Genomic DNA, 115,343 nt, shown 5'->3' on the forward strand with positions numbered 1-115,343 from the left:
GGAAATGAGGCGTTAGCGAAAGGTCATGACCGACTGCAACAAGCGTTGCGCATAAGGGTGGGAGACGTTGGGCAATGCATTAACCGCGCAGCTTTCAACCATTTCCCCCTCACGGAAAAACATCACGCGATGGCACAGATACGCCGCCGCCTGAATATCATGCGTAATGAATAGACACGCGAGATTAATGCGTTTTTGCAACGCGATGAGCAAATCCAGAATCTGTACCTGAGAAGAGACATCCAGCGCGCTGATGGCCTCATCCAGCACCAATAACTGAGGCTGGGTTGCCACCGCGCGGCAAATGCACACGCGCTGGATCTGACCGCCCGACAGCTCATGGATATAGCGCTCGCGTAATGTGGGCGCTAACCCGGCTAATGCCAGCAATTCGGTGATTCGTTGATCCTGTTCGGCTCGATGGAGGGTTTCCTGTAGCCGCAACGGCTCGGATAACGCCTGATACACCGTCATCAGCGGGTTAATCGACGAGGTGTAATCCTGAAACACCGCGCTGATACGGTGCTTCCTGTTTTGGGCACAAGAAACCGGCTCGCCCGCCAGCAACACACGTCCCCGATCAGGCTGCTCCAGCCCGCAAATCAGGCGCGCCAGCGTACTTTTCCCGCCACCGCTTTCACCGACAATACCGAGACATTCGCCCGGCTCAAGCGAGAACGACAGCGGTTTTATCACTTTACGCTCTCGTTTACGGAAAAAGTGACCATGCGTTTGCCAATAACTTTTTTCAACCTGCCGGACCTCCAGCAACATACGTTATGTCCCCATAATCCGGTGAAACGCCTGACTCAATCGCCTGCGGGTATCAAGCAACGTCCGTGTATAGTCCTGCTCGGGGCAGGTAAAGACCCGTTCGGTCTCGCCCTGTTCAATCACCCGACCGTCTTTCATCACCACCACAAACTGTGCCAGTGCCCTGACTAACGCCAGGTCATGGGAAACAAACAGCATCGCGCTCTGTGTGCGTGTTTGCAGCCGGATAAACTGCTGAACGATATCGAATTGCGTAATACTGTCGAGTGACGCTGTCGGCTCATCGGCAATGATTAACGCCGGTTGCAGCACCAATGCGATGGCAATCATCACCCGTTGCAACATGCCACCGGAAAGCTGATGGGGGTAAGCGGCCAGCACGCTGTCCACCTCCCGTAACCCCACACTGTCCAGCATGCGCTCGGCGCGGGCACGACGCTGCGCACGCGGTAATGACGTATGTTGCCTGAGCGTTTCGTCCAGATGGTTGCCCACGGTATACAGCGGGTCAAACGCGCTGGGGGCGTCTTGCATGATGAGCGCAATCTGCCGCCCTCGCAGCGAAAGCCATGCTTTGGGTGAGAGGCGTTGCATGTCGCACCCGTTGAACATCGTTTCACCGCTGGCGTACAACCAGGGCGGCAACAAGCCAAGCAGGCTCTTGCACAGCAGGGTTTTCCCGCTGCCACTCTCGCCTACTATCGCCGTACAGCAACCACGATGGAGCGCCAGCGTCACATCCTGCACCAGCAGGTTGCCGGTGCGCTTGTCAGCCACCGACAGCCGATTGACATCGAGCAATACCGGTTGCGTCATGATGGTGACGTCTCCCGGTGGACGTAACCGGCAGGCTCCAGTGCGTCATGCAAGAAGTCGCCGACCACATGGCAGGCTGCTACCACCACGGCAATGGCGATACCGGCAGGCAACATCTGTGTGGGATGGGTCAACATGACATTTTTCGCTTCGCTCAGCATATTTCCCCATTCCGGTAACGGTGGCTGAGCCCCTAACCCCAGGAAAGAGAGCGCGGAAATCATCAGGATCACACTGCCGATATCTGCTGACGCCAGGATAACGCTATCAGCGGCAGCGGCGGGCAACAAATGCCGTCGCATGATGTACGTTGAGGGAGCGGCAATAACACGCACGTAGTTGATATAATTTTTGCTGCTGTGCCTGAGCGTCATGCCGCGGATCATCCGTGCATACCAGGCCCATTTCGCCAGTACCACCGCCAACAGAATATTTGGCATGCCCGGCCCAAGAATGCCGACGATGGCAAAAATCATCACTTCGCTGGGAAACGCGAGCATGGCATCGCACAGGCGCATCACACCGCTATCGAGGCGGCCTTTGAAATAACCGGCGATCACCCCGATGATTCCGCCGGTCAGTACGGTCAACACCATAGCGGCGATGCTATAAAACACCGTGGTTCTCACGCCAAACACCAGGCGTGAAAAAACACACCGCCCCAGGTTATCCGTACCGAGCGGATACAGCAGGCTGACGCCCTGATATTTGTCTTTTATCGATATCAACGTCGGGTCATGCGGCGCAATGATTGGGGCAAACACACCGGTCAGACAGACCATCAGCAACAACAGGCTACAGCACAACGCCAGCTTGTCCTGCCTGATTCTCGCAGCGATACCGGGCCGTCTCATTCCCGGGCCTCCTTCATGCGTGGGTCAAGCCTGACCTGCATCACATCGGTCAAAAAATTCCCCACCAGAAACAGCAGCGCCATCAGCAACATGTAAGCCTGAATGATCGGATAATCACGGTTAAAAATGGCGGATAGACACAGCCGACCGACACCGGGCCAGGCAAAAATATTTTCTATCACCACCGTACCGGCAATCAGTTTGGGAATACTCATGCCTATCGCCACCAGCGACGCATGCAGGGAATTCACCAGCACATGCTTAGTGATAATCAGCGGTTCAGGCAGCCCCCTTGCTCTGGCGTACAACACGTAATTTTGCCGCAGATTGCCGAGCATACTGCCCCGGATAAGGCGGATATAAGTACCGATATACCCCAACATCAAGGTACACGCGGGGAGGATCACGGAATGCGTTTCCTGCATACCGCCAACCGGGAACAGGTTCAGCCTGACCGCCAGCCCCCACATCAGCAACAGGCCAAGCCAGTAATTAGGGATAGAAACGGTTAAAAACACCAGACTACGCACGACCTTATCCCACCCGGAATGTTCGGTTATCGCACAGGTGATGCCTAAGGTCAGCGACAACGTCACGATCAGCACCAGCGTGACCGACGCCAGATGCAAGGTCGCGGGCAGCGCTTGCATAAACTCATACCAGACCGGCTTTCTGGTGATAAATGACGTGCCGAAATCCAGGTGCAGCACCCGCCAGAGCCACCACACATAACGCTGGAGGAATGGCCTATCCAGCCCCAGCTCATGGCGCACCAGCCGTATCGCTTCATCAGTCGGGACTATCTCATTAACACGCAGGGCAACCTCTGCCGGGTCGGAGGGCACCAAATTCAGCAACGAGAAAGCCAGAAACGAGATGACCGCAGCCAGCGGCACCATCATGAGTAATCGTTTGATGAAATAAGCACGCATCCGCGTCGTTTTCCTCTTCCACTCGCCGATTCCATCCCGGTTACAGCGCCATCAGCATGATCGCCCGGTATTCAGAACGACATGTTCTCGAAAGGGATCTCATACTGTGAGGCATTAAATGACACCCCTTTCAGCGTCGGTGCATAAATCGCTTTTGTCCTTGAATACGTCAACGGGATGTACACCGCTTCCTCCGTCAGCAGGGTGAATAACTGCGTGTAGCGTGCCTGGCGCTGCTTTTCATCCGGCGTCAGTAAAATATCGCCAATCAAGGTGTCGATTTCGACCTTGCGACGTAACCCCTTCTGCGCCTGATAATCCGCATGTGCGGGGATGCGGAACGAGGAGATATACGATGCCGGGTCATAAGGCGTTCCCCACGACAGCGAGTATTGCAGGTCAAAATCACCGGATTTCTGGCGGTCTAAAAACGCCTGCTTTTCTTCGCCCAGAATAGTCAGTTGCACGCCGACGTTCTTAAAATCACCCTGAATCAGCTCGGCAATCTCCCGCTCCGCCGCGTTGTTGCGGTTATACGACAGCATCAGTACCAACGCCTTGCCGTCTTTTTCCCGCACCGTTTTTCCTGCCGTCAAATGCCAGCCAGCGGCGTCCAGCAAGGCACTCGCCTGCTGCGGATTAAACCGGTAAACCGGCAAATCGATGTCACAATACGGCACACGGCGCGACAGTAAGGTATCGGCGACACTTTCGGTGTTACCCATGACACCACTGGCGATAGCCGTTTTATCAATTGCGTATTGCAGCGCCTGGCGTACCGCTTTATCGCCGGTGATAGGGCGACCGCTATTGAGCACCAGTGCACGGGAGGCAACCGGCGGGCTTATCAACGTCCGATACTTCCCCGACGCCTCAAGTGCGGCAAAGCTATCCATATCCAGCATGTCGCCGTCCGCCCCGAAAATGAGCTGGACGCTCTCTTTTTGCAATGCCATCAGCATCGACTGTTGGTCAGGCATCACCCGCCACAGCACGCTGTCGAGATGCGGTCGGCGACCCCAGTAATCGGGATTGACGACAAAGCGCGCATACTGATTAGGTTTATGCTCCGCCAGCACCCAAGGGCCGGTGCCGACATACCCGCTGATGCCCTCTTTGGTTTTACCGTTGATAAACGCTTTCGGTGACACAAAACGGAAAGGCCGGGTCAAACCCAGTTCGATTAACGTCGGGTAATAAGGGTGTTTGAGTGTTATCTCGACACGGTAGCTATCCAGCACCGTGACCTTATCAATCTGCTGTACCAACTCAAGCCAGGCATGGCGTTGATAGTTGTCTAACACCGCGTCGATATTGCGTTTAACCGCATCCGCCGTGAACGGCTCACCATCGCTAAACCGCACGCCGTGACGTAACGTGAAAATATACTGTTTGCCGTCGGGTGATATCGTCCAGCTTTCCGCCAGCCAGGGTTTAACCCCCTCAGGCGTATTGATGACCAGCGATTCAAACACCATATTCTGAGCGGCCATTTCGCCCGCATAAAGATGAGGATTGATATCGCGAATATCTTTGGTACTGGCATAAACCAACTGATTGTCGCGCATATCGGCAGCAACAGAAAATGCGCCGAACAGCAAACACAGTATCAACGCCGCCAGTGTGATGGGGTGTATCCTAACCATGACCTGTCACCCAGAGCTAATATACCCGTCATACTTCAAGTTGCAGGTGTGTTGGCTGCGTTACAAGGCTCTAACTAGCCTTGCCCTAAAGGGCCAACGCATCGCGTTGTTCAACACGCGAGCGTGTTGTCCTGCAACTCGAATTATTTGGGTACAGAAATAATCGATCGCAGTTTATTTTTCCGCAACAACCATAAACATCGGTGTAGAGGCGTAATTAATTTTCTCGTCGTCGTCCCACAGCTGTTCAGCAATATTTTCATCGATAATTACCTGCTGAAAACCACAGGCTGACAGGGCACGACGATCCCATTGCGGACGTATTTCCCGGCTTAACGGCAGTGCTCTGGCGATATTTTCCATCGCGACGGTATCGGTATTCGCATAATGATCATCAATTTTTAATCGACGGGCATTGTGCCGGTCACGCAAATAGCCTTCACGCGCCTCATCATTGAAAAGATGGGCGTACCAGTTAGCATCAAAGTTAATTAACCGTCCACCGGGTGCTAATACCCGATTCCACTCTTGATAGGCCTGTCGCGGATGTTCCAAATTCCAGGTCACGTTGCGGGTAACCAGCAGGTCGAAGTGATTATCGGGAAACGGCAAGGTATGGACATCCGTGGCAGTGAACCGGATATCAACGCCATAGTGCGCGGCATTGTTCCGGGCCTGCGCCAGCATGGCAGGCGTCACATCCACAGCGCTAACGTTATGCCCCGCCATCGCCAGTGTGACGGCAAAAAAACCCGGCCCGGTGCCCACATCCAGTATATTTAATACCGTTTTTTTCGGCGCATGACGTAAAATTATCGACTGCCATAAGTGACGTTTAGCGCATGCCAATTCAGCGACGTTAACGTCGTTATATCCTTGTGCTCTATTGTTCCAATAATGTTTTACATCATTAAGTAAATCATCACTGGCGATATCATCCATGACGATGTCATGTGTTATTAATTGCGTCACAACAGGTCACCCCTATTCGACAAATTAAATGATTACGACAAATTAACATCCATAAAAAAACTGTGCGGGGAATTCACCATCAAGGAATAATAGACCGCGAGGAGATAGTACACCGTGAAGAAAATAGATACCCGCACTGCGTATGAACTTTTATAAAAATATCACACTTCATTGAGGTAGATCATGAAAGCAATAACGCGCCAGACAGGTTAATTTCCTGTCGGCGCGATGTTCATCACAGTTACGGATTATTCGGTGAGCGCGTCTGGTGGGATATCCATATGGCGCAGCACCTCACCCATGATCTGCCCAAAGACAGGGCCGGCGACTGAGCCGCCGAAATGTTTACCTGCATCGGGGTGGTTGATCATCACCACCAGTGCCACACGTGGGTTGCTGGCGGGTGCCACCCCGGCGGTGTAGTTGACATAACCACCGTCGTATTTGCCGTCTGACCCCATTTTCTCCGCCGTACCGGTCTTAATCGCCAGACGATAGCCCGGCACCGCGGCCGTCACCCCACTTCCGCCGGGCAAGGCGTCGCTCTCCATCATGTGCACCACGGTTCTTGCCACATCTTCATCGATAATCCGGGTGCCGAGCACCGGCGGCGTCACTTTAGTGATGGAAACCGGGCGGTAAATGCCGAATGAGCCGATAGTGGCATACTCACGCGCAATCTGTAATGGCGTGACGCGTAACCCGTACCCGAACGCAAAGGTTGCACGCTCAATGTCAGACCACCGCTCACGATGCAGCGGGAAATAGCCGCTGGTTTCCCCTTCAATGCCTAAACCACTGGCAACGCCCAGCCCAAAACGATGGTAGAGATCGACCAGCACGTTTGCCGGCATCGCCAGGGCAATATGAGACACCCCAATGTCGCTGGATTTTTGCAGGATGCCGGTAATGGTCAGTCGGCTCCAGTGCCCGACGTCTTTAATCAAATGACCATTCACCGGGTAAGGCGTGGTGTCGATAACCGAATCAGGCCGGATCAAATGGCGCTGCAGCCCCGCCATCACCACCAGCGGTTTAACGGTGGAGCCGGGTTCGAAGCTGTCCGAAATCGCCACATTGCGCATGTTCTTTTGCGGCTCGCCTTCGTAATTGTTGGGGTTATAGGACGGATAGCTGGCCATACCGAGAATTTCGCCGGTGTTAATGTCAATCAACACCGCCGCGCCGGAATCCGCTTTGTTCAGTTGCACGCCGTCACGCAGATGCGAATAGAGAACGAATTGCAGATAACTGTCGATGCTCAGGGTCAACGTCGGTGCCTGCTGCGCTGGATCGTCAGCCATCAGGCTCACCACATTGCCGTAGCGATCTTTACGGTAAACCCGTAACCCCGGCTTACCCTGCAACAACTTGTTGAAACTCCGCTCAATACCGTCCAGCCCTTGCCCGTCCACCCCCACAATGCCAATCAAGTTGGATACCGCGTCACTCATTGGGTAATAGCGGCTGGCGTCCGCCGGGGTGGAAATACCGCTGATATGCAACTGGTGGATATAATCAGCGATACTGGATTCAACCTGACGTCCGATATAAAGAAAATGGCGGTGCGCATTCTCCTGAATTTTATCTTTGATGGTGCCAAGCGGCAGCGATAAAGCGGTGGATAGTGCACTCCACTGCGCGCTGGCAAGCGACGGGTCACTCTCCAGCACATGAATAGGGTCAGCCACCACGTCATTCGACGACACGCTGACCGCCAGCGGATGACCGTTACGGTCGGTAATGGTGCCACGCAACGGTTGCATCACCAGTTCACGTAACGAACGCTGATTCGCTTCTTTTTCCAGTTGCAGGCTGGTCACCACCTGCAAATACCCCACACGTGCTACCAGCAACACCAGACAAACACAGATGCCAACACACAGTAAAACAAAGCGCCCTTGAAAATAGGTCGCAGCCACTACACTGACAGAACGTCTTTTGAGCATACACCACGCCAACTGAACGGAGGTTACGTCTCGCGATGCGGGACACCGCGGCGAAACGCACCCGATAACAATACTGATTTATCCTGTGGCGGCACTATAAATGACATCAATAAGCGGAACAGAAGCAGGAAACATCCTCACGTAATTCATTAATCATTGAAATGAAAGACACAGATGAAAACACCCTGTGACGAAAAAACAGCCAATACCGTCCACCTCCCGCTCTCATTTAACAACTATTTTACTTATTAATTTTCACAGTTAAATAGCCACCATCTATCACAATATTCATGTAATTCGATTTCATCTCTGAGCAAGCGGCGACTAAGATGAATAGTGAATTTTAGCCAACGAATGCTCAGCACACATTGGCGAATGACAACTAACTCATGAAATTCAACGTATTGCGTTAAAACTAACGCAGTACCACTGCAAGAGCATGAGCCATTCATTGTGCACCACTCACTGCCCGGCAATCTGTGCAGGCCGGGTCAATGGGGACACATAGCATAAGGTAGAGAACGCATGACAACCGAAAGCAAATGCCCGTTCCATCATCAAGGTACACCGGTTACCGCCAGCGGTAGCGGCACCGATAACCGCGCCTGGTGGCCCAATCAACTGAATCTGAACATTCTGCACCAACACTCTTCCCTGTCTGACCCGCTGGATAAAAACTTCAACTATGCCGAAGCCTTTAACAGCCTTGATCTGGACGCCGTCAAAAAAGACCTGCATGCCCTGATGACTGACTCACAGGAGTGGTGGCCTGCCGACTTCGGTCACTACGGCCCCCTGTTTGTCCGTATGGCCTGGCACAGTGCCGGGACTTACCGCACTGGCGATGGTCGTGGCGGAGCCGGTGCCGGTCAGCAACGTTTTGCACCGCTCAACAGTTGGCCGGATAACGTCAACCTTGATAAAGCGCGTCGCCTGCTGTGGCCGATTAAACAGAAGTATGGTCAGAAAATTTCATGGGCTGACCTGATGATCCTCACCGGCAACGTCGCACTGGAATCGATGGGCTTCAAAACCTTCGGTTTTGCCGGTGGCCGCGCTGATGTGTGGGAGCCGGAAGAAGATGTGTACTGGGGCCCGGAAACCACCTGGCTGGGTGGCGACAAACGTTACTCCGGCGAACGAGATTTGGAAAATCCGCTGGCCGCAGTACAAATGGGGCTGATTTACGTCAACCCGGAAGGTCCCAATGGCAATCCAGACCCGCTGGCCGCAGCGAAAGACATCCGCGAAACCTTCAGCCGCATGGCGATGAATGATGAAGAAACCGTCGCGCTGATCGCAGGGGGTCACACCTTCGGGAAAACCCACGGCGCAGGCGATGCCGCGCAAGTTGGCCCGGAACCGGAAGCGGCTGGTATCGAAGAGCAAGGCCTGGGCTGGAAGAGCTCGTTTGGCAGCGGCAAAGGCGGCGATACCATCTCCAGTGGGCTGGAAGTGACCTGGACACAAACCCCCACCCAATGGAGCAACTATTTCTTCCAGAACCTGTTCGGTTACGAGTGGGAACTGACCAAAAGCCCGGCAGGTGCCCACCAGTGGCGGCCGAAAGGCGGTGCGGGTGCCGGTGAAGTGCCGGACGCACATGACCCATCCAAACGTCATGTTCCGAGCATGCTGACGACCGACCTGTCGCTGCGCGTCGACCCGGCGTATGAAAAGATCTCCCGCCGCTTTTATGAAAACCCGGATCAGTTCGCTGATGCCTTCGCCCGTGCCTGGTTCAAACTGACGCACCGTGATATGGGGCCACGCGCTCGCTACCTCGGCCCGGAAGTCCCGGCTGAAGAGCTGGTGTGGCAAGATCCGATCCCGGTCGTTAACCACACGCTGGTCAGCGAACAGGATATCGCCAACCTGAAGGCAAAAGTCCTGGCTTCCGGCCTGACGGTTTCCCAGTTGGTCTCCACCGCCTGGGCGTCGGCTTCCACCTTCCGTGGGTCTGACAAGCGTGGTGGTGCCAACGGCGCGCGCATTCGTCTTGCCCCGCAGAAAGACTGGGCAGTCAATCAGCCGGAACAACTGGCGAAAGTGCTGGGTACGCTGGAAAGCATCCAGAGCGAGTTCAACCACGCGCAGTCCGACAACAAGCGGATTTCACTGGCCGACCTGATCGTGCTGGCGGGTGCCGCTGGGGTAGAACAGGCAGCGAAAGCCGCTGGTCATGCGGTAACCATACCGTTCACCCCCGGCCGGATGGATGCCTCTCAAGAGCAAACCGACGTTGAGTCATTCGCCGTACTGGAACCGATTGCCGATGGTTTCCGTAACTACCTGAAAGGCCATTACAGCGTGGCGGCTGAAGCGCTGCTGGTGGATAAAGCGCAGTTACTGACCCTGAGCGCACCGGAGATGACGGTGCTGGTCGGCGGGCTGCGTGTACTGGGCGCGAATGTCGCTCAGGCATCACATGGCGTGTTCACGGCCAAACCCGGCGTACTGACCAATGACTTCTTCGTTAACCTGCTGGATATGGGCACCGTCTGGAAAGCCACCGCAGCAGAAGAAGGTGTGTTTGAAGGGCGTGACCGTGTCAGCGGTGACCTGAAGTGGACCGGCACCCGTGTCGACCTGGTCTTCGGTTCACACTCGCAGTTACGTGCGCTGGCCGAAGTTTACGGCAGTGCGGACGCACAGGCGAAGTTTGTCCACGACTTCATCGCCGCCTGGACCAAAGTGATGAACCTCGACCGTTTCGATCTGGCGTAATCATCACCCTACCCCGGCGTGTTTCACGCCGGGGTATCTCCCGCTAACGTATACCCTTCATACTTCACGTTGCAGTTTTCTCTTCGGGTGCCAGAATGCTGTTATCCTGTTTTCTTCGATTTATATCCCGCCAAATATTCATAAAAGATTCACAGTAAGTAAAAAATAAATATGCTGCTGGATCTATTTATCCATCGGGTGATAAAAAATATCCGCAGCGATTATTAAACACAAATATAGAACATAAAATAAACAAAATTAATCGTTTGATTTTTAATATAAAAAATTAAATTTCCACATAGAAAACACCCTCCTTTTTCGCGAGTATACTTTGGTATACATGACCTATACTTTTTAATCGTGGACGCTCTGTCTCGATTATTTTATTTTCCTGCCACGCATTAAAGAATAACGCCGCACCATCGTCGTATTGCTCAGAGCACACTGACAATGCCGGTATCATTTGGCTAATAGATTTGGCAAATAGCTCCGGAACCTCGTTCCGGCTACTGCCTGACTTACCGGGAGGAAAATCATGCGCCATCCACTCCAGGACATCATGACGGACAACCGTGCGCTGCTCACCAGACAGCGCACGGCACCGTCCTATCGGGCCGATATCCTATTTTTTACTCTGCTGGCGCTGGTTGTTGCGCTGGTGGTATACGGCATGGAGCAAATGAGCCTGCCACTGTCTATCCTCGATGCCAGCCCGGTCAGGCTGGATATCGCCCTGCTGCCGGAATATGCGCTACGCACCACGTTGCGCATGTTCGTGGCACTGGCAGTGTCGTTACTGTTCACACTGGTTATCGCCACGCTGGCGGCCAAAAGCCGTAAAGCCGAAATGGTGATCATCCCAGCGCTGGATATTCTGCAATCGGTGCCGGTACTGGGTTTTTTAACCTTCACTGTCACCTTTTTTATGGGGCTGTTCCCCGGCCGCCAGATGGGGGTGGAATGTGCCGCGATTTTCGCGATTTTCACCAGCCAGGCGTGGAACATGGCGTTTAGTTTTTTCCAGTCGTTACGCACCCTGCCGGGTGACCTGAGTGAAGTCAGCCAGCAATTCGGCTTTTCACCCTGGCGGCGGTTTATCCGGCTGGAGCTGCCATTCGCCATCCCCGGACTGGTCTGGAACATGATGATGTCAATGTCCGGCGGCTGGTTCTTCGTGGTGGCCTCTGAAGCCATTACCGTCGGCAACACCACCGTCAGCCTGCCGGGGATCGGCTCCTGGCTGGCGCTGGCTATCGCTCAGGAAAACCTGACGGCTATCGCCTGGGCGGTGGTCGCCATGACAGTGGTGATCGTGCTTTACGATCAACTGCTGTTCCGGCCGGTGGTGGCCTGGGCGGATAAATTCCGTTTCGAACAAACCGCGTCGCAGAAAAGACCGCGTTCCTGGGTATACGACCTTGTTCGCCGTACCCACATCTCGACGGCGATCATCAACGTGCTGAGCTGGCCGTTTTACACACTGGCAGCCTTGCGCTGGCCGTCGGTGCCGCGGTTTTTACGCCATACGCCCAGCCCTCGCTACAACAAAATCACCGACCGCTTGTGGCTGGCTCTGGTCATTATCGGCGTAGTGGCAGGCGTGGTACAGCTGGTGCAATACATTGGTGCCTCGCTCGGTATGGCCGATGTGATTGCCGTGTTTGGCATGGGGCTGGCAACACTCGCTCGTGTGGTGGTGTTGATTGCGCTGGCCAGTGTTATTTGGGTACCAATCGGTGTGTGGATTGGCCTGCAACCCAGTGTGGCGGAACGTCTGCAACCACTGGCGCAGTTTCTGGCGGCGTTTCCGGCCAACGTGTTGTTCCCGTTCGCCGTCATCCTGATTGCGGGTTTTAACCTTAATCCGGATATCTGGCTGTCACCGCTGATGGTGCTGGGTACCCAGTGGTACATCCTGTTTAACGTCATCGCAGGCACGGCGGCCTTGCCGACCGACCTGCTGGAAGCTGCGCGTATTTACGGTATCCGACGCTGGCAGTGGTGGCGTCAGGTCGCGCTGCCGGGCATTTTTCCCTACTACGTGACAGGCGCGCTCACTGCCTCCGGCGGCTCCTGGAACGCCAGTATCGTGTCCGAATCCATTTCCTGGGGGAAACAACATCTGGAAGCTACCGGCCTTGGCGCTTATATCGCCAACGCGACCACCGCCGCCGATTTTCATCAGGTCGCGCTGGGCATCGCGGTGATGTCGGTATTCGTGATCGCGTTTAACCGCCTGCTGTGGCGTCCCTTGTACCAATTCGCCGAACGCCGCCTGCGCCTCGGTTAAGGAGAACATGATGACTATTCTTCAGCCAATCAATCTGGCTCATCAGCAAAACTGTCTGGTGAATGTACAACACGTCCGACATCTGTATGGCAAATCCGGCAGCGCCGAACGACTGGTGCTGGATGACGTAAACCTGACGTTGTACGACAACGAAATCGTCGGATTACTCGGCCGCTCCGGCTCCGGCAAATCGACCCTGCTGCGTTCGATAGCGGGCCTGCTGACGCCCAGCGCCGGTCAGGTGGATTTCCCACCGGGGCCGGACGGCAGGCCGACAACCGTCAGCATGGTTTTCCAGAGCTTCGCCCTGTTTCCCTGGCTGACGGTGCAACAGAACGTCGAAGTCGGGCTGGAAGCGCAAAACGTACCGGTGGAGCAACGTCGCAAACGAGCACTGGCCGCCATTGACCTGATCGGTCTTGATGGCTTTGAAAACGCCTACCCCAAAGAACTTTCCGGCGGCATGCGTCAACGCGTCGGACTGGCACGGGCGCTGGTGGTGGACCCAGACATCCTGTTGATGGACGAGCCGTTTTCCGCGCTGGATGTGCTGACCGCTGAAACCCTGCGCACCGACCTGCTGGATCTGTGGGGCGAAGGCAGAATGCCGATAAAATCCATCCTGATGGTGACGCATAACATCGAAGAAGCGGTGTTAATGTGCGATCGTATCGTGCTGTTTTCCATCAACCCCGGTCGGGTCGCGTGTGAAATCCGTGTCGACCTGCCGCAACCGCGTAACCGTCAGGATCCGGCGTTTCGCGCGCTGGTTGAAGACATTTACGTTAAAATGACAACGGATAACAGCGCGGGTACCGCACGTCAGGGGATTTTCCCCGGTTCAGGGTTGGGTATGGTGTTACCGTTAGTTTCCACCAACTCGCTGGCTGGCCTGATTGAAGCCGTACACGCCGCGCCTTATGCGGGCAAGGCAGACCTGCCTGAACTGGCTAACGCTTTGCAGTACACGGCTGACGAGCTGTTCCCGGTAGGAGAAATTTTGCAGCTGCTGCGCTTTGCCGAACTGCAAGGGGGCGATATTCGGCTGTTGCCTGCCGCCGCCCGGTACGCCAATGCCAGTGTGGACGAACGTAAACAGCTGTTCGCCCAGCATTTGCTCAATTATGTGCCGCTGGTCGCGCACATCCGGCGGGTACTGGACGAACGTTCGTCGCGCACCGCCCCGGCGCGTCGCTTCCGTGACGAGCTGGAGGATTTCATGTCGGAAATCGACGCAGCACAAACGCTGAATGCCGTCACACAGTGGGGACGTTATGCGGAACTGTTCGCTTACGACGACATCCACGACCAGTTCAGCCTGGAAAATCCGTCGTAATCACAGACTCATCGCGGTGTGATCGACACAGAAAAAGGCCCTTGTTCATGAGAGAAACAACATGAGTGAGAAAACACGTGTCGGTCACGCGGCCACGACACTGCGGGCTATCCCGCTGGTGCTGATGGCCGTAGGCATCGCCGTGGTGGATACCCTCACCGATCTGGAGATCGCGGTGGGGGTATTTCAGATTGCCATTGTGCTGCTGGCGGTGCGTTTTTTACCGCCACGCGGCGTCACCGCCATCGCCACGCTGTGTATTATCCTGACCCTGCTCAGTTACAAGCTCAGCAAGCCTGACGGTAGCGAATCCAGCCTGATTAACTGCGGCATCAGCCTGCTGGCGATCACGTTATCGACCTATCTGGCGTTAAAAATGTCGGCCGCGATTAATGCTTTTCACGAAGCGCGCGCCCAACTGGTACAAATCTCCCGTGTTAACCTGATGGGAGAACTCACCGCCTCAATCGCCCATGAAGTTAACCAGCCATTGGCTTCCATCGTCACCAGCGGCGAAGCCTGCCTGCGCTGGCTCAACGCCTCCCCGCCCAACCAGGCCCGCGCCGAGCTGGCAGTGCAGCGCATCATCAACGACGCGACGCGCGCCAGCGAAATTATCGCTCGTATCCGTGGCTTCGCCAGCCGCACCCCACCGCATAAAGCGTGGCTGAACATCACCGATACCATTGACGAAATGCTACTGTTGATCCGCACCGAACTGATGCAACAACATATTCTGTTTAGTCTCAATGTGGCGGAGGGGTTACCGCCCATTCTGGCGGATAAAATCCAGATTCAGCAGGTGTTAATGAACCTGATGCTGAACGCACTGGATGCCATCGCGGCCACCGGTGCCGAACAACGCACACTGTCGGTCAACGTGGAGCGGGATATCAGCGGTGATATCCGCTTTGCGGTTTGCGATCACGGTGTGGGTTTTACACCGGAACAACGCGAGCGGCTGTTTGAAACCTTTTTCACCACCAAATCGACCGGGATGGGGATGGGCCTGACCATCAGCCGCTCGATTATCGAAGCCCACGGCGGCCAGATTTGGGCCAGCGCCAATAGCGACGGCGGCGCGACGTTCTACTTCACCCTGCCGGGGACGGAAAAAAAGCACCATGAATGACGCCTTACTGAATAACACCTTAGCGAATGACCCTGCACCGCTGGTCTATATCGTGGATGACGACGCCTCGGTGCGTGCGGCACTGGAAGATTTGCTGGCATCGGTCGGGCTGGAAAGCCGCACCTTCGAGTCACCGCAACACTTCATCAGCGCATCACGGCCTGACCGCCCTGGCTGCCTGATTCTGGATGTGCGTATGCCGGGCATGAGCGGACTGGACTTTCAGGATGAGATGCACCGTCATGGCATCACGCTACCGGTGATTTTTATTACCGCCCACGGTGACATTCCCATGTCGGTACGCGCCATGAAGGCCGGTGCGCTGGAGTTCCTGACCAAGCCGTTTCGCGAGCAGGACTTGCTCGATGCAATCCAGAAAGGGCTGGAGCGCGATGGCGAACAACGCCGCCATGCCGATATGCAGGCTAAGCTACAAGCGTGTTACGACAGCCTGACCGCCGGTGAACAACAGGTGCTGGAACACGTGGTGACCGGCCAATTGAACAAACAGGTAGCCGCTCAACTCGGTGTCAGCGAAATCACGGTAAAAGTACGACGCGCAGCGGTGATGCGCAAGATGAACGCCGACTCGCTGGCCGAGCTGGTGCGCTTGTACGATGCGCTGAAAAAGAGCGTGCAGGGGTAACCACCACGCTTGTCGTTTAACTTCGTCACATAATCGATAAACATCGTCCTGATTTGATAATAAGCGCCACGGCTAAGCGAGCGATAATCAACACCGTTATCCCCCCACTGCTTCAGTGGCAACTTTTATCCGTGGTAAATGCGTTCATGAATACCTTTATGACCCACTTCTGGCACCAGGCCAGGGCGTTCTTACTGATTTACGCCTGTTTGTTCCTCGGTATCGGCATTGCCGCCGTGCTGCCTATCACCTTGCCGGGCAGCATCATCGGTATGCTGATCCTGTTTTTGCTGCTGTCGTTGCAGATTATTCCGGCGCAGTGGGTCAAACCGGGCTGTCACGTGTTGATCCGCTATATGGCCCTGCTGTTTGTGCCGATTGGCGTCGGCGTGATGCAGTATTTTGATTTGCTACGCGCCCAGTTCGCACCGGTGATCCTCTCGTGCGCCGCCAGTACGCTGGTGGTGTTGATCACCGTCAGCAGCTGCTCGCATCTGGTTCACGGGCGTAAATCAGCCCGTCATCAGGCTGACGAGAAAAAAGGAGCCAACCATGTGGCATGATATCGTCTGGTCGCTGCCGTTAACGCTGCTGGTGTTCTTTCTGGCGCGTCGGCTGGCACAGCGGCTGAATTCACCGTTGTTAAACCCACTGCTGGTGTCGATGGTGGTACTGATCGCGTTTTTACTGCTGTGTCATATCCCGTACGAGCACTATTTCCGGGGCAGCTCGGTGCTCAACAGCCTGTTGCAACCGGCCGTGGTCGCGCTGGCGTTTCCGTTGTACGAGCAATTGCATCAAATCCGCATGCGCTGGAAGTCGATCATCAGCATCTGTTTTATCGGTAGTCTGGTGGCGATGGTGACCGGCACCTGGATTGCTCTGCGTCTGGGGGCCACCCCAGCGATTGCCGCTTCCATTATGCCGAAATCGGTCACCACGCCGATTGCCATGGCGGTGGGTGGCAGCATCGGCGGTATTCCGGCCATCAGTGCCGTGTGCGTTATCTTTGTCGGTATTCTTGGCGCGGTATTCGGTCACATGTTGCTGAATGTGATGCACATTCACACCAAAGCGGCGCGTGGCCTGGCAATGGGCACCGCATCGCACGCACTCGGTACGGCCCGCTGCGCCGAGCTGGACTATGAAGAAGGCGCGTTCAGTTCGCTGGCGCTGGTTATCTGCGGCATCATGACGTCGCTGATGGCACCGCTGCTGTTCCCGATGATGATGGCGTTGGCGCACTAGATTCGGCTGTAGACAAACAGCCAATTGTCTTACGAACGATGAATTTTGTCCGATAAGTGAATGGTTTCGTGCGTGATAAATGACGGTGTATCTCTGCCATTCTACCGCACGCACGACAAGGAGAGGTTCAAAACGCCACCTCTCCTTGACCACTGGCTTGAGGGCTAAACTGTGCCGCTTCGCGGTCCCTTCGGCGTTCGCCTTCGCTGTTCGGGCCGCCCGTGACGCGCTCCCGACGCGACACGAGCTTTCGCGGCATCCATGCCGCTCACCCGGCGAAGTCGCCCACCTCAGCACAGTTTTAACGCCGGAACCCCCTTTGTCTTGTACTTATCGGGGTCGCCAGCAGTCTGACCGCTGACAAAAAATGGTATTAATAACGCGTCGGTGGCACGCCAAACATTTGTCGGAAGGCGAAGGTAAACGAGGCAGTGCTGGCATACCCCAGATCCAGCGCCACCTGCGTGACACTGCGGTTGTTTTTCAGCATCACCACGGATTCCAGTAACCGCATGCGCTTCTTCCACTCACTGAACGCCACGCCGGTTTCTTTCTTAAAACGACGCGAAAACGTGCGCACCGACATGCCGGTGCGTGCCGACCACTCCTCAATGCCGTGAGGCGCATCCGGCGTTTGCTGGATATCGCGGCATACCCGCATCAAGGTGGCGGAAGACGGCCACGACAGCGAAAACCCCGCATCCGGCAACTGCCGCAGCAAGGTCGTCAGTACCTTCACCAACTGGGCATCATCCCCGTCATAGTCATACTGTTCCGGCACGTGTTTGGTGGCATAGTGGATAAACTCACGAATAAAATCGCTGACCAGTACCACCTTGCAACTGCTGTGGTCAATAGCCACATAATCCGGCTCGATATACAGGCTTTCCAGCATCACGTCGCTGGTTGACAGAATACAGTGCGGCACATGCGCCGGGATCCACACCCCATACAGCACCGGCACAATCAGCGTCTTCCCCTCAATCTCTACCCGCATGCCCCCTTCACGCGCATAAAGAAACTCGACAAACGGGTGCTGATGCTGTGCCACTTCGGTCCCTTTCACCAGTGGGTAAGAGCGAAAGTAGACCGGACGCGGTAAAGACAGCAATACCGGCGCAGGCTGCCCTGCTATCGGCAAGCGGGGAGATGACACAAGCGAATGAGACATAACGGCCTGACCTCTACTCGATGAAGTTTGTCTTGATAGGGTAACGCAGGCCAGCCTGATTTACCCGATAATCAACACCTATTCAGCAGGTGCCAGCCCATGACCTGATGACCGAATTCTCTGTGAGCATACGATTTTTCAAACCAGAAAATGGATTGGGGAACACTTCATGGAAGCGACATTACGTTTATATCACGGCTACCCGCCGTTTTTAGTCATACCTTGTCCATGTTTTGAGGGAATACGTCATTTTTGCGGCAACCACAGATGTCACGAAACAAGATGTCCCGAAATAACAGTACCCCAGTAGTGATTAGCACCTGTAATAACTCATTGAACTAACTGTTATTTAAGGAGACATCATGAGTAATGTTTGCATCGTTGATGACATCAGCGAAAAAAATGAATGGCGGCGTATTGCGCAGGAACTGTTACATCAGGCTGGGATAACCATTAACGGTACCGAACCCTGGGATATTCAGGTTAACGACTCACGCTTTTTCAAACGGGTACTACAGCAAGGCTCCGTGGGATTGGGTGAAAGCTACATGGAAGGCTGGTGGAACTGTGCACGGCTCGATATGTTTTTTCACCGGATACTCGCCGCCCAGTTGGATGAGCAGCGCCCGGCACGCTGGCGTGACCTGATGCGCATCGCGCTGGCCCGGCTGGTCAACCTTCAATCACGCAAACGCGCCTGGCAGGTCGGCAAAGTCCACTATGACCTCGGCAATGACCTGTTCTGCCATATGCTTGACCCCTACATGCAGTATTCATGCGGTTACTGGAAAGAGGCCGACACCCTTGATGACGCCCAGCAGCACAAACTGGCGTTGATCTGCGAAAAACTCCAGTTGAAACCCGGCATGACGCTGCTGGATATCGGCTGCGGCTGGGGAGGGCTGGCGGTATACGCGGCTCAACATTACGGCGTTACCGTGCATGGCGTCACCATTTCCGCCGAGCAAAAAGCCTTTGTGGAAGCGCGCAACGGCGGGCTGGATATCCATATTCTGTTGCAGGATTACCGCGACCTTCACCAACAGTATGACCGTATTGTCTCCGTCGGCATGTTTGAACACGTAGGGCCGAAAAATTACGCCACCTATTTTGACGTGGTCAATCGGTGCCTGAAGCCGGACGGCCTGTTCCTGTTACATACCATCGGGTCGAATAAAACGGCGCATAACGTTGACCCATGGATCAATAAATACATTTTCCCCAACGGATGCCTGCCATCCATTAAACAAATTGCCGACACCAGTGAATCCTATTTTGTGATGGAAGATTGGCACAACTTCGGTGCCGATTACGATAAAACCCTGATGGCCTGGCTGGCACGTTTTAACACCGCCTGGCCGCATCTGGCTGACGATTACTCCCCCGCTTTCCGGCGCATGTTCAGTTACTACCTGACCGCCTGCGCCGGTGCGTTTCGGGCCAGAAATATCCAGCTATGGCAGGTTCTTTTTAGCCGGGGCGTCGAACAGGGATTGAACGTCCCCCGTTGAGTGTGACCCATGTTCAGGCTACAAGGCGCAGGCCGATGAACATACGACAATAATGCGCCTACTGACGTTTAACCCGAGTGACTCACCCGAGTTGTTAACCCCTACAAACAGGAAGCTAAAACAACATGAATGTGAATTTCTTTGTCACCTGCATCGGCGATGCGCTCAAATCGCGTATGGCCCGTGACAGCGTGCTGTTGCTGGAGCAGCTCGGCTGCCATATTCACTTTCCCGAGCGACAAGGCTGTTGCGGTCAACCCGCCATCAACAGCGGATATATCCGCGAGGCTCGGCCGGGTATGAAAAACCTGATAGCCGCGCTGGAAGAGAACGACGACCCTATCGTGTCGCCTGCTGGCTCCTGCACCAACGCCATCAAACACTATGCCGACTGGCTGGCAGACGAACCGGAGTGGGCCAGACGCGCCACCCAGGTCGCCAGCCGGATGGTGGACCTCACCTCGTTTATTGTTAACCGCCTTGGGGTGACCGATGTCGGTGCCCGTCTGCCGGGCAAAGCGGTTTACCACCCGTCCTGTAGCCTGTTTCGTAAAATGGGGGTGCGGGAAGAGCCACTGGCGTTATTGCATCAGGTACGTGATCTGGAATTGCTGCCGTTTCATGGACAGGAAACCTGCTGCGGCTTCGGCGGTACCTTTTCCGTCAAAATGGCGGAGATCTCCGGTGAAATGGTGAAAGAAAAAGTCGCGCACATCATGGAGGCCAAACCGGACTACCTGATCGGCGCTGACGTCAGTTGCCTGCTCAACATCGGCGGGCGACTACAACGCGAAGGGCATGCCGTTCGGGTGATGCATATCGCAGAAGTACTGATGAGCCGCTAAGGAGACGCCATGTACCTCAAGACCAGCAATACCCCGTTTCATGAGCGTATCCGCCAACAAATAGACGACCCCATCATGCGCCAGGCGGTTGCCAACGCGCAGGAGCGTATCGGTGCCAACCGTCAGAAGATGGTCGATGAACTGGGCGAGTGGGATGTCTGGCGTACCCGTGCAGCGCAGATTCGCGCCCATGTGCTCGATAACCTCGACGCCTATCTGTATCAGTTATCCGAACAGGTCACCGCTCGCGGCGGCAAGGTATTCTTTGCCGAAACACGCGAAGATGCTACCCGTTACATCTTGCAAGTCACACAGGCTAAACAAGCCCGCAAGGTGGTGAAATCCAAATCGATGGTGACCGAAGAGATCGGGATGAATGCCGTGCTGGAGAATGCCGGTATTGAGGTCATCGAAACCGATCTCGGCGAATACATCCTGCAACTGGATAAGGACGCGCCTTCCCATGTGGTGGTACCTGCCATCCACAAAGATCGCCACCAAATCCAGCGCGTACTGCAACAACAGTTGGGTTATGACGGCCCGGAAACACCGGAAGCCATGACCCGCTTTATTCGCCAGAAAATCCGTGCCGACTTCCTCAGCGCCGACGTGGGGATCACCGGCTGCAACTTTGCTGTCGCGGAAACCGGCACCGTCAGTCTGGTGAGTAATGAAGGCAACGCCCGCTTGTGCACCACCTTGCCCCGCACGCACATCGCCGTGATGGGCATGGAACGTATCGTTCCGACCTTTGAGGAACTCGATGTGGTGCTCACCATGCTGGCGCGCAGCGCAGTCGGTGCCCGTCTTACCGGTTACAACACCTGGCTGACCGGACCACGCGACCAGGGCGGCGTTGACGGCCCGGAAGAGTTTCATCTGGTGATCGTTGATAATGGCCGCTCAAAAATACTGGGGTCGCCGTTCCAGGATATTCTGCGTTGTATTCGTTGCGGTGCCTGCATCAACACCTGCCCGGCCTACCGCCATATCGGTGGTCACGGTTACGGTTCTATCTATCCCGGCCCTATCGGCGCGGTGTTATCACCGTTACTGGGCGGCTATGAAGACTTCAAGAACCTGCCTTACGCCTGCTCGCTGTGTACCGCCTGCGATGACGTGTGTCCGGTGCGCATTCCGCTGTCCTCACTGATTGTGCAACACCGACGCACGCTGGCAGAAAATGGGATGACGCCTGCGGCCGAGCGACGCATCGTCGGGTTGTTCAACTACGCCAATAGCCACCCTGGCCTGTGGAAAGTCGGCATGGTGGCTGGCGCGCGTGCTGCCCGCTTACTCATTCGTAACGGCAAGATACCGTTTAACATCGGTGCGATCAGCGAGTGGACCGAAGCCCGAGACCTGCCGGATGCCGATGGTCAGAGCTTCCGCAGTTGGTTCAAACAGCATCAGCGTCAGACTAAGGAGAAACGCTAATGGAAAACCGCGACGCCTTTCTGTCCACCCTGGCCCGTCGACTGGGGCGCGAGCCACGTCAAACACCGCTGCCGTTGCCGCCGCTGGACAATAACCCGGCCCCGACCCGTCTGACCGAGCTGACGGCGCAACAGCGCTGTGACGCCTTTATTGATTACGCCAGTAACGTGATGCTGGCGCATTGCGAGGTCACGCCGCTTAATCAGGTCGCAGAGGCCGCCGGAAAGCTGTGCCAGCATTATGGCGGCGCGCCGGTACTGGTCAGTGGCGATGAACGACTGGTAGAGCTGGGGGTCACCGACTACCTGCAACAGCACTATCAGGCACAGTGCTGGGACCCAGCCGCCGGGGAAGACAACCTAAAACTCGCCACGCAGGCGCGTATCGGCGTGGTGTACGCCGATTATGGCCTGACTGAATCTGGTGGTGTGGTGCTGTTCTCTACCCCGCAACAAGGACGCGGCCTGAGCCTGTTGCCAGAATCAACACTGTTTGTTGTCCGCAAAAGCTGCCTGTTGCCACGCGTCGCGCAGTTGGCCCAGCATTTGCGCCAGCGGGCGCAACGGGGCGAACCCTTACCGTCGTGCATCAACCTGATAGCAGGCCCCAGTTCTACCGCCGATATCGAGCTGATTAAGGTGGTGGGGGTACACGGGCCGTTAAATGCCGCGTACCTGATTATTGAGGATTGCTGATAGTCTGCCTGCGGCATGAGGTGTATGACGGTAGAGTGATGACACCCATTAAGCGCCTATAGCAGAGTGGCCCCCGCTGGGGGCCACTCTGCGGTTAGGCCAATCCCAGCAAGGCGTTGAGACGGGCAATTTCTTGCCGCCACTGCGTCTGTAGCGCGGGTTTCTGGTGCTTCGCCTTACGCGCCAGGTCTTCGGCCAGCCGGTTTTCCAGTTCAACCAGTTGCGCCAGCAGCCTGTCAGCTTCATCGATATGCGCTGATGTCACCTGTGACGCCGCCGTTGGTGGCGGTGGCAAAGAGGGTGCGGTGTCAGCAGGCACGGCCCCCAGACGCTGATAGATCAGGTCCAGATCGTGCCACTCGCTCAACACACCGTGCTCAATCAGCCAAAAGCGGTTGCAACTGCGGCTGATTAGCGCCCGGTCATGCGTCACCAGCAATACACCACCGTCAAAGTCTTGCAGCGTATCGGCCAGCGCCTCTTTGCCTTCCATATCCAGGTGGTTGGTCGGCTCGTCCAGCATCAGTAGTCCGTAACGCGCCAGCGACAGCCCGACAAACAACAGCCGGGCACGCTCGCCGCCACTCAGGGTGGCAACGGTTTGCTGATGGCGCGACCATGGGAAACCGGCGCTGATCAAGGCCATCTTGCGGTCCTGCGCCACCGGTGCGAACGGTGCCAGCGCATCGAACAGGGTGTCGTCATCACGCAGTTGATGCAGCGTCTGGTCGTAATACCCCAGTCGAACACGGGGATGCAGACGAATCGCCCCATCCGGCATCGCACTCGAGTACTGTTGCCACAAAAGGCGCAACAACGAAGACTTACCACAGCCATTGCGACCGATAATCGCCACCCGATCGCCGCTTTTCACCCGTTGTAACGGCAACGAGAATAACGGCGGGTGCTGCGGTGCCGGGCTGACGTCCAGCGTTGTCATCTCTAACAGACGATCAGCACTCAGCGCTTCGCCTTTCAGCGCCAACCGCCACTGACTACCGGCGGTCAGTTCGGTTTGATCCTCTTTTAGCCGCTCGATGCGTTTTTCCATCTGCTTGGCCTTGCGCGCCAGGTCTTCGTTATCATAGACCTTGCCCCAGATAGCCAGCCGCTTAGCACTGGCGGTCACGCGGTCGATTTCCTTCTGCTCCGCTTTGTGGCGCAAGGCATCGCTGCGATCGCGCTCCACCAGCGCCGCACGGGCAGCACTACAAGGCAGAGCAAAGTAATGCAGTTGTCGGTCGCGCAGGATATAGCTGCCATTGGTGACGTTATCGAGCAACTGGCTGTCGTGGGAAACCAGCACAAAGCTGCCACTCCAGTGTTGCAGGAACTGCTCCAGCCACAATAGCGTCGGCAAATCCAGGTGGTTACTCGGCTCGTCCAGCAACAACAGGTCTGGCGAGGTGATCAAGGCTCTCGCCAGCAGCAGTCGGGTATGCTGCCCGCCACTGAGAGTACCGGCACACAGTCGCCAGTCGTGTTCGCCAAAGCCCATCTCCGCCAGCAAAGTTTCCGCCCGCCAGCGTTCGCTGAGGCGTTCCGTCTCGGGAAGGCGGGCCAGCACCGCATCCAGCATCGTCAACGGGTGCAGATCCATCGGCAGATGCTGCTCAACACGAGCCAGCAGGCAATGATTAGCGCGCGTCACACTGCCGCGACCTGGCGATAGCGTACCGTCCAGTAGCTTTAACAGCGTACTTTTGCCACAACCGTTATGGCCGATAAGACCAAGGCGATCACCCTGGTTCAGGGTAAAAGAAATGTCGTTCAGCAGAGGGCCGAAAGGGGTATCCACGCTCAGGGCGTGTACTGTCAGTAAAGTGCTCATTGCTTACTCAAGAGTTACAGGCACAAGTGTGCCTCGTCAACACAACGCTGACGATAACCCGGTAAGCCCGAGAGAAGGGAAAATGCGGTTTGCTTCGCTCAAGCCACCGTTATCGCAGCACGATATCGATAACGCTTGAGCAGCGGCGATCGCCAAAAGGATGTGAAGTGTTAAACATTTCACAGCGCAGCATAATAGTCCTCCTTATTGTTATCCAAAGGTTAATCGATGAACGGATTGTAGCGGCAACGGGCGGTTGACACCACCCGCCAGCGACATTTCCGCGTGTTATCTTCCCGCCAGCATCACTACCGCAACGCCAACCAGCACCAGACAGAACGTCAGTCGCAATGCCACCACCGGTAACTTATGCGCCAGCGCCACGCCCCATGACACGCTGAGAATGCCGCCAATCGCCAGCGGAATGCCGGTCGCCCAGTCGACATTACCTGCCTGCGTGTACGACACCAGCGCCGCCAACGCGCCGGGTACCACCAGCGCCAACGCGATACCTTGCGCCTGTGTCTGGGTGAAACCAAACAGCGTTACCAGCGCCGGGACCACAACCAGCCCACCGCCGACGGTAAAGATACCGGACATAAAACCACTCGCCACCCCCAGCACCGGAAGATAACGAGCTGATAATACTGACGTCGGTGTACGGCTACGTTGGCTGTTCACCCACTGCCAGATGTAGTAAGTCGCCAGTACCAACAGGAAAATGGCAAACGCCTGTTGCAGGTTATCAACCTGAATAGCTGCCGCCATGTGCGCGGCGATATAGGCCGATACGGTGGCAAAGGCGCACAACATCAATGTCATACGGGTATCGATTTTGTTGCGCTGCCGATAGCGCAGAAACCCTATCAGCACATTCGGCGTAATCATAATCAGCGCCGTTCCCTGGGCGAGATGCTGGTTCATACCAAACAGCATTCCCAGCACCGGGATAGCTATCAACCCGCCGCCAATGCCCAACATACCGCCACACACCCCAAGCCCCATTCCCAGTATCAGGCACATGGCCACCTGGGTTATCACTACACTCGTCATAAACTGCTACTGCATCCTGTTACATCGTTGGTAAAAACCGTTGATGAAAAATCGTTGATAAGAAATAGAGCATGGAATACCCATTCATACCCTGAATAAAAAACAGGCGTCGCTTAGCGCGCGCTGTCTGATAATGAGTTATCTGATAACGAGTTGTCTGATAACGGTTCGGCTATCTCAATCAGGTTCAGATCCGGGTCACGCAGGTAAATCGAGCGGATTTTCCCGGTTGCACCGGTACGCTCAACCGGCCCGTCGATAATCGGCCAGCCGCAGCGCTGCACATGCGCAATCACCTGTGTTAGCGGTTCGCTGGCAATAAAACACAGATCAAGCGCCCCGGGAGCAGGCAGATGAGCATGCGGCGTGAACTCACTTCCGCTGACATGAAGATTGATTTTCTGCTGCCCGAAGCAAAACGCAATGCGGCCATTACCGAAGGTTTCCTGCCGCAGTTGCAACACCTGCGTGTAGAACTGCTGCGTCGCCGCCGGGTCAATACAGGTCAACACAATATGGTCAATGTGACTAATCAACGAGAAGTTTCCTGTCGTTAAAGCAATAAGATCAAAGGGAATAAGATCATAAGGCAATAGAATGACATCCTAAGCGTTGGCGACGCGTTTGATAATGCCTTAATCGTCAATCACCCTTTCCTGTCAGGAAAGGGTCACGGCTGTGGTAGGCTTGCTCTGCTTACGCTTTCAAGGACCCTCACCCGCTCATGATCAATCCCACGCACTTTGACTTGCAGTCACTGCGCCTGTTTTTGCAGGTTGCCAGAATCGGTAGCCTGACCAAAACGGCTGCCCATTTTCACATGACGCTGTCCGCCCTGAGCAAGCGCATGGCGGAGCTGGAGCGCACCGTCGATTGTGTGTTGTTTATCCGCCTGCCGCGCGGCCTGGCGTTGACTGCGGCGGGAAAAGAGCTGGTACACCACGCGCGTCAGGTGGTAAACAGCGTCGATCGTATGGCGGGCGAAATGCAGGATTACGCGGTGGGCGTACGCGGTCATGTCCATATTTGGGCCAATACCTCAGCCATCATCGAATTTCTGCCGCAGGAACTGGCCGATTTTCTGCAACGTCACCCGCTGGTGCGTATCAACCTGGAAGAAAAACTGAGCGAAACGGTGGTCACCGCGCTGCTCACCGGGCAAGCCGATATCGGTATTTTCGCTGATAACGTCCCCTCGCCCGGCGTCGAAAAAATGCCTTATCGGGAGGATCAACTGGTGGTATTGGTCTCCCCTCAGCATCCACTCGCCGGTTGCCGGGACATCCCCTTCGCCGACACCTTGCCGTACGATTTCGTCGGCCTCAACGATGGCAGTTCCTTGCTAAAACTGTTGCAGGACACCGCTGAAGAATACGGAAACCTGCTGCGCCTGCGCATTCAGGTCAGCAGCTTCGATGCCGTGTGCCGTATGATCGAAGCCGGGCTTGGTATCAGCATCCTGCCTGAAGGCGCAGTCCGCCCGGAAATTCTCGGCGTCGGGCTGCACGCCATTCGACTGACCGATGACTGGGCTACCCGCAAACTGTGGCTGGGTATTAAATCCGGTGCGATATTGCAGCCTGAAGCCGCCAATTTGCTGGCACACCTGCGCCAGCCAGTACCCACACGCGCTGCTGATGCCGACCCCACCTCGTCACCCGAGGGTGATTGAGCGATGAAGGTGTTATCGCGCCATGGTCGGGCCTTCACAGTCGCGGCCCGCAATCGGCCAGCGGAGTTCAAACACCGCGCCGCCGGATGGTGCCGGGTAACAACGTGCCTGTCCACCGTGCGCCTGAGCAATCGCCTGCACCACCGCCAGCCCCAGCCCGCTGCCTTTGGTGTTATCCGGGTGCGAGGGTTCCCCCCGGGTAAACGCCTCAAAAATGCGTCCGGCAAAATCAGGGGCGATACCCGGTCCGCTGTCTTCCACACGCAGAAATGCCTGTTCGTGTTCCACCCTGGCTTGAATACCTAACGGGCCGGGGGTGGCGTGTTTTTGCGCATTTTCCAGCAGTGCCAGCACAGCCTGGCGGATGCGTACCGGGTCGCAGGGCACCGGGTAGTCATCCAACGCCAGCGACAGCGTAAATCCCGCCTGTTGCAGTACCGGGCCGAATGCATTGACCACCGCCGTCACCTCATCAGATAAGCGGGTCGGCATCCAGCGCAGTTCCAGATGACCGCTCTCTGCCAACCCCACGACCCGCAAATCTTCAATCAGCCGTCCCAGCCCTTCCACTTGCGTCAACAGATTGCGAAATAACCCGATATCCGGTTCGAACACCCCTTCAGTCAACCCCTGCAAACGGCCGCGTAAAATCGTGACCGGCGTGCGCAACTCATGGGCGATGGCGGCATTCCAGAACGCCCGCTCTTGTTCCATGCGCTCCAGCCGTTCCGCCATCGTGTTGAAGTCGCGCACCAGTAAGGCCGCCTCCCCCAGCGAGTAATCGTCGGTTTCAGCACGTGCCTTCAGCTCACCTTCAGCGATTTGGCGCAGGCTGTGCGCCACCGAATTCAACGGCACCAGAATGCGGCGGGCCAGTCGAATGGCTAACACCACGGCTATCAGCAACGCCAGTAAGGAAGTTCCCCCCATCCAGAACCACTCAGCCGTCGTCGGCATCCACTGATTGTCTGGCGACAGGCTCTCCGGCGAAACACTCAGCATGAGCGCATAGAAGAGATAGGAGCCGACCACCATCATCAGCGTGACGGACAATGCCAGCAGGATCATGGAGCGTATAATCTGTCGGCTCAGGCTACCGTTGTGCTTCATGACGATTCGCCCAACCGGTAACCGACACCGCGCACGCTGGACGGGACACCGTTTAACCCCAGGCGCTCGAGTTTCTTACGCAATTTGCTGATGTGGCTATCCACCGTGCGTTCAAGGGAATCCCCTTCTGGCAGGCAGGCTACCAACAGTTCCTCACGGCTGAAGACGCGGCGCGGGGCGCGCGCCATATGGGCAAGCAGACGAAATTCGGTCAACGTCAGGTCGAGCGACTGGCTGACCCCGTTGATCTCTACCATCGCCTCATGGTTTTCCAGGTCTATCTGAAACAGGTCGGTGCGCAAAAAACGCGGCGCTTGTGGGGCCTGACGCTCGGCGCGCAGCCCGGCACGGCGTAACACCGCCTGCACACGCGCCACCACCTCAGCCGGGTTAAACGGCTTGACCACGTAATCATCCGCCCCAATACGCAACCCCATCAGCTTGTCGATATCCTGGTCCAAGGCAGTCAGCATGATAACCGGGGTATCTCCGCGCAGGCGAATCCCCGACAGCACCTGCCAGCCATCAACCAGTGGCATCTGTACATCCAGCAGCACCAGATCCGGTTTCATCGCGAGGTGTAATTCCAGCGCCTGACGGCCATTGGCGGCGTGAAGCGTGCGTAAACCACTGCGGGTCAGGTAAGCGCGAAGAATATCCGCAATTTCCGGCTCATCTTCGGCAATAAGCACCACCCCATGAATCTCGTCGGTCATCGGCATGGATTGCGCATGAACAGTCATTCGTCGACTCATCATAAAAAATGCAGGTTCTCCATCATATCTCCATATTTCTCCAACGGAAACCGCACACAGCTGTCGCACACTCCCGCAGTCTGGCCACCTTATGGCCGGTAAACAGGGATTACGACGTTATATGAATACCAAGAAATCGCATCAATATTCGATCGCCTGCATGTTATCGGCCTTGCTGTTGGCCGTACCGGGTCAAACCGAAGCGAACACGCCAACAACACGCCTGCCATTGTCACTCAAGCAGTTGTGTCGACATGGCGTATTGCTGGCACTGGTGGGCATGCTACTCACCGGTTGCGACCAGCCCGAGATCCCGGTCGAAGCGCCACCGGCAAAGGTCACGATCATGACCGTAAAACCGACCCCCATTACCCTGACCGACGATCTACCCGGCCGGGTAACGGCGGTAAGAACGGCGGAAATCCGCCCGCAGGTGGGCGGCATCATCCAGCGCCGCTTGTTTGAACAGGGTGCCGAGATCCGTGCCGGACAACCGCTATTCCAGATTAACCCTGCGCCGTTCAAAGCCGAGGTCGATACCGCCCACGCCACGCTGCAACGCGCCCAGTCGGTATTAAACCGGGCACAGATTCAGGTCGCTCGCCTTAAGCCCTTACTCAGTACCGGCGCTATCAGCCAGCAGAGCTACGACGATGCGACGGCACAACGCGAACAGGCCGCCGCCGATGTCGCACAGGCACGCGCCACACTGGCGCGTCGCCAGCTCGATCTGAACTTCGCGACAGTCGAGTCCCCCATTACCGGGCGTATCGATCAGGCGCTGGTTACTGAAGGCGCACTGGTCAACACCAGCGACACCACGCCACTGGCCCGGGTTCAACAGATTGACCAGGTGTACGTCGATGTGCGCCAGCCCGCCTCCTCGCTCGAACAGCTACGCGACATGCTGAACCAGCGGGCTAAAGACAGTGACGGTATCCCGGTGGAAATCCTGCGTAGCGACGGCCAGCCCTACCCGATGTCAGCGCGGATTCTGTTTTCCGGCATCAATGTGGATGCGAGCACCGGCGACGTGCTGCTGCGGATTCTGGTCGACAACCCGCAACGACAACTGCTACCGGGGATGTTTGTTCGCGCCCGCGTGCCGCTCAGCCATTACACCGATGCCCTGCTGGTGCCGCAACAGGCCGTCACACGCAACGGCGGCGAGGCCAAAGTCTGGGTGGTTGATGGGCGCAGCAAGGCGCACATCGTCACGGTTGAGCCTGGCGAGCTGGTCAACCGGCAATACCGCATCCGCGCCGGGTTGACCGCCGGTCAAGTGGTGGTGATCGAAGGTGGCGACAGGTTGAACGACGGTGCCTGGGTGGCAACCCAGCACTGGAAAAAAGTGCCGTCCGCCACTGACATGGCCTCACGCTAAGCGCAAAGGAGTCAGGTACCATGCCGCAATTTTTTATCCAGCGCCCGGTGTTCGCCTGGGTGATAGCCCTGTTCATCGTGCTGCTGGGAACGCTCGCCGTTCCCCAGTTGCCGATTGCCCGTTATCCGTCGGTGGCACCGCCAACCATTTCCATTACTGCGTCTTATCCCGGTGCCACACCTAAAACGCTCAACGATGCGGTGGTCGGGCTGCTGGAGCGCGAGTTATCCGGTGTGAAAAACCTGCTGTACTTCGAGTCATCGGTAGATACAGCCGGACTGGCGCAGATCAACGTCACGTTCAAACCGGGCACCGACCCAGAGCTGGCACAGGTGGATGTGCAAAACCGCCTCAAGTCGATAGAACCGCGGTTACCGCAAACCGTCAGACAAAACGGCATGCAGGTGGAATCTGCCGACTCTGGTTTTCTGCTGATGGTCAGCCTGACCTCGGATAACGGGCGCTACGATGAGGTTGAATTGGGTGACTATCTGGCTCGCCACATTGTCGAGGAATTGCGCCGGATTGACGGGGTGGGCCGCATCCAGCTATTTGGCGCGGAACAGGCGATGCGTATCTGGGTCGATCCCAACAAGCTGTTGTCTTACGGGTTGACCATGAACGATTTGTCGACCGCCATTACCCAGCAAAACATGCAAATCGCTCCAGGACGGCTCGGCGATGCCCCCACCTTGCCGGGACAGCAGGTAACGATCCCGTTGATGGTACAAGGGCAACTGGAAACCCCGGAGCAATTCGCCGCTATCGTGCTGCGCGCCAGAGAAGACGGTTCCCGGGTGGTGTTAGCCGATGTGGCACGCGTTGAACTGGGTGCCCAGTCTTACGGCTTTTCTGTGCGTGAAAACGGCAAAGACGCCAGCGCTGCCGCGGTGCAACTGGCACCGGGTGCCAATGCTGTGCGTACCGCCAATGCCATCGCCCAACGGATGGCCGAACTGAAAATATCCATGCCAGCGGGCATGGACTATTCGTTGCCGTTCAACACCGCGCCTTTCGTCAAACTCTCCATCGAGCAGGTGCTCAGGACGCTGATTGAGGCGATGGTGCTGGTGTTTCTGGTGATGTACCTGTTTTTACAAAACGTACGCTATACCCTGATCCCAGCGATTGTGGCCCCTATCGCCCTGCTCGGCACCTTCACTGTGATGCTGGCGGCGGGATTTTCCATCAACGTGCTGACCATGTTCGGCATGGTGCTGGCGATCGGCATCATTGTGGATGACGCCATCGTGGTGGTGGAGAACGTTGAGCGATTAATGGCGCAGGAAAGATTATCCCCCAAGGCGGCCACCACCCGTGCCATGAAGGAGATCACCGGCGCGATTATCGCTATCACACTGGTCCTGTCGGCGGTGTTCATTCCCATGGCATTCGCCAGCGGTTCGGTAGGCGTGATTTACCGGCAATTTACCTTGTCGATGGCGGTGTCGATCCTGTTTTCGGCGTTTCTGGCGCTGACGCTAACGCCTGCGTTGTGCGCTACACTGCTCACCCCCGTCGCCGATGACCATCACACCAAACGCGGTTTCTTCGGTGGTTTTAACCGCCGTTTCGAGCAACTGACGCATCATTATGCCACCGGTACCCGTGCGCTACTGCGCCGTTGCGGCAGTATGCTGTTGCTGTTTGCCGTACTGACCGGTTCACTGGCGTGGATCCTCCGTGAGCTGCCTTCCGATTTTCTGCCAGAAGAAGATCAGGGATACTTTATGACGTCATTCCAGTTACCGTCGGACGCCACAGCAGCGCGAACGCTGGATGTGGTCAACACCTACGAACAGCACATTGCCTCGCGCCCGGATATCGAATCCAACATGTCGATTCTCGGTTTTGGCTTTTCCGGTTCCGGCCCTAACGCCGCCATGGCCTTTACCACCTTAAAAGGCTGGTCTGAGCGTGGCGACACCACCACGCGCGCTGAAATCGCGCTGGCGCAACAGGCAATGTCGAGCATCCGTGAAGGCACCAGCATGATACTGATGCCACCGGCTATCGATGAGCTTGGCACCTCGTCAGGTTTTACCCTGCGTTTGCAGGATCGCACCGGCCGGGGTTATCAGGCGCTCAAAGCAGCGGAAGCACAACTGCTGACGCTGGCAGCCCACAGCCAGATTGTCACCAGTGTCTACCCAGATAGCCTGCCGCCCGGTAGCGCGGTTCAGCTAAAAATCGACCGCCAAAAGGCGGAAGCACTCGGCGTCTCGTTCAGCACCATCAGCGACACCTTGTCTGCCGCTATCGGCTCACTGTACGTGAACGACTTCCCCAATGCCGGGCGTATGCAACAGGTGATCATTCAGGCCGATGCGCCAGCGCGTATGCAACTGGATGACGTGCTCAAACTCTACGTGCGTAACAGCTCAGGCGGTATGGTTTCGCTCAAAGAAGTGGTCACGCCGGTGTGGAGCGATACCCCGTTACAGTTGACGCGCTATCAGGGCGTGCTGGCAGCCCGCCTCTCCGGCATGGCCGCAACCGGCGTATCCAGCGGGGCGGCCATGGCCGAGATGGAACGACTGGCGGCGCAGCTTCCCCCCGGCTTCACCATTGAATGGACCGGTCAATCATTGCAGGAACGGCAATCTGTCGCCCAGGCACCGATGTTGCTGCTGCTGTCGATGGTGGTGGTGTTTCTGGTGCTGGCGGCGCTGTATGAGAGCTGGTCTATTCCCGTCTCGGTGATGCTGGTGGTGCCGTTGGGGCTGCTCGGTGCGGTGTTGGCCGTCGTCCTGCGTGGTATGCCTAACGACGTGTTCTTCAAAGTGGGGCTGATCACCGTTATCGGCTTATCCGCCAAGAATGCCATCCTGATCGTCGAGTTCGCCAGACAGTTGCGAGAACGAGGATATGAATTGGTGGATGCCGCCGTCACGGCAGCGCGTTTGCGTTTGCGCCCCATCCTGATGACTTCGCTGGCGTTTGTGCTGGGGGTGGTGCCGCTGATGGTGGCATCCGGTGCCAGCGCCGAAACCCAGCACGCCATCGGTACTGGCGTGTTCGGCGGCATGATCAGCGCTACCGTGCTGGCGGTGTTTTTCGTCCCGGTGTTTTTTGTGACGGTGATGCGGATACAAGAGCGCTACAACCACTGGCGTGAAAAACGCCAGACAGCACACGTAAACACCCCACACTAACCCCATCAGAGCGGCGACAGGCTGAAAAGCAACGGCACGTCGCCGCTCTGATTGTGCGGCTCCCATCACGCCATGACCGCAGGTACGGTTTTTGTGTGTTTAGAGCAGAACCTGCTGACCTGTCTGCTATGCCAGAAACAGAAATTGCAGACTTTACAGTAGCTATAACAGTCTGCTCAGCTTTTGAGTTTTATATCGTCCGGGCGTAGTGCCAAATACTCGGCGAAATAAAGCAATAAAAGCACTTACATTGTCATACCCGAGACCCAGAGCAACTGCTGTCACTGGCTTGCCCGCAGCAAGAAGCTCAAGCGCCCTAAGTAGTCGCACACGTTGTCGCCATTCACTGAAACTAAAACCAGTTTCAGCATGAAATCGCCGCGTGAGCGTTCGCGATGAAATCCCGGCCCAGTCTGCCCATTCCTCCATGTTGCGGTCGTCGTCTGGTTGCTCTGACAGCGCCCTTGCAATTTTAAGGAGCCGGGCATCCTGTGGCATTGGCAGGCCAAGATCAACTTGGGGGAGTGAACAGATCTCATCGAGGATAACGCTAACCAATCGTTCCTGCGATTCGTTGAGAGCAGTTTCTTCCCATGCTGCCGCTCGCGTTATGGCTTCACGCAGCAATCCTGTAACTGAAAGAATAGAAGGCTTATCGGGTAGCTCGGTGCAGGCACTGGCGGTGACATAAACACTCCATCCTGAATATGGACCATGCGAGCATAAACCATGCAGCATGGCTGGTGGTATCCAGACTGCATGCGTTGCCGGAACTATCCAGCGATGATTTCCGGCATCAACTGTAAGCAGCCCATGTTCGGCTCCAATCAACTGTCCACGGGCATGATGATGAAGTGCGGTTTCCCGTATCACACCCGAATGGCGTACCACGACAAATAAAGCTGGCCCTTCTGCAGAGGAAGCCAGAGTTAGTGGAATCAGTGGATCAGTCATTTTGGCTTATTTGAGGTATTTGATGTCATCTATACCGTACTGAAGCCACTCAGTCTATCGTAAAGTGCTTACAAAATTCACTGAGGACTGTTCCATGAAATTTATTACAATCGATATCGTTCTGGATGAAATCATCAATCACCAGGAAGTACCACTGGAAGAAATACTCGATCGCTACTTTAGCCCCGATTACCGGCAACGCACCGATAACGAGTGGGAGGATCGGGATGGGTTCGCTCATCATGCACATAAGCTCAGAGAAATAATTGCTTCCGGCAGAGTTACAGTGCTCGATGAACTTCGCTCTGGCAATCTTTACGCCACCCGGCATCGTGTTTTATGTACTAAGCATGACGGAGAAGTGGTTGATGTAGAAGTATATATGTTTGCTGAAATAGATGTCTCAGGGCGCTTCCTGCGCATTGAAGAGGCCACTCTGATGCTCAAAGGCATGGAGAGCGACCGGGCTTTAGGTAGCGCCAAATAAAATATTTTAATCGAGGAGATGTCTGCTATTCACTCACAGCAGACATCCATCGTTTACAACATCTGCATAACGCTTCACCCACCTTATTGACATCAAACACAACGGCTCCCCTTTGCGTTTCCAGCCAAGTGCGTGGTCATCCCCCCATGTCAGCCACCAGAAAACCCCACTCAACACCAGCATAAAACACCAATAAAAAGCCATTAAATCGACATTTAAAACCAAATAAAATATCAAAAAATGTCGATTATTTTTATAAATTAAAAAATTGTGATATTATTAACGATATTGCGTATTGACGATGCCTGCCAGAGCGGTATCACCGCAGGACGTGATACGCGATCACGCCAGGTCAACATCACCCTGATGACCCGACCCGGCGGATGCTCAAGGGGGAGGATGAGAGGGTGTCGCACCATCGCCGATGGGGAGCGCATGCCACCGGCAAGCGCGCAAAACTCTCTCACCACACTACCCGATAGCACCTGACGTCATACCCGGCCAGACGGTGTTTTCCCCACGCTTCACCTCCCTTTTCATGTCACGATAATAAAAAGGTTAGTTACTTTATGAAATTGAAGAGAAAACGTGTAAAACCCATTGCGCTGGACGATGTCACCATTATTGATGACAGTCGTCTGCGTAAAGCCATCACCGCCGCCGCACTCGGCAACGCCATGGAATGGTTCGATTTTGGCGTCTACGGCTTCGTTGCCTATGCGCTGGGCCAGGTGTTTTTCCCCGGTGCCGACCCCGGTGTACAGATGATCGCCGCACTCGCGACCTTCTCGGTACCGTTCCTGATTCGTCCACTGGGTGGCGTGTTTTTCGGCGCTTTAGGGGACAAGTACGGCCGCCAAAAAATCCTCGCTATCACAATCATCATCATGTCGATCAGTACCTTTTGTATCGGGCTGATTCCCTCGTATGAACGCATCGGTATCTGGGCCCCTATCCTGCTGCTGCTGGCTAAAATGGCGCAGGGGTTCTCCGTTGGCGGCGAATATACCGGCGCGTCAATTTTCGTGGCGGAGTATTCACCCGATCGCAAGCGCGGTTTTATGGGAAGCTGGCTGGATTTCGGCTCCATCGCCGGGTTCGTGCTGGGTGCTGGCGTCGTGGTGCTGATTTCTACGTTTATCGGCGAACAGGCGTTTCTGGAATGGGGTTGGCGTTTGCCCTTCTTCCTGGCGCTGCCGCTCGGCATCATCGGCCTGTATCTGCGTCATGCACTGGAAGAAACACCAGCGTTTCAGCAACATGTCAACAAGCTGGAGCAAGACAGTCGCGATGGGCTAACCAGCGGGCCGGGAACCTCGTTTCGCGACATTGCGACCCATCACTGGAAAAGCCTGCTGGTGTGTATCGGGCTGGTGATAGCCACCAATGTGACCTACTACATGCTGCTTACCTACATGCCGAGCTATCTGTCGCACAGCCTGCATTATTCAGAAAACCACGGCGTGCTGATCATCGTCGCGATTATGATTGGCATGTTGTTCGTACAACCGATGATGGGGCTGCTTAGCGACCGCTTCGGCCGCAAGCCGTTTGTGATTATCGGTAGCATCGCCCTGTTTGTGCTGGCGATACCGAGCTTTATGTTGATCAACAGCAACATGATCGGCCTGATTTTCGCCGGTCTGCTCCTACTGGCGGTGATCCTGAACGCGTTTACCGGGGTGATGGCATCAACTCTACCGGCCTTGTTTCCTACCCCGATTCGTTACAGCGCATTGGCCAGCGCCTTTAACATTTCGGTCTTGATAGCCGGTCTGACGCCAACCCTCACCGCCTGGCTGGTCGAGATCAGCCATAACCTGTATATGCCTGCGTACTACCTGATGGTTATCGCCGTCATCGGCCTGTTGACCGGCCTGTTTATGAAAGAAACGGCCAACAAACCGCTGAAAGGTGCCACCCCAGCCGCATCCGACCTGTCAGAAGCCAAAGCGATTCTACGAGAGCATCACGACAGTATTGAACAGAAAATTGACGAACTCGCCCGGCAGATCGCCGAGCTGGAAGAGAAACGCAACCTGCTGATAGCACAGCATCCGCGGATTAATGGCTAGCAGACATGCCTATATAAAACAGCATGCCCGTATCAAACATCTGCCAGTATAAAACCTGCCCGTCGGCCAGAGAGACGACGGGCAGGTTCTACGTGTTAACTGACATGTTACAGGCTAGCTCACCATCAACGGCAAGCCTGAGACCTGCCACCATGCCATACACCCACTAGCGAGCAAGTACCCGTCGGGTCGATGCCGGGTTATTCACCAGCTTTTCTGCTGGTCGGATCGGGCGGCGAACCAGTTCACCGCCACAATTGGGGCAATGTCCGTTGAGTTTATCCTGCGCACAATCGGCGCAAAACGTGCATTCAAACGAACAAATCCGCGCCAGCAAGGAGTCCGGCGGCAGATCGACATCACAGCATTCGCAGTTGGGCCGTAACTCCAGCATGGTGTGTTCTCTCCGGTTTTTCAGGGATGATTTATGATCACTGACTTTACGCGCTCAGTAAGCCGCTCGCCAGCCAGTCATCTGTGCTTTTTATCCCCGGCAACACGAAGAAATAGCCACCGCCGATCGGTTTGATGTACTCCTCCAGCGGCTCACCATTAAGCCGTTTTTGCACCGTCAGGAAACCTTTTTCCAAATCGGCCTGATAGCACACGAACAACAGCCCCATATCCAGCTGGCCGGAATTGGATACCCCCAGCGAGTAGCTGTAGCCACGGCGCAACATCAGGTTGGCGCGGGTCTCCGGCGTGCGCGGGTTCGCCAGACGGATGTGCGCATCCAGCGGGATCACTTTCCCCTCCGGGTCACGGCTGTAATCCGGCTCATCATGTTCATTCACCATACCCAGCGGCGCACCGCTGTGCTTGTCCCGCCCGAAAATGGTTTGCTGCTCCTGCAACGGTGTGCGGTCCCAGAATTCAACATGAAAACGGATGATACGCGCTGCCTGATAGCTGCCGCCTGTCGCCCATGCCGGCTCGCCAGATGCCGCACCGACCCACACTATCTGGTTCATCAAGGCGTCATCCCCGGTATTGGGGTTGGCGGTACCGTCTTTGAAACCCAGCAGGTTAACCGGCGTTTCGTTGCCTTTGCTGCGCGCGGCATGTGCGGAGATAAATCCTTCGCGCTTCCAACGCACGCTGAGCAGGTCCGGCGTTTGTTTGATGATGTCACGCAGCGCGTGCAGCACCGTTTCGTTGGTGTTGGCGCAGATTTGCAACAACAGATCACCATGACACAGGCTGGCGTCCAGCGAATCGTTGGGAAAACGGGTCATGCGTTGCAGCTTCAGCGGCTTGAGTGCCTGCAAACCAAAACGCTCGTCAAACAGTGATCCACCGACCGACACGGTGATAGTGAGGTTATCCGGGTAGATATCGGGCCCCATGATGCCGGAATCCAGCGGTGGCAAGCGCGGGTCTACATCAGGCACTTTGCCCCCTTGCGTCAAAAACGCAATACGCTGGGTCAGCAACCGAAACAACCGAACCAGATCGGCTTTGTTGGTTGCCAGTACATCAAACGCCACCAGCATCATCGCCGCCTGTTGTGGCGTGACGACACCCGCCTGATGTTCGCCCAGAAACGGCTGCTTTTCCCAGCGATCATCCTGAGCTGCCTGCGGTTTCTCTTCCGCCTGCGCCAGCGTGTCCGCACCGAGCGCCAGCGCACCGCCCATCATCCCCAGCCCTTGCAATAAGCGGCGGCGTGACGGTGAAGCCAGGTCAGGATGAGCCGGGCACGCAGAGGGATGAGAAGACTTCGGCCCGCCTTGCGGGCCCGTGGTATGACTCATGATTGCTCGCCTCAATCCAGCCCAAGCACGCCGCGCAACTGTGCCAAATCTTCCGCCAGCGTCGTGATCGGCCCTTTCAACGCGGTGCGATCGGCATCACTCAGCTTCTCGTAAGACTCAAACCCGTCTTTGGTTTTGTACTTCGCCAGTACGCTATCAACGGTTTTGAAATTGGCGTCAACTTTGCCAAGCAACGTCGGATTGGCCTTCTCCAGCAACGGACGCAGCAGGTTAACAATCTTTTGCGCGCCATCAACGTTGGCCTGGAAGTCCCACAAGTCAGTACGGCTATAGCGATCTTCCTCACCGCTGATCTTGGTTGCTGCAACTTCCTCAATCAGATCTGCGGCACCGCCCACCACTTTATTCGGCGGGAAGGTCAGGCTGGCGATACGTTTTTGCAGTTCCTGGGTATCGGCATTGAGTTGATCGGCGTAATGCTCCATCCCTTTGGTGGAGTGATCGGCGAATAGCGCTTTCTCCAGGCGGTGGAAACCGGTGAATTTCGGGTCGTCAGCTTTCTTCTCGTAGTCATCTTCGCGGGCGTCAATACTCCCATCCAGATCGGAGAACAGCTCGGCAATTGGCTCAATACGCTCGTAGTGCTGACGGGTCGGTGCATACAGTTTGCGCGCCTCATCCAGCTTACCGGCCTTGATAGCGGCCGTGAACAGTTTGGTCTGCTGAACCAACGCGTCCACTTCTTTGGTCACATACACCTTGTATTCGGCGATAGGCCCGACCAGGTCCAGAACGTTGGTTTTGGCTGTAGTCGCCTCAGCGCTGGCGGTAACCACCAGCTTACCTTTCGGGTTGCTGAGCAGCCCGCAGGTCATGTCATACTCACCCGGCTCCAGATTCGCGGTCATCTTTTGGGTAAAGCCCGGCGCGATGTTCTCACGCTCTTCCACCACCATCACCCCTTTGAGGATTTCCCACTCCAGGTTTTTTTGGCTGGCGTTGGTGACGACAAACTGTGTTTTACCTGCCGCGACCGTCACCTGCATCGGCTCGCACTGCTTGTCATTGACGGTTATCTTAACCTGCGCAATATCCGCAGCCAGCACACCAAACGCAGGCATAACCAGCAGAGCGGCGCACAGCGCCGTACGACGAAAAACAGGTGTAGACATAGACGTATCCCTTTTTGCATTAATTGTTAATGGTGATAGTTTCTTGAAATTACAATCGTCATTGATGATGTTTACGTGCCGTTGCCATCGCATTCGGCTCCATGCGCTGGGGCAGGAAAAAGCACACCAGCGCCGGGATCAGGTACAGGAAATAGACCACCACTTCACTGACCGTCGGTGTTTCCTGATAACCGAACAAGCCTTCTAACAGGGTGCCAAACAGGGTGTGGGTCGACAGCGTGGCGCTGAAATCAAAGGCAATCTGCTGGAATTGATTCCACAACCCGGCTTCGTGAAAGGCGCGGATCGCCCCGGCAGCCAGACCGGCGGCAACAAACAAAATGAACAGGCTGCTCCATTTGAAGAAGCGGGCCAGATGCAGTTTCACCCCGCCCCAGTAGATCATCACGCCGACGGCAATGGCGCACACAAGCCCAAGCACCGCGCCGATCGGCGCGTAAATACCGACATCCTGCTGGAAAGCGGCCAGCAAGAAGAACACCGACTCCAGGCCTTCGCGCGCGACGGCGAAGAACACCATCGCCACCAGCGCCCACCCTTGACGCTTGCTGGCATTGAGTGCCTGATCGATAGCACCTTCCAGATGAACGCGCACCGAGCGAGAGACTTTGCGCATCCAAAACACCATGTAAGTGAGGATGACCACCGCGACCACCGCCACGATCCCTTCAAACAGCTCCTGCTGTTTTTGCGGAAACTCACCGGTGGTGGCGTTGATAAAGACCCCGAGTGCCAGACATAACGCCAGCGCCAGTACCACCCCCGCCCAGACGGCTCCCAGCCACTGTTCGCGCTGGGTACGCTTCAGGTAGCTGGCAATCAGGCTGACGATCAGTGCGGCCTCCAGACCTTCACGGAACATGATCAGTAACGGCACAAACATGGATGGATACTCCTTAAGGCAGCCTGCACATACCGGCAGTCACACACAAACGATGCAAATCGGACAAAGAATGATAATAGTTCTTATTAATATAAAAAGGGAAGGAGGGGATAACTCAATTTTTTCTAATCAAATATTTCAATACGGTCAGTGATACGGGTCAGAGACAATTCCGTGTCGCGACCAGCCAATAGCAGATAAATTACCCATCAATCATATTTTTATATAAAAATAACGATACCCACATCTGGAGATAACTCACCGGCACTATAGTCGTACACACTGGCTGCGGCCTTTTTTCTTCGCCAGATATAACGCCTGATCAGCCCCCTCTTTCAGGCGCTGAATATCGCAGGGGTTATCGTTGGAATGTGAATAGACGCCTACGCTCACCGTCACCACCTGTTCAGGCAGTAGCGACGCCTCATGCGGCAGTGCGCAGCAGCGTATATTCTCCACCACTTTCTCACCGTATACCGCAGCCTGTTCACCATTCATCCCAGGCAAAATAATCGCGAACTCCTCACCGCCATAGCGGGCCGCCAGGGCGTTGTCCGGTAGCGGCAGGCTGTTCAATACGCTGCCCAGTTGGTTCAGGCAACGATCGCCTAGAACATGACCATAGGTATCGTTGTAACGCTTGAAGAAATCCACATCCAGCATAATCAATGACAACGACCCGCCTTCATCACGAGCACGGTTCAACGATTGCTCCAGGTAGAGATCGAAACGCCGACGGTTAGCCAGTTTGGTGAGTGGGTCGATCAGGGCCAGTTTTTGCAATATTTTATTCTTGTCGCTTTCCTCCTGATGCAGACGACTAATCGCATCCTTGTTTTTTACCGTCTGCCGAACCTGCCTGAGCACAATGCTCCCGAGGAAAAGCATAGTGAGTAACACCATGAGATTAATCACTATCGCCGGTACATTCTCCTTCAGCCAGCGCGCCTGCAATGCCTCCCGCTCAAAGCTTGCCGCCACCACCAGCGGATAACGCTCCAGCTTGACATAGCCGACAATACGCACCTTGTTATCCAACGTGGTGCGCCAGATACCCGTACCGCTGCCCTGCTCCAGCCGGGATTTTTCAAACAGGCCACCGTCAGAGAAGTTGCTGTTAATGTATTGTTCCCGGTTAGGGTAGAGGTAGATGGCATGCCCATCAGCATTCATCAATGACAGCACACCGTTATAATCCAAAATGAAATAACTGTAGAAATTACCAAAGTAATTATGATCGATAGAGGCAATTAAAACGCCCTTGAATTCACCGTTCGGCCCATTGATTCGTTTCGCCACCGGAATAATACGTTTGCCAGTCAGCGCACTGGTGGTCACCTTATCAATGTACAACGACGCAGTGTCATTATTCTTTAGCCAGGAAAAATACGCCCGTCGGCTGGCATTATAGATATACAACGGCCCTTTTCCGGAAGATGAAATCAGTGTCCCAGTTTGGTCAAAGAGGTAGAACCCGACTAATTGTGGCAATACCGAACGGTGAGCATCGAGCACGCTTTTAACGCGCGAGGAATCCAGCATGCCGGTTTGTGATAATTCGCGCAGCATGTCATCCATAGCCACTTCAATGGGGACAAAGGTATCCTGCGCCTGACGTGACATCGCCACGGATAAATTGGCGACCGTTTTCTCTGCATGCATCAACAGACGGTGATACGAGTTCCAGAAATTCCAGGCGCTGCTGGTAATAAAAATCAGGCTACAGGCTACCAGAAACACCACGGTAGCCATGCCGGGAGAAGCGCGAAAAGGCAATGTGCGAAGGAAACGCAGAACACGGAACTGAAAATGATTATTATCTGACATAGGCGTTCTCAATGGGGCAACAACTTATCTATACCCGTCATACTTTCTATACTCGCCATACTTCAACTCGTCATGCTAGCCGATACTTCAGGTGGCGTCCCGTTAGTATCACCGCTTGCACCGCCACCCTTTCAGATGCGGAAGCACAAGGCGACCATCACATCATGCTCTCATCATCCTGCATCAGGATTTATTTTCTGCCCGCGATGCAGTGCTGAACCATCTCAGTGCAGTCCACTCCCCGATATCATCGCTAGCATTCACATCTGCACGCTATCCGTGCCTTTTATTAACCCAACAATGATAGCTCTTTTAGATTATTTTAACATTTCAAGAAAAAAGACAGCTGTTTTTTTCTGATAATGTGCAGCGGCACTAAAATAATGCAATTAGCGCACTGAAATAATCAAATATAATTCTCCCGACATCTCGTTTTATAAAAATCTGTCGAACATTTCATTTTCAACACCGGGCGGATTTTTACATTACATAAAAAAGAAATAAAGTCATAAAGACCCAACAAAAAACCAATATATCAGAATATAATTCTTATTTTTAACCATCGTTGACAATATAAAACTGTTTGATAGCATCAAACAACAGTACATGGGTCCTATGCCGTCGTCTTATTCTTTTAAAGAAAAGACGCGAGTGCTCATTATTTTTATGGTTTTAATTATCCACACCCAAAATAATTTGAGTTGATGAATACAGCGCATTGCGTTGGTTCTTTTTGTTTTTATTCTCATGATGGAGTTGGCGATGACGATCAAAAAACCGTATTTATTGTTTCTGGGTGATGCCCATGACCAGCTGGCCGCTAAAGTGGCGATAGGTATTAAGCAATGGCATCCAGAATACTGCGTCGGTCAGTATCGCATGTCAGGATGTCAGGCGGATTGCGGCCTGCCTGATATGACACTCGACGAGGCATGGGCAGCAGGCGCGCGCACGCTGGTGATCGGCGTAGCAAACCGCGGCGGTATCATTTCTGATGCCTGGGTAGCCATACTGCGTCAGGCGCTGGAGTACGGCATGGATCTGGCGGCCGGTTTACACAATAAACTGGCGGACGTGCCAGCCATCAACACGCTGGCCACCCGGCTCGGGCGCTCACTGTTTGATGTACGTCATCCGACCCAGCATTTCCCGGTAGCCAGTGGCCGTAAACGCAGCGGCAAACGCTTGTTACCCGTCGGCACCGACTGCTCCTGTGGAAAAATGTACACCGCTCTGGCAATTGAACAGGCGCTGCTGGCTCGCGGCGCTCATGCCACCTTTCGAGCCACCGGCCAGACCGGCATTCTGATTTCCGGTGCGGGTGTGAGTATTGACGCGGTGGTATCTGACTTCATCGCCGGTGCGGTGGAAACCCTCGCCCCCGATAACGATGCTGACCACTGGGATATTATCGAAGGTCAGGGATCGCTATTTCATCCCTCTTTCGCCGGGGTAACCACCGGGATTATCCACGGCGCGCAGCCCGATGCGCTGGTGCTGTGCCACGAACCGACCCGTACCCATATGCGGGGAGTGGACTATCCGCTGCCGGACCTGCAAGCCTGTATAGACCTCAATCTGGCGATGGCGCGGTTGACCAACCCACACGCCCGCTTCGTTGGGGTTTCTATCAACAGTGCGCAGTTAAGTGAAGCGGACGCGCTGGCTTATATGGCGAAACTGGAACAGCAACTGGGATTACCGGTGGTTGACCCCTTCCGTCAGGGCGTGGACCGCATCGTCGACCAACTGTAAGGACTGCATGATGGCAGAGTTAATCGTCGCCCATGAGCGGTGGGCGTTGAAAGAAACCTTCACCGTTTCACGTGGCAGTAAAACCCACGCTGATGTCATCAAAGTCACAGTCCGTGACGGGCATGTTGAAGGACACGGCGAAAGCGTCCCTTACGCCCGGTACGGTGAAAATGTCAGTGGTGTGGCAGCACAGCTTACCGCGCTACAAGACAAGGTTCGGCAAGGGCTTGACCGACAAACGTTACAGACACTGCTGCCGCCGGGCGCGGCGCGTAATGCGCTGGACTGCGCATTGTGGGATCTCGACAGCCAACGACAGGCAACACCGGTCTGGCAACTGGCCGGGTTACCGCGCCCGGAGCCTGTTGTCAGTGCCTTCACCTTGTCGTTGGATACCCCGGAACGGATGGCGCAGGCCGCGCAACGTCACGCACACCGCCCACTGCTGAAACTGAAACTGGCGGATGAACACGATATCGAGCGCGTCGCGGCGGTACGCCAGTGGGCACCGCAGGCACAGATCATCGTCGATGCGAATGAAGGCTGGACCACCGATCTGTATCTGAAACTGGTACCCGAACTACAACGTCTTGGGGTGAGCTTGATTGAACAGCCACTGCCCGCTCACGACGATGAAGTGCTGGCCACGCTGCCACGCCCTATTGCACTGTGTGCCGACGAGTCCTGCCATGACCGCCGGACGCTACCGGGGCTGGCGACTCGCTACGATATGGTCAACATCAAGCTGGATAAAACCGGTGGATTGACCGAAGCGCTGTTGCTGCGTCAGGCGGCACAAGCACAGGGGCTGAAAATCATGGTGGGATGCATGGTCAGTACGTCGCTATCGATGGCACCCGCCTCGCTGGTGGCGCAGGGTGCGCATATTGTCGATCTTGACGGGCCGTTGCTGCTGGCAGAAGACCGGGTCGGCGGGCTGGAATGGCGCGGCAGCCAACTGTATTTATCTGAAACCGGGCTGTGGGGCCACCCTCGCCTTTGCTTAACGGGAGCGGTGTAATGTCACGTACTGTTTATGTTAACGGGCACTATCTGCCTGAGGAACACGCGACGGTTTCGGTGTTCGATCGTGGTTTTCTGTTTGCTGATGCGGTGTATGAGGTCACAGCGGTGGTCAATGGTCGGCTGGCGGAATTCGACGGCCACATGGCGCGACTGGAACGCTCCTGTCGTGAGCTGAACCTGCATCTGCCCGTCAGCCAGGCCGCGCTGCGGGAGATTCATCTGCAGCTTATCGAGCAAAACCGGCTGGAAGAAGGCGGTATCTACCTGCAACTCACGCGGGGCAGTACCGGTGACCGTGATTTCGCATTCCCGACTGACGCCGCGCCGACACTGGTGTTGTTTACCCAGTCACGCCCGGTGATTCATCACCCGTGTGCGGAAAAAGGTATTCGCGTCATCACCTGCCCGGACCTGCGCTGGCACCGGCGCGACATCAAAACCGTCAGCCTGCTGATGGCTTGCATGGCGAAAGAGTGGGCGCACGCAAAGGGTGCCGATGACGCCTGGCTGGTGGAAAACGGCATGGTGACCGAAGGCAGCTCCAGTAACTGCTATATCGTCGATACCCACAACCACCTGATCACCCGACCGCTGAGTAACGACATCCTGCACGGCATCACCCGTAAGGCGTTACTGCAACTTGCCGCCGAGCAAGGTTTGACGGTAGAAGAACGGGCGTTTAGCCCGCAGGAAGCACGGGCCGCCAAAGAAGCGTTTATCAGTTCCGCCACCACCTTTGTCTGGCCGGTGGTGGAGATAGACGGCGTGACCATCGGGGAAGGACGCCCCGGCCCACTGGCACGGCAGTTGCGGGACATCTACATCGCCATGATTCGCGAGCAGACCGCCGGGTAACATCGCCATCATCCGCTCAATCATCAATGAGCGGATGATGACGTCTCTTGCCACGCAGGCGCTATGCTACCCCTTGCGACACAGCGGACGACCATTGACCTTACCGGAGCCACACAACCAGCGGGCCTTGCCATCCGTGATGGTATAACCGTTGGCGTCCGGCTCGACCTTAACGTCACGCAGGCTCAGCCCGGCCAGTTGCACCGGCTCCACGCCCAAAAACCAGAGGTGTTCGCCGTCGGTCGCCAACTTTTCATTATTCGCCAGCATGCGGATATCCGCCGCTTTCACGCCGTCAGGCATGCCGGGATACGCCCGCCCGAATACATAAAACCCGGTTTTATCCAGTGCCGTACTGAATGTCAGACAGCGAAAACTGGCGGCATCGCCATCGGAGCGCTGTTCACCCCGGTAATACAGGTTGCCGTCGATAGTCGCCCAGCCAAAGCAGTGGCCCGCGCTCGGTGCCGATTTCTGATAGGGAATGACGCTGGTTTCGTTCTCCACAAAATAATAATTCTGCTTGTCGAATGCCTGATTTCTGGCCAGTGTTTTAAAACTGGCGACATCCACACCGCTCAGTTCCTCACCATCAGGCAACCAGATGTGGTTACGATCGCGGAAAAACGGAAAATCCAGCGCCTGAAAACTGTCGGCGTCAATGTCCTGTTTCATGCGCTCGCACCCAACATAGGACCCGACATTAGTAATCAGAAACGTGTCATAGCGCAATCTGGCGCTTTCAGGCTTGAAGCCATTCGGCAGCGGTTGCTGATTGCAGTAGTAACGTGAGCCGGATACCGCCAGCGCAACGCGCTTTTCCCGCAGTAACACCCGAAAATCGTCCGGTTTTGCACCGGCCAGCACCTGCGGATCGGCATTCACCGACACCCGGTAGACCACGTTACCCTGTTCAACCTGATAAGGCGTCTTCACCTCCGCCTGCGACGACAACGCCGTCATACCCAGCAGCAAAGCAAGATATCCGTTCCGTTTCATACAGTTTCCTTGGGTTTTATTGGTTTTATTTTTAGCAACGTTATTACTGACAACGTTGATTTTATAATTACTCGCTATCCACCTGCGATGACATGGCGCATCGTATCACTGCGTATCGGTCTCTTTCCCGCTTGACCAGTGCATCGCCAGCTTTTGGGCAGCCTTAATCTCATCTGGCTGCATGGTCACTTCCAGGTCATTACGGGCAGCGAGCGCCTCGGCCATGCCTTCGGTCGCCGCCAGCGAATACCACGCGTAGGCGTGGATACGATTACGTGACGCACCCAGCCCATCCTGGCGCATCATGCCCATACGATACTGTGCCATACGGTTGCCGTCATGCGCCGCGAAGCGATATTGCTTCATCGCTTCCACATAATCCGCTTTACCGCCCTGACCCAGTCGCAATATCTCACCATAAGCCAGCCGGGACTCGGTATCACCGGTCGCCGCCGCGTTGGCAAATACCTCACGAGCCCGCTCCAGTTCACCGCGTTTAAGCAACCAGTTGCCCAGCTCTCGTGACGCCGGGACATACCCCGCCGCCGACGCCAGCACCAGATAGTATTCCCGTTTGGTGGCGTCTGACTGCATCTGACTCAGCTTGTAATCCGCCTCGCCATTGCCCTTGCCAGAGGCGCGATCCAGCCAGTAGTGCGCCTGTTTGTCGTTCTTCACCAGCCCTTTATTGCCGTCACGGTAAGCCTGTGCCAGCCACAGCTGTGCATCGGCTTCGCCGTTAGCCGCCGCTTTTTGGTACCAGTCGAGCGCGTCTTTCCCCTCGGCATGTTTTGCCATCCACAACTGGGCCTGCGGTTGCCCCCGGTCTGCCGCCCGGAAATACCAGCGCTCGGCCAGATCGGTACGCTTCGCGACACCTTTGCCTTGTTCATAGCGCTGGGCAAGCTGGTACTGCGCGTCCCGATCGCCCAAATCCGCTGCCTTTTCTATCCACCCGGTCGCTTCTTTTTCCGCACCGGGATGCGCCGTATACCACTGTGCGACCACCAGTTGCGCTGGGGCATACTGGTTATCCGCCGCACGTTCGAAGGCATCCAGACAGGCGGCAACCAGTTTACCCTGATGCTGTGCCTGACAATCGGTACCCAGCCGGTAACCCGCCTCGCCACTCCCCAGCCGCGAGGCTTTCTGCCACCACTGACGCGCCAGCGGCGTATTTTTCGGCTCACCCAATCCGGCCTGATACCAGTCACCCACCTGTAATGCCGCTGCGGCGCGGGTGTCTTTGCTGGCAGCGGAGACATCCGTCAAGGCGGCGGCTTTTTGCATCCACTGCATCGCTTCAACGTAATGCGAGTGGGAAGCGAGTTGCTTCGCCAGCCGATACTGCGCTTCACCGTTGCCGCGCTCCGCCGACTGGCGCAAATCCGCGTCGGACAGCGACGACACCGGTGCCTGACAGGCGGCCAGCAAACTACAGGACAGCGCCGCCACTAATCGTATTTTTCTCATCATGTTACCGTCATTACCCTGGTGATATCCGGCGGGCGGCCGACGATGCCGCCCGGTGCCAGTTTTAACCTCGCGCCAGTTTTACTTCACGACTGTCTTTATCCCGAGACTGTCTTTATCTCGCGACAGTCTTTACCTGCCGCTCTCGCCTTGCTGTAAACGGTACAGCCGAATGGTGAAAGCACGCAGTTCGTCTTCCATACCGCGTAATTCCGCCGGGGTCAGCGACTGACGGGCGGCTTTGCGCGCCTCCAGCGTCCGCAGGCGAATGCCAAAAGGCACGTCGGAGGACAAATCTTTTTGAATATCATAAAGTTGTGATTTCAGGTACGAAATGGTCACCGTCCGGCGCTGTTTTTCCAAATCCAGCAACTGTTGCAGGGTATCGCCCACCTCGGCACGTGCCAGCTCGTAACCGCTGACACGCGGCGGCTTGTCACCTTGCTGACGATCAAGGGCTATCTGCCACTGCCGGTCCATCTCTTTCACCGCCAGCGAATCGGGATACAGTTGTTGCATCACACCTTTAAGCCCCTCGCCATACTGGTAGAGGTAAAACGACGAGGCGTTTTTCACCTGTTCCAGTTGCGCCTGATAGCGGTTGATCAGCTCCCCTTCCATGCTTTGCAGCTTCTGCTCGCCCAGCACGATGCGCACCCGACGGATGTCGTTGTGATCCGGCGCGGCAGGCAGCGTGTACGCCGGTTGTTGTAACAGCGCCAGCGCCTCGGCTTTCTGATTCTGCCAGTACTGCCAGCCGGTGATGGCTGCCACCGGCAGCGCACAGCTCAGCACACCACAGGCAAACCAGAACCAGCCCGGTTTCGGCTTACGGTGCGCTTCAATTTTCAATACGGTAGGTTTCATCTGCCCTTTCTCCCGTCCGACCAGAATACTGCCCGACGGCAGCGCCGGCTGGGCGGCGGCGGCCGCAGACGCCATACCGCCCGGCTCCATATCAGACTGGAAGAACACCATCGGCGGAATCTGCATATCCTGCTGTTTCTTCAGTGTCTGATCGTCAGACACAATCACAATCTCGGTTTCATCGAACAGATGGGTATACCCTTCGATAAAATGCAGCAGGTTTTCCACCCGCGGAATACGGCTCAGGCCCGAGTTATGCAGCTTTTCGCTCATCAGTTGCAAGGCGCGCTCGCAGCGATACACCAGCCGCTTATGTTCGTGGCTGATGGCGTACTGGCGGATCACCTCGCTGATGCGGGCGATAAACCAGTCCAGCACTTCGATACGCGCCCGCTCCTGATGCACCGGCGGCCAGAAATTCTCCCACTGGGTCACGATCAGGTTGGCGAGAAACTCGCACCCTTCGGTAAAACCGTTCAACCCGGCCAGACGCGAGCGCGCCAGGGTGAAATAGATAGCGGTTTGCAGGTCGACACCCTGCTTTTCAAAAATCGCGGTCGCCATATCGTGCACCCGCATCCAGTCCACTTCCGGGCGGGATGCATGGCTTAGCTTGTTGATTTCCGCGCGTAACGCCTCGTACTCAGGCAGCATCCGTGGATCACGCCCCACTTTCAGGGCCTGTTGTGCATCTTGCATATCACGTCATCCGGCTACGGGCGAGCAGGCCGATGCCCACTCGCCCTCTGGGTTAATAGAGAGAATCAGGCAGCTTGAACTGGCTAAACAGGCCACCGGCAAACGGGTTATGGCTGGCATCGGTATATACCCGATAAGTCATGCCACCTTGTTCCAGTGAGAAGCGCACGTCGAACGTATTGTCGTTGACCTGGGTTAGCTGGCCGTTGGTCAACAGGCGGAACATCGCCCACGGTCCGGTGAAGCTCAGGCTACGTGGCGAGCGCTCGCGGTCATCCGGCACCAGCGTCAGCTTGCTTTCAGCGCCGTCACGCATGCTGTTCGGCCACACCAGCGGCGTTTTGGTCCGGCGTCCGTGGCTGTATTCCAGCAACTGTCCGTCAAGGTTCAGAACACTGCGACGCTTGTTAGCGGTCAGTTCCACCGGCTCCACCACGAAGTGGATTTCCAGGCTGCCTTGCGCGTTAAACAGCGTCTGGCGGATGCGGGTCGCACGATCAAGCTGTTTCACCAAATCGGTTTGCATTGCCGACGCACCTTCCCCTTCCAGCATCCCGCCTTCCATGATGGATTTGAGGTTGGTCTGGTAGAAGTTATCCAGCGTGCCGCCAGCCGCGAAGAAGCGTTCCATCTCGGAGAGCGGAACATCTTTGTCAGACGATGGGTTGAACGGGTAGCGATCCGCCAGTTTTTCATTAAACAGCGTCACCACCTTGTCCAGCCATTCCTGATTCAGTGACGACATGGCAAGACCGGTCACCAGACTGGCGCTTTCTCCCGCCAGTTGACCGACCCACCGATCCAGCGGCGATGGCAGGCTGCGGGCATACTGCTGCAACGCGAACACCGGGTCAGCGAACTTGTTACCCTGACGTGCCTGCACCGCTTTCAGTGCCGCCTGCCCCGGATCTGTCGCATTCACGATCTGATCGAGATAGTGGTAGAGATCGGTCAGCTTCTGGTTGACCTCCTGCACCAGCGGCCCCTGTTCACCCCGCCCGCTCAGCGCGGCGTTAATTGTCATAAACGGACGACCAATACGGGTATTGATACCTTGCGCGGTGTCGTTCTCGTCATCCGCCAGCTTGCGGATACGGGTGTTATCACTCACCGTGGTCAGCACCCGCTGGAACGGCTGATCATTACCGGTAATGTCAGTCAGGATGTTCAACGCCTGCTCCGGGCTTTCCAACGGCTGCACATCGATATTCGCCAGCGCTTTTTGCCACTGGTTGATGTAGTCGGTGATGTAGCGGTCATTCACCTGCCGCAGAATTTCCTTACGGTCTGCCTCGCTCAGGTGAGCACGCTCACGCTGCCCCAATACCCAGGCATCCAGCGCGGTCAGGTCCAACAGTGTCTTATCCTGCTTGAGGTAAAAATCGCTGAAACCGGGATAGGTCAACAAGCGAGGTACGGTGCCTGCCTTGTCATTACGCAAACTAAATACCGAGTCAAACGTCGGCCCGACCTCGTCGCGGAGCGCCAAATCCGGCGGCAGCACCTGCGTGGCCTTCATCACCAGACTCTGGTAGACACGCTGGTACATCGGCAGCTTGCTCAGCTCGCGCTGAGCACTGGCGATCGGGTCGACAAACGGTGCAAACGTCGAGATGGCCACCGTATCCTTTTGCTCGCGGGACTGGTGCCAGTCGGTCCTCTCCAAGGCGTAATCCAGATGCTGCATCAGCTGTTCCTGCACCTTGCCCTGACCGGGGAATGCCTTTTGCCAGCGCAGTGCCATAAACTGCTCCACCAGCGTCTTGTTACGCCCGGAGGCGTCGTCCAGCATCCGCATTACCCGCAAGATAGTGAGCTTTTGTTCACTACCCGCCGGTGCCTGATTCAGGTCTTCCAGCAGCCCTTGCATCACCGCAGGCAAGAAACGCTGGTTAAGCATTTGCAGATATGAGCCTTCCACGTAGGGGCCAATCTTATCGCCCTGATACAGGCCAAGATCCGCCAGCATCGGCGTACGTTCATGGTAGTTACCGAACGACAAGGTAGCGTCGCGGATCAAATTCAAACGCGGCAACTGCTGGTAACCGTATCCCGCCTGCCCTTCCAGCTCGTTGGTGCCGATGAACGCCTGCGCTTTGGTCAGCACGTTACGACCGGCTTCTTCGTTGACCCGGTAGAAATGGTGCCAGCTACCGATCATCGCCAGCCCAAACAGCACCATGCAGGTCACCCCAATACTCATGCGGCGACGACGATAGAGGCTGTGCAGCCGGTTTTCCCCTGCCAGACTGGCCTCCGGGAAAATCACCTCCGGGAACAGTTTCTGTACGAAGAAGGTATTGGATTCGCCGCGCATCGCCGCATTAATCGGCTCCGGTAATTGGTAACGGCGGGAAGCGGACTGAGCGAAGGCGTCAAACGGCACCCCTTGCTGATACACCGAACTGGCGTAAACGCCGCGTACCAAAAACGCACGATCGTCGCCGGTCGCCAGTGTTTCGTTCAACACGTCCGTCACGTAATCCTTCAGCCCGGCCAACTGACGCACGAAGGTAAACAGCGTATTGCGCACGCCGCGGTCCGACTGCGTCAGCAGCATTTCCGGCAGGTTATTGTTAAGGCTGTTGATCCACTCATCCCAAAAGCGTTCCAGCTCCTCCAGCCAGCCTTTGCTATGACTGGCCTGTGGGGTAAACGTCACCCCCAACACCGCCTGACGCGCTTCCCGGTTCAGCGACCGGTACACCACGTCAAAACCACGCAGCATGTCCAGACGGGTCAGCGCCACATACAGCGGCAGGCGGGTATTGATGTTGACCGCTATCTCCTGCAGGCGAGCGCGCATCACCTGCGCATAGGCCTTGCGCTCCGACACGCTGGCCTGCGACAGCCAGGAGAGATCGATAGTCAGCACCAGCCCGTTCAGCGGCTGGCGACGGCGGTTAAGGCTCAGCCATTGCAGCAAATGCTGCCACAGACGCGCGTGACGCCCGGCCGACGGCTCTGCGCCAACTTCCGGTTGCGCCAGCAAGTGACCGCTCGGATCCCAAATAACCGCTGATTCACCGACCCAACTGTTCACCTGCTGGCCGCCAGCGACTTCACGCAACTCCGCATCCAGCTTCGGGTTGAGCTTATTGGCCGGGTTAGCACGATGGATCAGGCTGCTTTTACCGCTGCCGGACAAACCAATCGCCAGATACCAGGGCATGGCGTACAGCGCCTTTTTGCCGAGCTGGGTTTGAAACGCCTGTAGCCAACGGTCCAGAAAGGTTTGCTGGCTATCAACGTATACCTGCAAGGGGTCTTGCTCGATAGTCTGCTGTTCGCGACGTTCCGCACGCAGTTGCTGTACCCGACGCCAGACACGCCAGGCGCTGTAGGCAAACCCCAGCCACAGCCAAACCAGCGTAAACACCACGCGACCCCACACGCTTTGCAGTGGGCGTATCTCGCCGAGGAGCAGACGCGGCCCCAGCCACCAGGCCAGCACTAACGCGACTACCCATACCACCACCCCCAACAGCAGCCAGGACGGTTTCAGTTTCGGCAGTTGTTGCCGCAGAAAGGTAATGATTATTTTCAACATAAGTGACCATTCAACTCCGAATGTCTTATTTCCTGCGGGACGCGCTCAGCCGCTCCAGTCGGCTGACCATTCCCGGTTCCCACTGCATCAGGCCCAATCGCTCGCTTTCCTGCCACAGGTGCTGATAATGCTGTGCCGCCAGTGCTTTCATGCCTTCTTCCGCCAGTAAATCCGCCAATACCAGCTCGGCCAAAAAACGCTCACGCGGTTCTTTCAAACGTCGAATACGTTCATCCAGTAGCGACAATGCAGCGCTCAGCCCTTGCTCGGCGCAGCACGCCGCCGCCTCTGCCGCCAGGTCGTCCTGTCGCTGAATGCCACCGCTACCACGCCCTGACTGCGCGGATTGCAGCCACTGGACGCATTTGGCCGACAGAAACGGCGACCCATCGCTAAACGACAGTTCGCGCAATTCCGGCAGCCGGGTGAGAAACGCCGACAGTTCATCGGCGATGGCGCTGGCGACAGCGCCATGCCCCAGCCGGGTCGCTACCATCGCTGACAGCATGTGGCCGTCAAACCAGTACGGTGCCAACGTCAGGCTCTGTTCAATCTTGTTCCACAGCGCCAGATCCGCCTGTCCAAGCGCGCTGTGGTACTCATCCACCCGGTCAGGCGATACCGGCGCTAACTGGGTTTTGTTACCCCGCGTCGCCATCGGTGGGGTGGTAATACCCGCCCAGATAGCATTGCGGCGCAGGCGATACCCCACCGGCGCTTCCGGCTGGCGTTCTACCAGCAACGCCGCCACGGTCAGTTGCGTCTGCTTCCAGCTACGATCGTCCGAACTGTTGATATCGACCGTCGCCGCCACACTGGCCGTACTGCTGTGACTACTGTTCCCGGTGCCCCCCTCCAGGCTGGTTGCACCTTGCGCGCCCGACGTCGGTGCCGCAGCCGCTTGGTTGGCTTTCTCCTGCGCCTGATGGCGTTGCCGGGCACGCTGAAGCGCCGCCACCAGTTCATCGGTGAGGTCCGCGTTGCTGTCCGCAAGCCCACGCCAGCGCGAGGCCAGTTGTTCCGCCAGCTGATGCAACTGGCCTAATTCCGCTCCCGAGGCCTGCTCCGTCATACGGGGCAGCACGCCTTCAAAACGGCGGATAATTTGCACCATCAGCTTCTGTTTTTGTGCCGGACTGGCCGGAAACGCCACCGTCCAGTAAGCCTCCAGCCAGCTATCGAGCAACATGATGGCGGTGGCGAATGGCGTCGCCTTAGCCGGGTGTTGCAGGCAACGCAGCAACTGCACCAGCACCCGCATGTCTTTGGTTCGGCTCTCCAGCAACGTCAGGCATTGACCAGCCACCGCGTTAAGGTCCACCTGGCTGTGCGCCAGCGATCCCAACTTGACCAGCTCGGTTTCTACCTGCTCCCACAGCGGGTCATCCGCCGCTACCGCTGCGCGCAGCGCCTCATCAGGCAATGACGTCAGTAATCGTTTACACCAGGGGTGTGCATGCATACTCATCGCCCCTACCAGCGACACTGCTGGCGCAGCGGTGTCAAGGCGTCACCCAACCCGGTGAGGTCGATACGCAATATCTGGTTTTGTTCGCCGTTGAGCACCAGTTCCTGATGGCCGACCCAACGCTTGAGCGCGTCGATAGCGGGCAGACCACGGCCAAATTCCAGCAAGGTGCCGCGATTACGCACGAACCAGTTATCCGGTGCGCTGGCCCCATCCAACTGAGAGGTCACGTTGTCACCTGACCACGGCTGGCTCAGCGTCAGCCGCAGGTGGGTAATGCTGCTGGCGCAACTGATAACCAGCGTGTTGCCATCCGCCAGCGTGCGCGTCAGAGTGATATCGCCATTGGCCGCCTCACGGTTAAGACGAAACGCATTCTCCCCCGTACCGCCATGATTCATCGCGGACGCAGGGTCGTTTGCACGCGCGCTCTCGCGCCCCAGCGCGTCATAACAGGCCAGACGCACCTGCGGCGACGTCTCATTACGGCACTGTTCCCACAGCGATTGCCAGGCGGGGTCGGGCGAGCCGACTGCCGCCATCAGCAACGGCACCATCGTCAGCATCATCAATTCACCTCCAGTTTCTGGCACTTGTGATCCAGGGTTCGTTTAGGAATATTCAGGCTTTCCGCTACCAGCAGGCGGTTACCCTGAAACTGGCGCAGACGCGCGGCAATCACCGCCGCCTCGTACTGTTGGGTGGCGATACGCAGGTCCTGAATATGGTGGAACGCGTCGCTGTCGGCGGCAGCGCTTGCGCATACCCGCTGGTGTAATTCAGGCGGCAACGACTCCAGGCGGATCGGCTCACCTTCCGGCGTATGGGCGCACGCCACTTCCAGCAGGTTGCGTAACTCGCGCACATTACCGGGGAAGTCATACCCCAGGAGTTGCTTAAGAAAGGTGCGATGCAGCGGCCCCAACGGTTTTTGCTGTTGTTGGGCGAACTGCCCGATAAAGTGCTCGCACAACAGGCCGATGTCGTCCGGGCGATCGCGCAGCGGTGCCACCTGCACCAGACACTGGCACAGCCGGTGATAGAGATCCTGGCGAAACTGCCCTTGCGCGACCCGCTGCTCCAGTGGTTGGTGCGTGGCGGCGATCAGCCGAAAATCGGAGTGACTCTCCTGCCCTGCACCCAGCGGGCGGAAGCTGTGTGTTTCCAGCACCCGCAGCAATTTGGCCTGCATCAACGGTGGCATATCGCCCACTTCATCCAAAAACAGCGTGCCGCCGTTGGCCTGCGCCACCAGCCCGATTTTGTTGCTCTGCGCGCCGGAAAACGCCCCTTTCTCATAGCCGAACAGCTCGCTTTCAATCAGGTTTTCCGGAATAGCGGCACAGTTGATGGCGATAAACGGCCGCCCGGCGCGATCGGAACACTGGTGCAACAGCCGGGCCACCACTTCTTTGCCCACCCCGGTTTCGCCGTGAATCAACACCGCCAGACGATGAGCTGCCGCCTGACAAATCTGTTGATGTAACTGCCGCACCGCGACGGACTGCCCAATCAACGCGTCCGCCACCCGTTTTTCCCGTTCCTGTCGCAGTGCGCCTTCGTCTTTCATCTGGCGTAACGAATCACGCAATGCAGTCTGTTCACGCTGGCTGCGCCCCAGATCGCGGATCAACGCCAGCTGGCTGCAAAATATCTGCGCCAGTTGCACGTAGTCATCACATCGCCCCAGCGCCTGCAACCGCTCCGGCGTATCCAACAACGCCAGTACCGCCAGTGCACGGCCATCCTCGGCCAGCAACGGCATGGCGTGCAGGCCACAAGCGGTGCCTGCATCAGCCAGTAACTGGCGAAACCCTTCGTGTTCAACACGGGCACCGCCATACAACGATGCCCAACTGCGAACCTGGTTCTTAAGCAGCACATAGGCCAGCGGATGGCTGAAATCATCCACCCCGAGCGACAACGACAATGGCGTGCGATGCACCCAGCCGTTACAAACCAACTGACGCCCGCTAACGTCCACCATTCCCAGCAACGCCCCCTGCGGCTGCCATGCCGAGCGCAGCGTGCCGAGCAGCCAGTCACACAGACCGGCTTCATCCCGGTGGCGGGTTAGCGAGAACGCCAGAGAGAGGGCCGCTTGCATGCTCAGCCCTCCACCTCAGACCGGAACTGGCCGTCTTCCACCCGGAAATGAATACGGCTGACCGGCTGACCGGCCGACAGACGTTGCAGCAACTGCAACGACACCGGCGGCAGCAGCGCACCGTCGATCACCGACTCCAGCATGCGCGCCCCGTTCTCGCTGCGGTTTGCCAGACGCAGAATGTCTTCCGGCACGGCGTCGTCGATGACCACCTCGGCACCAAAGCGCTGTTGCAGCAACGTCACCAGACGGGACAGCTTGCCCTGTACGATCTCAACCAGCGTGTCGTGGTCCAGCGGCAGGTAAGGGATCACTTCCATGCGCGCCAGCAACGCCGGTTTGAAGAACGCCGCCAGTTCCGGGTAGAGCGCATCCAGCAGTTCGCTTTGCCGATCTGCAAAATTAACAATCGTCTGGAACCCGAGGTTAGAGGTCAGGAAGAACACCACGTTGCGACAGTCGATCAGCCGCCCTTCGCCATCGGCCAGTTCGCCTTTATCAAACGCCTGATAGAACAGATTGAGGACATCCGGGTGGGCTTTTTCCACTTCATCCAGCAGCACCACCGAATAGGGTTTCTGGCGAATCGCTTCGGTCAGCACCCCGCCTTCGCCAAAGCCGACATACCCCGGCGGCGAACCAATCAGGCGGGAAACCGTGTGCTTCTCCTGGTATTCGGACATGTTGATGGTGGTGAGATAATGACGACCGCCGAACATCAGGTCGGCAATCTGCACCACGGTTTCGGTTTTACCGACCCCGCTCGGACCCACCAGCAAAAAGGCCCCCAGCGGTCGGCCGGGACGGCGCAGGTCGGCACGGGCGGTCAGCAGGTGCTTGTGCAACTGGGCGATAGCCAGTTGCTGCCCTTTGATGCTGTCGCCAAGGTAATCCGGCAGGCGGGTGACCACGTCCAGCTCGCCCTGAGAAATGCGGTTTAGCGGTACACCGGTCCACTCGGCAATCACCGAGGCAATCTGGGTTTTATCCACGTGGGGTGACACCAGTACTGACGGCTGTTGCAGTTCGGCTAATGCTCGCTCGTTATCGGCCAGCTCCGCCGCTGCGGCGGCGGCATCAAAATCCTCCGGCGGCGCATCATTGAGCAGCGCGGTACGCAGGGCGACAATCTGCTGCACCAGCGTTTTTTGGTGTTGCCAGTCGGCCTCCAGTTGCGCCAGTGTCGCGGCGTCGGTTTCACGAGCCTCACGCAGCGTGACCAGCCGCTCCTCTGTATCCCCCAGGCCAATGCGGCCCTGACGTTCCAACTGGGCGATTTCCAGCGCCTGTTGGTGCAGGCGGGTCTGCAACTGGCTGACCGCGCGCGGTGGTGTGGTCAGATTGATGGCGACACGCGCACAGGCGGTGTCCAGCACGTCGATAGCTTTATCCGGCAACTGACGCCCGGAGATATAGCGCGCAGACAAATTGGCCGCTGCCTGCAAGGCTTCTTCGTCAATCAACACGCCATGCGACTGTTCGTAAATGCTGCGTAGCCCACGCAGGATCACCGTGGCCTGCTCGACGTTCGGCTCCCCCACCTTCACCAGTTGGAAACGGCGTGACAGCGCGGCGTCTTTTTCCACGTATTTCTTGTATTCGCTCCAGGTGGTCGCCGCGATGGTGCGCAGTTCGCCACGCGCCAGCGCCGGTTTCAGCAGGTTGGACACATCCAGCCCGCCGGCCTGATTACCCGCACCAATCAGTGTGTGCGCCTCGTCAATGAACAGGACAATCGGCTTTGGTGCCTCTTTGACTTCCTGCATCACCCCTTTAAAGCGCTTCTCGAATTCGCCTTTCACCGACGCACCGGCCTGCATGGCACCCAAATCCAGCGTCAGCAATTCCACATCCCGCAGCCGTTCCGGTACCAGACCCGCGACGATACGCAGCGCCAGCCCTTCAATCAGTGCACTTTTCCCTACCCCGGCCTCACCGACCACGATCGGGTTATTTTTACGACGGCGGGAGAGGATATCGATCATCAGGTCGATTTCGTGATCACGGCACAACACCGGGTCCAGCTTGCCCTGACGGGCCGACTCGGTGACATTCTGGGTATAACGGGAAAGCTGGGTGGTCGCGGCGGCGGCCTGCTCCGGTGCGACACCTGTGGAGGTCACCACCTCGGTTTCCGCCGAATCTTTCACCCACTCGTCAAACTGCTGGCGCAGCAGTTCGCGGTTAATTTGTGCCAGCTGGCGGGTTACCGCGGCGGACAGATAACGCGTCGGTGTCATCAGCAGCACCAGCAGCAGTACGCCACTACGCAGGCGAGCGTGTTGAAGCTCGGCCGAAGCCAGCAACCAGCTGTCTTGTAACCACTCCACCAGCAACGGTGAAAACGACGGGTAGCCAGCCTCAAAGCCTTTATCCGCCGCATTGGGTTGCAGCAATGCCGCCAGCTCGTCGGCCTCTACCCCAGCGCGTTTGAGGATCTGGCGTACATCGCACAACGGTGTTTCCAGCATTTTCAGCAACAGGTGCTCAATGCGGATCTCCGCGCCCTGATGCTGAATACACAGCGCGGCCGCTTCTTCCATCATGTGGCGGCACAGCGGGTTGAGTCGCTCAACCAGGATCGGCAGTTCGATTCGAATCACGAGAATACGCTCCTGTTATTGTAATAATTCGCCCAGTTGACGCAGCACGTCCTGGGTCTGGTTGGTTAGCTGGTAGTGATACAGGCCAAACGCCACCGCCATTACCACGCACAGGCCGAGGAACAAGGCGCGCAGCGAAATCTGTTTACGCAGGTGGTAACGGGAAGATTGCTGTCCCAGATTGAGGTGAAACACCGTCGGCGAGTTTTCCGGCTCTGGTCGCAGGGTGTCATGCAAGCGGCGCACCACCCGGTCCAGCTCTTCTCGCCCTTGCGTCATCACCCGGTAACGGCCTTCAAAGCCAAGACACAAGCACAGGTAGATAAACTCCAGAATGTCGCGGTAACGCACCGGGTCATCCAGCAGTTTTTCCAGCAGCACAAACACCTTCTCGCCACCCCAGGTTTCATTGTGAAAGCGGGTCAGCAGCGAATGGGCCGACCACACGCTCTGGCCTCCCCACTCCCGCCCCATTACCGCTTCATCGATAAAGGTGCACAGAATGTAGCGAAACGACAGGATCACGCCGTTTTCGTAACCGTGGGAATGCAGTTCCTGCTCGATGGCCTGAATCTCGGACTGCACGCGCTGGTACAACTCCGCCACACCGTCGTATTCAGACAGCTGGCGAACCCGCTCCACCATGCCCAGCAGCGGGGTCACGGCATCGATCATCGGGTTGATGCTCTGCCCGCGCAGGCGGAACCAGTAATCGGAATCCATATCCAGTTGCCGGGCGTTGTCATACAGCAGGTCGCCTAACTGGTCATTTTTAATAATGTCGGTACTCACAGGTTCCTCCTGTTAACTACTGGCCGCGGATGGCCCACAGTTGCATATCCAGTTCCGGAAACTCGCCAGCGATGTGGAACGCCAGCGTGTTGCTGGTGACCAGCGATTTCCAGGCCGGGCTTTGCCTGTCCAACTGGAAGTAGCTGTAACCGGCGTGGTACGGCAACTGACGCGGTGCCACGGGCAGTGGAAGCAACGGTACGCCAGGCAGTTGCAGACTGATGAGTTCGCGGATTTTGTCGCTGGAGGCGATCTTGGTTTGTTGCAGCAGTTGCTTGCGCAAATGTTCTTGCGGCATACGGGCGCGCACCGCCAGCACAAATTCGGCACTGGCCATCAATTCGGCGTCGCCCACCAGCGCCACCCTGACGCCGTAAGGCTGCGCCTTCATCTGAATCGACACCGCACGTGGCGACAGCACGGTACTCAACGCCTGACGTAGCGCCATCATCAGTGGCTCAAAGCTCGATTGCTGATGCTCATGACGATAAGCGGGAAACTCCGGCGGCAGGCGCGATTCATCGGTAAAGGTCATCAGCTCGCCGCACAGTTGCACCAGTGCTTCATGCAGCCGCTCCGGGTGTAACGTGCCGAGGCGCGCCAGATGCGACAGTTGCGGCTGGGCACGGTTAAGCAGTTGCAGCATCATGAACTCCGCCACATCCGCTACCCCTTGCTGACCGGGCGCGGCGATACGCTGAGCCAGACTGCGGGCGCGTTCAGCCACCAGACCGGCCGATTCCCCCAGAAAGCGTTTCAGGCTCGGAATCGCCGTGACGCTGATGCTGCACGGCATAAAGTTAGGGTCAAGAACCAGCCCACCGTCCGGCCGTTTGTCGAGGATGTTGGCGATCGCCAGCGACGCGTAGGCACTGCGGTCATCACGCTCCAGCATCAGCCGCAGGCTGACCTTGCCCACTTCCACCGATACCACGTCACCGCCTTCGCTGTGCAAGTCACGCACATCATGCCGGTGGGATTGCAGACGGGTGGCAATACCGGCCCCGGCCTGCCCGACTTCGCTCACACCGTTCACCGCCAACGGCAGCGCCAGATAGACCTTCTGGTTCGCCAGCGCCACATCGGTAATCTCCAGCGGTTGCGGCAGCGCGTCATCCCCAGGGATATTGAAGACCGTGCCATCCGGCATCACGCCGGTGGCGTTCACCAGCGCGATACGCCCGAAGTTAAGGTATTCTTCGTTAATAGCCAGCGATTGCAGGCCGTAGAAATAATCACTGAGCGCGCTAAGACGGGCATGCAGCGCGTAGTCGGTGTGTCGTTGCTGTTGCTGGAAATGCTGCGGCTTGATGAACAGCCCTTCCCGCCAAATAATCCGATTTCGGCTCGACATAGTTATTCTTCTTCTTGATCTTTCTTGATTTCGACTTCTTCACGGCGCAGATGCACCAGAAGCTGATAAGTGCGGCCGGTGTTTTTCAGTTTGATAACCTTGCGCCACTCGGCGCTGTCCGGGTCGGCGTATTTGGCGATCACCCCGATGTAATGCACTTTCTCGTCCAGCTTGACCTGCGGCAGGTATTTGAACTGCCCTGGCAGCAACGTGTAGTCCTGGTGGCTGACGTAGTTTTTAGCCAGCGCTTTTTCGATGTCGCCGGTCACCTGGTCATAGTCGGTCGCCAGCAGGCGGGAGTCTTCCGCCAGCATCACCACCTGAAACTCGATAGGTGCCGCGTCGCCACTCTCACTGGGGTTAACGTCCGGCTCGGCCAGCAGACTAAAACCGACGGTCGAAGGCTGGTTATCATTGCTGCCAATCTGAATATCCGGATTGGCCGCCACCTTCGCCATCTTGCCGAGCGTGGTACAACCGGGAAGCAGCAGCATCAGAACGCATAACCACCCGGTTCGCAGCATTAAGGCTCGCAGCATTATTTCTGCTCCTGTTGCTGACGAACGGCGCGGTCATACGCCTGCGCATACACCTGATGGAACAGTTTCTGGAACCCTTGCTGACGCGGTGAGGTCAGTTCGCGGTAATAGTGCTGATACATCTGCCACGCCCAACCGTCATCCAGCGCCTGACGCTCGCCGCTGCGGCGATAATGCTCGAAACGCCCCAGCAACGCCGCCGGTGAAAACGCCTGTAAAATGCTCTCCAGCGCCACGGCGATCGCCTGCTGGTTAGCCCGGTGATGCGCCTGCATATTACTCAGCACTTCGCTGATGGCGGCCGGGGCGGACAGGTGCACCGGGCTTTTATCGTCAGCGAACAGCAGCGACAGGGTGTCGGTATAATCCAGCCCCAGACGCAACGGGTTATCTTCGATCGGCCGCAAATGGGTATCCGCCAGCGCGGCCTGCTCGGCCTGCAACGTCAGCAAGCCTTCCACCATCGCTTTGAGGCTTTTGCCCATCTCTTCGAGCATCTCGCGCAGTTGTTGCTCATCGCCGGTATTGAGTGATACGCCCAGCCCGCGCAACAACGGTGCCAGCGTCACCGCATCCACCGGTGCGCCAAACGCGGTACCGGCATGCGGATTGTTAATGTGCGGATTGTCAATGGTCGGTAATTCCACAAATTTCTGATCCATGGTGTCCTCAACGGCAGAAAAAGAAGAAAGCGAGGTCGGCAGTTCATCACCGCGCTCAGCCTCCGTTGCCAGTAGCGAGCGGCTCTGTTCCTGCTGCAGCGCCCACAACGGGTCATTAAATCGGTCCGCCGCCGTTTCATCGGCAGGCGCACGGCGTTGTTCTTCCCCAAGCCATCCTTCCAGCACGTCACCGGGGCGTTGCCCCAGCACTTGATCGATATCCTGCTCGAAAGCGGGATCGTCGAGGTAAACCCCGAGCCGGAATGGGCCAATCACCAGTTCGTCACCCTGCGCCAGACGCACCCGGCGATCACGACCGATGGGCGACAACGCGCCATTGATGAAGGTCTGGCCACTCAGGTCGCACACGCAGAAATAGCCATCCTGTAATTCGATACGTGCATGCTCCGGCAAAACCGCACCGAGCCGATCGCGCAACTGCCATTGATCTTTTTCCGATGCGCCCAGCGTGCCGCCACGGTGGTCAAAGCGGTGTTGCACCTGCGAGTTGATATCCAGTTGTTCGCTGTTGAGCACCACCAGAGTGAGTGGGTTGTTTTCGTTCACAATTACTCCTGCACACAAATCGTCACATACGGGTCGGCGGGCGGCTGCCCGAGAAAGCTGCTCCATCCCAGACGGCTGCTCTGGTCATCGCCCAGTCTTAGCCCTCTGGCCTCCCCTTCGGCGAAACCGAGGCGTAAGTCCCAGGCCAGTTGATCACGCAAAATGAAGGAAACAAAACGCACCAGCGGTTGAAAATGTTCGCCGTTGGGCAGGAAACTGAGAAAACGGCTGAAGCTGAGGTTATCCACCTTGAGCAGGAATTTACCGGCGCAGTCGTTCACTTTGTCGCCGATGACAAAATCCCCACCCAGCAGGCTATTCGCGCGCCCAAGGCGGTTTTGCTGGTCTTCAAAAATCGGTACTTTGCGGTGTTGCCAGGCGATGACTTCGACGTCTTCCAGGTCAAAGCAGTGAATCACCAGACCAGCCACCACTTCCGGCGAACGGCTAGGACTGGCCAGCAGACCGGCGTAAGACAGCATCTTGGCGCGGTTGACCGGCAGACTGTCGCGCACCGCGTCGTTACCCAGCCCCACCAGCGCGAACATCAGCCGGGAGAAGCCGTCTTCGCCATCATTCTGGAAACGCACGTGATAGCGGTACTTACGCCAGGCACGATGCAATAGCGTCAGCAATCGATGATGAAAGAAATCGAGGAATACCCCCAGTTTCTGCTCGCCCTGGGCGTATTCCCACGCCAGCTCTTCAAGGTAGTACCCCGGCATCGGCGACTGGCTGCCATGCAGCCCGAGAAACGCCACTTCCAGCTCCTGCCTGCCGTCGGTATCTTCCCCTACCCGCAGCACATCACTGGGGTGAAAGCCAATCGAGGCGGTGGAGCGAAAGCGAATGCGCTCCAGTTCCGGCCGGAAGTCGAGCGCCTGCTCCAGATCGACGCCTTCCATCTGGTTGAGTAACTCCACCAGTTGGAAAAAGTTGAAGTGGCGCGCGTCCTGACGAAACATCGCCTGCCCTGCGGTCACATCATCGAGTGCTGACCTATCTGCACCGGCCATCGGTAGCGCTCCTTGTTATCGATGTTGACCACTTCCAGCAGGTGGAAGGCGTTAACGCTGGCATATAACGAGAAGAAATGCGCCAGCACGGTGCTGAACAGATAGAGTTCGCCTTCACTGGCGAACGCCGACTGCCGCACGGAGAGAACTGATTTGAGTCCGCGTACCGGCATCCCCTGTACCAGCCGGTCGACCGGTGTGGTCTCAATCGTTTCTATCCCCGCCAGCCGTTTGCGCGATGCCTGTTCGGCCTGTTTGTCATGCAGCGCCGGGAAGTCGTAGGTACGCAGGATCTGCACCAGCGCATCGCGTCGCAGCAGCGACACGTAGTTCAACGACAGGTTGGAGATAAGCGTCCAGTGCAGGCTGCCATCGAGTGCCGGGCGCAATGGACGGGTCGGCCGAATCAGGTTACGGAAGGTGGCAAAAGACGGTGAGCTACCGGTCGGCACACAAATCGCGCCCACGGGCAACTGCGCGGCCCGTGAACGGTTGGTGCAGGTCAGGCTCACCGAAATGGACTCGTCCAGGTCAATGACTTCTTTTTCGTCGCCCCGCACGAACGACAATAAGTGATCGAAACCATCACCGTTGACGGCTTCACGCACCCGAATGCGGTAATACAGCGCCAGTCGACCTTTGGCCCGCTCGATTTGGTGCTGAAAACTCTCGAAAGGTTGGTAAAGCCGTGGGATACCGCGCGCACGCCCACTGTTACCTTCCACCCACCCCTCCACTTTATCGATAGAGAAAATTTCGAAACTGTCGGCGTGGCGGTAGCTGGCTTTCAGCGGGTAATCCGTCTGGCGACCATCCAGGTTGATCGGTTCGCTGTCATGGCGGAACAGGTTGATAGCCGGTACGCAGTTGAGCATGAACGAATCCGGGCGGATTTTCAGTTCCGCTGGCAGCGGCCGGTCAAAGCAGAAATGCAGTTTGAAATCCGTCACGATCAGCGGCTGGTCAGGCCAACTGGCACCAGACAACTGAAAGAACAGGAAACTTTCCGGAAAACAGAAATACTCCTGCAAGATACGGTAGCCGGAGTACACATTACCGGGATACGGCAGCATCGCGTCTTCACGCTCAAAGCCGACGGTTTTAAGTACACTCGCTTCCTGACGAAAGCGTTTCCCGTCCACTTCCAGCTCAATGTGTGACAGCTGGCTGGCTATCCAGAAATAGAGTTCGTAGGCGGTATAGCGGTCGCCACCCAGGAAGAAGCGCAGTTTATCCAACTGCAAATCCCCCAGCGCCACCGGCCCGTGCAGACCAATATCCAGCGTGATGGCAGACATGTCGTTGCCGCTTTGCGCGTTGATCTGGCGGATATCCGCCGGGTAGATCCAGGCATCGTGGCAGGTTTGGAAATGGCAGACCACATCGTCTATTGGCAGGCTATCCAGCTCGCAGCCACGCGCCACAAACGCCGGTTGCGCGATAGCACCGGGCAGCACCGAAAATTGCATGATGGTCATGCTGGGTACCGGGCGCAAATAGTTCGGCCACAGCATGCCCAGCAGGCCGTGAGTCAGTTCCGGAAATTCATCCTCGATCTTCGCCCGCAGACTGCCGGTCAGAAAGGCGAACCCTTCCAGCAATCGCTCGACATCCGGATCCGTGGTCTGTTCTGACAAAAATCGGGTAAGTTCAGGGTGTGCATTGGCAAATTCACGTCCTTGCAGACGCAAATAAGCGAGTTCATCCCTGAAAAAATGTTCCAGCGACATAATCACATCATTCTGTAATGGCGGTGGCTGTCCATATGAATATTGAAGGAGGTGACCTGTTCCAGTTCTTCCAGCCGCACATGGGCGGTGACCTGAAACGACATCTCCAGCGGATTGGACAGATAGTCCGATGCACTGACGTCCACATGGACAATGCGCGGTTCAAAGCGACAGATACACTGCCGGATCGCCTCACGGATTTTGCCCCGGATATCCGCACCGCCCTGCGTAGCGTCATTAAAATCAATCACGCCAAGCTCAGGTGCGCTGCGACAACTGCCGGGACGCGTATTCAGCACTTGATCAAGCTGGCGTTTCACCGACGCGATCAAGTCTTCTAATTCCGTTTCGGGGGAGGAGCGACGCTCCTCTCCCCGGATGCGATCAAACAGGCTGGCCGCAGATCCCCGCTCCCAGGCAGAGAGCGACGGCATCAGTCGTTATTCCTTATCCAGACGACCAACCAGGGACAGTTCAAAGTTCGCCCCCATGTACTTGAAGTGTGGACGCACTGCCATGGTCACCTGGTACCAGCCCGGTTCGCCTTCTACGTCCAGCACTTTGATTTGTGCCGCACGCAGCGGACGACGGCTGCGGACATCAGCGGGCGGGTTTTCCTGATCAGCGACGTACTGCTTGATCCAGTTATTCAGCTCGCGCTCCAGATCCTGACGCTCTTTCCAGGAACCGATCTGCTCGCGCTGCAACACTTTGATGTAGTGCGCCAGACGGTTGATGATGAACATGTACGGCAGCTGCGTACCCAGTTTGTAGTTGGTTTCCGCCTCTTTACCTTCTTTGGTATTGGCGAACACCTTGGGTTTCTGCACCGAGTTGGCAGAGAAAAACGCAGCGTTATCGCTGTCTTTGCGCATGGTTAGCGTGATGAAACCTTCTTCGGCCATTTCGTATTCACGACGGTCGGTGATCAACACCTCGGTCGGGATCTTGGCCTGCAACTGGCCCATCGCTTCATACACATGCACCGGCAAGTCGGTGATAGCGCCGCCGCTCTGTGGGCCGATGATGTTCGGACACCAGCGGTACTTGGCGAAGCTGTCGGTGATGGCGGTGCCCATCAGGTACGCGGTGTTGCCCCACAAATAGTTTTCGTGACTGGCGCTGATGTCTTCCTTGTAGTTAAACCCTTTGATGGGGTTTTCTACCGGGTCATACGGCAAACGGGCCAGGAAACGCGGCGCAGTCAGCCCCAGATAACGGGCATCTTCCGACTCACGCATCGAGCGCCATTTGGTATAGGTCGGGCCTTCAAACACCGACTTCAGGTCTTTGATCGACGGCAGGTCGGTAAAGCTGTCCACACCGAAGAAAGTCGGTGCAACGGAGGAGATAAACGGGGCATGCGCCATCGCGCCTACCGCGCTGACATACTGCATCAGCTTGATGTCCGGCGAGCTTTGGGTCAGCGCATAATCGCCAATCACCCCGCCGATCGGCTGGCCGCCGAACTGGCCGTAGCCGTTGGAATACACGTGTTTATAGAAACCAGACTGGGTAATTTCCGGTGCAAACTCAAAGTCTTCCAGCAGCTCGTCTTTGGTCGCGTGCAGCAGCAGGATTTTGATGTTTTCACGGAAATCGGTGCGATCAATCAACAGCTTCAGTGAACGCCAGGAGGATTCCAGTTCCTGTAGCTCCTGAGCATGCAGAATCACGTCGATTTGTTTGCTGAGTTTTTTGTCCAGCTCAACGATCATGCTGTCGACCAGCGCTTTGTTCACCGGCTCGGCTGCGTTGCCGCTATCCAGAATGTTTGCCACCAGTGCGGCAATACCCTGTTTGGCGACGTTATAACCTTCATCCACCGGGGTAATGCGCGCTTGCGCCATGATCTCTTCAAGCAGCGATGATGAACCACCGGCCGCGCTTGCCTGGGCCTGTTCTTCAACCATTGACATGTTTGTTTCCCTTCTCGTCAGTGACAATCAATTATTCGGCGGGTTTCACCAGATCCAGCTCTTTGAGCAGCTGCTCTCTGGCTTCTTCGCTGGACAACAGGTCCTGCAGGCGATTACGGAAAGCGGGAATATTACCCAGCGGCCCTTTCAAGGCGACCAGTGCTTCTCGCAATTCCAGTAATTTGCGCAGTTCCGGCACTTGCTGTGCGATGCGATCGGGAGAGAAATCATTCAGCGAAGCAATGCTGAGTTTGACGGGAAGGTCATCCTGGCTGTCTTCTTCCAGACGGTTAGGTACGCTGAAATTCAGCTCCAGGTTGGCCTCTTTCATGACCGAAGTGAAATTATTCTTATCGATAGACACCGTCTGACGTTCTTCAATCGGCGTCTCTTCTGTGCGTCCTTTCATATTTCCCACCACCATCAGCGTAAGCGGGAGTTCAATTTCCGCCTGCTGACCACCAGTGGCCGGGACATATTTGATATTAATACGTTCCTTTGGTGCGACAGATGCACCGTCAGTTCCTTTTGCCATATGTCAATACCAACGTGAGGGCACCCTGGCCCGAGAAAATAAGGTCGAATCCTACTGAAAACCCGCCAGAATCCATGACAGACCGGGCTGTTCAGCGAACAAATACACTATTTGTTTTTCGACCGACGATATGCACGAAATAGAACCCGCCGCCTCGGCGCATTCACTCACCGCATTCTTAAACCGTATGGAATCACTAAGCCAAATAAAAACGACAGAACTGTATTCAAAATGTGTAGATATATTTCTGCTTCGTTAGCCAATCATACACATAACGCCAACGCGTGGTCAACGCCAATATATTTTTAATATTCCAAAGCTCCAAAATAAATAAAAACACTTAAAAAACAACAATATAATAAAAAATATTAGTACCAAAACACGAAATAAACCCACCAAATCACAGGCATAATTCCAGATTGCAATTTTCTAAAAAGCGGGTATTTTTGGCCTCTCTAATTCCGTTAGATTTAAAAACAATTACCGTGCTAATAAATTTTAAGAATAAGCCTATTTTTAATGTGTGATATTATCGATTCAAAAAAACCGATTATTTTCATGCTATAACACCCTGTCAGAGAACATTTCATCACTACTTATGCCATGAAAAACAAATAAAAACCTGATGTGTTTTTCAATTTAAAAACGTGACAAATAGGCTTACCACCGCACAGGACACGTCATCAGTAAAAAATCGGGTGACATTACATAAACTGACAATACTCATGGGGGGAAACGGCTGTTTTATTTTCCGTTATTGCAATTTAAGACAAGAATAAAATAAATAATCACTTTATGGAAAAATAGTTTCCATTACCTACCTTAAATTACTCGCATGACGTCATAACCTGTAGCATTGCTTAACAACGCAGTCTGTTGTCCACGATAGGCCGTTTCCACAAGCGCCCTGAGTCGGCTTATCGTCTGGCCCCACAACTCGTCTGGTCCAACACTCGTCTAGCCCAGCAATCCACAAAAAAGCACAAAAAAACGGCCCATTCCAACAAGGGCCGTTAGCAGTGATGGGTATCGTCAGGGATTTCGCTGCCATCAGGCAGAACGACAACGTAGTACGTGAGGAGTTCGAGCACTGCCCAGGGCCAAAATGGCCAGTGAAATCGCCCTAATGGGATAGGCTCTTAGCTAATCGCCAAGCGTTTTTCCACCAATGCTACCCACAAGGCAACGCCATGTGGAATGAGCGCATCATTGAAATCATAGCAGGCATTATGCAACGGGTGAGACGGCGTATCCCCATCAGCACCTAACCAGAAATAGGCACCGGGACACTGTTCGAGCATGCAGGCAAAATCTTCGGAAGCCATTGACGGCGCAATATCCCAGTGCACCTGGTTTACGCCACATGTTATTTCGGCCACCTCCCGCACGGTTTGCGCGACCTGTGCGTTATTGTGGGTAACCGGATAGCCGGGATAATAGGTTATGGCACCGGTGACACCGAATGTCTCTGGAATTTGCGCCACGAATTGGGCAATGAACGCCTTGACCTGATCACGCACCGAGGCTTGCAAGCAGCGCAACGTACCTCGCAGCACGACCTTTTCCGGGATCACATTGATAGCTTCGCCCCCGGCAATCTGCGTGATGCTGATCACCGCAGACGACTGGGGCGAAAGACGGCGGGAGGGAATGGTTTGTAACGACAGCACCAGTTGAGAAGCCGCCATAATCGGGTCTGCGCCGTTTTCCGGCATCGCCGCGTGACAGCTTTTTCCCGTCAGGATAATTTCAAACGAATCCAGAGAGGCCATCATCGCCCCACTACTCAGCCCAACATGCCCGACAGGTAGCCCCGGCCAATTATGCAATGCATAAATGTCGTCCATTGGGAAACGCGTAAACAGCCCTTCTTCTACCATACGACGCGCGCCCCCCAGGTTTTCTTCCGCTGGCTGGAATATGACGTGAACCGTACCGCGAAAACGACGAGTCTCACCGAGGTGGCAGGCGGCCGCTAGCAGCATAGCCGTATGACCGTCATGGCCGCAGGCATGCATCACACCAGGGTGTCGGGATTGATAGGGGGTGTTGCCCAGCTCGGTGACCGGCAACGCATCCATATCGGCCCGCAACCCAATGACCGGCCCCGGCCCATTCTCCAGCGTGCCTACCACCCCCGTTCCCGCCAGTCCGGTATGAACCTGAAAACCAAACTGGGTCAGTAATTCAGCCACCATCTGGGATGTCTGGTGTTCCTGATACCCCAATTCCGGGCTGGCATGCAGAGTGCGGCGCCATTCAATGGCCCGTGTAATCAGCGCTGGAGCAATGCTCATACGTCTCTCCTTATTCATTCACACCTCAGCCACCTGCTTTGGTGTTTATTTTCCCATCCAGAGTGGCGCTCAGGGAATAATCTACTCTACCCCAGCCCTCCCTACCGGCAAAGATTATCTACCGCGCAATAATGATGTTTTGGGTATAAGGCACGGGCATATTCGCTGTAAGGGAAATATCATGCTGTGTGAAGATGGCTGGAGAAGAAGAGCGAAAAATCGGATAGTAAAAATCGAATAAGTAAAAATCGGATAATGCCAGCGCCAATAGAGCAAATGCCAATTCACGCCAAATGAGAAACCAGGAGAGTATCAATGATCAATTTCTTAAAGACGCTTTTTGGCGGCAAAGAAACCGGTGCCACTCGCGACACCGTAGCGCTTGCAGACCCCCACCTGACGATTGCACGCGCAAATCACGAGATGCAATTGCGTACACAAGCGGCCGTGGAGATGTGGGGTCTTGATGTGGCTGAAGGATGAAACCGGCGTTGCATGACAGCACCGGGGGGTGAGCTGGCGAACGGGGAAGGAGACTGCGACCCCGCGCAGCCAAGCGAGCATAACGCCCTGCAGCGGAGGCCGTCAGATCGAAAACCCTTTTTCCGGGCTGTCCGGCGATGCAGCGTTCTCAGTCTGCCTCATCCGTGAGCAGGTCACGTTCATAGTCCTGACCACCGTGCCAGATGCCCAGTACCGTTACCCGCTTTTTCTCATCCTCCACCATAAAAGCAATGACTGTTCTTTTACGGTAGTTCGTTACGCGCAACCCTGCCAGAAGGTCATTACGGGTGCTTCCCCTCTCCGGGAACAGGGATAATGATTCACAGTAATCAACCACGCTTTCAGTGTAGCTGAGTGCCGTATTGGGTGTCGCAGCCTCCGCGATATAGCGATACAACGCCGCCAGTTGCTCTTCCGCTTCGGGGGCGAACACCACTTGATACTCCATTATGACTCTCCGGTCGCTTTCTTGTGCTCGGCTTTCAGTCTGTTTCTGATGTCGCTACCACTGAGGCTGTCCGTTTCTTGCAGCGCATTCCAGGCCGGAACAACCTGCTCCTGCAACCATTTTTCCACCGCATTATCACGTGCCAGCAACGCCCGAAGACCCTCACGGATAACTTCGCTTTCCGACGCATATTCGCCGCTGGCGACGCGCGCTTTGACCAGTGCCGCCATCTCATTCGGCAACGTGATACTCATCTGCTGTGTCGTTCTCATTGGTAACCCCTTTCTCCCGCCACGTAGGATTTAATCATACTCGCTCTTTTAACCCTTGTCAGGGGCTGTACGCGTCGTTCTCTTTCGGCGTGACCGCCGTTTCTGCTCTGTCGGAGCGCTTTACCCGCGTCGGCTACCGACCGGTTAAAGGCAACCACGACACCCCCGCCATCACCATGGCAGGCAACTGGCTGAAGGAAGCCGGGTTCCGCACCGGGCAGCCGCTGAAGCTGCGCGTGATGCCCGGCTGCATTGTCATCACCACGCAGGATATCCGCTCACTGTGGCAGGACCTGCACGCGCTCAGTGTTGCCGCGTTCGATGAACAGGCGGTGGCACAGTGGCTGAGGGGGTTTCCCGGCGGGCTGGATGTTGGGGGCATACAATGAGTATTCACATTGCGTGGCAGCAGGGCGACCAGCCGGAACTGACCCTGAGCGGCACCGCACTGGCACAGGCTGGGTTTACCGCCGGGGCGTTGTTTCGTATCAGCCTGTACCGCAACGGGCTGATGCTGACCCGGCTGGACGATGATACCGATATCGCCGCGCTGGTGGCCGAACTCGACGGGAGCGACACCGACGGCGCGGACTGGGTGAGTGACAACGGTGAACTGACGCTGGCAGGCGACTGGCTCACCCAAAGTGGATTATTCACCCCGCCGTTTAGCATTGAAGCCCTGCCCGGCCGGATCATGATTCGGGCTGGATCGGATGTGATGCTGGCGTAATCACGCTGATGGCCAAATAAAAAAGCCGGAAGGATCGTTGGATCACTTCCGTCCCCCTATATTTAATGATTCAAAAAACTCTTAATATCCTCAACATCCTTTCTTACATACTCTTTAGGTGGAAGTTCTAACTCAGGATATAGAAATTTTATCTGAGCATCGAAATTTACTCCCTCAGAAAAATACCTCACCAATCTTTCCTTTATTTCATCCACTTTCCCATTCATACCAAGCAATTCAAATGAACAAAGGATATCTTTATGAAAAACAGGGTCTAAATTTTTAATCAAAACCCTAATATTATTAGGATCAAATACGTCCCCATATTCTATTAAATTCAGACCAAAAACACCTGTACTTTCCCTTACTGATGAATAGCCGAGTCCAACCAGACAGCGCGCTCTCTCATTAAATATAACTTCTGATGTAATATTCCTGTGAAATAAAGCTAGTAATCGATGTGCTGCAACCACAATACAGAAAAGTACTTTTTCTTCATTTAGATCTACACCACCCCATTCATCCCTCGCTCTAAGAATATCAAAGAACTCCATTTGACAATCATCTCTTAGTTGGGCAATTGTATAACCAATCCCTTCCAAATAAACTGAAAAAACAGAATTCTCGATCAAATCTTTTTTCTTTATTTTAGACATTCCCTCCCCCTTTGACCTGCGATTATCCGCAGCCACCAAATAATCATCGCTACGAGGATTATTTAAACCTATCGGATTTTTATGTGATGTTCATACTAAATTGGTGCGATTTTCATATGATGAGCAACAACGGCGAACTGACGCTGGCAGGCGACTGGCTCACCCAAAGCGGCTTACTCCCCCGTCGTTCAGCATTGAAGCGTTGCCCGGCCGGATCATGATTCGGGCTGAACCGGGCGTGATGCTGGCGTAATCACGCTGACTTCTAAATTAAAAAGCCGGAAGGATCGTTGGAGCGCTTCCGGCTTTTTTCTAGTAGAGATCAGTTATACTTTTCACACTCATTTTGTAAATCTTCTAATAACTTATCCGCACTTACAATTGGTGTATCAGTTATTGATGGAACCATAAAAATACCAATATTTAGACCATCAGCAGACAGATTTGGCAAAAGCTCATCAATAATATAATCCAGCTCGATTTCTTTCGCCTTATAATCAGACCAAACGTCTACTGCACAAGCCTCCGCATACTCTTTGGCAGGCCAAAATACGATAAAGTCATTACCAGCATCATCACTACTTAAAGCAAAACCATCATCATCAAGCACCCATGCAGACTCATTATCGGCAACCCGTTTGATGAAATAGATATATCTATCTTCATTACCTTTTTTTGACATTACTTCTATTTCTTTAGCTGATAGCTTCATTCTTTTTTCCCCTTACATCCAGCTTTACCACTTGCTTCAGGTTTATTCTTCCTACCGTGACCATCATATTTATGCTGCTGTCGATGTAGATCTGTATGCTGAGGATCTGAATACTCATAACCATAGCCTTTAGATGCCTCATACCCACGCCAGTGAGCTAACTGATAACCGGGTGGATTTCTAATGTTAGTTCTTTGTCCCCTAGCAATAGAGTTTTGCTCTTGCTTTATCCATCCACGAACATGACTCGGCTGTTTAGGATCATTCGCCAGTTCTTTTAGCCGTGCTTGTTTTCCTGCTCGACCAACAGATAACCCAAAAGGATCGACCCACTCTAACGGGTTATGGACATAAGCATATGGACTAAAACCACCATCTAAACCTATCGGGTCCGCCGAGATATACTGCCCCAGCGTCGGGTCGTAGTACCGATGCCGGTTATAATACAGCCCCGTCTCGCTATCGTACACCTGCCCCTGATAGCGCAGCTCGCAGTACACCTCCTCGTTCGCCGCATCGCCCAGCCAGCGCCGTAACGGGATCGGGATTTTCTCTTCCCGGTGCGTGCCCCACAGCCCCTGCTCGCCCCGCCAGTGTACCTCGCCCGTCTCGCTGCACAGCTCCCGCGCTGTTCCCGTCAGGTCTGTCACGATGTAGTGCAGTTGCGTGCGCTCGTCCTTCTCCTCCACCTGCGCCAGCGGCCGGAAACTCCCCGGCTCGTACACCCACTGTACCGCCCGCGCCACGCTTCCGTCCGCACGGTACTGCGTCTGGCCCGACAGCTGGTCGCCGTCCCACCGGTACGCCACCCGCGCTACCGCCTGCGCCGACGGATCCTGGCCCTCGCGCACCTTGCTGATCCGGCGGCCGAACGCGTCGTAACGGTACCGCCACCGCGCCCCGTCCGGCAGCCTCACCCGCACCAGCCGGTCCTGCGCGTCCCACTCGAACTGCGTTTCCCGTGGCCGGAAACCGGCGCGGCTTTCCCGTTTGTTCACCAGCCGACCGCAGGCGTCGTACTGATACCGGCTGTCGCCACGCCTCACCACCCGCCCTGCCGCATCATAACCCGCAGAAGCCTTCACCACCGCATTGGCCGTCGACAGCCTGCCTGCCCCGTCCAGCACTATCGCCGATACCTCGCACAGGTTCTGCTCGCTGTCGTAACCAAACAGCCGCGCATGCTGCTGCCGACCCTGCTCGCGCCGCTCCGCCACCACCTGGCCCATGCCGTTCAGCCGCAGCGCCTGCTCGCCCCAGTGGCTGTCGCTGATGCCCGTCAGACGGTCCAGCACATCGTACTGGTAACGCCGCTCCAGCACCCCGCTCACACCGTCCAGCGCCTGACGCGACAGCAGCCCCGCCGCACTCCACTCATGCCGCAGCGAGAAGCCCGCCCCGTTGCTGCGCTGTCGCTCCTCCCCCGACGCCGTGTGGCTGAACGTCAGCGGCTGGTGCGAACCGATGCCCAGCGTCGTCAGACGGCCACCCTGCCACCCCAGGCTCAGCGACGCCAGCAGCCCCGACACCGCACTGCGCTGCCCCGCCGCGTCATACCCCGACGCCAACGCCTCGCCGTTGACCGTCTCGCTCACCACCTGCCCGGCGCGGTTGTACGTATACTCCACCACCGCGTCCGGGCTCGCCGCCTTCAGCAGCCGCCCCGACAGGTCATAGGCAAAGGTCGTCGTGCCCTCGCTGGCCCCGTCGGCCTGCACCGCCGCAATCGCGCTCAGCCGACCGCCCGCGTCATACCCGTACACCAGTCGGCTACCGTCCGGGGCCTGTCGGCTCGCCAGCTGCCCCGCCACGTCGTAGTCATAGCGGTACACCCGGCCATCGTAATGCCGCTCCTCGCTGAGCCGACCCGCCGTGTCAAACCGGTACTGCCACGTCTGCCCCTGGCTGTTGGTCACCCCGGCGAATTCTGACTCCGCATTATAATGATAGCGGACACTCGCCCCCAGCGGGTCGGTCGCCTCCAGCAGGTTGTCGAACGCGCCGTAGCGGAACTGGTAACGCTGGCCCAGCGCATCCGTCACCGACGTCAGGTTCCCTTCACCGTCGTAACCAAACCGGGTTTCGCTGCCGTCTTCGTAAATCACCTTCTCCGGTGTCTCACGACCGCCTTCGTACACCCACCGCCGCACCTGCACACCCTGATCATGTGCAATGTGCCGCTCCGTCAGCCGGTCATGACCGTCGTAGAAAAAGGTCACCGGCGAGGTGCCTTCCGCTTCCAGACGCTCCAGCAGCCCGCGACGGTTGTAGTGATAACGCTGCACCCGGCCGTCCGGCCCGGTCACGCCCGATAACAACCCCTGCGGCGAATAGCGGTGCTGCCACGTCCGCCCTTCCGGGTCGCTCGCCGTTTCCACCCGCCCTGCCGCATCGCGGGTATAACGCCAGGTGCTACCCATCGGGTCGGTATAGGCTAGCAACTGGCCGTCATCATCGTAGTCATAGCGATGCGTGGCCCCATCCGGCAGGGTCACCGCCGTCACCTGCCCCCAGTCGTTGCGCTGATATTCGGTGCGTCCACCCAGCGGGTCAATCTCCGCCACCAGTTGGTTATCCACCCACTCGAAGCGGTATTCCCCGCCGTCCGGCTCCCGGCGCAGCAGAATGTTGTTGCGCGCATCGCGGACATAGGTGGTGACGCCACCAAACCCGCTGTGGTAATGGCTGGTGAAGGCGTCATCATCGTAACGAAACTCGCCCGGCCAGAACCCGCCAGCCGTGCGGTCACGCCGCGAGCGCCCCTCGGCGTCGTACTCGTGCTCAACCCAGGTGTGCGCTAAATCTGACCAGCGCAGCAGCCAACCCTGCGGGGAGTAGTGATAGTCGAAATTGCGCCCTTCCCCCGCCCGCACGTTCAGCAAATAGCCTTGCGCATCATACTGATAACTGACCAGCGTTTTCAGCGGCTGGCGGTGCTCATCGCACAGCGTCAGCCTGGTTATCCGCCGCCGTTGTGTTTCCACGTGGACCAGCCGCCCGTCCGGCAGGCTAACCCAGCACAGCTCGGAACGGTCCCACAACAAGGTGATGCGATTGCCCGACCGGTCTTCGATCGCGGTCAGGCACAGGTGCAGCCCCAACGCGTGCTCAAAGCGGTAGCGCAGCCCGTCTACGTGCTGTAACACCAGTTGCCCTTGCTGGCGGCTCAGCCGCCATGACGGGTTGGACGCCGCCCGGCTCTGTTCCCCCTCTTCGGGCAGCACAAATACCGCCTGGTTGAACTCGCCGTCGGTCAGGGTGGCGACACCGCTTTCCAGCGTCAGGCTCATGTCCCAGTTGCTGCGCCACAACGCCCCCAGCAGCCCCGGCTTGCGCTCACCGCCAGAGCGGTAATAGCGCTTCATCACCAGCGGCAGCAGGCCACCGAGTGTGAAATCGGTACGCCAGTCCACCACGTAGCCGGTCGCCATATCCACCGGCTCGCCTTTGCTCTGACACTTATCACTGCCTGCTTTGCACGCCTTGTCGTCCTCCCCGGCTTTTTTCTTCTGTGAGGTGTTATCCGGATGCTCGCCCTTATTACTCCCGGCGTTGATGTCTTCCATCCCTTCCGATGACTGACGTGTTTTTTTCTTACTGGCGGCTTCTTTCGGTTTCGCTGCCGGAGTCGCTTTACTCTCACCGTGAGCCGAGGGTTTAGCGGACTGGCTTTCTGCGTGCGTAGGGTTTTTGGGTGAAGCGGTGGCTTTGGGTGCAGCGGTGGCTTTAGCGATGCTGCCTTTCGGCCGGGGGGTGCCGGTCACACGGGTGACGACCTTGCCGATAAATTCATCGAATTTGGTTTCAATGTATGCCAGCGCGCTGTCATATTTGGCGATCAACTTTTCCAGCGCGGTGATCATGGCGCTGAAGCTGTCTTTCATCAGCGATACGATCCAGTTGTTCTTCAACTTTGACTCGGCCAGCACCTGTTTGAGCGCCGCATGAATTTTCAGCAACAGATCTTTGGCCTGCGCGCCGTAATGTCGCAGTTCAGAACGCAGTTTGGTCAGCCCTTTGACCAGATTACCGTCAGACAGGCTGCGGATGGTCTTGATAGCAAACTGCAGCTCTTTGGGAGTGGATTTTTTGAGCGCACGGATGATCGCCCGTCCGCTGACCTTCAACGCATCTCCCAGCCCAGGAATGACGCCGATCGCACAAAGTGCGCCTTCGGCAAGATGTAACGGGTCTTCCAGTTTTGCCGGTTCTTTATACGACTGCCAGCTCCACTCGCCAATCGAGTACACATCCATGGCCTGCCCGACCACGGGAATAAACCCCAGCGCGATTTCGCAAAACAGCATCAGCGCCGCATTATCATCCCCACCTTTGTCCGCCACTTCTGCCGCCAGGCTGTGGTGAATTTTATTGACCGCCCGTTTAAGATCGCGGCTACCGCGATTAACCCGCTTATCCAGTTCCCAGAAGCGGTCATAGGATTTGCGGTACTCTTTGGGAATGGAGGTAAACAGCCCGGCACCGTCCACATCTACATGGCGATCGCTGCTGTCGTCGGCGTCATAGCTCACCAGGCCTTGCTTGCGCAGCAACAAAAACAGCGTGAAATACTCACCCGCCAGCGTGGCATACGCCGGGTTCGACTGTAATACCGGGTTGTTTTCGACGGTTTCACGGGGGGTAAAGTCATCCGAGCCTTCATCCAGCATCAGCGTGAAGCTAGCGCAACCCATGTCGTAGATTTTGCACAGCCCGTTGGCATCGGTCTTACCGTGAATTTCGGTCTTATTGCTGTCAATCAACACAAATGGTGCGTTGGGCACCGGTTTTCCCGAGTCATAGTGGTAATGAATCAGCACTTCGCAGCCGCATTTGGCGCACCCACCCGAGATTTTGTTATCGGTGGAAAAATTCTGACTGGCGGCTTCTTCGCTCGACATCAGCGTTGCTTTTTTATTCTCGCTCATGAAAACGTCCTGTTAGATTATGCGTCGTCCAGTTGGTCAATTGCCGCCTGGTACAGGCGATCCATCCGGTTTTGCGCGCCGATATACTCCGGCTGCGACAAAATGGTTTGTGCCCACGGCTGCTGAATGAAGTCTGGCGTCAGTTCGGTGGCCAGCGCCAGATAACGCACGATATCGCGGTCGTTGTTGAACCCCTGAATACGGGCTTGTTCGGTTTGCTGGTGGGTAAAATCCAGCAAGCTGTCGTCGTCGCTGTCGTGCCAGCGCGCATGATGCGCTCGCAGGTGCGCCATGTAGCCTTCCAGCGTATTACGCAGCGAGGGAGCCAGCAGCGCCTGCCACTGCGCCTCACTGAGCGGGCGCGGCAGGGTCTCCGGCAGATGGTGTGCGACGCGTTCCGTCAGGCTCAGAGTTTGCAGGCTGCCGTCTGGCGCTAGCGCGCAAAATGTGGCGATCGGCCCGTACAGCGCGGTGGCTTCCTCCACCGTACTGGCGAACAACAACGGCTGAACCACCTGCCAGTCACTGACGCGCAGAATCGCGCTCTCGCCTTCCTGCGTAGCAACCAGGCTCCATTGGCGCAGGTGTTTTACCAGTTCCCGCAGTTGATCGAGCGGCGAGTAAGCCTGCATAAACCACGCCAGTTGCACGCCGATGCCCCATCCTTCCTGCGTTAGTACGTGTTCGCGCACCTGCGCCCAGTTGGTGGCGTGAACCGGAATGCAATAAGGCGAGACCGACGCGTGTACCCGCCCGGCCTCCCCCCAATACAACCGGGTCTGTTCCAGGCTTCCCCCCCATCGCTCCGCCAGCCAGGGCACGGCGTCGTTGAGTGCCGCCTCAGCAATCACAAAACATCCTCCGGCGTTGAGCCGCGCCAGCCAGTCGGCTTCGGTTTCCGGTTGCAGCGTCAAAAAAGAGTGAGACAGACTCACGGCATAACCTCCGTCGTATCCGGTAATTCGTCCCGCATCCAGCCGGGCCGGTGATAATGAAGGCGAACATCGTCCACCCTGGCGGAGTCGGATTTGAAAATCCGAATGCTGTCGCCCAGTGAATAACGCTCAAGCAGGTGTATAAAAATCGGGTGGTGATAAAACTCGCTGCCAATCACCCAGCGGTGAGCCGACCAGGCTTCACATTCCGCTTCCGAGGCTTGTGGGTACCACGCTTGTGCCAGCGCAATACCGCTGAGAAAGCGGCGTTTTACCACCTCAACATCCAGTTCGGCCCAGTAGAGCGCACTGACATGCAGAAACAGTTCATTTGCCAGCCGGTGTAAGCGGTTGTCGTTGGATAACAGATAGAATTGGTAGCGATTCAGGGTGATCAGGTAATCATCAGGCAGCGATGTCGGCTTCAACGGCACCTCATCCGGTTTCGTTAGCACGTGATAGCGGCAAGGTGCGTCTGGTTCATCCTCTTTCAGCGGTAGATAGAGGCGGGTCAGCAGCCCCATAAACGCCGCCTGTTCGTCGTGATTCAGCGTTTGCCACCAGAGTTGAAGCACATCCGCCGCATAGCTACGCAGCAGCGCCAGCGTTCCATCTGGATAACGGCACCGCAGGCGTTGTTGCCAGAAATCAACCACACGACTCAGGGGTTGATCGCTATGCATCAGCATCACCCCCTGATGGCGCGCTGGTTGTGTGTCCGCCAGCCAGTGCAACAGGGTTTCTCCCGGCTCGCCTTCTTCCACCAGCACCACCATGGGTGCCCAGTTCTGCCAGTCGTCACCGGCACCATCAAAACGCAAGGGATGCCATATCTGCGCCGCCCGTGGCTGAAAAGCGCGCCAGAAATCCGGCAACGCCGGATAATGCATCGGGTCGACAATGGCATAGAGTGGCTGCGCGCAATGCTGACTGAGTTCAAACAGGGTATAGCCCGTTATTGGCATGATGTTCACTGGGATAATGAATAGAGTTAACAAGCACGCCCAATAGCGTTATTCAGTTTTAAATAACGCTATTGGGTCAGGAAAAATGAGAAAGAACCGTAGAAAAAATTGGCCGTACCGCGTTACAACGCTATGAAATAGAATACGAGACAACCCGAAATGCTTTATTTACAGCGATTCACCTTTAGCGCGGCGTTCCCGTACTTCCTCTGGCGATAAAGGAGGGAATTTGATGCCACGTTGTTGTAATTGCTGTTTTACCTTTAGCAACCATGAATAATTTGGAGAGTTATTAGCAACTATCGATAGACTGTCATGAACTCGCCATGCCAGGCTTCCACCTGTTGCAGAATAAGTATCGACTTTCGCACCATGCTCAATAAGCCAATATACCGTTTCATACTCGTTAATATACGCTGCATATAGAGCACCATTCCGCTTTTGTGCATCTTCTAAATTAAGATCAGCACCTCGCTCAACAAGAAGTTTAATGTCATCCCATCGTGATTCATTGATTGCACTGAATAACACAGGTGATTTATTGAAATCCATAGAATTAGGATCACCACCAGCATCTAACATCATCTTCAACCATTCAGGCGATTTCGCACCAGCAACCATATTAACAGCACTATTTCCATTACCTGCGAGGAAATTAGGATCTGCGCCTAGTTTTAATGCTAATTGTGTAGCAGATTTATCCTTTTGCATGACTAACCAAAGTAAAGGTGTAATACCTTCCTTACCCTGAATATTCAGATTCAGCCCCTGAGCAAGCTGATGCCGGGCTTCCGCTTCATCACCTTTGCGGATAGTTTGCAGTAATGTCGCCATCGGCGGCTGGAACAACTCACTGACCTGCATACTGCGCCCCCCTGCCTGACAGGCGGTTAACAGCGGCAGGCAAGCCAGCAGCCAGTGCCACCACTTCAAAGGGACTCTCCCTTAGCGCGGCGTTCCCGTACTTCCTCTGGCGATAAAGGGGGGAATTTGATGCCACGTTGTTGTAATAACTGTTTCACTTTCAGCGCCCAGGGATAATGTGGTGACCGATGATCCATAAGCGATAAACTGTCTTCTACCGTCCATGCCAGACTCGCACCTGTCGCAGAATACGTATTAATATTAGCGCCGTGCTCTATTAGCCAATATGCGATTTCATATTGATTAATATAAGCAGCGTAATGTGCGCTCGTCGTTTTTTGACCATCAGTCAAATTCACGTCTGCACCACGCTCGACCAATAATTTGATATCAGCCCAACGTTCTTCATTAATCGCACTAAATAAGGCAGGTACCTTGTTGTGATCGAGGGAATTAGGATCACCACCGGCATCGAGCATCATTTTCAACCATTCAGGTGATTTCGCACCAGCGGCCATATTGACAGCCGTCGTGCCTGTACCCGTTCGAAAATTAGGGTCCGCCCCCAGTTTTAACGCCAGTCTGGCACCGTCCTTGTCCTGCTGCATCATCAGCCACAATAGAGGGGTAATCCCTTCAGCCCCCAATACGTTCAGGTTTACCCCCTGCGCCAGCTGTTGTCGGGCTGCGGCTTCATCACCTTTCTGGATACTGGATAACACATTCACCATCGGTGGTTTAAAAAACTCACTGGCCTGCATATTCTGCCCTCCTGCCTGACAGGCAGTTAATATTCCAATAATCAGTATCCCCAACCATTTGAGCCATTGCATTACGCCCCCTTAAGTGCCTTAGTAATACTACCAATATCATCCTTTTTCTGGCTCTCAATACCCGCAATAACCTGATCCATACCATGGCGTGCTAACGGAGAGCCGCCCGATGCAGGCAAAGGCATCATATTCCCGGCCGCTTTAGGCAAGGCCCCACTCAATAATGTCGCAGCGCCAGCAATTCCACCCACAACAGCACCGACACCACCTCCAATCAATGCCCCTGCACCCGACAACAGTCCCGGCAACGCCGCTTTACCATACGTCTGAGCCATAGTCAGGACTTCACCATCTACAGCCTGGGTCTTTATTAGTGAATTGATTTTTTCCATAGCCAATCCACCAAATCGACTAACCGTATTCTCATGAAGTCCAGCGGCATTGAAGGTATACCCTTTCAAACCACTAGCACCTACACCAGCAGACCCTAATCCCCCCCCCAAAGAATGACCAACAATAATTGTATCTTTGGGTAGAGTCTCTTTAACCTGCTTAGCAAGATACATTGCCTGTTTGTATTGTGCAGTTTCTTTCCCCATTCCTTGCGATAAATTGGTCATCCAATCTTGTTTTCCTGTCACAGCATTATTAGTTCCCCGGTATGTCAGCATGGTTTCGCCATTTATCGAGGATTTAAACAGCGCTGCGCCAAAGCCGGTATTTTTATCCATAAATACCGCATCTTTTAGCCCTGTCACGCTATCTGGATTAATCAAATCCAATCCGACGGGGGATTTAGGTAATACCGACCTCGCACCTCGGCGGAATTCATCTACAGAGTAAACATACTGCGCCGCTTCAGCACGCAAGATGCTGTCATTATTAAACGCCAGTCGGGTGGCGGCGTCTTTCAGGCCCGGCATAGCCGATGCCTGTTGCGCCAGCCTGGCACGCGCCAGATAGCGATCTTTACGCTGTAATACGGTCAGCGCTTCATCCAGTACCGGTAGTTCGGCAGTCGCGGCCCACTCCATCATGGCGGGCAGCAGCATCGGCGTGAGTGCCAACAGTGGGGCCCGACTTTTTGCGGACTGTTCCGCACAGGATTTCACCGGCGACTGGTAAGGTGTGTCGCCAATAATCACATCCCCGCTTCCGGCCGCCACTGACCCGCCGCAACCGATGGCATCACCGATACGGGCAGCCAGCTTACCGTTGATAATCACCGTGCCGGAACCGGCGGAAATCGCCCGACTGTGCACACCGTGCGGCATGTTCGGGCAGGGGCAGGCGTGCAGTAACACCGCGTCGCCTTTACGCGCCGCCGGTTTGCCATTGATAATCACATCGCCACTGCCCGCAATGACCGGGGTAGCGGGAAAACAGCCGTGACCAGCACAACTGTCTCCTAAACGCGCAGCTCCTGGCATGATGACTCCTTAACGCCGGTCCGGCGCATCGGGTAGCGTCGGTCTGGTGGGGGACTCGGGTTCGATGGACACTGGCGCCGTACCCGCCCCGGCGGAACCACCGTCGTTAATTTTCACCAACGTGCCAGAAATGGTGACCCCCGCGCCGTCAATCTTGATAAACCCGCCAGGCGCTTTAATGGTCAGCGATTGTCCGGCTTCCAGCACGATATCCGCCGCTTTGAGGTAACTGTCGGTATTCACCAGCACGCGCTGATGTGCACCGATTAAGGTCTCTTCCGAACCGGACAACGTGGTCTGGCGGCTGCCGTCAATGCGGGTAATCTCGCCGCCACCAATAAAGCGCTTGAACGACTGGGTGATGCGTTGCACGAAATGACGCCCGATTGACTGGTGGTGATCCTGACCAATCTGCTCAAAGTCATCCTGCCCGATGGTGCGATGGCTATGACGATCGACCCGCTCGAACTGGTCATTCGCCACGCTCAGATGCTGATCTAACCCGACACTCTGGCGATGAATGTTGTTAATCACCGCATCCATGTCTTTTTGCGCGTGTAGATAGATTTGCTCCCGGGTCGCTTCATCTTCAAACCGCAGTTCGTTGAATCCGCTGCCTTTGTGCGTATCGGTACGCAAGGTGGTGCGGGTTTTATGCTCCGGTAAGACATACGGCGTTGGGTTAGTCGCATGAAAGGTACGGCCGGTGATAATCGGCTGGTCCGGGTCGCCTTCCAGGAAGCTCACCACCACCTCATGGCCGATGCGCGGAATGGCAATCAGGCCGTACTGACCACCGGCCCAGCCCTGACTGACCCGCACCCAGCAGGAGCTCTGGTCGTCGCTGGCACCGTAGCGGTCCCACGGGAATTGCAGTTTCACCCGGCCAAATTTATCACAGTAAATCTCTTCCCCCGCCGGGCCAACAACCATGGCAATCTGCGGGCCGTCCACCATCGGCTTGTACGGCATGGCCGCACGCCAGGTGGTGGTGGCTTTTACCACCTCGAAACTGTTGCTGATGGTAGTCGGCTCACCACCGCTCTCTTCTTCCAGCGCCTGCGGCTGCTGGCCACTGTGGGTCACCGCCACCACCTGCCAGGCCAGGTTAAACGCCGGGTTCGGGTGCTCGGTCAGGGTAAAGGTGCTGCCCGGCCTCAGTTCGGCGGCATTCGACTCGCCCACACCGGTTATCGCATCCGCACGCAGCGCATCCAGCCGGTAGCCGGTAAACGCCTTACCGCTCGGGTCCAGTTTGAAGCGGCCGGGGTAATCAAAGTGCTGGTAGGATTCACGCTGGTGCGCCAGTTCGTTGCTGGTTTTCTTGTGCGACAGGCCATACGCCGGGGTTTTGAAGCTGTAATCCTTCAGTTCCACCTCAGCGGTGCTCACCGCCTCGGCATAACGGAAACGGCGCACATACGCCCCTTCGCTCAGCCCCTGCGTGGCGAGATTGAAGAACAGTTCCGGGCCTTTGGTCAGCGCACCGGCGTCATCGGCAAACACCACCCGGTGCTTACCAGCGTCGAACTCGTGGTAGTAGAACATCCCTTCTTCTGCGGCCAGCCGGTTGATGAACGCCAGGTCGCTTTCGCGGTACTGCACGCAGTACTCACGTGCCGCATGCTCGTGGCGCAGGGCAAAGGCAAAGTCGCTGATACCGGCTTCCTGCAACAGTTCGGTGATGATCTCATCCGGTTTTTTGGTCTGGAAGATGCGGGCGTTGGTGCGCAGACCGAGCCGCCACAGCGCCGGGCGCACCTCAGCCTGGTAGCGGGTGCGGCGAAAACCGGTGTCGCCCTGGGCAAAGCGGCTGACGATACCGCTGACCCGGCGCTGCAATTCGCCTTCGTACCACACCAGCAGTTCGCATGGCTGGTCCAGCACCGCGCCGAAGTCGATATCCGCCTGACTGCTGGCAAGGCTCAGCGACAGCGCAAACGGCTGGTTCAGCGCCTCGCTCAGCTCAAAACCCACCACCGCGAAGGTGGTGTCCGCCAATGCGCCGATTTTCACGGTAAACTGCAATCCTGTACTGTTGGCCACCCTGCTTCCTCCTTTCCCCGGCTCCATAGCTACCGCACACCCGGTCTGTGCCGTGTGTCAGTGCATTTATCACGATGAGTACTTCTGCACTCAGCGATGGGGGCACCATCGCTCAGCACAGACAAAAACAGAAAAACCCGGACCGGAGTCCGGGTTGATGGCAATTACGCTTCGATCGGCGCGCGCCAGTCGTCAGAGCCGGAAGTCCCGGCCACGGTGTGTTCCCAGTCGATTTTGCGGTACGCCAGCGACACTTCGATAAGCTGGGTGTAATCCTGCTTGGACGGGTCCTGGCAGTGCGGCATCTGGTTGTTGATGTCGACGATGGTGGCGTCGGTCAGTTTGGTGGTGAAGAAGTGCTCCTGCTTGCCTTCGACAGAGGTGCGGAACCATTTCAGGGTCACGGTCGGCAGCATTTCGCCGGAGGCCAGCGCGTTATACAGCAGCGGTACGGCTTTGTTCAGTGCGACGGTGAACTTGAACGGCTTGTGCACGCGCTGACCGGCAGGCTGGCCGGACTGCGGGTCGGTCGGGACGGTGACGATGTGTTTGAATTCCTGCACCAGCATCTCGTCTTCGTGGCCCTGCACGTAGATGTTACCGACGGAGTCGGAGGTGAAGGCACCGGCAGTGATGTTGCCCTGGGTTTTACCTTCGATGCTGATATAACATGGGGTTGGCATAGTCTTGCTCCTTGTTGTTGAACGATTAGATGTGACTTCACCGTTCATAAAGCAATGACTATGCCAACTTTTATTATATTGTTTTTAAAGGGAAAAATAATATCGCCATTTTCCCTAAGTCAAATTTGAGCAAAAAATTGCGCAGACTTCCCGAAAAAACGGCATCCATTGCGCAAACAGGGATTTATGCTGGAAAGTGAGCAAGAAATTGCGCAGATTTTGTATTTATTCTGCAACAGATTAAAAACAGAACGATAACACAGCCATTTTTCGTGACATTTATCACACTTAACTTTCCTGCAAAAATGCCAGCCCCGACTTTTCAAATTCACTTTTCTCCCATCGTGCCGTGATGTGCGCTGTGCCACAATGAGCCTACGGCATGGCATCCGCCATCGCATTAATCGCATGACAAGAAAGGAGCGAAGATGAGTTATGCACCAGGCGCTGGCTTGTCCGCCAGCGAAGCGCTGGACCAGCTGGAAGCGCTGTATGAGCGCTCAGTCAAAGCGCTGCGCACCGCAATCGGTGATTTTATTACTCACGGTACTCCGCCAGATGCCGAGGCTCGCGCCAATGGGCTGTTTGTTTACCCGGAACTGCGTATCAGTTGGGATGGGCTGTCGCAAAAGCACAGCAAGACCCGTGCCTACGGTCGCCTTACCCACGGCGGCAGTTACCGCACCACGGTCACACGGCCACAGTTGTTCCGCCACTATCTGGCAGAACAACTGGCTATTTTGGAAAACGATTATTCAGCGACTATCGACGTGGTGCCGTCAGACAAGGAGATCCCTTATCCGTATGTGATCGATGGCGCGAACCTAAAGCTAGACCGTTCGATGAGTGTCGCACTGGCGCAGCATTTCCCTACCCCGTCGCTGGCACTGATCGGCGATGAAACCGCCGACGGTTTGTTACAGACACTCGATCATTTCCCACTGTCGCATTTCGATGCACTGCGTACTGATTTCTCGCTGGCTCGCCTGCGCCACTATACCGGTACCCGGGCTGAGCACTTCCAGCCGTTCGTGTTGTTTACCAACTACACCCGATATGTCGATGAGTTCGTACGCTGGGCTTGCGACCACATTGCCGATCCCGCCAGTCCGTATCAGGCATTGGCCTGCGCAGGTGGCGCGCTGATCACCGCCGATACGGAAAACCCGCAGCAGGCGGTATCCGACCTGGCATGGAAAAACCACCAGATGCCCGCTTATCACCTTATCTCACGCGAAGGACGGGGTATTACGCTGGTGAACATCGGCGTTGGGCCATCGAATGCAAAAACCATCTGTGACCATCTGGCGGTACTACGACCGCACGCCTGGCTGATGATCGGTCATTGTGGCGGCCTGCGGGAAAGTCAGAGCATCGGCGATTATGTACTGGCGCACGCTTACCTGCGCGATGACCATGTGCTGGATTCAGTACTGCCGCCGGATATCCCGATCCCCAGCATCGCCGAAGTACAGCGCGCGTTGTACGATGCCACCAAACAGGTTAGCGGCATGCCGGGCGAAGAAGTGAAGCAGCGCCTGCGCACCGGTACCGTGGTGACCACCGATGACCGCAACTGGGAGTTGCGCTACTCCGCCTCGGCGTTGCGTTTCAACCTCAGCCGGGCAGTCGCCGTCGATATGGAAAGCGCGACTATCGCCGCACAAGGGTATCGCTTCCGAGTGCCATACGGCACCTTGCTGTGCGTGTCAGATAAGCCACTGCACGGGGAGATTAAGCTGCCCGGACAGGCAAACCGCTTCTATGAAGGCGCGATTTCCGAGCATTTGCAGATTGGCATCCGTGCGGTAGACCTGCTGCGCGCTGAGGCAGAACACCTGCATTCGCGCAAACTGCGCACCTTCAACGAGCCGCCTTTCCGGTAATATCCAAGCCGCTCCCGGCCCACGGGAGCGGTTAGCGCGGATTACTGGCCCGGATATATATTGATGTTATGACGTATTACATGCACCCGGCACAACTGGTGCAGCGCCAGTCATGCGGATTCACTGCCTGATAGAAAAAGCGAAAATAGTCTTCCTCAATCGGTACCTGATGCTGTTCAAAACAGTCCGCCAGCCAGTCAACGTTTTCCAGTATCCAATCGTCTTCATCCAACCCATCCCGGTAAAGCTCATCGTCAGGGTCAATCACCGAATAAATCCCCAGCGTTCCTAAATGCTGATCGCGATATTTCTCCGGCAATTCAACTTCGCGTTCCAGATAACGAATGATCCAATGACCATGACACAAAAGATTACCATTTCGACTCCATGACACCGTAAAAGGATTTACCCTCATTTTCTAAAACCCGATAAATATCATTCTAATTGCCCCTAACTCATTCGGGTATCCATACCACACTCCGACAATCCCTGGATGAATATCCCGGCGCGAATAATACAATCAGTCGGGGAAGAAAAATATATGGAGATAAACCTATAACCCTCAATGGGTAAATGATGAATGCATTGATAAAAAACAATGTACTTGCCATTACCCTCTCATGAGGGATGAGGAGCCAGTTTGTGGTCAGAACATATTCTGTTCAAAGGTATATGCTTTTTTACTCATACCACGAATGGATAACCCATCGGTGCGCTCCTCCTCCCAATAGCTCCCTGCGGTTATCAACATGGGATGCAGTACAAAAATAGTGATGCGCCGCAAACGTTTATCCACAGAATCGTTTTATAAATGACTGTCAGGTTTTACCTGTGGTCGTCATGTTTTACAAATAGGCAGTCAGGGTTACAAATGATAGCCAGGTTTACAAATGAGAGTCAGCCCGTTGTGCCCAGTGGGTAGAGTAGGTAAGACTTCTGGTCTATGATGGGAAGGCTGTCACGTTGCCCGGTAAGTGAGCACATACCGGACGGCTGTTCATAGCGAATGCATACGCGATTGACACAAAGGAGAGCGTTATATGTCAGGCAGTAAGAAGAAAAAAAGTCCGATTGGTCTTGATGTACAGCAGTCTGAGAAAATTTCCGCCAAACTGAACACCTTGCTGGCCAACTACCAGATTCTTTACATGAATGTACGCGGCTATCACTGGAATATTTCCGGCGCAGCCTTCTTCGAACTTCATGCCAAGTTTGAGGAAATCTACAACGAACTGCTGCTGAAAATCGATGAACTGGCAGAGCGTATTCTGGCGCTGGGCGGACAGCCGTTGCATGCGTATAGCGACTATCTGAAAGTGGCGGATATCAAAGAAGACGTCAACGCTACTGATGGCAAGAAAACGCTGGAAGGGTTGCTGGCTGGCTACGCCGTGCTGTTGCAACAACAGCGGGAAATCCTGCCACTGGCAGCAGAAGCCAGTGATGAGGGCACCGCGTCGCTGATGACCGATTACATCCAGGAGCAGGAAAAACAAATCTGGATGTACAACGCCTACCTGAAATAATGCGAGCCTGATGGCCCCTAATTACCCCGTCCAATCAGGGCGGGGTACCCATATGCTGTAGCGATTATCCCATTGCTAAGATGGCATTTATTCTGTACCGATCTCTTATTGTAACGCACTTTCGGATATAAAGTTTAAATCAATCCCAAACAGAACCATAATAAGCTGGCATTTATTATTTTCGCTAAATCAATACTCAACAGCCAGGGGGTTATGATTTTTATTTTTTTCACCATCACTATAATCCCCAGCCATATACAGTGCGAGTGTTGATGATATCGCCTGTTAGCATGACAGGGTTCTTGAGCTCAAGTATTACGGTAATGCATTGTTATCGGGCATCCGCTCCCCTGTGGTTATTTTTAGCACGCTTTCACGGGGAATGTTCATGGAAAACACATCTGCACTGTCATTATTTGTTCATCTGCTAAACGGCAATTTTCTCTCTGAAAAAATCTGGCGAAAAACGGATATAAAAGCCAAATTCTTATTGCGCTCATTATTAATGCCGTCGATTACACTGCGCTATCTGAATAATATTATTAAGATTCCCGCAATGCAGAAAGCGGTAAGAATCCGGCCGATGTTACCAACCAAAATCCATCGCCCGTATCTGTCCGCCACGCTATGTGCAGCTGAGCGCGCTGATGCTATTTGCGCCCATTATACGTTTGTGGAACAACTGGCTAACCCATTTCTGAAACAGGCGTTGCTTAGCCTGGATGACTACTGTCTGGCACGGTTTTCCGGCAAGAACGGCGAAAATGTTTCGCTGATTTGCAGCACGTCGCGTTATGACAAAGAGGGGGAAGCCACCCTGCGTATTCGCTACAACGATGTGGTATTGGCATCGCTGACGTTTTCCGTGATACGTGACCAGAACCAACCCACCATCATGATCGGCGGTTTACAGGGGAAAGGCAGTGAACTGACGCGTGAGCTGACCAAAGACGCGTCGAAAGCCTGCTTCGGGTTATTTCCCAAACGTCTGTTGCTGGAGTGCTTACTGACCGTTGCGGCACTCACCGGCATCGACCGTATTCTGGCGGTAGGTGATGAAAATCATGTGTATCAGAACCTGCGCTACAGCTATCGTAAAAATAAAGTTCGCTTTTCCAGTTACAGCGAATTCTGGCTTTCTGTAAACGCGAGCAAAAACGCGCAGGGGTTGTACCAGCTGCCACTGACGATTACGCGCAAAACGCTGGAAGAATTACCCAGCAAGAAGCGAGCCCAGTACCAACGCCGTTATCAGTTACTCGATGATATCAACACCCAAATCCAACACAATCTGGGTCATATCGCGTCATCAGACGGGTTACATCGCATCGCCAGTTAACGTCCGCCGATACCGGGGAAAACCATTACCGGGAAGAACCATTACCGGGGAAAACCCTGTTCCCCGGTATGCCATCCCAATTACGCAAATCCGCCATTGCTACGAACCACCTGACCGTTGATCCAGCCTCCTTCCGGCCCAACCAGAAAAGCCACGATATTGGCGATATCCTCCGGTTCTCCCAGCCTTTCCAACGGTGTCATAGCCGTAATCGCCGCGACCTGCGCCTCGGTTTTACCGTTAAAAAACAGCTCTGTCGCCACCGGTCCTGGCGCTACCGCATTCACCGAGATCTCACGGCCGCGCAGTTCGTTCGCTAGCACGCGCACCAATCCTTCAACCCCCGCCTTAGACGCAATATAAGGACCATAACCGGGCAACGATCGGGCAATCACGCTGGTCGATAGCGCGATAATTCGCCCGCCGTTTTCCACCTGTCGGGCCGCTTCACCCAGCACAATGAACGCACCACGCAGATTGGTCGCCATCATCTTGTCGAACTGCGCCACATCGCCATCAGCAATCGGTGTGTTCGCCATCACACCAGCACTGTTGATCACCGCATCAATACGCCCGAATTCGGCTTTCGTCTGCAAAAACAGCGCCGCTACCTGCTCGGGTTCGTCCACCTGCGCCTGAATCGCCAGCGCGTGTCCACCCATGTCGTGAATCCGATTCACCACCTCGTCGGCCTGCTGGCGTTGCCGGGCAAAATTCACCACCACCCGCCAACCTTGTTGTGCCAGCTTGAGTGCAATCGCTCGGCCAATCCCCCGCGACGCGCCTGTAACAATCGCCACATTGGCATCCTGGGTGTGCTCATGTTTGGTGTGATCTTGTTGGGTGTGCCCTTGCTGAGTGTGCCCTTGCTGAGTGTATTGTTGCATTACGGCTCTCCTGTTGTATCGGGATGAAAACAGGCTGGCTTACAGCGGCCCTACCTGTTGCGGGAGATCCTATCTGGATGCCAATAGGGGATAAAGATGGATAAATGGATATGATTATTCCATTTTTACTTACAGTGATGTCGAGACGATAAATATCACTACTTAGAAATATCATGACTCACATGCAGCGCATAGCGGTGCATCACGGCAAGTGTTGTCGGTACTTTGGTTCAGGCACAGACCGTACAACCACGGCCATTATCCTTAGCCTGATACAACGCCGTATCCGCTGCTTTCAGCCAGACCCGGTAATCTTCCATGCCGGGATGAAACTCAACCAGTCCAACGCTGATGCTGACCCGCAGCGCCGGGGCGTGGTGCAGTTGTATATCGTGCAGATATTCGCGTAATTGCTGGATAATACGTTCTGCCTCAGCAGTCGCCGTCTGTGGCAGCACCATACCAAATTCATCTCCGCCAAAACGGCCGGTGATGTCTGATTGCCGCAACGTCGACTTAATACCGCGGCTCAGCAATAAAATCACATCATCACCAACATGATGGCCAAAGCTGTCATTAATACGCTTGAAGTGATCGATATCCAGTAATGCCAGTGTCGCCACCTGCGGGCAGTGCACACACAGTTCAAACTCGCTTTTGAGCAACTGCTCCCAGTGGTGCCGGTTGTACAACCGGGTCATGCCATCAAGTTGGCTGATCTCCCGCAACTGACGCTTATGTTCAGCCAGTTTGATGGCGGTACGATACGTCACCAGGCCCACCAGTATGGGATAGATAAGTAACATCGGCAGGCAAAAGTAGATCTGCTCAGGCGTCGTCGCAAACACAATCGGCCGATGAACCAGCCAGAGGATCGCCACCACGGTGATCAGTTGAATAGCCAGTCCCTGAACAAAAAGCCGCAACCCACCGGCGGCAATATTGTTCATCCCCATCATCGATATGATCAGCACGGACGGCAGAGAATTCAGGCCCATCATGCCAATCCAGATCCCCCCCATGAAGGCATCAAATCGCAGATTGCCCTTCTCAAACCGCATCGGGTCATCTGCCCGGCTGGCTAGCCACAACGCCAGATGTGGCCAGAGAAAACCGTTGAAAAACAATACACCCCACACCCACCCTGGTTGGGTCAGGTCATACAAAACAGCGGCTACATAGAAAAAACCGAGCCCTAATCCCATCAGGCGAGGAATATAAACACGTCTGGCAAACGCCAGTCCCGAGCGGCGTTGATCACGTTCAGCCGGTGTAAAGACAAATGCCGAACTCATGCCCATTCTCCTTTTTATAATCATTATCATGGGGACATGCCGACATTATTCCAAATTCCCGTTCAGAGCGCTTCATTTAAGAGACAATTTTGCTTAAAACAGGGCGAACCCATGTAATGGGTTAAACAATCCGCGCGATAACCTGAATATCGCGCAGCACATCACCAGAGAGCACGCATTATCGGCATGGAATCAGACGATTACATGACAGGGAAAAGAGAAAGAGGGAAAAAAGGGCGGAAAAACAGTAAGGAAGGACACTGCCGAAGGGTGTTGATACGCGGCCAGTCCACAGGGGGAGAACCGGCCGCGGGGACATCAGGGATGATCCGCTCCGTTTACGGGCTGATAATGAAAACCACCGTGGCCGCCATGCCCGCCACCGGGCCCTCCCCACGGGGGTGGAAAGATACAACCGCTCAGGCTTGCAATTAATGCCAGAAAACCGACCATTTTGACGACACTTCTCATGATTCACCTCACTATCAACGGGTGCCATCATAGGGATGCCGCGCGCAGGCAACAAGTCAGATATTAATAAAAAATCAATTAGTTACACAACCTTTCATTGCCTACATCCCACTATCGTAAAATGATCACATTCCTTACATCTGGCACGGCCATCAACAACTGATCAGTTTCAGTTCATGCATATCCAGATAATCACCCACACTGGCCGAGGAAAGATTGAATGACAACGCAAACAGCCAGGCGCTGCGCGGAACCTTCCAGAGAGTACCGGAACTGCCCTTCTGTAACTGATCACTACGCTGGATACAATCTTTACCGTCACGCGTCAGATCCATCATGACGGGACCGGGACCATTCTCACCATAGGCGTGGAGGGCTTTGGTAATGGCGACTTTATTGGTCGCGGAGGTTTGCGCCTGCCAGACCACACCGATTTGATCATGCCCATTGACCGGTATCAGAAACTGCAACTGTACGTTATCGCTGGCGGCGATTTTGACAAACCGCCCGTTGTCTTCTTTGATGTGTGCCGGATCGTAGCGACAGGCACAACCGGCAGCACCAGGATAAACCACGGTACTGCCGTTATCGTTCAGGGCGATCAGCTCCGCCATCTGATTGGTGAAAATCAGGTTATTCTTCCAGCACGGTCGATTGGAGATCACACAAGACGTGACATTAATGCCATCGGTCGCAAAACGCACACTGGTCAGTGTGGTCTGATAGTCAAATGCCTGATCAAAAATCACATAGGGTTGTTCGGGATTCTGACGCACGAAAATCGCCCCACCATTAAATACAAAACTGGCGTTCTTTTTTCTGAGTACAACCACCGGTTGTTTACGCTTCACGTACTCGACATGGCCGTTAATCTCGACATGGCCTTCATTAATCAGCGCTATCCCTTCACAATAATCAAAGCTGCCCGCCTGCCAGTAGACCACACCGTCCGGGTTATCGATTTCAAACGCATAGCCGCCGTTTTGCCAGATGCAGCCGATGAACGTAAAACGCTCATAAGAATCCGGCTGACGGGTCAGGTACAGCAGGCGATCACAGTTATTAAAACCGCAGGAAAACCAATTCCAGCCCCACCCACCAGCACCATTGGAAAAGACCCGCCTGAACCCGGTGAAGCGGCAGGAATAAATACTGAGCAGACAGGACGCATTACGGTTAGAGTTGTTCTCCGGGTTATAGGCAAAAAACAGATCTAACGTTCTCTTTTCCGAAATAAAATGCACACCGGAAAAAAAACTGTCAACGATATTACTGTAAGCGGCATCCACATCTGGATTACCTGTCACCACAATCGCGTAGTTATCAAAATTACCATTTTTGGTAAAAATAATTGTCAGCGGACCATGAATAGAAACTTTCGATGCATCGATTTTAATTGTGGAAGAAACCTGCACGACCCCCTGTAGCATTAACCTGACTTTTTGCTGTGCATTTGATAACGACTTTGATTGCTCCAGCATATCATTAAGAAGCGTCTGAAAAGGGCCGGTGGAATCATTCTTTCCGGAGAAATCAATATTGTAATTCCTGATATCGCGGGTAAAGGCAACAGCATCATTATTAAAGGTATTATTATTTTGAGATGCCGCCGCAGATGTCGCTGCCAGCGATGCCAGGCTGCCGGCAAGGAAATCTCTTCTGTTCATAGCCATTTCTCCAACATCAATTAATTCAATACATTAAGATTAACAACTCGCCTGGTGAAACGTCATTTATTGATAAACACCATGATAAACAATCACGTCAATAACTGTCATAATCCTTCTGAAAAAATAATTAAAAATTCAATTCAATCTGCTTTATCATCACTCATGATAGAACAGCAAATGAGATAGGGAGAATAGAAAATTGAAAGCAACCATAAAGCATGATCCTCTTTACTGGACAATGCTTTGCATTTTCCTGATACCGCAGTTTGTGTTTGTATTTCTGCAACAATCCTCATTGGCACCAGGGATGATGGTGGCTATCGTCCCCATTTATATTTATGGCCTGCGCCATATGAAAATGCTGTCATTTTCCAGTGGAAAAATCTTACTTTTCTCGATAGTGGTATTTATATTACTGGCACAGTCCGGTTATATCGCCGCGATGTCTGATAATTACAAGCCTTTATTTACCTTACCTGCACTGATTATTATTTTTCTTGGTGCCATACTGTTATCTAATCGCTTGTTAACGGTTTCTCCCGCTACGCTGGCTAGCGTGTTTCGCGCCGTGACCTATACGCTATTGTTGCTGGGCTGGCTCTCGGTTATCCATCGCATTGACATCGGCAGCTATGCGGCCAAACCCAAAGCGGTATTTCCCTTTTCCGAAGAGAGCCATTACGCACTGACGGTAGGCCTGTTTGTGTGCGCCAGCGGCATTCTGATGAAAAACCGGGAACGCCTGGTACTGCTGGGGAACCTGCTGTTGCAGGCGTTGATTTTCCCTAGCCTGACGTTACTGGTGTTCTGCATGATGGCGATTTTCGTCTTCTGGATGGCGCGCCGTGTCACACTGATGTTAACGGTGCTCGTCATCGTGGTCGTCGCAGTCTATATCATGTTGACCTACTTCTCCGACCTGCCTGCCATCGCCTACTTTGGATCACGTCTGGCTATCAGTGACGATACCGATAACCTGACCACGCTGGTGTTCCTGCAAGGGCTGGACGATGCGAAGAACGCCTTGCTGGAAAGTCACGGTATCGGTCTGGGGCTACAAATGGCTGGTACCAATGGCGTTGGCCAATACGGGTATGTCATCCAGTCGCTGGCGGGTAGTGATTTCAACCGCAACGACGGCGGTTTTCTGGCGTCGAAAATCGTCAGCGAATTCGGTGCTGTCGGCCTGCTACTGAGCGCCGGTTACTTGTGGGTTCTGAAAAAAGCCGTCAATACCATCAACCGCATCCGCGATAATACGGACACTGAGTCGACACTGTTGAAAATCGCTATGGCGGTCGTGATAGGGTATGCCGTTGAATTTTTCCTGCGCGGTTATGGTTACTTTTCGCCAGGGTTATTCCTGTTCGTCACCATGATGATGGTCAGCAGCACACTGCATCGTCGGCAGGCCACCGCCCTGCCCCCATTGGCATCCCAGCCGTCACTCCAGTTCCAGCGCTGATACGCCCCGACACCTCCAGTTTGGTTTGAGAGGTGTCGGCAACGATTCGGGCTGCGCGTGTTCCATGGGGGGCTCATCCCCCCCGAACGCGATATTCCTTATCAACCATTTATTCCTTATCAACCATGTTGTACAGCACATCACGTCTATCCAGCATCTGGCCGCCATCTCGGGTGAGCGGTACCCAACCAATGGAGCCGCGGCGGGTCGTCGGCGAACTAAACAGCAAATCAAATGGAATCGTAAAGTAGATGCCCTTGGTGAAACTGCCTTCGCCGTACTCACTGGCACTGACATTGGTGACGGTCGCAAAAGCACCGGCCACAATCCCGCTGTCGAAACGGCGCGACAGATCCAGCGTGATACCTTTATCGCCCGCCAGATAGCGCCCAACACTGATTTTCGCCAGCCCACCTTTGACAAACGGCAACGACCAGTAGGTGGTGAGATGACCGGTGGTGACGCTGTAATCCCTCAGCCGTTGCGGGTCGTCCCAGTCACGTTGCTTAACGTAGTTAACATCCATCCCGACCGCCCAGTTGCTACCAAATGGCCGATACAGCACTTCTCCCCCTACCCCGGCATACATCATTTCCAGATAACCGCCATAGACCTGGGTATACCAGTCGCGAGCGGGGTGATCGTAACGAGACAGTTGCAGATTGGTCAGCAAGACATCTGACGACGTCACATATTCACGGATATGGGTACGAACACGAGGTAGCGCGGCACCATCCTGCGGCGGTGATTTAAAATTGAATTGATCGTAGTTGTTGAGCAGGTTGATGTTCAGCGTACCGCCCAACCGCCAGTTGTCCGTAATGCGGTAATCCGCGCTGGCATTCGCGGACAACTGATACATATAAAACGATTCTGGTCCACCAAACGACTGCTGCAACGACGGGTCAATGCCGTAGGAAAAACGCGGCGGCGTGGTATGCAACACCTGTTGGCCGCGCGGCTCCGACAAGGGCTCAACACGATAGGGATCCGGTTCATCCACCCCCAGCGGGGTGCTGCCGGATTCCAGCTGACGAAATGCAGCCGCATCCACACGGGTACTGGTGGTGGTCAGCGGGCCGCTACGCGTTACAATATGATATTGCGCCACACTCTCCGGCAGGTTATTCGCCAGCACCGTTGCCGCCCGTCGGCTGGCCTGCGCATCACTGTTATATTTATACTGATCCGCCACCACCGTGACCTGCTGACCATCAGTATAAATATCTGGTTCGCTAAAACCGGCCTGCTCATCAAGCTCTTGCGAGACACGCCGCCAGTCTGTGCCGCCAGCTGCATTTTTCGATGGCAGATAGACCGGTGGTTCATCATCCGGGTGCTGTGGTCTGAGCCGATTAAAGTTGGTTCGCAGGGTAAAGCCCCACATCAGGGTATTGCCACGTTCCCACGACAGCGAGGTATCCAGCCAATCGGTAGCGCGATACACCAGGCCGACGTTAATCGGCGAATCCTGCTTGATATGCTGTGAGGCGGGGCGAGTCAGATCAGCGGCCTCCTTACTGTAATCGTTACTGTCGTATTCCAGCTTGATGCGCAGTGGGTCCCAGGGGGTCTGGTATTCCAGCCCGGCGAATAGCGCGGCTGGTCCGTGGAAAAAATTCTTCGCCGCGAATTGCCCGGTTTCGGTGGAGGCGGAGCGGGTACAGAATCCCGCAGACAACCGACAGGCAGGGTTGGTGATATTCCCGCTCTGCGCCATATTGCCCCAGCCCATCCCCAGTGAGAAATCGAACGGTCCCCAGCGTTTACTGGCCACCAGATATTCGCTGTCGAACAAGCCAGTCCCGGCGATATCCCTCAAGCCCAGAGAGACCTGCGGCAACCAACGACTTTCCTGCCATAACCGCGCTTTGACATCAAAACTCTTGTCTTTATAGGTTTGATGTCCACTGAACGAGGGCGAGGTGCTGTAAGGCCGGGTACGAATATCGGTATAGCGTAGGGTCATTTCCAGCCAGTCGAGCGGCTGCAGTGAGATGGCATAACGACGATATTCCTGATTATCACGGTAGCTGGCGCTAAACTCACCGGTGTCCGCCATACGTGCGCTCGGCATCTGCCATAACCCTACGCCACCAAAATCCATCTGCGACACGCCAGCGGGTTGGTAATAACCGCTACGATTCACTGCGTCGTTATTATCCCCATCCGCCGCCTGAGCCGACGTTCCCAATGCGCTACCTATCGCCAGTGACAGGCAGCGTAGTTTCAACATTGTGTGATTAGCCATTAGTGTGGAATCCGATTGGCAAGATAGTCGGCAATCTGCGCATTCAGCGAAGAGAAGCCGTCAGGCAAAATGGAAGGATCGAAACCGATGAACAGCGTTTCTCCGGCCGCCGGTTCATGGTGCTGGCGATTCCAGATAGCCAGTGGAACCTTGCGCCAGTGCCCGTCACCCGAGATCAGATACCCTTCCCGGTTATCACCGCCCGGCAAGAAACGTCGCCTGCCAATGTATTGCTCGACCGACCAGCCTGGCTGAAGGTCGATGTCCTTAAACACGTTTGGTGTGCCGATATCAATGCCGGTACTGATTAACCCAAACAGGAAGAACTGTTGCCGATACGGCGATAGATAGAGGGTGTAGTTCCCTACCAGCGGGCGATTCTTCCGCGGTGATAAACGGATGATGTCCGGCGCGATACTGGCGCGAATGCGGCCAACGGCGTTCACTTGTTTTAGCGCCTGCGCCATATACCAGGCGGCTATCGCCCAGTCGCCATCGCCGTCAATCTGCCAGGCCAGTTGCAGTTGATAGAGCCGGGCCTGTAATTTCTCTCCCGCTTCTTTGGCTTGCTGCGTAACACTCTCATTGGTGAGTAATGCCGTCTGCCAGTTAATATTGTCCGCAAACGTTATCCGGCTGTAGAACTGATCCAGACGCGTACCGTCATCCTGCACGACGGCAGGCAACGTTTCATTCGCAACCTTGACCGTTAACTGCGCTGCCCCTGATGTTCCGGCCACCAGCAATAACAGGGCAGCCAGACGATTGAATGACAACATAAAATAACCCTATTTATTGTATGGCTTAAGCACAGTGAACTGAACCTGAGCCATGTTTGGCCCCATGTACTGGTAGCTTTGGATGACCTGCCCGGAAGCTGGATCCAGCCAGTATTGGTTGGTGTAATGTGTGCCCAGCGCCGGAACGGTTACCTGCTCATCAAAACGCACTGCCTTTATTGGGGTGTTCAGTACCGTCAGGGTTTCCAGACCTTTGTTCTCGAAGACAGATTGCAGGTCATAGCCGCCACGCAGCACCTGTGACCAATTCACCACGGTGTGCCAGTTTTTGGGTGTACCAGGTTTGAGCAAACCGAGGCTCAGCGGGTCTGACTCCAGTTCGGTAACATGCCGAATGTCTTCTCCCCACCCTTGCGTTTTCACCAGTCGCCCAAAACGCGTCGTCACACTGTTTTTATCTTCCGTCACCCATTGCAACTGCTGGTTATCAACAAACGCGAGTACGACAAAAGCACGCGGTGCCTTACCTACTTTCAGATACGCCGAGGCATAGGGAAGTTGTGCAACCTGTTGTGGCGTCATGCTTACGTCTTCCCTTCCCCACAACGCCAGCCGAAAGTCCCGCCCAAGTTGACTGATTTGCTGAGAACACCCTGTCAGCCCCGGTATGAAGCAAAACATCACCAGTATCCTGAACAGTGTTAACTCAAGGATTCTTTTCATTGTTCGGGTTCTCGCCTGAACATCCTGAAGCAGAAAAAAGGCCACCGGAGTGGCCTTGGTGAATAGCCCATCATTAACCGCGAGTTGACGTCACGGTTGAGGTGCTGGTTCCTACGGTACTGGAGGTCGTACTGGTGGAGGCAGATACGACGCCAGCCGCGACGGCACGGCCGAACCCATAGCCATAGCCGGTACCGCGGCCATGAGCCGCACTAAACGCATGAGAACCAGCCGCGATACCGCTGCCCTGGAAGGTCACCCCTCCAACAGGCTGGCCGCCATTGACTGCCGGCTGTTCAGCCGCCAGTGCACCCGCCGGGATGGCCAGAGCCAACACCAGGGTCGCCAACGTTTTCTTCATCATTACCATTTCCTTTTATTTCCCGTTAAGGAGATAGGACAGGGATAATTCGAAAATTATTCCCTACCCCACGACTGGCCGAATTAATCAGCCAGGTTGGATCTTCCCCATGACTGATGAAGTAATTATTTCAATTCATCCTTTACGAAATAATCACCCGCATACGGGAAGTATCCGAACCAAGACTCAGATAAAGAATAAGAAAAGCAGGATTAGACAGATAAGAAAATAAGACAAGTCGCAAGAGCGCTGATTTTTCCTCATTGGTTACAATGAGATGAAATATTCTCGGAAAAGTCTTAGTTATTTACGATGAGATATTGAGAAAGAAAAACCGGATATTTCTATCCGGTTTTGAGATAGGGAAATATTTCAGAATATTATTCCAACCATTCAGTATGGAATACGCCTTCTTTATCAATACGTTTATAAGTATGCGCACCGAAATAATCGCGCTGAGCCTGAATCAGGTTAGCCGGTAATACCGCGGAGCGATAGCTGTCATAATAAGCGATTGCCGCAGAGAAAGTCGGAGTCGGGATACCCTGCTGTACCGCATAAGACACCACATCACGCAGCGCCTGCTGATAGTCGTCGGCGACCTGGCGGAAGTATGGTGCCAGCAGCAAATTGGCAATATCGGCGTTTTCGGCATAAGCATCGGTGATCTTCTGCAAGAACTGGGCGCGAATGATACAACCGGCCCGGAAGATCTTAGCGATTTCACCGTAGTTCAGGCTCCAGTTGTTTTCGTCAGAAGCCGCTTTCAACTGAGAGAAACCCTGCGCATAGGAAACGATTTTCCCCAGATACAGCGCACGACGCACTTTTTCCACAAACCCGGCTTTGTCGCCATTGAACGCCTGCGCTACCGGGCCACTCAGCACCTTAGAGGCAGCCACACGCTGGTTTTTCAGCGAAGACAGGTAACGAGCAAACACCGATTCGGTAATCAGAGACAACGGCTCGCCCAGATCCAGCGAGCTCTGGCTGGTCCATTTACCGGTACCTTTGTTAGCCGCTTCATCGAGAATCACATCGACCAGGTATTTACCGTCTTCATCTTTCTTGGTGAAAATATCGGCAGTTATCTCAATCAGGTAGCTGCTCAGTTCACCTTTGTTCCACTCAGCAAAGGTGCTTGCCAGCTCGTCATTAGAAAGCCCGAGCGCCTGTTTCAGCAATGCATAGGCTTCCGCAATCAACTGCATGTCACCGTATTCGATGCCGTTGTGCACCATTTTCACATAATGACCGGCACCGTCAGCGCCAATATAGGTCACGCAAGGCTCGCCTTCGGCACGGGCAGCAATCTGCTGCAGAATCGGCGCGACCAGTTCATAGGCTTCTTTCTGGCCGCCAGGCATAATGGACGGGCCCTTCAGCGCGCCTTCCTCACCACCAGACACGCCGGTGCCGATGAAGTTAAACCCTTCGGCAGACAGCTCACGGTTACGGCGGATAGTGTCTTTATAGAAGGTGTTGCCGCCATCGATCAGGATGTCGCCTTTTTCCAGATACGGTTTCAGTGACTCAATGGTTTTGTCCGTCGCTTCGCCTGCTTTAACCATCAACAGGATACGGCGCGGTTTTTCCAGAGATTCAACAAACTCTTCAACGGTGTAGCACGGTACCAGTTTTTTACCTGGATTCTCGGCAATCACTTCGTCCGTTTTGTCTGAGGAACGGTTAAAGACGGAAACGGTATAACCACGGCTTTCAATGTTAAGCGCCAGATTGCGCCCCATGACCGCCATACCGACAACGCCAATTTGCTGTTTGGACATTAAAACAACTCCTGTCTGAAGGTAACCTGCCTGCAGCTGATTGCGCCCCAGGCAACAAAAAGCAGGCTGACATGGTAACCCAGCTAACGGCTGAGTGGGTAGTTATTGGTGCGACAAGCTCGCTGGCAGGAGTTCTACAGAAGGTGTGTTACCGGTAAATCAGGAAAACAAAAACAATACAACCCATTATCGCGCTATTAATGCCCCTGGTAATCATATGACTACAATCAGAAATCACTACTGTCAGAAATAACTACAGTCAGAAAAAACCCGATAACACCAAAGCGTGTTATCGGGTGTTCAAGGGCTGATTAATATTTCTCCAGCAACGCCTTGATTTTAGTTTTAAAGGCATCACCCAGTTCTGGGTTGCGCAGACCGTAGGAAACAAACGCCTGCACATAACCCATCTTCCGTCCGCAGTTGAAGCTGCGTCCCGTCATCTGAACCGCATCCACCTGCTGGGTTTTGATAAGCTCAGCGATAGCGTCGGTCAACTGGATACGACCCCACGCGCCCGCCACGATGTTTTCCAGAATCGGCCAGGCTTCGGCCGTCAGCACATAACGGCCAACCGCGGACAGGTCCGAGCCTTCCACCGGCGCCAGTTCCGGTTTCTCAATCATGGAGGTGATCGCCGACGCATCGCCCGCCTGATTCAGCGGCTTCTCACATTCCACGATGGAGTATTCCGGCAACACTTCGTACGGGCGGTGTTTTACCAGCACCTGACTGTGGCCGGTTTCTTCAAAACGGGAAATCAGCAGCGCCAGATTGTCTTTCGACTGATCGGCGGAGCTGTCGTCCATCACCACATCCGGCAGCACCACGACAAACGGCGCGTTGCCGACAATCGGGTGAGCGCAGGACACCGCGTGCCCCAGACCCAACGTCTGCCCCTGACGCACGTTCATGATGGTCACGCCCGGCGGGCAAATGGACTTAACTTCCGCCAGTAACTGACGTTTGGCGCGCTCTTCCAGCATCGACTCCAGCTCGAAAGAGGTATCAAAATGGTTTTCAATGGCATTTTTAGAGGCGTGCGTGACCAGCACAATCTCTTTAATCCCCGCATTAACGCATTCGTTGACAATCTTTTCGATTACCGGCCTGTCAACCAGCGGAAGCATCTCTTTCGGAATCGCTTTGGTAACCGGCAACAAGTTCATCCCTAAGCCGGCAACAGGGATAATCGCTTTTAATGCTGTCATTTCGTGTTCTCTCAAAAAACATGCTGCTGTTTGTCGCGACGAGGCAACGACCGCGCCACATTGATTTTTCTGGCGCCAGAATACACCTAATCAGCCCCAAAGAGATCGCGGGTATACACTTTTTCCATTACATCAGACAATTCTGGTGCCATCCGGTTCGACAGAATGACATCAGACATCTGTTTGAATTCTTCCAGATCATGAATCACACGGGAACGGAAGAACTCCGACTCTTTCAACGCAGGCTCATACACCACCACGTCGATACCTTTAGCCTTGATTCGCTTCATCACCCCTTGAATCGCGGAGGCGCGGAAATTATCAGACCCGGTTTTCATCACCAGCCGGTAAATACCCACCACTTTCGGACCGCGTCGAATCACTGAATCAGCAATGAAATCCTTACGAGTGGTATTGGCATCGACAATCGCCCGAATCAGGTTATTCGGCACGGATTCATAGTTAGCCAGCAGTTGCTTGGTGTCCTTCGGCAGACAGTAGCCACCATAACCAAACGATGGGTTGTTGTAGTGCTGGCCGATACGCGGATCCAAGCCAACGCCTTCGATAATCTGCTTGCTATCCAATCCCAGTGTCTGGGCATAGGTATCAAGCTCATTGAAATAGGCGACACGCATTGCCAGATAGGTATTGGCAAACAATTTGATCGCTTCGGCTTCGGTTAACCCGGTAAACAGCACCGGAATATTGGTCTTGATGGCCCCATCGACCAGCAGACGAGCGAAACGCTCAGCACGTTCAGAACGCTCACCCACCACGATACGGGAAGGATACAGGTTATCGTACAGTGCACGGCCTTCACGCAGGAACTCCGGCGAGAAAATGATATTTTCTGTGCCAAACTGCTCACGAACCTGTGCGGTATATCCCACCGGGATAGTGGATTTGATGATCATAACGGCGTCTGGGTTCACTTCCAGTACCTTGCTGATCACTGCTTCCACCGAGCGCGTGTTGAAGTAATTGGTTTTCGGATCGTAATCTGTCGGCGTGGCGATAATCACGAACTCCGCCCCCCGATACGCGGACTCAGCATCCAGCGTGGCGCGAAAATTCAGCGCCGGGTTGCGCAGATACGCTTCGATTTCCTTATCGACAATCGGGGAGATGCCTTTGTTCAGCATATCCACTTTTTCGGCGATGATATCCACCGCGACGACTTCATTATGCTGCGCCAGCAGCATAGCGTTGGACAAGCCAACATAACCGGTACCCGCAATTGCAATTTTCATCATCTGTCCACATTCATCCTACCGGGTAACACGCTGTACCCGTCACAGAACATAGCAAAGCCGCAGAAATGTCCGCCGCCTAATGCCGTAATATCTCGTTTTATGTCGTTCAGGCCTGATAGAAATCCCGATACCAGTCTACGAAGGCACGCACTCCTTCGCTCACCCCAACTTGCGGCCGATAGCCTGTCACCGCGAACAGATCGCTGGTGTCGGCATAGGTCTGATAAACATCACCAGCCTGCATCGGCATAAAGTTTTTCACCGCCTCACGTCCCAACGCCGACTCCAGCGCAGTAACGAAATCCATCAACCGCACCGGGCTGCCGTTGCCAATATTGTAGAGCCGGTAAGGTGCGGAACTGGTGGCTGGCGAGCCGCTTTCCACCTTCCAGTCAGCCTGACGCGTCGGTATTTGATCCACCACACGCAGAACACCTTCCACGATATCCGTCACATAGGTGAAATCACGCCACATATCGCCCTGATTGTAGATATCGATCGGTTCACCAGCCAAAATACGGCGAGTGAACTTAAACAACGCCATATCTGGACGCCCCCACGGCCCATACACCGTGAAAAAGCGCAACCCGGTAGTCGGCAGGTCATACAGGTGCGAGTAGGAATGCGCCATCAGTTCGTTGGATTTCTTGGTCGCGGCATACAGCGAAATCGGGTGATCGGTCGAGTCGGTGGTTTCGAACGGCGTTTTGCTGTTCAATCCGTATACCGAACTGGAAGAGGCATAAATCAAATGGCCGACGCCGCTGTGGCGGCAGCCTTCCAGCACATTCAGGTGGCCGATCAGGTTACTTTGCGCATACACCATCGGGTTTTCCAGCGAGTACCGCACCCCGGCTTGTGCCGCAAGATGGATAACACGCTCGAATTTTTCCGCCGCGAACAACGCTGCCATTGCCTGACTATCGGCAATATCAATGCGTTCAAAACGAAAACCGGCCAGCGTGCGCAGTTTTGCCAGCCGCGCCTCCTTGAGCGATACCTCGTAGTAGCTGTTGAGGTTGTCTATCCCCACCACCGTATGGCCGGCAGCGCAGAGTGACTGACAGGTAAAGAAGCCGATAAAGCCGGCCGCTCCGGTAACAAGAAATTTCATTCAGGAACTCTTAACGTGACTTGAATGGCAGAGATAATACCATCCACCGCCTTGATTCAGCACCCGCTAAGCGCGGAAAACTGCAAGAGGGTGCCAGAAATCGCCTCAACATTGACGCAACAGCGCCAGAATCGTCCGGGTTTTTTCTTCCATTAGCCGAACATCCTGTCGTGATTCGACATTAAGCCGCACCACGGGTTCAGTGTTGGAACTGCGCAGATTAAAACGCCAGTCTGCAAATGTCAGGCTGATGCCATCGGTTTCATCCACCGCCAGTGCCTGTGGCTCCAGGGCGGCGCGCACACGGGCGATAGCAGCTACCGGGTCAGTCAGCACGGAGTTGATCTCGCCGGAAGCGGGATAGGCGCGCATACGTTCGCTCACCAGTTGCGACAGTGATTGTCCGCGAACACTAATCAATTCCGCCACCAGCAACCACGGAATCATACCGGAGTCACAATAAGCAAACGAGCGGAAGTAGTGATGCGCGCTCATTTCACCGCCATAAATGGCATCCTCCTTACGCATCCGCTCCTTGATAAAGGCATGACCGGTTTTCGACATCACCGGATTTCCACCTTTGCCGGTCACGATATCCACCGTGTTCCAGGTCAGGCGGGGGTCGTGAATGATGGTGGAACCCGGTGCCTTATTAAGGAATGATTCCGCCAGTAACCCGACAATATAATACCCTTCGATAAAGCGTCCCTGATGGTCAAACAGGAAGCAACGGTCAAAATCGCCGTCAAACGCCACACCAAAATCCGCCTGATGCTCCACGACGGCACGGGCGGTATCGGCACGGCATTCCTGCAGTAACGGATTAGGAATGCCATTCGGAAAAGTGCCATCGGGTTGATGATGGACTTTGATAAAGGTGACTGGCGCACCATGGCGGCCTAACGCCACCTCCAGTGCATCCACCACATGACCTGCCGCTCCATTACCACTATTGATGACGATCTTCATCGGCGTCAGGTTACGCGGATTAATGTACGACATCAGATGCTCGATATACGGCGACGATATCGCCAGTGTTTCATAGCGACCGCGATGCTGAGGATTGACGGGAGCAAAACGGTTTTCCTGCGCCAGACGTTGAATGTCCTTGAGTCCACTGTCGCCGCTGATAGGTTGAGAACCAGCGCGCACCAGCTTCATGCCGTTATAATTAATCGGGTTATGGCTGGCGGTCACTTCAATACCGCCGTCCATGCCAAAGTGAAATGTCGCAAAATAGACTTCTTCTGTACCGGATAACCCGATGTCGTAGACATCGACGCCGGCATCGCGCAGGCCATCGGCCAGTGCGTGTTTCAATGCTTCACTGGTTAGCCGAACATCGCCCCCAACAACGACACGTTGAGGTTGAATAACCTCGGCATAGGCCCGTCCAATGCGGTAGGCTATCTCTTCATTGAGCTCCGTTCCCAACTCACCGCGAATATCATAGGCTTTAAAGCAGGTTAATGCGGACATCTGCCCTTCTCCCTTTATACCCGACCATAACGGTCATGCAAACGAACGATGTCGTCCTCTTCCAGATAGCGTCCTGAACGCACCTCAATCATCACCAGGTCAATCAAACCGGGGTTTTCCAGCGTGTGTACCGCCCCTGGCTGGATAAACGTGGACTGGTTTTCCGACAGAAAATAGGTGTTGTCATCAACCTGAACCCTGGCCGTGCCGGACAGCACGATCCAGTGTTCCGCTCGGTGAAAATGTTGTTGCAACGACAGGCCCTGCCCTGGACGCACAGTGAGTTTTTTCACCTGATAGTGCTCACCGGCATCAATGTTGCAGCTCTTGCCCCAGGGGCGAAATGACTCGGTGTGATCACGAAACTGATGGCGATTTTGCGCTTTCAGACGCTCTACGACTTTTTTGACGTCCTGCGCCCGTTCTTTCGCCGCGACCAGCAACGCATCCCCCGTGTTGACGATAATTGCGTCATCAATACCGATGGTTGCCACCAGCGGTGCAGAAGTAGAGACGTAGTTGTTGTGGCTATCCAGCGTGATGACATCCCCTACGGTTACGTTGCCCTGTTCATCCTTCTGCGATACCTCCCATAAGGACGACCACGACCCCACATCGCTCCAGCCAGCGTCAAAGGCGATAACGACCGCATCGTGCGTTTTCTCCATCACGGCGTAATCAATGGAATCATTGGGGCAATCGCTAAACGCACGCGACTCCACGCGGATAAAGTCCATATCACGCTGGCTGCGTGCCATCGCCACACGCGTCAGTTCGTAAATATCGGGTTGATGGTGTTGCAGTTCATCGAGGTATTTGGCTGCACGAAACATAAACATGCCGCTGTTCCAGCAATATTTACCCGATGCCAGATAACGCTCGGCGGTTGCCAGGCTCGGTTTTTCCACGAACTCATCGACCGTAAACCCACCATCAGTAAGTGGTTCACCGGTCTTGATATAGCCATAACCGGTTTCCGGCGTGGTCGGGACAATACCAAACGTCACCAGCTTGTTTTCGCAGGCATACGGCAACGCCTGCTGAACAGCCAGATGGAAGTTTTCGGTTTTCTTAATCAGATGATCGGCGGCCAATACCAACAATATGCTGTCAGGGTCGGTTTTCACACTCAGGTGGGCGGCCAGCGCAATCGCTGGCGCGGTATTGCGCCCGGTGGGTTCCAAAATAATGTTGCCACCCAGTTGTTGCTGTTCGCGTAACTGTTCGGCGACCAGAAAACGATGATCCTCATTGCAGATAACCAGTGGTCGCTGCTGTACCAGAAACGGCACCCCCTGCAAGCGCGCCAGCGTATTTTGCAATAAGCTGTACTGGCTCTCATCGCCCAGTGACAAAAACTGTTTGGGAAATAATTCTCGGGATAGCGGCCATAATCGGCTACCACTGCCACCAGCCATAATGACAGGAATAATGTTAGACATATCACACCTTACTAAATGTGGTGGTGATACCCACATATTTCAGGCAGCAGCGACGTACACACGTTGCGCCTGAATCATAGTGGGCATAGGGGTATTACTAAAGTTTATTGAATAAAATAAAGCTCAGATTGAAGACGTAATTCAGCCTATCACCAGGAATAATTAATTTAATTCATCGATAAATTTATTAATAAAAAACTAACTACAGCGAGGGTGCTTACCACGAAAGAAGGCCTGAATAGCAACCAAAACTGTTTTAAACCTCAAACGAATAAATTGCTTAAACAGCCGCCAACCAAGATGGTAATACAAGTGAAACTTGGGATATCGACGCGCTGACACCGCCAAATCAATCAGGTTTTCCGTTATTCTGAATTCACTTTCTTTCTTTTCAGAACGAGAAAGCGCATGCTCCAGATAACAACTGCTTTTCAGTAAAAAGGTTTCGCCGTCTGCACTCAGCCGGTGTATACGACGAAACACGCTGACATCAACCCCGTACAGCGCATAGTTCTCATCGAATAATGACAACCCATGCCGCTCGAACACATCCCATAACCGACGGTGAATAATCAGCCCTGAGCCAATAGAAAACGCCGTTGCCGGATCCAACTCCTGCTCATTCAGTACGATCTCCCCTCGAGATACCGGGTAGTAAGTTTTGTAATTAATACTGGAAATAATCCTGGGGCACTCAATATCTGCCTGAGTATGTTCTACCGCAAACCAGAAAGATTCATTTATGGTGGTATCATCATCCAAAATGACCCATCGCTCCACCTGCAGATTATTCATAATAAATTGATTATATACCTGACTCAGCGGTTTATTCTCAAGACAATTCACCAGGTCAACTTGCTCATAAATCGTTCTCAGTCGCAGAAAAAAAGCATCCTCCTCAGAAATACGAAATGGTCCGTTATTATGAATAGTTAACTTAACATGTTTAAATGGATGTTGAATCAACGTCTGCAGCGTTGTCGACGATTCCAGTCCCTTATTGTACAACACCACCAGAATGGCATTTCTTATCATGACTCTCTCCTGGGAAAACAGGGTGACAACAGCGACTCCATTCAGATACTCGGTATTATCCCTGTTTATGATTAAATGCTGATACAGTCGTTACATTATTGATGGGATAGCTATTGATGGGTTAGCTTATTGGGATAGATCTGCCATCCGATGACCCAGTGTGTTCTTTTTCATCACCATTCCAAAGAAGAGTACGGTAATGATAAGTTCCGTCGCCCCGACCGCCACGGCGACGCCTGCAACCCCCCACCATTCGGCAAAGAAAAACAGATAGGAAAAGTGGCATAGCAGCCCAACGAAATAGACGCGTTTCAGATAAAGACTCAACCCGGCAGGAATAATGATCAGATTAACCAGAATGATCGACAATGAAATCACAAACTGCGTGACTATCATGATGGTCAGCAGCGCATTAACATTGTACTCCTTACCGAACACCCAGTGGATTAACGGCGCGCCCACCAATAGATTGCCCAAAAAAGCGCAGCCGGTCAGCAACGAAAACATCATGAGTACCTTTTTCAACCGGGTCCGAATGGCGCTGTACGCCTGCTGATTGTACAAACTGCAAATATGGCTGAAATTACCCTGCACAATCGGGTTATACAACTGACGTAATACGGATGCCAGCCTGTCCGCTACTGCATAGTGGCCCAGTGCCGCATCGCCAAACAGAAACTTGATGAAAACGGGGTTAAGATAAGTGAACCCCAACGTGAAGAGCGACGCGGAGAAGTTGTGAAAACTCTCCTTGATTTCGCCCATCACGGTTTGCCGATTGATACCAGATAACTGCCAGCTTACCGATTCGCGACGTTTCAACTGGCACTGAATCACCAGCCCAACCAGCACTGGGGGAAACAGTTGAATCAGGGCTGCCAGATAAATATCCGCTGGTGAAGCCACTAGCAAAAAGATCAAACCCAGCGCCAGCACGCGAAAAATCAGGTTCAGGATAGCCAGACGGGAGTTTTTCCCCATCCCTTGAAAGAGCCAAGCGGCTGACAGCAACGAACTCAACGACGACACCAGACCGATAAAAAACAGGATACCGTCCATTTTCGACTGCGCCGTTAACAAATCCAGCACGGTTCCTGTCACCATCATTACCGCGAATAACAGGGTCTTGGCACATTGCACATTCGAATACAGGATAGTGATCGCGGCCATGTCACCGGCATGAGTGCTGACTTTTCTGGCGGCAGAGAAGTTAAACCCAAAATCGACAATAAACAGCGCGATAAAGCTGATGGACTGGGCGTAACTGAGCTTGCCGAAAAACTCCGCACCCAACACTCTGGCCAGGTAAGGAAACGTCACCAGCGGCAGCAGCATGTTGGAAATCTGGATAACGTAGAGAGAGATAACCTCGCGCTTTATTGCCTTTTTATCACTCATACCATCCACCAGATTGCACAACTCAGCAGCTTCCGCTCGCCGTTACGTGCCCGCCGCATCAATGACAGCTTGTGCCGCACCCCGGCTTCTCCGCGGATCACGCGTAGAAAATCGGGATGGTCAGACTGATGCTGCTGACAAAAGTGCTTCAGCGCGCTCAGCATCATATGGCTGTGCTTGCGAGTGGTGGGATAACTTCTCAGGCACAGCAGGCTGTCCGGTAACAGACGTTTTCGCAAAATACCAGGCGCACCAACGGTATTGTTACCATGCTGACGGTATTTAATCAGCGGCCTATCCACGTAGGTTATCTTGCCGCTATGGGCGGCTATCATCGCAATCCACCAGTCGTGCATGCGGATCTCGTCTGGCATCGGTTCTATCAACCGTTTCAATGCGCGGTTAAACAACATCGCGCAACCCGGAATATGGTTGCTGACGACAAAATCCTCCGGCTGGCTGGCCGCTGACGATTTAATCGAAGCACGGTAGAAAGAGGGATACAACGGCTCCAATACCGTATCCACAATTGCCAGGTCGGAAAATGCCAGTACCGGCATACTTCCGCCCTGTTCATGGGATTGGACCTCGGTTAACAACAACGCCAGTTTTTCCGGTACCCAATAATCATCCTGGTCGCACAAAGCAATATAGCCATCTTCACAGCAGGCAACCGCGCGGCGGAAGTTTTTCATCGCGCCAAGGCCTCCCTCTCCGGGATAAAGGCGGATTTTACCTTGCTGATAAAGCGCATGACTGCGCACCACATCCAGTGTGTTATCACGGGAACCGTCATCACACACATGGATCATGATGTTCTGATGCGTCTGATGCTGGATAGAATCCAATTGCTGTTTGATATAGCGCCCACCGTTATAGGTGGCCAACGCGATACTGATCCGATCGTGACCTGTCATCTCTGCTACCGAAGATAAAGAAGAAATACGAGAACGATGTGCGGTAAATCCATCACAGGATTTACCGCGCCTGATGATTATCAGCGTAATTTAGGAATGATAGTGTTTAATGCCGCCCGCCAAGCGGACGGTGGTATGCCAAGACGGGCTATCTTGGCGCAATCCAGTGTGGAATACGCCGGTCGCGCCGCTGGCGTCGGATACTGCTCGGTGGTAATCGCGTTGACCACCGGTATACGGGCCAACACTTGCTGCTCATTAGCCAGGGTAAAGATAGTGCTGGCAAACTCATGCCATGATACTTCTTCATCACCACAGAAATGGTACAGCCCACCATCGGCCTGCTGCTGTAACAAACTTATAATGGCATCAGCAATATCACCGGCATAGGTTGGGCAGCCTCGCTGATCCGCCACCACCCCCAGGCTCTCGCGCTCCCGGCCCAAGCGCAGCATCGTTTTAACAAAATTGTTGCCGTATTCGCTGAATACCCAGGCCGTGCGTACAATCTGCGCGGCCGGGTTCACTTTCAGCACAACCCGCTCACCGTCGAGTTTTGTCTGACCATAGACACCCAGCGGGTGAGTGATATCCGTCTCGATATACGGTCGGGTAGCGGTTCCGTCGAACACATAATCGGTAGAGACATGGATAAAACGGGCCCCCTGCTGACGAGCCGCGCGCGCCAGATATTCCGGCCCAGCCACATTGATACGCGTAGCTAGTTCCGGTTCCGACTCCGCTTTATCAACCGCAGTATAGGCGGCAGCGTTGACGATAACATCCGGCTGCCACGACTTTACTGTCGCCTGCACCTGCGCCTCGTCAGTGATATCCAGCGAATCGGCATCCGTCGCCAGTACCGACCATCCTTGCGGCAACCGATCCTGAAAGCAGCGTCCCAGTTGACCGTTAGCACCGGTTAACAACACTTTCATCCCCATAGCTCCTTAAATGTTTTACCTTTTTTATCTTTCTCTGATAACAAAGGCGACGCTATCGGCCAGTCGATGCCGATATCTGGGTCATTCCATAACAAACAGCCTTCATGTGCCGGGTTGTAATAGTCGGTGCACTTGTATTCAAAATCTGCCAGTTCAGACAGCACCACAAAACCGTGTGCCAAACCGGGGGGGATCCAGAACTGGGTTTTATTTTCCTCTGACAGCGTAACGCCATCCCAGCGGCCAAAGGTGGGGGAATCGGGCCGGATATCCACTACAACATCAAACACAGCACCACGCACTACGCGTACC

The 115,343-nt window shown here is 55.0% G+C and carries 94 protein-coding genes (1 of these 94 running past the window's edge); 26 read left to right on the top strand and 68 right to left on the bottom strand.

Features of this window, described 5'->3' with window-relative positions; all coding sequences use genetic code 11:
• Positions 1-12: 12 nt before the first annotated feature.
• The 7 genes from LF929_RS13550 to ftsI form a co-directional block, all read right to left on the bottom strand.
• A complete protein-coding gene (locus tag LF929_RS13550; protein ID WP_226093113.1) occupies positions 13-774 on the bottom strand; it encodes an ABC transporter ATP-binding protein in 762 nt (253 codons plus the stop codon).
• A gap of 3 nt (positions 775-777) precedes the next feature.
• The gene (locus tag LF929_RS13555) at positions 778-1,590 is read right to left on the bottom strand and encodes an ABC transporter ATP-binding protein (RefSeq protein ID WP_038907497.1); all 813 of its coding nucleotides are present in this window, start codon (positions 1,588-1,590) and stop codon (positions 778-780) included.
• Positions 1,587-2,444: a nickel/cobalt ABC transporter permease gene (opp1C, locus tag LF929_RS13560; RefSeq protein ID WP_226093112.1), complete on the bottom strand. Its 858-nt coding sequence runs from the start codon at positions 2,442-2,444 to the stop codon at positions 1,587-1,589. The genes LF929_RS13555 and opp1C overlap by 4 nt, the downstream gene beginning before the upstream one ends.
• Positions 2,441-3,376, bottom strand: a complete 936-nt coding sequence (gene opp1B / locus LF929_RS13565; RefSeq protein WP_226093111.1) for a nickel/cobalt ABC transporter permease — start codon at positions 3,374-3,376, stop codon at positions 2,441-2,443. Before opp1B ends, opp1C begins: the two co-directional genes overlap by 4 nt.
• Before the next feature lie 71 nt (positions 3,377-3,447).
• Positions 3,448-5,022, bottom strand: a complete 1,575-nt coding sequence (gene nikA / locus LF929_RS13570) for a nickel ABC transporter substrate-binding protein (RefSeq protein WP_226093110.1) — start codon at positions 5,020-5,022, stop codon at positions 3,448-3,450.
• 174 nt (positions 5,023-5,196) lie between these two features.
• Positions 5,197-5,994 carry a class I SAM-dependent methyltransferase gene (locus LF929_RS13575; RefSeq protein ID WP_226093109.1) on the bottom strand — a complete coding sequence of 266 codons (798 nt, stop codon included), beginning with the start codon at positions 5,992-5,994 and terminating at the stop codon, positions 5,197-5,199.
• Positions 5,995-6,242: 248 nt separating this feature from the next.
• Positions 6,243-7,943, bottom strand: coding sequence for a peptidoglycan glycosyltransferase FtsI (gene ftsI, locus LF929_RS13580; protein WP_210175384.1), 1,701 nt, complete (start codon positions 7,941-7,943; stop codon positions 6,243-6,245).
• Between the two features lie 525 nt (positions 7,944-8,468).
• Between ftsI and katG the strand changes: the two genes are divergently transcribed.
• From katG to LF929_RS13615, 7 genes are all read left to right on the top strand, one after another.
• Entirely contained in the window at positions 8,469-10,670 is a 2,202-nt protein-coding gene (gene katG / locus LF929_RS13585; protein WP_226093108.1) for a catalase/peroxidase HPI, read from the top strand.
• Positions 10,671-11,205: 535 nt separating this feature from the next.
• Positions 11,206-12,960, top strand: coding sequence for an ABC transporter permease subunit (locus LF929_RS13590; RefSeq protein WP_038907489.1), 1,755 nt, complete (start codon positions 11,206-11,208; stop codon positions 12,958-12,960).
• A gap of 7 nt (positions 12,961-12,967) precedes the next feature.
• Positions 12,968-14,296, top strand: a complete 1,329-nt coding sequence (locus tag LF929_RS13595) for an AAA-associated domain-containing protein (RefSeq protein WP_019844721.1) — start codon at positions 12,968-12,970, stop codon at positions 14,294-14,296.
• Positions 14,297-14,357: 61 nt separating this feature from the next.
• Positions 14,358-15,428: a sensor histidine kinase gene (locus LF929_RS13600; RefSeq protein WP_038903883.1), complete on the top strand. Its 1,071-nt coding sequence runs from the start codon at positions 14,358-14,360 to the stop codon at positions 15,426-15,428.
• Positions 15,421-16,074 carry a response regulator transcription factor gene (locus LF929_RS13605; protein WP_038926005.1) on the top strand — a complete coding sequence of 218 codons (654 nt, stop codon included), beginning with the start codon at positions 15,421-15,423 and terminating at the stop codon, positions 16,072-16,074. Before LF929_RS13600 ends, LF929_RS13605 begins: the two co-directional genes overlap by 8 nt.
• 146 nt (positions 16,075-16,220) lie before the next feature.
• Positions 16,221-16,637, top strand: coding sequence for a CidA/LrgA family protein (locus tag LF929_RS13610; RefSeq protein WP_016943819.1), 417 nt, complete (start codon positions 16,221-16,223; stop codon positions 16,635-16,637).
• Positions 16,627-17,322, top strand: a complete 696-nt coding sequence (locus tag LF929_RS13615) for a CidB/LrgB family autolysis modulator (protein ID WP_038926008.1) — start codon at positions 16,627-16,629, stop codon at positions 17,320-17,322. Before LF929_RS13610 ends, LF929_RS13615 begins: the two co-directional genes overlap by 11 nt.
• Positions 17,323-17,695: 373 nt before the next feature.
• On the opposite strand, the gene LF929_RS13620 is transcribed toward LF929_RS13615, so the two are convergent.
• Positions 17,696-18,493 (bottom strand): AraC family transcriptional regulator, encoded by a 798-nt coding sequence (locus tag LF929_RS13620; protein WP_029456658.1) that lies wholly within the window; start codon positions 18,491-18,493, stop codon positions 17,696-17,698.
• Between the two features lie 362 nt (positions 18,494-18,855).
• Between LF929_RS13620 and cfa the strand changes: the two genes are divergently transcribed.
• The 4 genes from cfa (at position 18,856) to LF929_RS13640 (ending at position 22,981) form a co-directional block, all read left to right on the top strand.
• Positions 18,856-20,004, top strand: coding sequence for a cyclopropane fatty acyl phospholipid synthase (gene cfa, locus LF929_RS13625; RefSeq protein ID WP_016943821.1), 1,149 nt, complete (start codon positions 18,856-18,858; stop codon positions 20,002-20,004).
• A gap of 125 nt (positions 20,005-20,129) precedes the next feature.
• On the top strand, positions 20,130-20,849 hold the full coding sequence (locus tag LF929_RS13630) for a (Fe-S)-binding protein (RefSeq protein ID WP_016943822.1): 720 nt from the start codon (positions 20,130-20,132) through the stop codon (positions 20,847-20,849).
• A 9-nt stretch (positions 20,850-20,858) separates the two neighbouring features.
• Positions 20,859-22,286: a LutB/LldF family L-lactate oxidation iron-sulfur protein gene (locus tag LF929_RS13635; RefSeq protein ID WP_226093459.1), complete on the top strand. Its 1,428-nt coding sequence runs from the start codon at positions 20,859-20,861 to the stop codon at positions 22,284-22,286.
• Positions 22,286-22,981 (top strand): lactate utilization protein C, encoded by a 696-nt coding sequence (locus LF929_RS13640; protein ID WP_226093460.1) that lies wholly within the window; start codon positions 22,286-22,288, stop codon positions 22,979-22,981. The genes LF929_RS13635 and LF929_RS13640 overlap by 1 nt, the downstream gene beginning before the upstream one ends.
• Before the next feature lie 94 nt (positions 22,982-23,075).
• On the opposite strand, the gene LF929_RS13645 is transcribed toward LF929_RS13640, so the two are convergent.
• From LF929_RS13645 to LF929_RS13655, 3 genes are all read right to left on the bottom strand, one after another.
• Positions 23,076-24,812: an ABC-F family ATP-binding cassette domain-containing protein gene (locus LF929_RS13645; RefSeq protein WP_226093461.1), complete on the bottom strand. Its 1,737-nt coding sequence runs from the start codon at positions 24,810-24,812 to the stop codon at positions 23,076-23,078.
• A gap of 288 nt (positions 24,813-25,100) precedes the next feature.
• A complete protein-coding gene (locus LF929_RS13650; RefSeq protein ID WP_038926012.1) occupies positions 25,101-25,865 on the bottom strand; it encodes a sulfite exporter TauE/SafE family protein in 765 nt (254 codons plus the stop codon).
• Between the two features lie 113 nt (positions 25,866-25,978).
• On the bottom strand, positions 25,979-26,401 hold the full coding sequence (locus tag LF929_RS13655; protein ID WP_226093462.1) for a VOC family protein: 423 nt from the start codon (positions 26,399-26,401) through the stop codon (positions 25,979-25,981).
• Between the two features lie 188 nt (positions 26,402-26,589).
• Here LF929_RS13655 and LF929_RS13660 point away from each other — a divergent pair, with 188 nt between their 5' ends.
• Positions 26,590-27,537 (top strand): LysR family transcriptional regulator, encoded by a 948-nt coding sequence (locus tag LF929_RS13660; protein WP_038907480.1) that lies wholly within the window; start codon positions 26,590-26,592, stop codon positions 27,535-27,537.
• A 12-nt stretch (positions 27,538-27,549) separates the two neighbouring features.
• Here LF929_RS13660 and LF929_RS13665 read toward each other — a convergent pair whose 3' ends face one another.
• Both LF929_RS13665 and LF929_RS13670 read right to left on the bottom strand, forming a co-directional pair.
• Complete coding sequence (locus LF929_RS13665) at positions 27,550-28,647, bottom strand: ATP-binding protein (protein WP_210175377.1); 1,098 nt, start codon at positions 28,645-28,647, stop codon at positions 27,550-27,552.
• Complete coding sequence (locus tag LF929_RS13670) at positions 28,644-29,390, bottom strand: response regulator (RefSeq protein ID WP_210175376.1); 747 nt, start codon at positions 29,388-29,390, stop codon at positions 28,644-28,646. The genes LF929_RS13665 and LF929_RS13670 overlap by 4 nt, the downstream gene beginning before the upstream one ends.
• A 133-nt stretch (positions 29,391-29,523) precedes the next feature.
• On the opposite strand from LF929_RS13670, the gene LF929_RS13675 reads away from it, so the two are divergent.
• On the top strand, positions 29,524-30,786 hold the full coding sequence (locus LF929_RS13675; RefSeq protein WP_226093463.1) for an efflux RND transporter periplasmic adaptor subunit: 1,263 nt from the start codon (positions 29,524-29,526) through the stop codon (positions 30,784-30,786).
• Positions 30,787-30,806: 20 nt separating this feature from the next.
• Complete coding sequence (locus LF929_RS13680; RefSeq protein ID WP_226093464.1) at positions 30,807-33,941, top strand: efflux RND transporter permease subunit; 3,135 nt, start codon at positions 30,807-30,809, stop codon at positions 33,939-33,941.
• A gap of 162 nt (positions 33,942-34,103) precedes the next feature.
• Here LF929_RS13680 and LF929_RS13685 read toward each other — a convergent pair whose 3' ends face one another.
• Positions 34,104-34,895, bottom strand: a complete 792-nt coding sequence (locus LF929_RS13685) for a helix-turn-helix transcriptional regulator (RefSeq protein ID WP_368678945.1) — start codon at positions 34,893-34,895, stop codon at positions 34,104-34,106.
• Between the two features lie 94 nt (positions 34,896-34,989).
• Here LF929_RS13685 and LF929_RS13690 point away from each other — a divergent pair, with 94 nt between their 5' ends.
• Both LF929_RS13690 and proP read left to right on the top strand, forming a co-directional pair.
• Positions 34,990-35,382, top strand: a complete 393-nt coding sequence (locus LF929_RS13690; protein WP_226093465.1) for a nuclear transport factor 2 family protein — start codon at positions 34,990-34,992, stop codon at positions 35,380-35,382.
• A gap of 569 nt (positions 35,383-35,951) precedes the next feature.
• The gene (gene proP / locus LF929_RS13695) at positions 35,952-37,457 is read left to right on the top strand and encodes a glycine betaine/L-proline transporter ProP (RefSeq protein WP_226093466.1); all 1,506 of its coding nucleotides are present in this window, start codon (positions 35,952-35,954) and stop codon (positions 37,455-37,457) included.
• Between the two features lie 166 nt (positions 37,458-37,623).
• On the opposite strand, the gene LF929_RS13700 is transcribed toward proP, so the two are convergent.
• From LF929_RS13700 to LF929_RS13720, 5 genes are all read right to left on the bottom strand, one after another.
• Positions 37,624-37,851, bottom strand: a complete 228-nt coding sequence (locus LF929_RS13700) for a DUF1272 domain-containing protein (RefSeq protein WP_012884030.1) — start codon at positions 37,849-37,851, stop codon at positions 37,624-37,626.
• Positions 37,852-37,897: 46 nt separating this feature from the next.
• Positions 37,898-39,211 carry an iron uptake transporter deferrochelatase/peroxidase subunit gene (gene efeB, locus LF929_RS13705; protein ID WP_210177665.1) on the bottom strand — a complete coding sequence of 438 codons (1,314 nt, stop codon included), beginning with the start codon at positions 39,209-39,211 and terminating at the stop codon, positions 37,898-37,900.
• Between the two features lie 11 nt (positions 39,212-39,222).
• A complete protein-coding gene (gene efeO / locus LF929_RS13710) occupies positions 39,223-40,344 on the bottom strand; it encodes an iron uptake system protein EfeO (protein ID WP_210175368.1) in 1,122 nt (373 codons plus the stop codon).
• A gap of 58 nt (positions 40,345-40,402) precedes the next feature.
• Positions 40,403-41,248, bottom strand: coding sequence for an iron uptake transporter permease EfeU (gene efeU / locus LF929_RS13715; protein WP_016943525.1), 846 nt, complete (start codon positions 41,246-41,248; stop codon positions 40,403-40,405).
• A gap of 267 nt (positions 41,249-41,515) precedes the next feature.
• Complete coding sequence (locus LF929_RS13720; RefSeq protein WP_226093467.1) at positions 41,516-43,075, bottom strand: sensor domain-containing diguanylate cyclase; 1,560 nt, start codon at positions 43,073-43,075, stop codon at positions 41,516-41,518.
• Between the two features lie 762 nt (positions 43,076-43,837).
• Here LF929_RS13720 and dgcN point away from each other — a divergent pair.
• From dgcN to LF929_RS13735, 3 genes are read left to right on the top strand one after another with little or no spacing between them, the layout of a single operon-like run.
• Entirely contained in the window at positions 43,838-44,830 is a 993-nt protein-coding gene (dgcN, locus tag LF929_RS13725; protein ID WP_226093468.1) for an N-acetyltransferase DgcN, read from the top strand.
• 10 nt (positions 44,831-44,840) lie between these two features.
• Positions 44,841-45,851 (top strand): N-acetyl-D-Glu racemase DgcA, encoded by a 1,011-nt coding sequence (dgcA, locus tag LF929_RS13730; protein ID WP_226093469.1) that lies wholly within the window; start codon positions 44,841-44,843, stop codon positions 45,849-45,851.
• A complete protein-coding gene (locus LF929_RS13735; protein ID WP_038907466.1) occupies positions 45,851-46,711 on the top strand; it encodes a D-amino-acid transaminase in 861 nt (286 codons plus the stop codon). Before dgcA ends, LF929_RS13735 begins: the two co-directional genes overlap by 1 nt.
• Positions 46,712-46,777: 66 nt before the next feature.
• On the opposite strand, the gene LF929_RS13740 is transcribed toward LF929_RS13735, so the two are convergent.
• From LF929_RS13740 to LF929_RS13825, 18 genes are all read right to left on the bottom strand, one after another.
• Positions 46,778-47,710, bottom strand: a complete 933-nt coding sequence (locus tag LF929_RS13740) for a DKNYY domain-containing protein (protein ID WP_038907463.1) — start codon at positions 47,708-47,710, stop codon at positions 46,778-46,780.
• Positions 47,711-47,815: 105 nt separating this feature from the next.
• A complete protein-coding gene (locus LF929_RS13745) occupies positions 47,816-49,186 on the bottom strand; it encodes a tetratricopeptide repeat protein (protein ID WP_038907462.1) in 1,371 nt (456 codons plus the stop codon).
• Positions 49,187-49,315: 129 nt separating this feature from the next.
• Positions 49,316-50,749 (bottom strand): VasL domain-containing protein, encoded by a 1,434-nt coding sequence (locus LF929_RS13750; RefSeq protein WP_023639317.1) that lies wholly within the window; start codon positions 50,747-50,749, stop codon positions 49,316-49,318.
• Positions 50,750-50,801: 52 nt separating this feature from the next.
• On the bottom strand, positions 50,802-54,299 hold the full coding sequence (gene tssM / locus LF929_RS13755; protein ID WP_226093470.1) for a type VI secretion system membrane subunit TssM: 3,498 nt from the start codon (positions 54,297-54,299) through the stop codon (positions 50,802-50,804).
• Positions 54,300-54,324: 25 nt separating this feature from the next.
• A complete protein-coding gene (gene tssA, locus LF929_RS13760; RefSeq protein ID WP_226093503.1) occupies positions 54,325-55,761 on the bottom strand; it encodes a type VI secretion system protein TssA in 1,437 nt (478 codons plus the stop codon).
• Positions 55,762-55,772: 11 nt separating this feature from the next.
• The gene (gene vasI / locus LF929_RS13765; protein ID WP_226093471.1) at positions 55,773-56,336 is read right to left on the bottom strand and encodes a type VI secretion system-associated protein VasI; all 564 of its coding nucleotides are present in this window, start codon (positions 56,334-56,336) and stop codon (positions 55,773-55,775) included.
• A complete protein-coding gene (locus LF929_RS13770) occupies positions 56,336-57,874 on the bottom strand; it encodes a sigma-54-dependent Fis family transcriptional regulator (protein WP_226093472.1) in 1,539 nt (512 codons plus the stop codon). Before LF929_RS13770 ends, vasI begins: the two co-directional genes overlap by 1 nt.
• A 2-nt stretch (positions 57,875-57,876) precedes the next feature.
• Positions 57,877-60,477: a type VI secretion system ATPase TssH gene (tssH, locus tag LF929_RS13775; protein ID WP_226093473.1), complete on the bottom strand. Its 2,601-nt coding sequence runs from the start codon at positions 60,475-60,477 to the stop codon at positions 57,877-57,879.
• 15 nt (positions 60,478-60,492) lie between these two features.
• Entirely contained in the window at positions 60,493-61,269 is a 777-nt protein-coding gene (gene icmH / locus LF929_RS13780; protein ID WP_012884014.1) for a type IVB secretion system protein IcmH/DotU, read from the bottom strand.
• A gap of 16 nt (positions 61,270-61,285) precedes the next feature.
• On the bottom strand, positions 61,286-62,623 hold the full coding sequence (tssK, locus tag LF929_RS13785; protein ID WP_012884013.1) for a type VI secretion system baseplate subunit TssK: 1,338 nt from the start codon (positions 62,621-62,623) through the stop codon (positions 61,286-61,288).
• A gap of 2 nt (positions 62,624-62,625) precedes the next feature.
• Positions 62,626-63,162 carry a type VI secretion system lipoprotein TssJ gene (tssJ, locus tag LF929_RS13790; RefSeq protein WP_226093474.1) on the bottom strand — a complete coding sequence of 179 codons (537 nt, stop codon included), beginning with the start codon at positions 63,160-63,162 and terminating at the stop codon, positions 62,626-62,628.
• Positions 63,162-64,391: a type VI secretion system-associated FHA domain protein TagH gene (tagH, locus tag LF929_RS13795; RefSeq protein ID WP_038903854.1), complete on the bottom strand. Its 1,230-nt coding sequence runs from the start codon at positions 64,389-64,391 to the stop codon at positions 63,162-63,164. The genes tssJ and tagH overlap by 1 nt, the downstream gene beginning before the upstream one ends.
• 2 nt (positions 64,392-64,393) lie before the next feature.
• Positions 64,394-65,407, bottom strand: a complete 1,014-nt coding sequence (gene tssG / locus LF929_RS13800; protein WP_012884010.1) for a type VI secretion system baseplate subunit TssG — start codon at positions 65,405-65,407, stop codon at positions 64,394-64,396.
• Entirely contained in the window at positions 65,371-67,137 is a 1,767-nt protein-coding gene (gene tssF, locus LF929_RS13805; RefSeq protein ID WP_038903853.1) for a type VI secretion system baseplate subunit TssF, read from the bottom strand. Before tssF ends, tssG begins: the two co-directional genes overlap by 37 nt.
• Before the next feature lie 2 nt (positions 67,138-67,139).
• Positions 67,140-67,571 (bottom strand): type VI secretion system baseplate subunit TssE, encoded by a 432-nt coding sequence (tssE, locus tag LF929_RS13810; RefSeq protein ID WP_012770484.1) that lies wholly within the window; start codon positions 67,569-67,571, stop codon positions 67,140-67,142.
• 6 nt (positions 67,572-67,577) lie between these two features.
• Complete coding sequence (gene tssC, locus LF929_RS13815; protein ID WP_226093475.1) at positions 67,578-69,056, bottom strand: type VI secretion system contractile sheath large subunit; 1,479 nt, start codon at positions 69,054-69,056, stop codon at positions 67,578-67,580.
• Between the two features lie 31 nt (positions 69,057-69,087).
• Complete coding sequence (gene tssB, locus LF929_RS13820) at positions 69,088-69,591, bottom strand: type VI secretion system contractile sheath small subunit (RefSeq protein WP_012770486.1); 504 nt, start codon at positions 69,589-69,591, stop codon at positions 69,088-69,090.
• A 1,139-nt stretch (positions 69,592-70,730) separates the two neighbouring features.
• Positions 70,731-71,888, bottom strand: a complete 1,158-nt coding sequence (locus LF929_RS13825) for a M20 aminoacylase family protein (RefSeq protein ID WP_016943508.1) — start codon at positions 71,886-71,888, stop codon at positions 70,731-70,733.
• 315 nt (positions 71,889-72,203) lie between these two features.
• Between LF929_RS13825 and LF929_RS13830 the strand changes: the two genes are divergently transcribed.
• Entirely contained in the window at positions 72,204-72,371 is a 168-nt protein-coding gene (locus LF929_RS13830) for a hypothetical protein (protein WP_193744528.1), read from the top strand.
• 148 nt (positions 72,372-72,519) lie between these two features.
• Here LF929_RS13830 and LF929_RS13835 read toward each other — a convergent pair whose 3' ends face one another.
• The gene (locus LF929_RS13835; protein WP_038907450.1) at positions 72,520-72,840 is read right to left on the bottom strand and encodes a type II toxin-antitoxin system RelE/ParE family toxin; all 321 of its coding nucleotides are present in this window, start codon (positions 72,838-72,840) and stop codon (positions 72,520-72,522) included.
• Entirely contained in the window at positions 72,840-73,112 is a 273-nt protein-coding gene (locus LF929_RS13840; protein ID WP_016943505.1) for a type II toxin-antitoxin system ParD family antitoxin, read from the bottom strand. The genes LF929_RS13835 and LF929_RS13840 overlap by 1 nt, the downstream gene beginning before the upstream one ends.
• A 65-nt stretch (positions 73,113-73,177) precedes the next feature.
• Between LF929_RS13840 and LF929_RS13845 the strand changes: the two genes are divergently transcribed.
• A complete protein-coding gene (locus LF929_RS13845) occupies positions 73,178-73,501 on the top strand; it encodes a SymE family type I addiction module toxin (protein WP_050570727.1) in 324 nt (107 codons plus the stop codon).
• Positions 73,498-73,842: a SymE family type I addiction module toxin gene (locus LF929_RS13850; protein ID WP_038907448.1), complete on the top strand. Its 345-nt coding sequence runs from the start codon at positions 73,498-73,500 to the stop codon at positions 73,840-73,842. Before LF929_RS13845 ends, LF929_RS13850 begins: the two co-directional genes overlap by 4 nt.
• A 62-nt stretch (positions 73,843-73,904) precedes the next feature.
• Here LF929_RS13850 and LF929_RS13855 read toward each other — a convergent pair whose 3' ends face one another.
• The 10 genes from LF929_RS13855 to LF929_RS13900 form a co-directional block, all read right to left on the bottom strand.
• Positions 73,905-74,498, bottom strand: coding sequence for a hypothetical protein (locus LF929_RS13855; RefSeq protein ID WP_226093476.1), 594 nt, complete (start codon positions 74,496-74,498; stop codon positions 73,905-73,907).
• A 322-nt stretch (positions 74,499-74,820) separates the two neighbouring features.
• Positions 74,821-75,210 (bottom strand): DUF2750 domain-containing protein, encoded by a 390-nt coding sequence (locus LF929_RS13860; protein WP_226093477.1) that lies wholly within the window; start codon positions 75,208-75,210, stop codon positions 74,821-74,823.
• Positions 75,207-80,138 carry an RHS repeat-associated core domain-containing protein gene (locus LF929_RS13865; RefSeq protein ID WP_226093478.1) on the bottom strand — a complete coding sequence of 1,644 codons (4,932 nt, stop codon included), beginning with the start codon at positions 80,136-80,138 and terminating at the stop codon, positions 75,207-75,209. The genes LF929_RS13860 and LF929_RS13865 overlap by 4 nt, the downstream gene beginning before the upstream one ends.
• Positions 80,139-80,155: 17 nt before the next feature.
• Positions 80,156-81,073: a DUF4123 domain-containing protein gene (locus tag LF929_RS13870; protein ID WP_226093479.1), complete on the bottom strand. Its 918-nt coding sequence runs from the start codon at positions 81,071-81,073 to the stop codon at positions 80,156-80,158.
• A complete protein-coding gene (locus LF929_RS13875) occupies positions 81,070-82,038 on the bottom strand; it encodes a DUF4123 domain-containing protein (RefSeq protein WP_226093480.1) in 969 nt (322 codons plus the stop codon). The genes LF929_RS13870 and LF929_RS13875 overlap by 4 nt, the downstream gene beginning before the upstream one ends.
• Positions 82,039-82,206: 168 nt before the next feature.
• Entirely contained in the window at positions 82,207-82,971 is a 765-nt protein-coding gene (locus LF929_RS13880; protein WP_226093481.1) for an ankyrin repeat domain-containing protein, read from the bottom strand.
• Positions 82,968-83,735: an ankyrin repeat domain-containing protein gene (locus LF929_RS13885; RefSeq protein WP_038907443.1), complete on the bottom strand. Its 768-nt coding sequence runs from the start codon at positions 83,733-83,735 to the stop codon at positions 82,968-82,970. The genes LF929_RS13880 and LF929_RS13885 overlap by 4 nt, the downstream gene beginning before the upstream one ends.
• Positions 83,735-85,105, bottom strand: coding sequence for a PAAR domain-containing protein (locus LF929_RS13890; protein WP_016941864.1), 1,371 nt, complete (start codon positions 85,103-85,105; stop codon positions 83,735-83,737). The genes LF929_RS13885 and LF929_RS13890 overlap by 1 nt, the downstream gene beginning before the upstream one ends.
• A 9-nt stretch (positions 85,106-85,114) precedes the next feature.
• On the bottom strand, positions 85,115-87,151 hold the full coding sequence (locus tag LF929_RS13895) for a type VI secretion system tip protein VgrG (protein ID WP_368678946.1): 2,037 nt from the start codon (positions 87,149-87,151) through the stop codon (positions 85,115-85,117).
• A 164-nt stretch (positions 87,152-87,315) separates the two neighbouring features.
• On the bottom strand, positions 87,316-87,834 hold the full coding sequence (locus tag LF929_RS13900; protein WP_016940996.1) for an Hcp family type VI secretion system effector: 519 nt from the start codon (positions 87,832-87,834) through the stop codon (positions 87,316-87,318).
• 428 nt (positions 87,835-88,262) lie between these two features.
• On the opposite strand from LF929_RS13900, the gene LF929_RS13905 reads away from it, so the two are divergent.
• Positions 88,263-89,720 carry an AMP nucleosidase gene (locus LF929_RS13905; RefSeq protein WP_038903838.1) on the top strand — a complete coding sequence of 486 codons (1,458 nt, stop codon included), beginning with the start codon at positions 88,263-88,265 and terminating at the stop codon, positions 89,718-89,720.
• A 76-nt stretch (positions 89,721-89,796) separates the two neighbouring features.
• On the opposite strand, the gene LF929_RS13910 is transcribed toward LF929_RS13905, so the two are convergent.
• A complete protein-coding gene (locus LF929_RS13910; protein WP_038903837.1) occupies positions 89,797-90,135 on the bottom strand; it encodes a hypothetical protein in 339 nt (112 codons plus the stop codon).
• 625 nt (positions 90,136-90,760) lie between these two features.
• On the opposite strand from LF929_RS13910, the gene LF929_RS13915 reads away from it, so the two are divergent.
• On the top strand, positions 90,761-91,246 hold the full coding sequence (locus LF929_RS13915) for a Dps family protein (RefSeq protein WP_016941869.1): 486 nt from the start codon (positions 90,761-90,763) through the stop codon (positions 91,244-91,246).
• Between the two features lie 388 nt (positions 91,247-91,634).
• Positions 91,635-92,585: a VirK/YbjX family protein gene (locus LF929_RS13920; protein ID WP_226093485.1), complete on the top strand. Its 951-nt coding sequence runs from the start codon at positions 91,635-91,637 to the stop codon at positions 92,583-92,585.
• 80 nt (positions 92,586-92,665) lie between these two features.
• On the opposite strand, the gene LF929_RS13925 is transcribed toward LF929_RS13920, so the two are convergent.
• The 3 genes from LF929_RS13925 to LF929_RS13935 all read right to left on the bottom strand — a co-directional run bounded on the left by LF929_RS13925 (position 92,666) and on the right by LF929_RS13935 (position 96,905).
• A complete protein-coding gene (locus LF929_RS13925; RefSeq protein ID WP_226093486.1) occupies positions 92,666-93,472 on the bottom strand; it encodes an SDR family oxidoreductase in 807 nt (268 codons plus the stop codon).
• 230 nt (positions 93,473-93,702) lie between these two features.
• Positions 93,703-94,767: a diguanylate cyclase gene (locus tag LF929_RS13930; RefSeq protein WP_226093487.1), complete on the bottom strand. Its 1,065-nt coding sequence runs from the start codon at positions 94,765-94,767 to the stop codon at positions 93,703-93,705.
• A 623-nt stretch (positions 94,768-95,390) separates the two neighbouring features.
• Complete coding sequence (locus tag LF929_RS13935) at positions 95,391-96,905, bottom strand: hypothetical protein (RefSeq protein ID WP_038907439.1); 1,515 nt, start codon at positions 96,903-96,905, stop codon at positions 95,391-95,393.
• A gap of 202 nt (positions 96,906-97,107) precedes the next feature.
• On the opposite strand from LF929_RS13935, the gene LF929_RS13940 reads away from it, so the two are divergent.
• Positions 97,108-98,373, top strand: a complete 1,266-nt coding sequence (locus LF929_RS13940) for a hypothetical protein (protein ID WP_226093488.1) — start codon at positions 97,108-97,110, stop codon at positions 98,371-98,373.
• Between the two features lie 109 nt (positions 98,374-98,482).
• On the opposite strand, the gene LF929_RS13945 is transcribed toward LF929_RS13940, so the two are convergent.
• The 15 genes from LF929_RS13945 to rfbC form a co-directional block, all read right to left on the bottom strand.
• A complete protein-coding gene (locus LF929_RS13945; RefSeq protein ID WP_226093489.1) occupies positions 98,483-100,624 on the bottom strand; it encodes a YjbH domain-containing protein in 2,142 nt (713 codons plus the stop codon).
• Entirely contained in the window at positions 100,624-101,403 is a 780-nt protein-coding gene (locus tag LF929_RS13950) for a capsule biosynthesis GfcC family protein (protein WP_226093490.1), read from the bottom strand. Before LF929_RS13950 ends, LF929_RS13945 begins: the two co-directional genes overlap by 1 nt.
• 9 nt (positions 101,404-101,412) lie before the next feature.
• Positions 101,413-102,045 carry a YjbF family lipoprotein gene (locus tag LF929_RS13955; RefSeq protein ID WP_167334795.1) on the bottom strand — a complete coding sequence of 211 codons (633 nt, stop codon included), beginning with the start codon at positions 102,043-102,045 and terminating at the stop codon, positions 101,413-101,415.
• 115 nt (positions 102,046-102,160) lie between these two features.
• Positions 102,161-102,451 (bottom strand): hypothetical protein, encoded by a 291-nt coding sequence (locus LF929_RS13960; protein WP_023639288.1) that lies wholly within the window; start codon positions 102,449-102,451, stop codon positions 102,161-102,163.
• A 377-nt stretch (positions 102,452-102,828) separates the two neighbouring features.
• Entirely contained in the window at positions 102,829-104,235 is a 1,407-nt protein-coding gene (gene gndA / locus LF929_RS13965) for an NADP-dependent phosphogluconate dehydrogenase (RefSeq protein ID WP_038903828.1), read from the bottom strand.
• A 311-nt stretch (positions 104,236-104,546) separates the two neighbouring features.
• Complete coding sequence (locus LF929_RS13970; RefSeq protein WP_012883974.1) at positions 104,547-105,446, bottom strand: sugar phosphate nucleotidyltransferase; 900 nt, start codon at positions 105,444-105,446, stop codon at positions 104,547-104,549.
• Between the two features lie 86 nt (positions 105,447-105,532).
• Positions 105,533-106,699: a nucleotide sugar dehydrogenase gene (locus LF929_RS13975; RefSeq protein WP_038906271.1), complete on the bottom strand. Its 1,167-nt coding sequence runs from the start codon at positions 106,697-106,699 to the stop codon at positions 105,533-105,535.
• A 109-nt stretch (positions 106,700-106,808) separates the two neighbouring features.
• Positions 106,809-107,816, bottom strand: coding sequence for an NAD-dependent epimerase (locus tag LF929_RS13980; RefSeq protein WP_226093491.1), 1,008 nt, complete (start codon positions 107,814-107,816; stop codon positions 106,809-106,811).
• A gap of 105 nt (positions 107,817-107,921) precedes the next feature.
• The gene (cpsG, locus tag LF929_RS13985) at positions 107,922-109,295 is read right to left on the bottom strand and encodes a phosphomannomutase CpsG (protein WP_210175346.1); all 1,374 of its coding nucleotides are present in this window, start codon (positions 109,293-109,295) and stop codon (positions 107,922-107,924) included.
• A 14-nt stretch (positions 109,296-109,309) separates the two neighbouring features.
• Entirely contained in the window at positions 109,310-110,737 is a 1,428-nt protein-coding gene (locus LF929_RS13990; RefSeq protein ID WP_016941885.1) for a mannose-1-phosphate guanylyltransferase/mannose-6-phosphate isomerase, read from the bottom strand.
• Between the two features lie 198 nt (positions 110,738-110,935).
• Positions 110,936-111,772, bottom strand: coding sequence for a glycosyltransferase family 2 protein (locus LF929_RS13995; protein ID WP_210175345.1), 837 nt, complete (start codon positions 111,770-111,772; stop codon positions 110,936-110,938).
• A gap of 126 nt (positions 111,773-111,898) precedes the next feature.
• Positions 111,899-113,170, bottom strand: a complete 1,272-nt coding sequence (locus tag LF929_RS14000) for an oligosaccharide flippase family protein (protein ID WP_210175344.1) — start codon at positions 113,168-113,170, stop codon at positions 111,899-111,901.
• Complete coding sequence (locus tag LF929_RS14005) at positions 113,167-114,087, bottom strand: glycosyltransferase family 2 protein (protein ID WP_210175343.1); 921 nt, start codon at positions 114,085-114,087, stop codon at positions 113,167-113,169. The genes LF929_RS14000 and LF929_RS14005 overlap by 4 nt, the downstream gene beginning before the upstream one ends.
• An 80-nt stretch (positions 114,088-114,167) precedes the next feature.
• On the bottom strand, positions 114,168-115,025 hold the full coding sequence (rfbD, locus tag LF929_RS14010; protein WP_210175342.1) for a dTDP-4-dehydrorhamnose reductase: 858 nt from the start codon (positions 115,023-115,025) through the stop codon (positions 114,168-114,170).
• On the bottom strand, positions 115,022-115,343 hold the 3' portion of the coding sequence (gene rfbC / locus LF929_RS14015) for a dTDP-4-dehydrorhamnose 3,5-epimerase (RefSeq protein ID WP_038903820.1). The gene runs 215 nt beyond the window's last position; the window shows 322 of its 537 coding nt (coding positions 216-537); its start codon lies off the right edge, out of view; it ends in the stop codon at positions 115,022-115,024. The genes rfbD and rfbC overlap by 4 nt, the downstream gene beginning before the upstream one ends.

Origin of the sequence: Dickeya oryzae, from assembly GCF_020406815.2 — a bacterium.
In the GTDB taxonomy this organism is placed as follows: Bacteria; Pseudomonadota; Gammaproteobacteria; order Enterobacterales; family Enterobacteriaceae; genus Dickeya; species Dickeya oryzae.

Bases quoted from the DNA above. Each gene is read 5' to 3' on its own strand.
- LF929_RS13550 (WP_226093113.1), bottom strand. From the start codon at position 774: ATGTTGCTGGAGGTCCGGCAGGTTGAAAAAAGTTATTGGCAAACGCAT.
- LF929_RS13555 (WP_038907497.1), bottom strand. From the start codon at position 1,590: ATGACGCAACCGGTATTGCTCGATGTCAATCGGCTGTCGGTGGCTGAC.
- opp1C (WP_226093112.1), bottom strand. From the start codon at position 2,444: ATGAGACGGCCCGGTATCGCTGCGAGAATCAGGCAGGACAAGCTGGCG.
- opp1B (WP_226093111.1), bottom strand. From the start codon at position 3,376: ATGCGTGCTTATTTCATCAAACGATTACTCATGATGGTGCCGCTGGCT.
- nikA (WP_226093110.1), bottom strand. From the start codon at position 5,022: ATGGTTAGGATACACCCCATCACACTGGCGGCGTTGATACTGTGTTTG.
- ftsI (WP_210175384.1), bottom strand. From the start codon at position 7,943: ATGCTCAAAAGACGTTCTGTCAGTGTAGTGGCTGCGACCTATTTTCAA.
- katG (WP_226093108.1), top strand. From the start codon at position 8,469: ATGACAACCGAAAGCAAATGCCCGTTCCATCATCAAGGTACACCGGTT.
- LF929_RS13590 (WP_038907489.1), top strand. From the start codon at position 11,206: ATGCGCCATCCACTCCAGGACATCATGACGGACAACCGTGCGCTGCTC.
- LF929_RS13595 (WP_019844721.1), top strand. From the start codon at position 12,968: ATGATGACTATTCTTCAGCCAATCAATCTGGCTCATCAGCAAAACTGT.
- LF929_RS13600 (WP_038903883.1), top strand. From the start codon at position 14,358: ATGAGTGAGAAAACACGTGTCGGTCACGCGGCCACGACACTGCGGGCT.
- LF929_RS13605 (WP_038926005.1), top strand. From the start codon at position 15,421: ATGAATGACGCCTTACTGAATAACACCTTAGCGAATGACCCTGCACCG.
- LF929_RS13610 (WP_016943819.1), top strand. From the start codon at position 16,221: ATGAATACCTTTATGACCCACTTCTGGCACCAGGCCAGGGCGTTCTTA.
- LF929_RS13615 (WP_038926008.1), top strand. From the start codon at position 16,627: ATGTGGCATGATATCGTCTGGTCGCTGCCGTTAACGCTGCTGGTGTTC.
- LF929_RS13620 (WP_029456658.1), bottom strand. From the start codon at position 18,493: ATGTCTCATTCGCTTGTGTCATCTCCCCGCTTGCCGATAGCAGGGCAG.
- cfa (WP_016943821.1), top strand. From the start codon at position 18,856: ATGAGTAATGTTTGCATCGTTGATGACATCAGCGAAAAAAATGAATGG.
- LF929_RS13630 (WP_016943822.1), top strand. From the start codon at position 20,130: ATGAATGTGAATTTCTTTGTCACCTGCATCGGCGATGCGCTCAAATCG.
- LF929_RS13635 (WP_226093459.1), top strand. From the start codon at position 20,859: ATGTACCTCAAGACCAGCAATACCCCGTTTCATGAGCGTATCCGCCAA.
- LF929_RS13640 (WP_226093460.1), top strand. From the start codon at position 22,286: ATGGAAAACCGCGACGCCTTTCTGTCCACCCTGGCCCGTCGACTGGGG.
- LF929_RS13645 (WP_226093461.1), bottom strand. From the start codon at position 24,812: ATGAGCACTTTACTGACAGTACACGCCCTGAGCGTGGATACCCCTTTC.
- LF929_RS13650 (WP_038926012.1), bottom strand. From the start codon at position 25,865: ATGACGAGTGTAGTGATAACCCAGGTGGCCATGTGCCTGATACTGGGA.
- LF929_RS13660 (WP_038907480.1), top strand. From the start codon at position 26,590: ATGATCAATCCCACGCACTTTGACTTGCAGTCACTGCGCCTGTTTTTG.
- LF929_RS13665 (WP_210175377.1), bottom strand. From the start codon at position 28,647: ATGAAGCACAACGGTAGCCTGAGCCGACAGATTATACGCTCCATGATC.
- LF929_RS13670 (WP_210175376.1), bottom strand. From the start codon at position 29,390: ATGACTGTTCATGCGCAATCCATGCCGATGACCGACGAGATTCATGGG.
- LF929_RS13675 (WP_226093463.1), top strand. From the start codon at position 29,524: ATGAATACCAAGAAATCGCATCAATATTCGATCGCCTGCATGTTATCG.
- LF929_RS13680 (WP_226093464.1), top strand. From the start codon at position 30,807: ATGCCGCAATTTTTTATCCAGCGCCCGGTGTTCGCCTGGGTGATAGCC.
- LF929_RS13685 (WP_368678945.1), bottom strand. From the start codon at position 34,895: ATGACTGATCCACTGATTCCACTAACTCTGGCTTCCTCTGCAGAAGGG.
- LF929_RS13690 (WP_226093465.1), top strand. From the start codon at position 34,990: ATGAAATTTATTACAATCGATATCGTTCTGGATGAAATCATCAATCAC.
- proP (WP_226093466.1), top strand. From the start codon at position 35,952: ATGAAATTGAAGAGAAAACGTGTAAAACCCATTGCGCTGGACGATGTC.
- LF929_RS13700 (WP_012884030.1), bottom strand. From the start codon at position 37,851: ATGCTGGAGTTACGGCCCAACTGCGAATGCTGTGATGTCGATCTGCCG.
- efeB (WP_210177665.1), bottom strand. From the start codon at position 39,211: ATGAGTCATACCACGGGCCCGCAAGGCGGGCCGAAGTCTTCTCATCCC.
- efeO (WP_210175368.1), bottom strand. From the start codon at position 40,344: ATGTCTACACCTGTTTTTCGTCGTACGGCGCTGTGCGCCGCTCTGCTG.
- efeU (WP_016943525.1), bottom strand. From the start codon at position 41,248: ATGTTTGTGCCGTTACTGATCATGTTCCGTGAAGGTCTGGAGGCCGCA.
- LF929_RS13720 (WP_226093467.1), bottom strand. From the start codon at position 43,075: ATGTCAGATAATAATCATTTTCAGTTCCGTGTTCTGCGTTTCCTTCGC.
- dgcN (WP_226093468.1), top strand. From the start codon at position 43,838: ATGACGATCAAAAAACCGTATTTATTGTTTCTGGGTGATGCCCATGAC.
- dgcA (WP_226093469.1), top strand. From the start codon at position 44,841: ATGGCAGAGTTAATCGTCGCCCATGAGCGGTGGGCGTTGAAAGAAACC.
- LF929_RS13735 (WP_038907466.1), top strand. From the start codon at position 45,851: ATGTCACGTACTGTTTATGTTAACGGGCACTATCTGCCTGAGGAACAC.
- LF929_RS13740 (WP_038907463.1), bottom strand. From the start codon at position 47,710: ATGAAACGGAACGGATATCTTGCTTTGCTGCTGGGTATGACGGCGTTG.
- LF929_RS13745 (WP_038907462.1), bottom strand. From the start codon at position 49,186: ATGATGAGAAAAATACGATTAGTGGCGGCGCTGTCCTGTAGTTTGCTG.
- LF929_RS13750 (WP_023639317.1), bottom strand. From the start codon at position 50,749: ATGCAAGATGCACAACAGGCCCTGAAAGTGGGGCGTGATCCACGGATG.
- tssM (WP_226093470.1), bottom strand. From the start codon at position 54,299: ATGTTGAAAATAATCATTACCTTTCTGCGGCAACAACTGCCGAAACTG.
- tssA (WP_226093503.1), bottom strand. From the start codon at position 55,761: ATGCATGCACACCCCTGGTGTAAACGATTACTGACGTCATTGCCTGAT.
- vasI (WP_226093471.1), bottom strand. From the start codon at position 56,336: ATGATGCTGACGATGGTGCCGTTGCTGATGGCGGCAGTCGGCTCGCCC.
- LF929_RS13770 (WP_226093472.1), bottom strand. From the start codon at position 57,874: ATGCAAGCGGCCCTCTCTCTGGCGTTCTCGCTAACCCGCCACCGGGAT.
- tssK (WP_012884013.1), bottom strand. From the start codon at position 62,623: ATGTCGAGCCGAAATCGGATTATTTGGCGGGAAGGGCTGTTCATCAAG.
- tssJ (WP_226093474.1), bottom strand. From the start codon at position 63,162: ATGCTGCGAGCCTTAATGCTGCGAACCGGGTGGTTATGCGTTCTGATG.
- tssG (WP_012884010.1), bottom strand. From the start codon at position 65,407: ATGGCCGGTGCAGATAGGTCAGCACTCGATGATGTGACCGCAGGGCAG.
- tssF (WP_038903853.1), bottom strand. From the start codon at position 67,137: ATGTCGCTGGAACATTTTTTCAGGGATGAACTCGCTTATTTGCGTCTG.
- tssE (WP_012770484.1), bottom strand. From the start codon at position 67,571: ATGCCGTCGCTCTCTGCCTGGGAGCGGGGATCTGCGGCCAGCCTGTTT.
- tssC (WP_226093475.1), bottom strand. From the start codon at position 69,056: ATGTCAATGGTTGAAGAACAGGCCCAGGCAAGCGCGGCCGGTGGTTCA.
- tssB (WP_012770486.1), bottom strand. From the start codon at position 69,591: ATGGCAAAAGGAACTGACGGTGCATCTGTCGCACCAAAGGAACGTATT.
- LF929_RS13825 (WP_016943508.1), bottom strand. From the start codon at position 71,888: ATGAGCATTGCTCCAGCGCTGATTACACGGGCCATTGAATGGCGCCGC.
- LF929_RS13830 (WP_193744528.1), top strand. From the start codon at position 72,204: ATGATCAATTTCTTAAAGACGCTTTTTGGCGGCAAAGAAACCGGTGCC.
- LF929_RS13835 (WP_038907450.1), bottom strand. From the start codon at position 72,840: ATGGAGTATCAAGTGGTGTTCGCCCCCGAAGCGGAAGAGCAACTGGCG.
- LF929_RS13840 (WP_016943505.1), bottom strand. From the start codon at position 73,112: ATGAGAACGACACAGCAGATGAGTATCACGTTGCCGAATGAGATGGCG.
- LF929_RS13850 (WP_038907448.1), top strand. From the start codon at position 73,498: ATGAGTATTCACATTGCGTGGCAGCAGGGCGACCAGCCGGAACTGACC.
- LF929_RS13855 (WP_226093476.1), bottom strand. From the start codon at position 74,498: ATGTCTAAAATAAAGAAAAAAGATTTGATCGAGAATTCTGTTTTTTCA.
- LF929_RS13860 (WP_226093477.1), bottom strand. From the start codon at position 75,210: ATGAAGCTATCAGCTAAAGAAATAGAAGTAATGTCAAAAAAAGGTAAT.
- LF929_RS13865 (WP_226093478.1), bottom strand. From the start codon at position 80,138: ATGAGCGAGAATAAAAAAGCAACGCTGATGTCGAGCGAAGAAGCCGCC.
- LF929_RS13875 (WP_226093480.1), bottom strand. From the start codon at position 82,038: ATGCCAATAACGGGCTATACCCTGTTTGAACTCAGTCAGCATTGCGCG.
- LF929_RS13885 (WP_038907443.1), bottom strand. From the start codon at position 83,735: ATGCAATGGCTCAAATGGTTGGGGATACTGATTATTGGAATATTAACT.
- LF929_RS13890 (WP_016941864.1), bottom strand. From the start codon at position 85,105: ATGCCAGGAGCTGCGCGTTTAGGAGACAGTTGTGCTGGTCACGGCTGT.
- LF929_RS13900 (WP_016940996.1), bottom strand. From the start codon at position 87,834: ATGCCAACCCCATGTTATATCAGCATCGAAGGTAAAACCCAGGGCAAC.
- LF929_RS13905 (WP_038903838.1), top strand. From the start codon at position 88,263: ATGAGTTATGCACCAGGCGCTGGCTTGTCCGCCAGCGAAGCGCTGGAC.
- LF929_RS13910 (WP_038903837.1), bottom strand. From the start codon at position 90,135: ATGAGGGTAAATCCTTTTACGGTGTCATGGAGTCGAAATGGTAATCTT.
- LF929_RS13915 (WP_016941869.1), top strand. From the start codon at position 90,761: ATGTCAGGCAGTAAGAAGAAAAAAAGTCCGATTGGTCTTGATGTACAG.
- LF929_RS13920 (WP_226093485.1), top strand. From the start codon at position 91,635: ATGGAAAACACATCTGCACTGTCATTATTTGTTCATCTGCTAAACGGC.
- LF929_RS13925 (WP_226093486.1), bottom strand. From the start codon at position 93,472: ATGCAACAATACACTCAGCAAGGGCACACTCAGCAAGGGCACACCCAA.
- LF929_RS13930 (WP_226093487.1), bottom strand. From the start codon at position 94,767: ATGAGTTCGGCATTTGTCTTTACACCGGCTGAACGTGATCAACGCCGC.
- LF929_RS13935 (WP_038907439.1), bottom strand. From the start codon at position 96,905: ATGAACAGAAGAGATTTCCTTGCCGGCAGCCTGGCATCGCTGGCAGCG.
- LF929_RS13945 (WP_226093489.1), bottom strand. From the start codon at position 100,624: ATGGCTAATCACACAATGTTGAAACTACGCTGCCTGTCACTGGCGATA.
- LF929_RS13950 (WP_226093490.1), bottom strand. From the start codon at position 101,403: ATGTTGTCATTCAATCGTCTGGCTGCCCTGTTATTGCTGGTGGCCGGA.
- LF929_RS13955 (WP_167334795.1), bottom strand. From the start codon at position 102,045: ATGTTTTGCTTCATACCGGGGCTGACAGGGTGTTCTCAGCAAATCAGT.
- LF929_RS13960 (WP_023639288.1), bottom strand. From the start codon at position 102,451: ATGATGAAGAAAACGTTGGCGACCCTGGTGTTGGCTCTGGCCATCCCG.
- gndA (WP_038903828.1), bottom strand. From the start codon at position 104,235: ATGTCCAAACAGCAAATTGGCGTTGTCGGTATGGCGGTCATGGGGCGC.
- LF929_RS13970 (WP_012883974.1), bottom strand. From the start codon at position 105,446: ATGACAGCATTAAAAGCGATTATCCCTGTTGCCGGCTTAGGGATGAAC.
- LF929_RS13975 (WP_038906271.1), bottom strand. From the start codon at position 106,699: ATGAAAATTGCAATTGCGGGTACCGGTTATGTTGGCTTGTCCAACGCT.
- LF929_RS13980 (WP_226093491.1), bottom strand. From the start codon at position 107,816: ATGAAATTTCTTGTTACCGGAGCGGCCGGCTTTATCGGCTTCTTTACC.
- cpsG (WP_210175346.1), bottom strand. From the start codon at position 109,295: ATGTCCGCATTAACCTGCTTTAAAGCCTATGATATTCGCGGTGAGTTG.
- LF929_RS13990 (WP_016941885.1), bottom strand. From the start codon at position 110,737: ATGTCTAACATTATTCCTGTCATTATGGCTGGTGGCAGTGGTAGCCGA.
- LF929_RS13995 (WP_210175345.1), bottom strand. From the start codon at position 111,772: ATGATAAGAAATGCCATTCTGGTGGTGTTGTACAATAAGGGACTGGAA.
- LF929_RS14000 (WP_210175344.1), bottom strand. From the start codon at position 113,170: ATGAGTGATAAAAAGGCAATAAAGCGCGAGGTTATCTCTCTCTACGTT.
- LF929_RS14005 (WP_210175343.1), bottom strand. From the start codon at position 114,087: ATGACAGGTCACGATCGGATCAGTATCGCGTTGGCCACCTATAACGGT.
- rfbD (WP_210175342.1), bottom strand. From the start codon at position 115,025: ATGAAAGTGTTGTTAACCGGTGCTAACGGTCAACTGGGACGCTGCTTT.